Genomic DNA, 113,668 nt, shown 5'->3' on the forward strand with positions numbered 1-113,668 from the left:
AGTGACCCACATCCGGGCGGGTCGCGGCGGGCCACCGCCAGCAAGAACTCATGCTCTCGAAGATCGCAGTCACTGCTGCCACCCTGATGGCCCTCCCGCTCGCCGCTGCACCCTCCGCAGCACACGAAGCGCGAGCCGAGTCTCTGCCACTGACCCAAACCGTCCAACTCCTGCCGTCTGCAGCCGAGTCCCGTGACGGCTACCAGCGCACCAGCTTCAAGCACTGGGCCGACGCCGACCGCGACCCGTGCAACACCCGCTCCGAGGTACTCGTCGCAGAATCCCGTGTGGCCTCGCAATGAGGCTCCCGGCCTTCGGCCCCGGTATGGCTTGATCCCCCAGTCGATGATGATCGAAAAGGTGGTGTCGCCGGCCGCGTCCGCGGAAGCCTGGATGTGCTGGAGGGCGTGAGTGAAGACGCCGTCCAGGGCGTAGCGGCGGAAGCGGGTGTAGACCCGTCTGCCATGGTCCGTAGCGTTCCGGCAGGTCACGCCAGGAGATCCCGGTCCGGATCTTGTAGACCATTCCGTTGATGACCTGCCGGTCCGACACCCGAGGCCGGCCCGTCGCGGCCCGCGGTATCAGCGGAGCGAGTAACTCCCACTCCTGATCGGTGAGTTCATGGCGGCGTATCACCTAAACATGATCGACCACCCGATGATCTTTGAAGACGGACCCTAAGTTGGGCAGCGATCAAGTGGGTGCCGAAGCGACGCGCCACTCGGGATGACGGGCCGCCGTCTGAGCGATACTGGCCGGTCGTCGAGTCCCACCAGCCCGGTTGGCACGCAGTGCACGACATCAGTGACGTCGTGCACTGCTCGTTCCGCTCTCCGGCCGTCCGCGCGCTGCCCGTGCGGGCGGGGGGGTACCGGCGGGGTAAGGGGGTACCGACGTACCGGTCAGGCGGTGGGGCGAGGGGCGCGCAGATGGACGCGCTTCGCCAGTTCCTCCTCGTCGACCAGTTCGAGCATGGGCTTGCCCGGCGCACACAGCATGGTCACCACGAACCGGGTTCGCGCGTCCGCCAGCGCGTTGCCGTCCTGGTAGTGGATGACGTCGCCGCCGGGCTCCCAGAAGGTGCCGCCCGCCTCCACGACGCGCTCCGGCTCACCCTCCAGCTCGAAGCGGACCGCGCCCTCGATGACATACCCGAAAGCGGGACCCGAGTGCCGGTGCGGCGGGGTTCCCGGGTCGCCCGGGTTCCAGTCGACGTGGATCGTCATGGCCGAGGCGCCCTCCGGGACGGTGATCGGTGAAGCATCCTGGATCATCTTGGCGGCGGTCATCCAACCGGTCGCCCCTTCCTTGGCGTCTGTCCCGTGCACATGTCCCGCGTGGCTGTCTGACACTGTGTCGCACCTTCCTGGGGATTCGAACTGCTTGGGCCTACGCAGGAATGACCGGGCGCGCGGCTGATCTGTGACACGAAGAGTGCGGCCGGTTCCCACCTCGTCGCGTATTTGCCGGCCGGCGCCGGACAGTGTCACACCAGCTGTCCGATGACGGTCAGAGGAGCGGTGGGGTGGGTGTGTGCTTCCCCCTCCCCCGCCGTCACCGATTTCGCCATCACCATCGCGATGCCCTCACCATCGTGATCGCCGTCGACCGGAAGAGGCCGAAGAAGATGAGAGTCGCTGTTGCAGGTGCCACCGGGCTGATCGGGTCCAGGACGGTCGCCGGACTGCGGGACCACGGTGTGGAGGTCCGCCCCTTCTCGCGCGCCGACGGTGTGGACGTCGTCACGGGCGATGGACTCACCGTCGCCCTGCGCGGCGCCGACGTGGTCGACGTCACCGACGCGCCCTCCCGCGCGCAGGCCACGAGTGCGCGGTTCTTCGAGGAGGCGACCGCCAACCTCCTGAAGGCCGCCGCCACGGCAGGTGCCGAGCACTACGTGGCCTTGTCCCTGGTGGGCACCGACCGTGCGCAGGCCGGATACTTCCACGCGAAGGCGCTGCAGGAGGAGCGGATACGGCGCTCGCCGATCCCGTACTCCATCGTGCGTGCCACGCCGTTCTTCGAGTCCGTGGAGGCCCTTTCCCGCTCGACCGCCCACGCGGACGGTGTGCATGTGGCGCCCGTCCCGGTACGGCCCGTGTCGACGGACGACGTCGCCGCCTCGGTCGCCCATGTGGCCGTGGGGGTACCGCTGTTCGGTGTGCTTGAGGTCGCGGGCCCCGAGGAGCACCGTCTCGACGACCTCACCGCCAAGCTGCTGGCCGCCCGCGGTGCCCTGCGTGAGGTCGTGTCCGACCCGCGGGCCCCCTTCTTCGGCGCGCTGCTCGACGAGAGGACACTGCTTCCCCGGGCCGACGCGCGTCTTGGCCATGAGTCGGTCGACCGGTGGCTCGCCGGTCGGTGACGCCAACGGCGGTGTCTGTCAACGGTGTCCGTTCCCGGCATCCGCCTCCGGTGTCCGTCGCGATGGACACCGGAGACGGACGCAGGAGACGGACACCGGGAACGGCCACCGGAGGCGCACACCCGGAGGCCGGGAACGCGTCAGCCGAGCGCCGCCGTGACGGCGGCAGGACCGGCGCCTTCGCGGCTACGGGTGGTCTGTCGCCGTCGCGTCTTTCGCCGCGTCCGCGCCCGCGCCGACGTGGGCACGAACGAGTGCGATCACCGTGTCGGCGGTGCGGTCCAGGTGGCTGCGCCCGTCCGGCAGCCGGGTCGTCGGGCTGATGTAGCTGCGGGGACCGACATGCGTGGCGGGGTCGAGCCGGTGCACGGTGACCTTCCCGGCGCGGACGGCCCGGTTCCAGCCGCTGCGCCGGAACAGCGTCCGGCGCTGCGGGAAGATCCAGGACCTGACCCGTTCCACCCGGTCGCTCGCACTGGTGAGCCGGTGCACGTGCTCGGCACGGGTGAGGTCGTTGGCGCCGTTGTGGAACCCGCCGAACATGATGAGCAGGAGCGGGGCGCGCAGCAGGTCGTACAGCATGTCGACCGCGCCGGTGGCGAGTTGGGCGCCGCCGCTGTAGCTCAGCAGCACCACGGGGATGCCGCTGCCGGGCCGGTATCCGGCGAGTTGGAGCTGCGTCGCGATCTGGGTCCCGACGGCCCGGTTGTACAGGGGCCGGTAGCGGTGGTCGGCGGCGACGAAGATCTGCATGACGTTGTGCAGGAACAGCAGCAGTCCCACGCGGCGGCGCAGCCACGCCCACACCGGGCGGTCGGCGAGCGGATCGGCCAGGGGCGAGTAGGGCTGCACCTGGCCCAGCACCCGTAGTTCCGGCGCTCCCGCGAGCACGGCCTTCACCAGCTGGCCGCCGTCCCGGCTGTCACGGACGCGGCGCTTGCCGATGCCGTCCAGATACACCAGGTAGGCCGTCGGGGGCAGGTCGGGGGCCGCACCCCGGGCATAGGGCACACCGTCCGGGAGCGCGGTGGTCGGGGTCCGCCAGCCGGCCCCGTAGGCGAGGATCTCGTAGCGGGCCAGCAGCCCTTCGGCGAGGAGGGCGGGGCCCAACGCGACGGCCCAGAGCAGGAAGTCGTTCACGCGGTCACCTCCAAAGTCGCGGCCGGGCTCCTGCGGACGACCAGTCGGCGGACGCCCTCGGCGGCGAGCCCGAGCGTCACCCCGGCGACGGCGACACAGCCGGCGGCGGACCACCAGCCGAGCCCGGTCGCGGTGGCCAGCGGGCCGGTGAGAGCGGCACCGACGCCCACACAGAGCAGGGCGTGGAACAGCGGTCCGAGGAGGGGGAAGGCCAGCACGGCGGCGAACATCAGCGGGGCGAGCCGGTCGGGTGTCCACACCGGTTCGCCGTCCGGTGGCGTGGACAGCGGCAGCACCGCCAGGGTCCACGCGGTCAGCGGCCACAGCGCGAACATGGCGCCCTCGACGACGGCTCCGGCCAGCAACAGCCCGACCGCCCGCTTCCTCGGGACACCGGGCCGCCGGACCATGAGCGGCGTCAGGCGCCCGGCAGCCTCCGAGAACCCGGCCAGCAGCAGCATGACGACAACGACGGGTGACATCCTCAGCCTCGCTGTGCCGGGTCGACGGGAGTCAGGGCGCGCGCCGGGACGGCCGCGTGCAGGTAGCGCTCCACCTCGTCGGCGGCCCGCCGGTATCCGCCCGCCTCGCGCTGAGCGGTGCGCAGGGTGGTCGCCGCCGTCAGGAACCGGGCGTCGTCGAGCAGACGCCACGCAAGGGCGCGTACCGACTCCTCCGTGACGTCCTCGGTACGGATCGACAGGCCGGCACCCAGTTCGACGACGCGTCCGGCAACCATCGGCTGGTCGGCGCCCTGTGGCACCACGAGCATCGGGACTCCGGCGTACATGGCCTCGTTGACACTGTTCATCCCTCCATGGGTGACGAACAACGACGCGCGGGCCAGCACCTCCGGCTGCGGCACGGAGCGGCGGGCCAGCACGTTCACCGGCAGGGGCCCCAACGCGGCAGGATCCGTCCGGCCGGTGGAGACGACCACCGTGCCGCCCAGCGGGGCGAGGGCGGTGGAGAAGGTACGCAGCAACTGCGGGTCGGCGTTGAACACCGTGCCCAGGGACGCGTACAACAGCGGGTCCTGGAGTCGGTCGGCCGGGAACGAAGGGTCGGCCGGGCGGGCCCCGACGCTCGGGCCGACGAACCGGTAGGACCCGTCGAAGGCGTCGGCGGCCGGCTGGAACGCCCTCGACGTGTACACCAGGTTGAGCGGCTGACGGAGGTTGCCCAGGTCGAGCAGGGGCAGCCCGCGGGTGTCGAAGCGGCGGCGCAGGCGCCGGCGCGAGCTCAGGTAGCCTCCGGCGCTGCCGGGCCGGGCCGCCGCCGCGCTCAGGAGTTCCCAGGATCCGCTGGTCGGGCTGCGGACCTGGCGGTTGAAGGCGAACGTGGTGAAGGACGACACGGCCGGCACCCCGAGTTCACGGGCGGCGACCGCACCCCACGGACAGGCACTGTCGTGGACGATCGCATCGGGCCTGATCCGGCGCAGGTCGGTGAGAACGGCGGGCAGCAGGCGGACGGCGGTGCGGGCAAGCCCCTCCATCAGCGTGACCGGCGTCGGAGGATCGGGCAGGGCCGGGTCGCCGCCGGGGTAGAGGCGCACGTCCGCACCGGCGGCCTCGATCTCCTCCTGGAACACGGGCGAGGTGTGGTAAGTGACGGTGTGTCCGCGCCGGACGAGTTCGGCCACGACCGGCAGCGTGGGATTGACGTGCCCGTGCATACCGATGTTCAGGAACGCGATGGTGCTCACAGGAGGACCCCCGATCGGATGGTGTGCGCTGACCTTTGCGATGACCGTTCCGACGTCACCTCCGACGTCACGTGCGACATCTCTTGCGACGTCGCTTCCGATGCCATGTCCACCGGCTCTTTCGGCGCCATGTCCGCCGTCCCTTTCGGTGTCTCGTTCGGGCCTGGCTCCGCCCGGTACAGGCCCGGTCCGTCGATGCGCAGTGCGTCGACGAAGCGGCCCGCGGTCAGGGATGCCGCGTCGATCAGCCGCTGCGAGTGCCCGAAGTCCCACGGGGCGGGCCAGTCCTCGGTCCCCGTCGGCAGGACGACGGTCGGCAGGTGCCGGGACACCTCCCACAGGTCACGCTCGATCTGGTGACGCAGCATCAGAACCGCGGCCCGGGCCGCTATCGCACCCGCACGCAGGCGGGGGACGGTCGGCGGCGGTGGCGCGCTCTCCGGGCCGGTCGGCACCACGACGACGCTGGCCGCGCCGGCCTCCAGTGCCGCCAGCACCGGGACGTACGCGATCACTCCGCCGTCGACGAACGTGCGGCCCCCACGGTCGACCGGAGGCAGAACTCCGGGAATGGCCGCGCTGGCCAGCAGTGCGGATTCGAGGTCGCCGTGATCCAGGAGCGCCGGAGCACCGGTGAGCAGGTCCGTGGCCACCGCGGTGAACGGGACCGCAAGGTCCTCGATCCGCATCGGCAGCCCGGCCCGTGCGATCAACCGGCGCAGACCGCGGTCGGTGAAGAGGCTGACCCGTGAGGACAGATAGCCGAGCCGGTACACGTCCCGGCGGCGCAGTTCCGTCCAGATGAGGTCCAGCCACTGCGCGGCCCGGTCGGGGTGGGCTGCCGCGATGGCCCCGTTCAGCGCGCCAACCGAAGTTCCGATGATCATGTCCGGGACGAATCCGCGCTCCTCCAGTGCGTGCCCGACCCCTACGTGTGCCGCGCCGAGGACGCCACCGGCGCCCACCACCGCGGCCACCGGGCGGGGCAGGGCGTGCAGCCCCGTGGGGCCGGTGGATGCGGGTCCCCGGGGCCGTCGGCGGGGCGGGGCGGATTCCTGTGGGCGAGCAAGCCTCATCATGCACCTTCCGTCCACGGCGACGCGTCGTGCTCCTTCACCGACCAGACCGGATGACACCACTGTCTGTGACACCGAAAACCACTGTTCGCGGCCGGGCCCGTGGCGAGCGGAGCTGTCCGCGCACCGTTCCGGAGGCCGCTGTAGCATGAGCGATCTCCCGTTCAGAAGGGGCACGGATGCACACCGGGGATGACGTCAACTCGCTTGAGCGGGCGACGGAGCAGTTCGTCGCGGTGCGTCCGCAGCTCTTCGGCATCGCCTACCGCGTACTGGGCAGCGCCGCGGAGGCCGAGGACGTGTGCCAGGAGACCTGGGTCCGGTGGCAGAACACCGACCGCTCGGAGATCGTCGAACCGGCGGCCTTCCTCACCACCATCGCCACCCGTCTCGCCATCAACACGGCCCAGTCCGCCCGGGTACGGCGCGAGGCGTACGTCGGTCCGTGGCTTCCGGAGCCCATCGACACCAGCCCGGACCCGCAGGTCGGGGCGGAGCGTGCCGAGGCGGTCGAGATGGCGGTTCTCCTCCTGCTCGAAAAACTGAACCCGGTGGAACGCACCGCCTACGTGCTCCGGGAGGCGTTCGACTACCCCTACCGGCAGGTCGCCGACATCCTGGAGACCAGTGAGGCCAACACCCGCCAGCTGGTGAGCCGCGCCCGTAAGCACCTGGCCGCCGAACGACGGGAGCAGGTCGACCGGACGGAGCACCGGCGGCTGCTGACGGTGTTTCTCACCGCGGCCCGGACGGGCGATCTCAGAGCGCTTGAGGACGTGCTCGCGGCGGACGTCGTCAGCTACACCGACGGGGCCGGCATGCGGGGCGCGTCGCGGATCCCGGTCATCGGGATCGTGCACGTCTCCCGCTACCTCGCTGCTTTCGCACCGCGGTTCTGGCCGGAGTCGGACGTCCGCTGGGTCGAGGCCAACGGCCGCCCGGCCGTTCTCGTCCTGTCCGGCAGGAATGCCGTCGCACTGCTCTCCGTCGACGTCTCGGCGGAGGGCATCGACCGGCTCATGTGGGTGATGAGCCCCGCCAAGCTCGCGGCCTTCGTGGCGTCGCAGGAGGTCTGAGCCCGTCACGTACGGGCACACCGTGTCACAAACCTCCGGACCTGACGGTCGTACTGGGCGACGACCCCAGTGATCGGAGCAATCGTGGCTACCACCGAAAAACGTCTTTCCACCATGGTGCTGGTGATCGGTACGGGCGGTGCCGGACTGCGGGCGGCGATCGAGCTGGCCGAGTCGGGCACGGACGTCCTGGCCGTCGGCAAGCGTCCCAAGGAGGACGCGCACACGGCCCTGGCCGCCGGGGGCATCAACGCCGCCCTGGCGACCATGGACCCCGAGGACAGCTGGCAGCAGCACGCGGCGGACACGCTCAAGGAGAGCTACCTGCTGGCCGATCCCCGTACCGCCGAGATCGTCACCCGGGGCGCGGCCCTGGGCATCGACGACCTGGAGCGCTACGGCATGGCCTTCGCGAGGGAGGAGGACGGCCGGATCTCCCAGCGGTTCTTCGGCGCGCACAAGTTCCGGCGCACCGCCTTCGCCGGTGACTACACGGGCCTGGAGATCCAGCGCACGCTGATCAGGCGGGCCGACCAACTGAAGATCCCCATGCTCGACAGCGTGTACATCACCAGGCTGCTGGTGCACGACGGCGCCGTGTTCGGGGCTTACGGCTTCGACCTCACCGACGGGCAGCGCTACGTCATCCACGCGGACGCCGTCATACTCGCGGCGGGTGGCCACACCCGTATCTGGCGGCGGACGTCCTCGCGGCGCGACGAGAACACCGGCGACTCGTTCCGGCTGGCCGTGGAGGCCGGTGCCCGGCTGCGCGACCCAGAGCTGGTGCAGTTCCACCCGTCGGGGATCATCGAGCCGGAGAACGCGGCCGGCACGCTCGTCAGCGAGGCCGCGCGGGGCGAGGGCGGCATCCTGCGCAACGCACTCGGCGAGCGGTTCATGAGCCGCTACGACCCCGTGCGCATGGAGCTCTCCACCCGCGACCGCGTCGCCCTCGCCTCGTACACCGAGATCAGCGAAGGGCGTGGCACGCCCAAGGGCGGCGTGTGGCTGGACGTGTCGCATCTGTCCCGGCGGACCATCATGGAGCGGCTGCCCCGGGTCTACCAGACGCTGCTTGACCTGCAGATGCTGGACATCACCCGCGATCCGATCGAGATCGCGCCCACCGCGCACTACTCGATGGGCGGGGTCTGGGTCAGGCACGACGACCACAGCACCGACGTGCGCGGCCTGTACGCCATCGGGGAGGCGTCGAGCGGCCTGCACGGCGCCAACCGGCTCGGTGGCAACAGCCTCATCGAACTGCTCGTCTTCGGACGCATCACGGGACAGGCGGCGGCCGCCTACTCCCAGGGACTGACCGCGCAGCCGCGCTCGGCGGCAGCGCTGGCGCGGGCGCGCGCCGAGATCGACGACCTGCTCGCCGCGGACGGGCCGGAGAACGTCCGCGCCCTGCAGCGCGCCGTCCGCAACACCATGACCGAGCACGCGGGCGTCGTACGCGACGAGGCGGGGCTGACCGCGGGGCTGGCCGAACTCGACGCGATCGACAAGCGGATGGAGGACGTCGGCGTCCATCCCGACATCGCCGGCTTCCAGGACCTCGCGCACGCCTTCGACCTCAAGTCCGCGGCCCTCGCGGCCCGGGCCACCCTTGAGGCGGCGCTCGAACGCCGGGAGACCCGCGGCTGCCACAACCGCAGCGACTACCCGGACATGGATCCCGCGCTGCGGGTGAATCTCGTGTGGTCGCCGGAAACGGGCATCACCCGCGAGAGCATCGCGCCCGTGCCGGACGAGATCGCCGCTCTCATGGAGGACGTGTCCACCGACGGAAAACTCGTGGAATAGCGCGCCGGTTTCGCCGTTCCCCTTCTTTCCTGTCAAAAGTCACGTGACTCTGTCACAAGTCCCGTGGCTGTCCTGTCTTTACTGGTGCAGACGCCAACAGGCTGCTGCGAGAACTTCGAAGGGATTCACCATGAAGGTCGTAGTAATCGGCGGAACGGGCCTTATCGGTTCCAAGCTGGTCGCCAGGCTCTCCGAACACGGTCACGAGGCGGTGGCGGCCGCTCCCAACACCGGCGTCAACACCCTGACCGGCGAGGGCCTGGCCGAGGCGCTGCAGGGCGCCTCCGTCGTGGTCGACGTCTCGAACTCCCCCTCGTTCGCGGACGACGACGTCATGGAGTTCTTCCGCACCTCCACCACCAATCTCCTCAAGGCGGAGACCGACGCCGGGGTGACCCACCATGTCGCGCTTTCCGTGGTCGGCACGGAGCGGCTCCAAGAGAGCGGCTATTTCCGTGCCAAGCAGGCCCAGGAGAAGCTGATCGAGGACTCTGGAATTCCGTACTCCATCGTCCACGCGACACAGTTCTTCGAATTCATGAAGGGGATCACCGCCTCGGCGACCGAGGGCGACACCGTGCGTCTCGCGCCCGTGAAGATCCAGCCGATCGCCTCCGACGACGTGGCCGCCGCCGTGGGCCGCACCGCTGCCGGCGAGCCCCTCAACGGTGTGCTGGAGGTCGCCGGGCCCGACGCGTTCCAGCTGGACGAGCTCGTCCGCAAGGCGCTCGCCGCCAAGAACGACCCGCGCACGGTCGTCGCGGACCCGAAGGCGCCGTACTTCGGTGCCGTGCTCCAGGAGACGACCCTCCTTCCGGGCGCCGACGCGCGGATCGCCGAGACCCGCTTCACGGACTGGGTCGCACAGCAGCGATAGCAAGGACCGGACGAAGGGCGGTCCCCCTGTTCGTAGGGGGGCCGCCCTTCGTTGTCCGCCGGACGCCCGTCGTTGTTTCGCAGGGCGGCCTTCGTTGTCGGCGGCACGGCGAAGGGGCAGGACGGTTACGTCCTGCCCCTCTCGTACTACGTGTCCGCGCGACGGGCTGCCGGTTCAAGAAGAGGGCTGGTCACCGTCGTGCGCGTGTCCGCCGGTGATCTCCGTGTACTCACGGGCGGTGGGTTTGCGGATCTGCGCGCCCTCGCCGTGGAGGGCCCGGCTGATCCCGGTCCGCAGGCGCCGGGCCCGCTCGGGCGCGGGCACGGGTGTGCCGTTGACGGCCTTTGCCGACGGCGCCGCAGCGAGCGGCGCGTACTGCTCGTGCGCCGTGAGCCTGTGCAGTTCCTCCTGGCTGAGCGGCTCGTGGACTTCCACGAACTCGCCGTTCGGCAGGCGCTTGACGACGCCCGTCTCACGGCCGTGCAGTACCTTGTCGCGGTCGCGCCGCTGGAGACCGAGGGCCCACCGTTTCGTCACGAAGTAGACGATGAGGGGGACGACGAAGAGGCCGACGCGGACCGCCCACGTCACGTCGTTGACCGAGACGTGCAGCCGGATGGCGATGATGTCGTTCGCGGCGCCGATCAGCGCGACCAGGTACACGCTCAGCCAGGCCGCCCCCAGCGCGGTGCGTACGGGCCTGTTGCGCGGTCTGTCGAGCAGGTGCTGTTCACGGTCGTCGCCGGTCGCCCAGGCCTCGATGAACGGATAGGCGCCCATGGCGAGGAAGAGGCCGACGCCCACGAGCAGCGGAACGAGGTTGTCGAGGGCGAGGGTGTGACCCCAGAAGTCGAGCTCCCACCCGGGCATGACACGCAGGAGGCCGTCGGCCACGCCCATGTACCAGTCTGGTTGCGAGCCCGCCGAGACCTGGTCGGGCCGGTAGGGCCCGTAGTCCCAGACGGGGTTGATCTGCACGAGCGCCGCGATGAAGAAGATGAAGCCCGAGACCATGAAGAAGTACCCGGCGGACTTCACGGCGTACACCTTGAGCGCAATGCCCACGACGTTCTCGTTCGTGCGTCCGGGACCGGCGTGCTGCGCCGGCCGGTGACGGGCGGACAGTGCCGCGCGGGCGGCGAACAGCACGGCCATGAGGGCCGGGACGATCAGAACGTGGATGGTGTTGAACCGGGCCACCAGGTCGTTCCCCGGGAACTCTCCGCCGAACAGGAACATGGAGAGGTACGTGCCGACGATCGGCATGGAGAGGATCGTCCCGTTGACCACCGCGAGTCCGGTGCCGGACAGGAGGTCGTCCGGCAGGTCGTATCCGGTCAGTCCGCCGAACATGGCCAGGATCAGCAGCAGGAAGCCGAGCACCCAGTTGAGCTCGCGGGGCTTGCGGAAGGCTCCGGTGAAGAAGGTCCGCATCATGTGCGCGAACAGGGCGGCCACGAAGACGAGAGCCGCCCAGTGGTGCGCCTGGCGGATGAGCAGGCCGCCGCGGACGTCGAAGGAGATGTTCATCGTCGAGTCGAACGCCTCGGACACCAGCAACCCGCGCAGCGGCGCGTAACTGCCGTCGTAGACCACCTGCTCCGACGACGGATGGAAGAAGAAGGTCAGGTAGACACCTGTGACGAGGAGGACGAGGAAGCTGTAGAGACAGATCTGCCCGAGCATGAACGACCAGTGGTCCGGGACAGCCCTGCGCAGCCTGCCTTTCGCCAGGGTGCGGTGTCCCAGCCGGGCGTCCGCCCAGTCGGCGAGCTTCTCGCCCCCGCGACCCCGCAGGGGTTCCACCGCCCCGGCTGCTTCTGCCGGGGCGGTGGGTCCACCTGCTTCGACCGGTCCGTCTGTGCGGCTCATCTTCGTACCTCGTTCCGTTGCGCGTACCGCCGTGACCTGTTATGAGTACGACCGTGCGGTTCACGAAGGTGTGACGGGCAGTGCCGGAAAGTGGCCGCGGAAGCACACCGTGTTGTCGGGCCGGGCCGGAGGCGTGTCACACGTTCCGCGTCTGACCGGTCAGGGTGGGTCAGGCGTCAAACGCAGACAAAGGAAAAGTGGGTGCCGTATGGATCACGAGGGTGCGGTGCCGCTCGCGGAGCTGCTCGACGAGCGACGGCAGCTGCTGGACATCGCGTTCTGGGTGACGGGTGACAGCGGTGCGGCCGAGGAGGTCGTCGCGGAGACCTACCGGCGCTGGTACGCCCTGTCCGCGCCGGAGCGCGGATGCGTCACGGCGCCCCGGGCCTGGCTCGTGCGGGTCGGGGGTGACATCTGCCTGTCCCGTACGACGCTGCCGGGGCCGCGGGCCGAACACGCCGAAGTCACCGGTACGGCAGGTACGGCCACTGAGCGCGCCGAACCGACCGAGCCGGCCGGACTCGCCGGCCTGGCCGATCTGGCTCGTGGGAGTCTCCGGGGGCGCCGTTCACGACCCACCACCGCAGAGCGGCACGACACCGTGGTCCGGGCCGTGCGGGAGGCCTGCGCCACGGAGGATCCGGCGTCCCTGGCATCCCTGCTGGCGCCCGACGCCATCGCGTTCTTCGACGGCGGCGGAAAGGTCCGCGCCCTGATCGACCCCGTCCACGGGAACGAGCGGATCGCCCGCAGCCTGCTGACGCTGCTCGCCCGGCGTACCCGCATCACCCTGCACACCCATTCCGTCAACGGTCGCACCGGACTCGTCGCCCGCTGCGACGACCGGGTGGCCGCGGTGATCGGCCTCGACGTCGCGGGGCACCAGGCCGTTCAGGTCTGGGTCGTCCTCAACCCCGACAAACTCCGCTCGTGGAATCAGCAGAACACCACCGGACATCACTGAGGCCAGCACCCGCGGCTCCTCCCGCCCGCTTCTCCCGTCTGCCTCATTGACAACGCCCGTCCCGCCTCTGTGACAGATTCCCGGGACGGGATCGCGCCGTCCGTCACACAAGGACCTCGATACACGTAGAGCAAGCGATGCGTTCCCGGCCCACGCGGCAGCGGCAGCCTCGGGGACCTTCCGCAATCGATTCTCTGACACTGTTGTGACATGGGTGCACACGGTGGTGGTGATGCCACGGCGTTTGACTATACGCACTGTGTATAGTCGGCGCATGCCGGCGGGCGGATTCCGCGCCACGCTGCCGCTCCGTCTGCACGGCCGAGGCGCTCGGCACCCCCATGCCATCGCGTCACCCGGACCCGCAGACGGCACTCACCCGTAGGAGAGGAACATTGTGAACCCCCGTCTCCAACGACGTTTCGGCGGACTTCGCGCGCTCGGCCTCGGCGCCCGGTTCGCCCTGTCCGGCGGAAGGGAGAGCACGGTCCGCGCCGCCCTGATGGCCATCGGGGTGGGGCTGGGCGTAGCCATGCTGCTGCTCGCCGCGTCCGTACCGACCGCACGACACCACCGGGACGAGCGCACCCACGCCCGCATCGACGTCAATCTCGACGATCGCGCCATCGACGCCTCGGATCACACTGTCTTGATCGACGACATGGACACTGTGTTCCGAGGCAAGGAGATCCGGGGGCGCATGGTGCAGCCCGAGGGGTCCGCCGCGCCCCTTCCGCCCGGCCTCCAGCGGTTTCCCCGCCCTGGAGAGATGATCGTGTCACCGGCACTGAACCGGCTGCTGACCTCGTCCGGCAGCGACCTGCTGCGCGAGCGGCTCGCCCACCCCGTCGCGGGCGAGGTCGGCGACGCGGGGCTGCTCGACCCCGGCGAGTACGTCTTCTACCTGGGCGGGGATCACCTGGTGGCGGGCGTCGGGGACACACGACGGCTGGACCACTTCGGCAAGACCTACCCACGAAAGCCCCTCTCCCCCGAACTGGTTCTGCTCGGTATCGCCGGGATCGTCGTACTGCTCGTCCCCATCGGCGTCTTCATCGCCGCGGCCGTCCGGTTCGGCGGTGAGCACCGGGACCGACGGCTGGCCGCCCTGCGCCTGATCGGAGCGGACCGCCGGATGACGGCCACCGTCGCCGCGGGCGAGGCCGCGCTCAGCACACTGGCCGGCACCGTCCTCGGGGCCGCCCTGTTCCTGACAGGCCGCCAGTTCTCGGAGCTGGTGGAGATACAGGGGCTGAGCGTCTTCACCGAGGACCTCACCCCGGAGCCCGTGCTGGTACTGCTCACGGTCGTAGCCGTCTTCGCGCTCTCGCTCCTCGTGACACGGCTGTCGATGCACAAGGTGTCGGTGGAGCCGCTCGGAGTCGTCCGCAGGTCGGCCGGGACCACCCGGCGCCTGTGGTGGCGCATCGCGCTCCCCGTGCTGGGACTTGTCGTGCTGCGGGTGATCGTCCAGAACCCCTCCGGCCTGCACGGTGGCTCCGGTGTCGCCCTGGTGGCCGTCGGCATGCTCGCGCTGCTCGTCGGCGTCACCGCCGTAATGCCCTGGACCGTGGAACGTCTCACCCGGCTGTGCGGCGGCTACGGTCCGCTGTCCTGGCAACTCGCGCTGCGCAGAATGCAGTTGAGCAGTGAAGCAGCCACCCGCTCGGTCAACGGGATCGCGGTCGCCGTGGCGGGTGCCGTGGCACTGCAGACCCTCTTCACCGGACTCGCCCACACCCCGGCGGACAGCGCGGCCCGCCCGGCCGACCGCTCCCCCGCGTCCCACACACGCATCGGCGTCGCCCGCCTCGACTCCGGCGCAGGGAACACAGCGGCGTACGCCCCGGCGTTCGCCGCGACTCCCGGTGTGCAGGAGGCCGTCGGCTTCGCGGAGTTGTCCGTGAGTCCACCGGACGGCGGGTTTTCGCAGACGGTCCGCATCGCCGACTGCGCCCAGCTGCGCCGACTGGCGTCCCTGCCCTCCTGCTCCGACGGGGACGCCTTCCTCACCGCGCCTCCCGGCACGGACCGCGCCCACGACCTGACCACATGGAAAGCCGGCACGACACTGCGCGTCGACGCGGACGGATCCCGCTGGAAGACCCCGCGCATCACCGCGACCGCCCCCGCCACGAGCGCCGATCCGGCGGACGACGCCGCCGAACGGATACTGCTGGCCACCCCCGGGGCGGCGGGACCGACCGTGACGACCCACGCAGTCAGCACGGTCAGGCTCACCTGCACGACCACGACCGAGGACGTGCAGGACCGCGTCCGTACCACGGCCGCCAAGCTGGACCCGTCCTTCGCCGTCGACTTCCCCGGACAGCCCAAGGGAGACGCGGCCCTCGACGGGATCTGGCGGGCGCTGCTGGCCGGAGTGGCGGCCGTCCTGCTCCTGATCGCCGCGAGCATGCTGCTCGGCGCGCTGGAACAGATCCGGGACCGTGCGCGGGTCCTGGCCGTGCTCTCCGCGTTCGGCACCCGGCGTCGTACGCTCGCCGGATCCGTGCTCTGGCAGACCGCGCTCCCGGTCGGACTGGGCCTGCTCGTCGCGGGGTTGATCGGGACGACGCTCGGCGGCACGCTGCTCGGTATCGTCGGCAGGCCCGTGGTCCACAACTGGAGCACCCTGCTGGCGATAGCCGGCATCGGCGCGGTCGCCTCCGTCGGGGTGACCCTGCTGACCCTGCCCACGCTGTGGCGGTCCACGCGGCCCCAGGGGCTGCGGCACGAGTGAGAGATCGGTCCTCAGCGGCCCTGCGTCCTGTCATGACACCGTGAACGGGACGGAACACCTGATCGCGGCGGCGCCGCCGCGATCAGGTGTTCCGCGGTTCGACTGCTCACCGCGGCCGGGGAGTCCGCGGTGATCGCAGGGACCGTTCGTGCCGGTTCTTGCGTGGGCCGTCGCTTCCGCGGGCCTTGGTGTCCAGGGCCGGGGCCGTCACGAGGGCGTCCGGCAGTGCGCGGCGTGAGGTGATGCCGAGCTTCGTGTAGACCTTGCGCAGATGCCACTCCACCGTGTGAGGGCTGATGAACAGCTCCGCGCCGATCTTCGCGTTGGTCAGGCCGTCCGCGGCGAGGGTCGCGATCTGGGACTCCTGCGGGGTCAGATCGGCGGCCGGCACGGCCACGCGCGTCCGGACGTGCTCGCCGGTGGCGATCAACTCGCGACGGGTTCGCTCGGCGAAGGCGTTCGCCCGCATGCCGTCGAACATCTCGTACGCCTCGCGCAGATGCTCACGGGCCAGTGCCGGACGGCGGCTCCGACGCAGCCACTCGCCGTACAGAAGGTGCGTACGCGCGACCTCCACGGCCACCCCGCCCCGGCCGAACTCCTCGATCGCGGTCCGATAGAGGCCGTCGGCCTCGTCGCCGTCGGCGAGGAGAGCCCGGCTGCGGGCGCAGGCGCCGCGGGCCCACCCGGAATCGGCGGCGCGGGTCAGCTCGACCAGCCGGTCGAGCGAGGCCCGGGCCTGGTCGAGCTTGCCGCACCGGGTGGCGGCCTCGACATGTTCGACCAGCGACAGACCGGTGAAGTTGAAACCGTCGTGCTCGATGGCGGAGCGGGCGGCGACCAGGGCCTCCTCGTAGCGTGCCAGCCCGTTGAACAGCACACCCTGGATGTAGCCCATGGTCCCCAGGAGGGATACCTCGCCCCGTTCCACGGCGCTGGCCCGGGCCTCTTCGACCATGCCTGCGGCGACATCGGCGTCGCCCCGCCAGGCGGCCAGGACGAGTGCGGCGTACTTGTGCGGGGCGTGACCGGTCGCCGCGGCGATCGCGTCGGCCTCGTCGATCATCCGGGCCGCCTCGGCGAAGCCGCCGTAGTGGATGTGGACTCCGCCGGCGTAGATGAGCGCCGGCGGCAGCGCGCCGAGCGCTCCGACGTCGCGGGCCAGGCGCACCGCACGGGTCGCCAGGATGTCCCACGCGTGCAGGTCCCACGCGTAGTGGATGAAGGCCTCCAGCGCGACGGGGACCAGCAGGAGCCAGCGCATCGTGGCCTCGCGGGTGGGAAGTTCCTCGTTCGCGAGGAGTTCCAGGGCGCTGCGCAGGGTCGTGAGGCCGGTGTCGTAGTCGTCGGCGAGGAGTGCGGCCACCCCGTCAAGGAGGAGGTCGGCGGCCTCCGATCCCGACGGCGGCGCTCCGGAGCCACGGGCCGCGACGGCCGCGGCGCGGGCGCCGGTCGGACCGTGGAGCCTGCCCGCGAAGATCGTGGCGCTGATCGCTTCGAGGTAGGTCTCGCGCGCCAGCGGCGACCGGGCGGCGGCGAACTGTGCGGCGGCCTCAAGGAGCAGGGGTGCGGCCTCGTCGCTGCGGCTGCGGGCGAAGAGGATCCGTGCACGCAGACGTGCCAGGCGCGCACGGTTCAGTGCGCTGAGGGGGCACAGCTCGGCAAGAGTCGCCTCCTCTGTCGCGCGGTCGGGTGCGGCCGCCGAGAAGTGTGCCTCGGCGGCGGCGACGGCGCGGCGCCCGCGAGAGCCCGCGTCGGGCGTCAACTGGGCCGCCCGCTCCAGCAGTACGGCCTCGGCGGCGATGCCGCCGCGCTGCCGCGCGCGGTCCGCCGCCTGTTCCAGACCGGCGGCCACGGCCTCGTCGGGTCCGGGGGCGGCCTGGGCGGCGTGCCAGGCACGCCGGTCGGGGTCGGTGGCCGGATCCGTGGCCGCGGCCAGTGCCCGGTGCACCGCCCGGCGCTCCTCGGGGTCGGCCTGGTGGTAGACCGCCGATCGGACCAGCGGGTGCCGGAAGCGGATAGACCCGTGGAAGTCGATCAGGCCGGCCGTCCTGGCCGGTTCGGCGTCGGGTGTGATCTCAAGTGCGGCGGCCGCGCGCACCAGCAGGGCCGCGTCGCCGATCGGTTCCGCGGCGGCGATCAGCAGCAGCGTCCGGGTCGCGCGCGGCAGCGGACCGAGCCGTTCGGCGAAGTCCCGTTCGACACGGCTCGACACCGTTCCCCGGGCACTGCGGTACTGGGCACCGCGGTACGTGAAAGAGTCGAGGCCGTAGGCCAACTCCGCGGCGCTCCGGCCGCGGGAGAACTCAAGGAGCGCGAGCGGGTTGCCGTGCATCTCGGCGACGAAGCGGTCCCTGACACGCTTGTCCAGTCTTCCGCCGACGGTGCTGCCCAGCAGTTCCGCGGCCGCGGCGGCGTCGAGACCGCTGATCCGCGTCTCCGGCAGCCCGGCGAGTGCGGCCTGCCCCTCGGGATCGCGTGCCGCGAACACCATCGCGACAGCCTCGGCGAGGAGCCGTCGGGCCACGAACTCAAGGGTCTGCAGAGACACTTGGTCCAGCCACTGGGCGTCGTCGACCACGACGAGCACCGGTCGGGTCTCGGAGGCCCGGGTGAGCAGGGTCAGCACGGCCAGACCGACGAGGAAGCGGTCGGGCGGGTCTCCGGCCGCCATCCCGAAGGCCACGCGCAGCGCGTCTCGTTGAGGGCCGGGGAGCGCGTCCACCTGGGTGAGGAAGGGAGCGCACAACTGGTGCAGGCTCGCGTAGGGCAACTCCATGTCGGCCTCGACGCCTTGTGCCCGGGTGACCGTCACCTCGGACGCCCTGGCCACCGCGTACTCCAGGAGCACCGACTTCCCGATGCCGGCTTCGCCGCGGAACACCTGTACGCGGGACTCGCCTGCGCGCAGCGCGACCAGAAGTTCGTCGAGCACCGCGCATTCACGATGTCGGCCGACCGGGTCGGAATGCGGGCTAGCGATCATGGGAGGCGACTCCTGGTGACTCGGCGGACGGTGCCCCGGCGGTTGTCGGGACGATCGCTGGGCGGCGTGGGGCGGGCCCCCTGCCGTGGGGCGGGAGAACCCTGGTGAGCTGCGCGTTTGCTCCGTCCTCGCGGTTTTGTGAGTGTGCGTTCGTCAGACCCGTGCACACCCGTTTCACCAGGTTGACCGGGATACCGCCGAATCTGTGACGAGCACGGTGCCTGCCTTTCGGGGCCGGAAGTAGATCTTCGCCCGGCGCGCCCGGAACACGCAATGACCAGTTGGTGCTTCCGGGGGCACCGGGCGGCCGTCGCCTTGCCCTTCGGTATGCCCGTTGCGGCCCATGGTCCGGGGGCGGGGGGGGCAAGGGGCAGGGGGCCGGAGGGTCGGTGGGAGGGGGCCGTCAAGTCGGCTTCGTGTCAGATGAGTTCGAGACCGCCGTCGACCGTGACGACCTGTCCGGTCGCGTGGCGTCCGGCAGGTTCGGCCAGTCGCAGAACCCAGTGGGCCATCTCGTCCGCACCGGCGATGTGGTGCGTCGGGATGCGCTCACGCTCGTAGGCGTACATGTCGTTGGCGGCTTCGGGGCTGAGGCCGGCGTGCAGCATGACGTCGGTCCGGGTCGGTCCGGGAGCGACCGAGTTGACCCGGACGCCCTCGCCTGCGAGTTCCAGCGCCCAGCTGCGCGTCAGCTGCTCGACGGCGGCCTTGCTGGCCGCGTAGTGCGCGCCGCCGGCCATCGGTCGGTGCCCATAGGTGCTGGAGAGGTTGATGATCGTCCCGGAGGTCTTCCGCAGATGCGGCAAGGCCGCGTGCGCGAGCAGGCTGGGAGCCACGACATTGAGCGCGAGGAGACTCAGGACGGTCTGCTTGTCGGTCTCGGCGAGCGGCATGACGGCGGTCGCGCCGGCGTTGTTGATCAGGTAGTCGAGGCGTCCCCACCGCTGGACTGCGGTCCTGACGACGTCGGCCGGCGCCCCGTCCTCGCAGACGTCGACGGCCAGGACCTCGATGTTGGCGTGCGTCGCCGCCGTCTCCTTCAGCGGCTCCTCGCGGCGGCCCACACCGAGCACGTACGCGCCGGCCTCCGCAAACGCGACGGCGGTGGCACGTCCGATGCCCGATCCCGCCCCGGTGACGATCGCGACGTGCCCGGACATGGTGCGGCTGGTCGAGTTCATGGTCATGAAACCCTCATCGTTCGAAGTTCGTTGAACATCGAACATCATGTGCAAGCGTGTGCCACTGAGTCAAACGACCGGCCACTTGTCGGGCGGTGAAGAGAGTCACAACGTTGTCATACCGTCGTGCTGCCCCGGTCGCGATGTGCTCTACCCTGGCTGCATGTCCGACCACCATCAGGCACAGCCCGGTGCAGAGGTGACTCTGCCCCGACTGCTCGGAGTTCTCAGCGACCCGACAAGGCTGGGCATCGTACGTGTGCTCTCGGACGACGCCGAACGCGGCTGGGGCCGGCTGTGCGCACCCGTCGCCAAGTCCACGCTCAGCCATCATCTGAAGATGCTGCGTGAGGCGGGCGTGACACAGACCCGCCAGGAGGGCACGCGTTGCTACGTCACGCTGCGACGTGACGCCCTCGACGACCGGTTCCCGGGACTGCTCTCGGCCCTCCTCGACGCTGCAGCCACCGACGATGTCGGCGCTCATGTCACGGAGCTTCCCGAGGACGCCTGATTCCCGCCGCCCCGGCACGGCAGCGGGTACGCACTGGTCGCGGGCAGCCACCCGCTCGGCGGCCCATCACGGCGGTCAGTGCGGCATCAGCAGCATGACGGCCGCGCCCAGGGCCATCGCGCCGTCCCGGACATGCTGGTAGGGCACCCCGGCAGGCACGCTGCGGACCGCACCGGCCACCGCCCGCAGCGGGGGCATGGATTGTGTCAACGACCGCAACGAGCACCCCAGCAGCACGAGTGCCAGAGCCGCGGTGACCGTCGGAGCGGCGGCCGAGAACCCCGCCGCGTCACCGGACACCGTCAAGTGGTGGGCGTGCAGCATCCAGGCCATCGCCGCCATGCCGACCATGTGCGGCAGCAGGGAAACGGCCTCGGTCGCACGGTCCTGACTCCGCCCGGTCGAGCTCACGGTCACGCTCAGCGCAAACCAGAGCGCGGCCGCGACGAAGAAGACCGTCATCGCCGCCACAGGCAGTCTCCGACCCCAGCTCCAGGGCATGACTGCCATGGTCAGGGCCATGGCAGCGTGCAAGAAGTGATCGACCCGGGCGCGCCACGCACCGTCAGCCGACCGCAGCCCGTGCCACAGCGTATGGGCGACCACGACGGTGAACAGCGCTGTCAGCAGGTAACGCGGCATGAGGACGGCCGGTGTCCCGTCCGACATCGACACGAGTGTGCTTGTTGCGGGGAGCGTCATGCCTGGGTGACCGGGCCTCCGGAGCATCTGTGACAGGGGCGATGACAGTGTCACAGCGTTGCCGGGTGCGCGGTCTTACCGACCGGAGCGGTCTGCCGGTCAGAACGGTCCTACCGACCAGTCAGGTGGACGATGCGGGCTCATCCCCGGGACGTCCCTCCGCTACAGCATGGAGGAGAGAATGACGTATGTCATCGCGCAGCCCTGCGTCGACATCAAGGACCGGGCCTGTGTGATCGAGTGCCCGGTGGACTGCATCTACGAGGGTGCGCGGACCCTTTACATCAATCCCTCGGAGTGCGTCGACTGCCATGCCTGCGAGCCGGTCTGTCCGGTGGAGGCCGTCTTCCACGAGGACGACCTTCCTCCGCACTGGGAGCACTACCTCACGGTCGCCACCGAGTACTTCGACGAGGTCAACCGCCCCGCGCAGGACCGTCAGGTCCCTCTCGCCGATCATCCTCTGATCGACCGATTGCCTCCGCAGAGTCGCCTCAAGGCGGACATCTCCGTCTTCGCCGTCCGCAAGGAAGAGGCTGCCGATGCCGACCGCTGGTTCCCCTCGTGAACCCTCCTCCGCGGCGACAGCTGTGCCTCACCGGGCAGCGTACGGAGCCGTCACGAAATGCGGCTGCCCAGCGTCACAGAAAACATGCGGAACCGGTCTCCTTCTCTGATCCGCAACGGCCTCGCCGCCGAGAACGACCCCCGTGAGGTCGTGACGGACGGGCACGCCCCCTGCTTCGGTGCGGAGTTGCACGAGGCCACCCTCCCACCGGGCCCGGACGCCCACATCGCGGAGACCCGCTCCACCGAGTGGCCCGCGCAGCAGCAGTGACCGTCGGAGGACGGCCCGTCCGCGGCCCTCATCCGTGCCGGGCCCGCCGTCCGCACCGCGGACGCGGGCCCTTCCCCGTTGTCCCCGTTGAGCGACAAACACAGCGACCGACACACAGAAAGGCATGCGGCATGTATGCACGAAGCGATCAGGACACCGCCCGGACAGCGAGCGCGTACGCGGAACTGACCGGCGCCTACACCATCGATCCGGTCCACAGCACGATCGGTTTCGCCGTCCGGCACGCCATGATCTCCAACGTCAGGGGGCGGTTCACCCGCTTCGAGGGCCTCCTCAAGGTCGACGGAGCCCACCCCGCCGGTTCCGAGGCGTATGTGAGTGTGCAGATGGACAGCCTGGACACGGGAATCCAGGAGCGCGACGCACACCTCAAGGGACCGGACTTCTTCGACTCCGGGACGTTTCCGCTGATGGCTTTCCAGAGCACCGGCATCGTCCCTGTCGGCGACGGCGCCTTTCGCCTCGACGGCCGGCTGCGCATCAAGGACATCGAACTCCCCCTCGCTCTGGACGTCGTGTTCGGCGGGGCCGGCGAGGACGCCTACGGACAGCACCGGATCGGCTTCGAAGGCACGGCCACGCTCAGGCGTTCGGACTGGGGACTGACCTGGAACACGGCGCTGGAGACCGGCGGTGTCCTCATCAGCGACAAGGTCACGCTGACCCTCGACATCTCGGCGGTCAGGGTCGAGGTGGCCCCGGCAACCTGACGGACGGCAGTGAGACGGATGACGGTGAGGGCGGACGACCGAAAAGGTCGTCCGCCCTCACCGTCATCCGTCAAGCCGCGGACCCGTGCGTCGTGGCCACTGCCTCCCCGGACATCGTGTCAACGGCCAAGGCCCGTGCCGCGCGTCGGCGCAGGGCACGGCGTTCCGCTTCCGTGGTGGCGCCCCAGATGCCTTCCACCGGCCCTGCCGCGAGAGCCCGGTCCAGGCAATTCCGCATCACGGGGCAGCGACGGCAGACAGCCTTCGCCTCGTCCGTCTGCAAGAGCCCCGGCCCGCTGTCGTGGGCGCCGATCGGGAAGAAGAGGTCGGGGTCCTCATATCGGCAGAGGGCGCGCTCACGCCAGTTCATGGGGCACCGCCTGCGGTACGTATGAATTCGGTGTCGGTTGCATACCCGTGAGACCGGACGGTCGACAAGGGTGTGACATCGTCCCCGCGGTCGCCCGACCCAGTCCTTTTCCGGCTTCGTCGGCAAGGCCTCCGCAAGGCCTCTTACCGGTCTCTGCAAAGCCTCTGACAGGGCAACTACTCCGAATATTGTTATGATCCCCGAGTGCGGGGGCCATGGACGAACGAGGACGGCCGCAGGCCACTGCGCGGCAGAAGACACGAACGTGACACGCTCGCCGCGCTGGCCGACGCTGTGGAGACGGGCCGGAGCGCCGTCCTGGTACTGCGCGGAGAGGCCGGGATAGGAAAGACCGCCCTCCTGGACCATCTGGCGGCACGTGCGGCGAGCCACCGCGTCGCCCGGGGGGCAGGCGCCGAATCGGAGATGGAACTGCCCTACGCGGGGCTGCACCAGCTCTGCGCCCCGTTCCTCGAACTGGCCGCGCACTTGCCGAGCCCGCAGAGAGAAGCACTCGCCACGGCTTTCGGGCTGAGCACGGGACCGCCTCCGGACCGGTTCATGGTCGGCCTGGCCGTACTCGGCCTCCTGACCGACGCGGCTGCCGACAAGCCCCTGTTCTGCCTCGTGGACGACGCGCAATGGCTCGACAAGGTCTCCGCGCAGACCCTGTCGTTCGTGGCGCGGCGCATGCTTGCCGAGCCCCTGGCCCTGGTGTTCGCCACCAGAGAGCCCTCGGGACGGGACGATTTCGCCGACCTGCCCGAACTGACGCTCCAGGGTCTGACGAACGCCGACGCGCGCGCCCTGCTGGACTCGGTACCGGGCAACCCGGCGGACGACCAGATCCGCGAACGGATCCTCGCCGAGGCACGCGGCAATCCGCTCGCTCTGCTGGAGCTCCCCCAAGGCCGTACAGGAGCCGCGGACGCCCTCGACCTGCCCGACCCGGGTCAGGTGACCGGCCGGATCGAGCGGAGCTACCTCGACCGGGTCCGCACACTCCCCGCCGACACCCAGCGCCTCCTGCTGATCGCCGCCGCCGAACCGATCGGCGATGTCACACTGCTCCGTCGTGCGACCGAGCACGTGGACATCGCCCCCGGCGCGCTCGGCCCGGCCGTGGCCGCCGGACTGCTCGACATCGGTGCGCTGGTGCGCTTCCGGCATCCGCTGCTGCGATCGGCGGTCTACCGCTCGGCCTCGCTGACCGACCTGCGGAAGACCCATCGCGTACTCGCGGAGGTGACCGACCACGCCCTGGACCCCGACCGCCGCGCATGGCACCTGGCGCGGGCGACCGTACGCCCCGACGAGGCCATCGCGGCCGACCTGGAGGCGGCCGGCGGACGGGCGATGTCACGGGGCGGGGCCGCCGCGGCGGCCGCCTTCCTCGCGCACGCGGCGGTGCTGACACCCCAGCCGCGCCGCAAGGCGGCCCGGGCCCTCGCCGCCGCCGAAGCCAAGCTCCGTGCCGGTGCGCCGACCGCGGCGCGCGAACTGCTGGCGCTGGCCGAGAGCACCGCCGCGGACGAACACGGCCGCGCCCGGGCGGCGCTGCTGCGCGCGCACATCGCCTTCGCCTCAAGCCACGCGGGCCCGGCGCCGACCGCACTGCTCGCCGCCGCACGGCGTCTGGTCCCGCTGGACGTGGACCTGGCCCGGGAAACGTTTCTCGACGCCATCTCGGCCGCCATGTTCGCGGGACGGTCCGCTGCGGGGACCGATGTCGGCGACGTCGCGGCGGCGGCCCGGCAGACGACACCCTCCGCGAAGCACACACCTCGTCATGTCGATCTGCTGCTGGATGCCTTTTCCACCCGTTTCACCGACGGGTACGAGGCTGCCGTCGACGCCTCCCGCGCGGCTGTGCGAGCACTCCGCCAGGAGACCAGGACGGAGGAGGTGCTGCGCTGGTCGTGGCAGGCCTCGGTGCTCGCGGCAGAGATGTGGGACGACCGGGCGTGGAGCGAACTGTCGGCACGGCACGTGCGGACCACCCGAGGCGTCGGCGCGCTGGCCGAGCTGCCGCTCGCACTGAACTCGCGGGTCGTCGTCCACGCGTGCGCCGGCGAGCTGGAGGCCGCCGCCCTGCTCAGCGCGGAGATCGCCACGATCCAGGAGGCGGCGGACAGCACCTTCACGGCGTACGGCACACTGACCCTCGCCGCCTGGCAGGGCCGTGACCGTGAAGCCGCCGAGCTGATCCGCACCACCATGGACCGCGCCGCGGACCGCGGTGAAACGGGAGTCGGTGCAGCCATCGCGCAGCGGGCGCTGGCCCTCCTCCACAACAGCCTGGGGATGTACGCGGAGGCCCTGGACGCCGCCGTGGAGGCGAGCCGCGATCCACGGAACCTGGTCGCGGCGAACTGGGCCCTGGTCGAACTCGTGGAAGCCGCTGCACGACTGGGCCGCCACGAGGTGGCCGAGCGGGCACTGACCCGACTGACACGGATCACGGATGCCGCCGGCACGGACTGGGCGCTCGGCGTACAGGCACGCTCACGCGCCCTGCTCGCCCGGGGCGCCGCAGCAGAAGTGCTGCACCGCGAGGCGGTCGAGCGGCTCGAACGCACACTGGTCCACTCGGAACTCGCGCGGGCTCACCTCGTGTACGGGGAATGGCTGCGCCGTGAGAACCGGCGCGGTGACGCCCGCCATCACCTGCGCACCGCGCACGCGATGTTCGGCGTGTTCGGTGCCGAGGCGTTCACCGAACGTGCCGTCCGTGAGCTGCGGGCGACCGGTGAGACCGTGGCCTCCCGCTCGGGTGCCGCCCCGACATCGCTCACCGCTCAGGAGAAGCAGATCGCGCAGCTCGCCCGGGACGGGCTGACGAACCCCGAGATCGGCGCGCAGCTGTTCCTCAGCCCGCACACCGTGGAGTGGCACCTGCGGAAGGTGTACGCGAAGCTCGGCATCACCTCACGCCGGCAGTTGCACACGGCGCTCTGACCCCTGCGTGGCGCCGACGCCGCCGGCCGTCCGGTCCCCCAGGGGGTTTCACCACGAGGTCCGGCCAGGGGCCCGCCCCGGGCGACCACGCAGTGCGCCAGGGTCTTCCAGGGCGCGCCGGGAGGCCGCTGCGGGGCAATCTGGAGTCAGCTCTTGCGCTGAAGAGCTCGAACCAGGAGGAGGAGCGGACGCAGACATCCACGCACGTCAGTCGGCGGCCACTGCAAACGCCCGTGTCTCTTCGAAAAGGGACGGTACCCAATCCAGGGGTAGACCAGAAACGGCGCCGCCCGAGCAGCCGGCACCGCGCACGACCCGTCCGGAGCCCTGAGCACCGGTGCCGTGGATGTCCGAGTGAGCCGTTGTCCTGGGTGCCCGGTCTCTGATGCCCGGTCTCTGGTGTCCAGCCGCTGGTGTCCGGTCGCCGGGCCCGTTGCGAAGCCTCCGCCGAGCGCACGGCAGGCACTCCCGCCGCCGGTCGGCCTCCCACGTGCCCCATGCCGGTCTGACGCGCGCTGCCAAGTCCGCGTCCCTGTGACGGGCCGCGTCCGGCACCGGCCCCGGCACGTGGTCCGCCCCGGTACGTGGTCGACCCCCGGGCCCCGCCAACTGGGCACCGCACCCGCCACCCCAGGGCCTTGCGGGGCCGACCCCCGGGGTCTTCCCGTCCACCACGCGGTACGTGGCCACGGGTTCACCACGCACTTCCCACGGGCTGTCAAAGGCGCGGTCACCCCTGCCCCGGCGGGAGGTTGGTTCCACAAGCACTTCGGCCGACCGGCCCACCTTTTCGGAGGAGCAGATCGTGGACACCAGCCTGATCGACGCAAGACGCCCGCCCACCGCGCATGACACGACGACGATCCCGGACATCGAGAGTCTGGACGCCGCCGCGTCCGTGTTCACGCAGGTTCGCCCCTCCCTGCTGCACATCGCCCATCGCATCGTCGGCAGCCCGGCCGAGGCCGAGGACGTGGTCCAGGAGGTCTGGCTGCGGCTGCAGCGCACCGACCGGGCGGCCGTGCACAACCCGTCCGCCCTGTTGCGCACGATCACCGCTAGGTTGGCGATGAACGTGGTGCAGTCGGCCCGCCGGCGCCGGGAGTTCAGCGCCAGTACGTGGCTTCCCGACTCGATGGACCTCGACGCGACACCGGAGGCGGTGGCCGAGCGGCAGGACGCCGTCGAGCGAGCGGTCGCCCTGTTGCTGGGGACTCTGACTCCCAAGCAGCGCGCGGCCTACATACTGCGCGAGGGTTTCGGCTGTTCCTACGACCGGATCGCCTCGCTGCTCCAGCTCAGCGTCGTCAACTCGCGGCAGCAGGTGGCACGGGCCCAGCAGCGACTCGGCACCCGGCACCACCGCCAGGAGATCGACGCCGTGACGCACCGTCGTCTCGTGCAGGCGTTCCTCGGGGCCGCACGCACCGGCGACCTGACCCACCTGGAGCGCATCCTCCTCGCGGACGCCAACTGACGCCAGGAGTCAGGTACCCGGTACGGAGTCGCTCTCGTTCTGTAGCGGCGCCGAGGGCGGATGGGGCAGCACGGCGGCGCCGGTGCTGCACAGCCCGTCGAAGGCGAGCGCCAGATAGCGACGCCAGGCCTGCGGATCCTGCTCAAGCAGCGGAAACGCCGTCTGATGGATGCCGCCGAGCAGCAGCACGATGTCGGTACCGGTGACGTCGGCGCGGACGGCTCCCTGCTCCTTGGCCCGGCCCGTGAGAACCTCCACCACACCGCAGAGGCGATCGATGCCGCCCCTGACCTCGGCGTGCTGCATCGAGGGCCGACCGATCACCTCGCAGAAGGCGCGATCCGCGGCAAGTACCTCGACACCACTGGTCATGAAGGCGCGCAGAGCCGTCACGGGATCGTCAGCCGTGCGGAGGCGATCCGCGGCGACGGTGAGCCGATCGACCAACTGCAACGTGATCGCCGCGAGCAGGTCGTCCTTCGAGGGGAAGTGCCGGAACACGGTTCCCTTGGCGACCCCGGCCCGCTGGGCGATCTCCCCCATGGACACATCGACGCCGCCTTCGGCAAAGGACTCGGCCGCGGCGGTCAGCAACAGACGGCGGTTGCGGACCATGTCGGCCCTGGCGCCGGGCGCAGTCGCTCTCTCGGTCATGTCACCTCCCGTGACCAGGAGCCTAACACCGAACATGACCGAGGGGTCATCTTCAGTGCTACGCTCCAAACATGACCGGCCGGTCACTTTTCTGGATCGGCCCTCCTTCCCCACCCCGTGGCTCGCGTCAGCCGAAGCCCGGCGGAAACCGCCTCTTGGAGGACTCATGAACACCCTCGACCACCAGGTAGCCCTGATCACCGGCGCTTCCTCGGGGATAGGCCGGGCGACGGCGCTCGCTCTGTCCAAGGCGGGAGCCAAGGTCGCCGTCGCTGCCCGCAGGACGGACCGGCTGCGGGAACTGGCGGCGGAGGCCCCCGGCGACATGCTGGTCCTGGAGATGGACGTCACCGACCCCGAGTCGGTGCGGAACGCCGTCGCCGGCACGGTCGAACGGTTCGGATCCCTCGACATCGTGGTGAACAACGCGGGCCTCATGCTCAGCGGCTTCATCCTGGACGCGGACACCACCGACTGGACCCGCATGATCGACACCAACCTGCTGGGCTCGATGTACACGGTCCACGCGGCCCTGCCCCATCTGCTGCGGTCCAAGGGGGCCGTGGTCCAGATCTCCTCCACCTCAGGACGCACCTCGTCCGCCGCGAGCGGCGTGTACGCGGCCACCAAGTTCGGCATCAACGCGTTCTCCGAGGCGCTGCGCCAGGAGGTCACCGAGCAGGGTGTACGCGTCGTGGTCGTCGAGCCCGGATTCGTCTCCACCGAGCTCACCAGCCACATCACCGACCCGGCCATACAGGCGATGGCGAAGGACATGGCCGCGTCCATGCGCACCCTGAACCCCGAGGACATCGCGGACGCGGTGCTCTACGCGGTCACCCAGCCCGCCCATGTCGCCGTCAACGAGATCCTGGTACGCCCCACCGACCAGTCCCGCTGACGCCGACCGCCGGCCCAGCCACCCCGTCGCGGGCCGGCATCGGCGTCCTCCGCTCCCTCACACGGTGCGGACCGAAAACAGTGTGACTTCACACCCGCCCGTCACAACCGCACCGGCCGATCGGTCTTGCAGGGTGAAGGGAACCCCGTCGAGCCCTGTTCCCTCTGGTCTCTCCGTGAGGAGGAAACTCATGGCAACGCGCATTGTGTCCGTCACCGAAGGCAAGAAGTTCATCCGCTCCGTCGCGATCGGCACCCACCACCTGACGGCGGACGAACCCGAACCCACCGGCACCGACGCGGGCCCTACACCCGGCGAACTGCTGCTGGCCGCGCTCGGCTCCTGTACGTCCATGGCCGTACGGGCGTTCGCGGACCGGCACGGCTGGCCACTGCACCGTATCGACGTGGCCGTCCGCTTCGACGCCGACGGACGCATCGTCAAGAACGTCGGCCTGACCGGCGAACTCGACGCAGCACAGCGGGAACAGCTGATGGCGGCGGCCGGGCGCTGCCCCGTGCACCGCCTGCTGACCAAGGACATCGCGATCCTCACCGTGCCCGCACTGCTGGCCGAACCCGAAGTGCCGGGGGACGCCTCAGAACCTGCTTCGTAAGGGACACGACATAGCAGCGGGTATGGGCTGTCTTGGGTGATGGGGTGCCCGATGCTCTGGGCTGACTGGCCGTCAGCGCTTAGGTTGGAGCGCAGGATCGTGAAGCCGGTGTTGCACTGCGCGTAGGGGGTGCCGAGGGTCTGGCGTACGGCCGGCCGAAAACCTTGCGGCCATCAGGCTGATGCTCCGACGCCTCGCCCACCGGGCCCCATCCCACCGCCGCTCGTCTGCGGCTGGGCGAGCCACTGAGAGCTGCCTCAAAATGGCAGGCGAGGTAGAAGCTGAAGAATGCACTGCGTCCCTGCCAGCTCTGGAGCACACCACCGGTCTGGGCGCTCAAGCGGTGGGTGGGTGCTCCGGGAATGAGATGGTGTAGTGCGGGTCGCGGTGGGTGGTGATGCGGGCGTGGCGCAGGAGTTCGCGGATGATGCCTGCGTTGCCCATGGCCCAGCCGGTGGCGGGGGCGAGGGTGCTGGGTGTGTTGCGGTGTTCAATGTTGGACCAGCGCACGCCCTGGGCGTCGGCCGTCGCGCGGGCCGCGAGGTCGGCGACCAGGACCTCGGCGAAGTCTTGGCCGTCGCCGTATTCGACCTGGCGGTCGCAGGCGAGGGCGAGGACGCCGGCGGTGCCGCAGCAGCGGCCGTTGTTGTCCCAGAAGCCGGGCCGGATCCGGTGTGGGAGGCCGGAGTTGACGACGGTGTGCCAGCAGCGGTCGGCGAGGGCGGGCCAGGCGGGATCGTCGGGCAGGACCCGGGCCAGCAGGCGGAACGCCTGGGCGTCGCCGGCCGGGCCGTGGCACCAGCCGTAGTTGTGGCGTTCGATCCGCTCGTGCTGCTGTTGCGGATCGGAGTACGGGACGAGGAAGCCGTCCGGGCCCGCTTCATTGCGGGCGACGACGTCGGCAGTACCGGCCAGGGCCAGTTCGATCAGGTCGGGGCGGTCGGCCGCCCGGCCGACGGCGGCGAGCGCGTAGACGATGCCGAGGGTGCCGTGCGACAGGTGCAGCATGCGGTGGACCCGTCCGGTCTGGACCTCCCACTGCGCACCGGCCGCGGTGGGCTCGGCGGTGCGCGCATAGCGGTCGACTGCCAGCAGGACGAGGCCGAGGTCGCCGCACTGAAGCGCGGCGAGCGCGATGCCGGCGTTGCCGACGACCAGCTCGAACCAGTCGTTCCACCCCCCGCCGTCGTAGCGGGACCGCACCACGTCCAGCGCGCGGTCCGCAGCCGTCCCCGCCGCGCTGTCACCGAGCACGCGTTGCACGCCCCGCAAAACGACAGCCATGCCGGCCACTCCCGCGTAGAGACCACTGTCCTGCCACTCGTCGACCGCGGCGGCGACGCCGCGGGCACCGCGCAGCGCCATGTCCGCGTACCGGTCGTCGCCGAAGTACCGCCAGGCGTCGAGGAGCGTGGGCAGCACCCCTGAACTCCCGTTGTACAGAATCGGCGTGGTCCGCTCGTCGGCGGGCGTGTCCGGCCAGGCCACACCGTCGCCGGTGTCCCGCGCGGCCTTCACCAGCCATTCGAGGGCCCCGACCGCAAGCGACTCCGCGTCATCCGACGCACCGGTGATCATCTGCCCAGCGTTCCACACCACTGAACCACCCCACGACCCACATCAAGCCGTCTCCAGCCCGAAAACTCCCCCATGCCGTGGCCGGCTGAAGAACACAGGTCAGCAGCCTCTACGGGCCAGCGCTTACGTGTACGCACCTTTCACTTCAGGTTCTCACCGCGGCCGTGACACGCCGACGGACCTGTTCGCCGCTGTCCGCGAGTGGTGCGGTGTGGCGGCTACGACGCGACTCCGCCGTCCAGCCGTTCGAGGCTGATCTCCTTGCGGGAGGAGATGCCCATCTTCACGAACACCTTGCGCAGATGCCACTCGACGGTGTGCGGGCTGAGCAACAGCCGAGCGCCGATCGCGGGGTTGGTGAGCCCGCTGTGGGCAAGCCGCGCGATCTCGGACTCCTGATCGGTCAGGACCGCGGGCGCCGCCGCGCTCCGTCTGTCGACCTTCGCGCCCGCGGCCGCGAGTTCACGACGGGCGCGTTCCGCGAAGGCCTCGGCGCCGACAGCGGTGAACACCTCGTGGGCTTGGCCGAGTTGGGTACGGGCGTCCGCCGACCGGTCCTGACCGCGCAACCACTCGCCGTAGCGGAGTCGGGCGCGGGCGCTGTCCATACGAGCCTGTGTGGTGCCGAGCAGGTCGATGGCACTCCGGTGCAGGTCGTCGGCGAGCTGGTCCTCGCTCATCAGCGCACGGACACCGGCGGCGACACCGAGCGCCCACGGCGTTCCGCTCGCCCGTGCCATCTCTTCGACCGTACGTGCCTCGTCGACCGCGTCCGCCCGCCGCCCGAGCCCGACGGCCGCCTCGACGAGTTCCACCCTCGACTGCAGGGAGAGCCCGAGCTCCTGGGGGTTCTCGCAGCCTCGCAGGGCCGCGGCGTACGCCTCCTCGTACCGGCCCTGGCCGTTGTGGAGAACGGCCGCGGCCCACTGTGTGGCCGTCAGTACCTTCCCCTCCCCCAGCAGGAGCCGGTCCTGGGTGACGACTTCGATGGACGCGCGGGTCGCCGACTCCCGTCCCTTGAAGGGCTCCACGACCAGCGCGCCGTAATGGGCGAAGAAGCTGCTGCCCGTCGCCTCGCCGATCGCCTGCGCTTCCGCGACCAGGGAATCGGCGCCCTGGAGGTCACCGGCGAACACCCGGTTGGACAGCCGCAGCAGCAGAGCCGAGGACAGCACGGCGAGCGCGCCCGCCTCACGGGCCAGCTCGACCAGACGCTCGGACAGCACGGTCCAGGTCTCGAAGTCCCAGATGTTGTGCGCCATGCGGCACACCAGTGGCAGCCAGCCCAGACCGTCCTCGCGGGAGAGCTCCTCGGTACGGAAGGCGGTCACCGCCCGGCGCAGCGCCGGCGCCCCGTGCACGTAGCCTTCGGTGATCACCCGTGACAGACCCTGCAGAAGCATGTCCTCCCGCGTCGGGGCGTCCGAGTGGCTCGGGGCGCTCAGGACGGCTTCCGCGACGTCGCGGACCCCTCCCCTGGCCAGTCGGCCCGCGGTGAGCGCCGCGTAGATCGCGTCCCGGTAGGTCTGGCGGGCCAGCACGGCGTCGAAGGGCTGCAGGCACTTGGCCGCCTCCAGCAGCAGCGGCAGACCGGCTCCGGCGCTCTTCGCCGCGGACATGATCTGTCCGCGCAGCAGTGTGGCCTGCGCGGCGCTGACTTCGTCGAGACAGCTCAGCTCGGCCGCCTCGACGAGTTCGCGTGCCGGCTCGAAGGCTCCTGCCTGGAACTTGGCCCGCGCGGCGGCCAGAGCTCTGATGCCGCGGCGTGCGGGGTCAGGCGTCAGCTCCGTGGAGCGCTCCAGGAAGGCCGCCGCGGCCGCGATGCCGCCCCGCGCGCGGGCCCGCTCCGCCGAGCGTTCCAGTTCGGCCGCCACGTCCTCGTCGGGGCCCACCACGGCACCGGCCAGGTGCCACGCGCGGCGGTCGGGATGCACCTGCGCGTCGATCGCGTCCGCGAGGGCCTCGTGCACGCGCCGCCGGTCGGTGGCGCCGACCGCGCGATACGCGGCGGAACGCACCAGTGGGTGCCGAAAGCGGGCCCAGGTGCCGAACACGATCAGTCCGGAGGCTTCGGCGTCCATGACGGCGTCGTCCACCGCGATCCTCAGCCGTTCGCCCGCCCGTCGGATCAGGGTCACATCGCCCGCGGGCTCGGCGGCGGCGAGGACGAGCAGCTGCCGCGTCTCCTCGGGAAGTGCGCCGATACGACGTACGAAGCCGCTCTCGATCTGACTGGACAGCGGGCGGGCGTCGGGCTCCGTGAACCCTCCGGCCAGTTCGACGTCGGCCAGTCCGCGCGGCAGCTCCAGCAGAGCCAGCGGGTTGCCCCGCGTCTCGGCGACGATACGGTCCCGCACTCCGTGGTCGATCGGACCGGTGACCACCGAGTCGAGCAGTTGGCGTGACTCGCTCTCTGTCAGACCTCTCAACACCAGCTCGGGCAGCCCCGGGAGGACCTCACGGGTGGTGGGCTCCCGCACGGCCAGGATGAGCAGGATGGAGTCGGCGACCAGCCGGCGGGCCACGAACTGCAGTGTCTGCGCCGAGACGCTGTCGAGCCACTGTGCGTCGTCGACGACGCACACCAAGGGCTGATCGCCCACATGGCCGGCGAGCAGACTCAGCGCGGACAGGCCGACCAGGAACCGGTCGGGGGCCTCTCCCAGCTGGAGCCCGAACGCCGTGCGCAGTGCGTTGCGCTGCGGCTCCGGCAGGTCGTCCATGTGTTCGAGCAACGGTGCGCACAGCTGATGCAGGCCGGCATAGGAGAGCTCCATCTCGGACTGCACACCCGCGGCCTGTACCACTCGGCATCCGTCGGCCCGCTCCAGCAGATGCCTCAGCAGTTCGCTCTTGCCGATCCCCGCCTCGCCTCGCAGGACGAGGACCTCGCTGCGCCCGGTTCTGACGCCGGCCAGGAGGCCGTCCAGCACCTGGCGCTCGTGCCGCCGCCCGATGAGTTCGGTCCTAGCTCCGTCCCGCGCCATGACAGCCTCCCGGCTGCCACGATACCCGGCATCCCGGCCCCGGTGTCCGAAAACAACCGTTGGGCGCCGGGGAGGGACACCCGCTCCGGGCCGGGCTGTCCGGCCGCCTGCTCGGGGGCCGAGGACGCCGGTCAGGTCGCCATGCCCACCACCAGCGCGGCGCACAGGAACAGCACCACGGTGATCAGTGTCATGGCCACCAGTGTTCCGCGCAGCCACCGTCCGAAGCGGAGGCGATGTGCCTGCTCCACGGCGCTGATGCTGTCGGCGATGTGATCGGTGACCATGCGCGCCACGTACCGCTGCTCGTCGAGGTACCACTGCTCCAGGTCGCGCTTCTGGCCGGGGCTGAAGTCGTCGGCCCGCGCGATGAATTCGGCCAGCCGCCGACGGGCCGCACTGAGGTGGGCCTCCCGGTAGAGATGGGCCTCGATGTCGATCAGGCCGCGGGCCGCTGTCTGCTTGTCCGTGTCCATCATGTGCTCCGATGTGCTCCGAAGTACTTCGCTGCACCGGTCCAGGGGTGGTGCCGGGCACGGCGCCCTGGCGCCGTGCCCGGCCGGCCGATTCCTCATGTGATCGGCCGGCCCTCACACGGTCCTTTCCGGACGCGGCGTCTCAGAGGGTGGCCTGCGCCGCCGCGTTGATCAGCCGGGCGACGTCGCCGGGGCGCGAGACGCCGGCGGCGTGCGAGGCGATCACACTCACCGCCGTGGCGTTCGCCCGCTCGGCCATGAAGGTCTGTGCCTGCGGCGGGATGTTCTTGTCCTCCGTGGCCACCAGCACCCACGAGGGAATCTCCCGCCACGCCGGCGCGGAGGCGCCCTCGCCCAGCGCGGCATCGGTCACGGGGCGCTGGGTGGCCGCCATGACCGCTGCCGTCTCCGCGGCGACGTCGGCGGCGAACTGCTGGTGGAACCTCGCCTTCTCGATGTACAGGTCGGTGACCTGGCCGCCGTCGGGGAGCGTGAGCGGAACCGGCCGAAGGGCCTCACCGAGGGTGCTGCCGGGGAACTTGCCCGACAACGCGATGGCGCTCTCCCCCTCGTCCGGCAGGAAGGCCGCGACGAACACGAGCGCCTTGACGTTGCCGAGCCCCTTGGCGGCGTTGCTGATGACGGATCCGCCGTAGGAGTGTCCGACCAGCACCACCGGGCCCTCGATGGACTCCACGAGCTGCCTGACGTATGCGGCGTCGCCACTGAGTGTCCGCAGCGGATTGCTCGCGGCCACCACCGGGTATGCGTGCGCCTGGAGTTTTTCGACCACCCCGTTCCAGCTGGAGGAGTCCGCGAACGCGCCGTGGACGAGGACAATGGTGGGATTCTGTGCACTCATGGGATCGGCCTTTCGATGTGCCGGGAAATGCGCTCGTCATTTCGAGCGTGTGGAGGTGGTTTCTGCGCGTCGGGATCCCCTCGACGGGCACTCCGGAAAGCTGCCCGGTCTCCGCGCGTGTTCGCCCGTACGCGGAGCCGGTCGGGCGGTCGCCGGTCAGGCGGTTCGTCGGTCAGGCGGTATTTCGGTAAGGCTGTCAGTCGGTGCCCAAAGCCTTGCGCAGGACGTGGACGGCCTGCTCGACGGCCGCGCTCGAAGCCTGCGTTCCGCGGACGGGGTTCAGCATCATGAAGTCGTGCAGGCTCGCGTTGTAGCGGATGCTGGTGGTAGCGACGCCCGCCTGGATCAACTTGCGGGCGTAGGCCTCGCCCTCGTCGCGCAGCACGTCGTTCTCGTCGACGATGACGAGCGCCGGCGGCAGACCCCGGAGGTCGTCGAGCGTGGCCCGCAGCGGGGACGCGGTGATCTGCGCGCGCTCGGCGGGATCAGTGGTGTACGCGTCCCAGAACCACTCCATGGCCTTCGCCGTCAGGTGGGGACCGTGCGCGAAGGTCCGGTAGCTCTCGGTGTCCTGGGCGGCGTCGGTCACCGGGTAGTACAGCGACTGGTGCAGGAAGACCACGTCGCCGCGCTGCTTGGCCATGTGGGTCAGGGCGGCGGTCATGTTGCCGCCGACGGAGTCACCGGCGACCACGAGCCGCGAGCCGTCCAGTCCTTCCTCGGCTCCCTCGGTGGTGATCCACCGAGCGGTGGCGTAGGCCTGCTCGATGGCGACGGGGTACTTGGCCTCGGGAGACCGGTCGTACTCCACGAAGACCACGGCGGCCCCGGCCCCGACGGACAGTTCGCGCACCAGCCGGTCGTGCGTACCGGCGTTGCCGAGGATCCAGCCACCGCCGTGGATGTAGAGGATCACCGGCAGGACACCGGTGGCACCGGCCGGCTTCACGATGCGCACCCGCACGTCACCGACACCGGTGGGAAGGGTGATCCACTTCTCGTCCGCCTCCGGCTTCTCCACGGGCTGTGCCTGGACGTCGTCGAGGAGCTTGCGCGCCCCCTCGACTCCGAGTTCGTGCAGCAGTGGCGGCTTTGCGGTGGCGTCGGCGAAATCCTGGGCGGCGGGTTCGAGAATGACATCGCTCACGGCGGGCTCCTTCGGCATCGGGCGAGGCTGGGTTTTCACCTCATGAGACCGGGCCGAGAGCTTTTGTGTGACACGACATGATGAAAGGCGATGCACGCCGTGCGGTTGTGGCCGCGTGACCGCTATTCGATGTTCTGGCCGTCGGTGCCGGAGAAACCGGGCAGCGGAGTGCCGTCGACATAAAGATCCACATGTTCGTTGTAGAACGCGGTCATTCCCGCGATGCGGCTGGCCTGAATCGTGGGGAAGTCGTACGTCCAGGCGATGTCGGCATGAGGTCCGGAGGCACCGTCGAACGACCAGTAGGCGCTCGTGGTCCCCTTGTAGGGACATCGGGTCACGGTGTCCGACTGCCGCAGCCGGGTCCAGTCGATGTGGGTACGGTCGAGGTAGTAGCGGGTGGGCAGCCCGGTCTCGAACAGCTTCACGCAGTCGGGCGCCTCCGCCAGCACCACTCCCTCCACCTCCACGCGGACAGTGCTGGAGGAACGCAGGGCGTCCACGCGGGAGTACGGGCTTCTGGGGTGGACGAAGACCGGCTCGTCCTCCTCGAACCAGGCGTCCAGCGCGTCCCATTCGAACCGCACGGTGTCGTGCAGCGGTCCCGGGGCACCCTCTCCCCACACCCATGCCGCGCCCGCGCGGGCCTCGGCTCCGACCCGCAACGTGTGACGGTGCGCGGGTCCGGCGCCGAGCTGCTCCGTGTGTTTGTCGTCGTGCAGCACACCGTCGACCAGATCCTCGACGGGAATGCTGTACTCCGGGTACGCCTGCCATTCCCAGACGTACAGGGCGCGGCGCGAGTCGAAGACGACACGGCCGCCGATCAGGCCCCGGATGCGGCGTGGCACGGGTTCGACGTGCCCGACCGGCACGATGAGGCTGGGGTGCAGAACGCTCTCGACTGCCATGGTGGTCACCTTGGTTCGTTCGCTGACTGTGCGTTCGCCTGCCCTGTCGCGGGCGGGGTTCCGCTACGGGCGGAGGTCCGTCACGGGCGGGAAAACGGCTCCGGGTGGAGTGGGCCCCGCCCACACGTTCGATGGTATCCGGTGTGAACAGTGGTGGCCCCGGTGTCACAGAACGCGAGGGTGCCCGGTCAGTGGGCCGTAACCATTTCACCGTGTGAGGAGACTCCATCATGGACGCACGCATCAACTACTTCGGCAACGCCCTCGCCGGCAAGGTCATGAGGCATCTGAACTCGGCCGGCGCGATCGTGGCTCCGGCCCTGCCCGTCGCCACCCAGGAACTGGTGAAGATCCGCGCCAGCCAGATCAACGGCTGCGGCTTCTGCACCGACATGCACGCCAAGGAGGCCACCGCGGCCGGGGAGACGCAGGTGCGCCTCAACCTGGTGGCCGCATGGCGTGAGGCCACCGTCTTCAGCGATGCCGAGCGTGCGGCGCTGGAACTGACCGAGCAGGGCACGCGCCTCGCGGACAACCCGGCCGGTGTGACGGACGAGGCATGGGCCGGCGCCGCCAAGTTCTACGACGAGGACCAACTGGCCGCGCTGATCTCGCTGATCGCACTCATCAACGCCTACAACCGCATCAATGTCATCAACCGTCAGCCGGCGGGCGACTACCAGGTCGGCATGTTCGGCTGACCCTCCGCGTGCGGGCGCACGGAGGGCCGGCAGGCTCCTCCGTGCGCCCGCACGGTGCCCGAGGGATGATCCTCACCACCACCGGTCCGTGCCGCAGCTGTCACACATCGCGGCACGGACCGGTCATGTCCGGCGTAAGCGACCTGCCGCCCACAGCCCGCGGCGGGGCCGGCCCGGAACCCCGAGGACTGCCATGACGAACCCCTTCGACCCCGCCCGGACACGGCACGTGAGAACCGACGTCCTGGAGATCGCCTACCACGAGGCCGGCCCCGCACACGGTGACACCGTGGTACTTCTGCACGGCTTCCCCTACGACATCCACTCGTACGACACCGTCGCTCCGCTCCTGGGCCGACAGGGGTTCCGTGTCGTCGTCCCCTATCTGCGCGGGCACGGACCCACCGCCTTCCGGTCCGCGTCACAGCCCCGCTCGGGGCAGCAGGCCGCCCTGGGAGCGGACGTCGTCGCGCTCCTGGACGCACTCGGTGTCGAGCGGGCCTACCTCGCCGGATACGACTGGGGCGGCCGCGCCGCCAACGTCGCCGCGGCACTGTGGCCCGAGCGGGTCCTCGGGCTGGTCTCGGTCAACAGCTATCTCATCCAGGACATCAGCGCGGCGGCGCGGCCTCTGGCGCCCGAACTGGAAGCCGGTTTCTGGTATTTCCACTACTTCCTCACCGAGCGCGGCCGGGCCGGCCTCGCCGCCGACCCCCAGGGCGTCGCACGGGTCATCTGGAAACGGAACTCCCCCGAGTGGCCCTTCACCCCGGAGGACCTGGCCCGCACCGCGCAGTCCTTCGCCAACCCCGACTACACCGATGTCGTCATCCACTCCTACCGCCACCGGCTCGGTTTCGCACCGGGCGCAGAACCCTACGAGGAGTTGGAAGCCCGCCTGGCCGAACTGCCCGGCATCCCCGTCCCGACGATCACCCTGGACGGCACGTCCGACGGCAACTTCCCGGCGACGGACGGTTCGTCGAGCGCTCACCACTTCACCGGGCCCCGACTGCACCGTCAGGTGCCCGGCGCCGGCCACAACCTCCCGCAGGAACGCCCCCATGCCTTCGCCGAGGCCGTACGCGACGTGCGCGCGCTCCGACGGGACCACGCGCCGCTCGGCACCGGCTGACACCAGGATCCGACATGCCCCTCACCCCGTCGTACGACAGCCCACCTCCCCTGCGTCTGGCCGACGCCCACGGCCGGGCAACCCTGCTGGTCACCGTCCTGGGCTCCAGCGTGGTGATGCTCGGCTCGACCGTCACCAATGTGGCACTGCCCCGTATCGGCGACGACTTCGACGCCGACCTCGCGGTTCTGCAGTGGACCGTGAACGCCTACATGCTCACCTTGGCGGGGCTGATCCTCCTGGGCGGAGCGCTGGGCGACCGCTTCGGCAGGCGACGCGTCTTCGTCGTGGGCGTCCTGTGGTTCGCGGCGGCCTCGTTCCTGTGCGGGATCGCGCCCGACACCCACACACTGATCGCTGCCCGAGCGCTCCAAGGCGTCGGGGGCGCTCTGCTCACCCCGGGATCACTGGCGATCATCGAGGCCTCCTTCCATCCGGACGACCGGCCCCGCGCGATCGGACTGTGGTCGGGTTTCGGGGGCGTGGGCGCGGCTCTCGGGCCCTTCGTGGGCGGCTGGCTGGTCGACGGCCCCGGCTGGCGCTGGACCTTCTTCCTGACCATTCCACCCGCTCTGCTGTGTGTGCCCCTGGCGCTGCGCCATGTGCCGGAGTCGGTGGGCGCGTCCCGGCGGAAGACCGCTCCGCCCGGCGAGACGCGACACCGGATGCCGGGATTCGACGTCACCGGGGCCGCCCTGGCCACGTACACGCTGACCGAGGCCCGGACCGGCGGGCCGGCCGTCCTCGGCGCGGCCACGGGCAGTGTCCTGGCCGGCTGGGCGTTCCTTGTGGTCGAGCGGCGCGGCAGCGATCCGATGGTGCCGTTGTCGATCTTATCGTCACGGCAGTTCACCGCAGTCAACGTGATCACCCTGTGCGTCTACGCCGGCACCGCGGGATTCTTCTTCCTCACCGCCCTGGAACTGCAGATCGTCGTCGGGTACTCGGCACTCGCGGCGGGGGCGGCCATGCTGCCGAACACCGCGCTGATGCTGCTGTTCTCCTCCCGCTCGGCCCTCCTCGCCAAGCGGCTCGGACCGCGCGTGCCGCTCACGCTGGGCCCGTTGGTGTGCGGTGCGGGCATGCTGCTGATGCTGCGCGTGGGCCCCGACGCCTCCTACTCGCAGGACATACTGCCCGCCCTGCTGGTGATGGGCTGCGGCATGGTCGTCATGGTCGCTCCGCTGACCATGACCCTGCTGTCATCGGTGGACGCCGAGCACGCCGGACTGGCCAGCGGCATCAACAACGCGGCAGCGCGGGCGGCCGGGCTGATGGCCGTTGCCGGCCTGCCCCTGCTGGTCGGTATGGGACCGGACGCCTACCGTTCGACCGCGGCTTTCGACATGTCGTTCAGCCGGGCCATGCCGCTATGTGCCGGACTGCTGTTCGCCGGTGCTCTGGTGGCGTTCGCGCTGCTGCCGCAGAACGCCGCGACCGCCCACCACGCGCACGGCAGAGCGCACGGTTGGCTGATGGAGCCGCCGTTGGTGTCCCCCAGGGCCCGTCGTCGCACCGCCGACTGACCCTCCGATGTCTGCGGCCGGTGTCACACCGGTATACGCCCACCGGTCTCCTGGGTGGGACGGACCGCCCCGTCGGTCCGTCCCACCGCTTCGGAGCAGCCGCTATGAAAGGAACACCGTTATGTCGTATCCCTATCCCGAGCTGAAGTACTGGGGCGAGGACGGCGAGGTCAGCGCCGTCTTCCGGCCCGCGGCCACCCCTCCGGCCCTCGGCGTCAGCGGCGCGGGGCAGAGTGCCACCCACTATCTGGCGACCACCGAGACGACCCGAGGGGAGTTCGGGCTGTACCGGGTGGAGATGAAGCCGAGGGCGGGCGGTCCCAAGACCCACTTCCACAAGCGGATCTCGGAGTCGTTCTACATCCTGGACGGCACGGTCCGGGTGTACAACGGCGTGCAGTGGATCGACGCGCGCAAGGGTGACTTCCTTCATGTGCCGCAGGGCGGCCTGCACGCCTTCCGCAACGACTCCGACGCCCCGGCCGACATGCTCCTGCTGTTCACCCCCGGGGCGCCCCGTGAGGAGTACTTCGAGCAGGTGTCCCAACTGGCGCACGCCTCGGACGAGGAGCGGGACGCGTTCTTCGACAAGCACGACTCCTATTTCGTGGAGTAGGAGTAGGCCCGGGGCCGCGCCCGTTCTCGTGGCCACCGTGTCCATGAGCGTGTGCACGCTGTCACAGCCATGGGGTGCGTCCTGTCTAGGTGGCATGAGCACGGTGCGTACGGCCGTGCGGTGTGCCCAGGCCGGCCGACAGGCCGGCGAGCCCCTCATGGAGGAACACATGCGAGTACTCGTAGCAGGTGCCACCGGCCTCATGGGGTCGAGAACCGTAGCCCGGCTCCGGGACCACGGCGTCGAGGTCGGGCAGCTCTCCCGTGCGCAGGGAGTCGACCTCCGCACCGGGGACGGTGTCGAACAGGCGCTGCGTGCCGTGGACGTGGTCGTGGACGTCACCGACGCCCCCTCGCACGAGCGGCGGGTGAGCGAGCAGTTCTTCACCGCCGCGACCGGCAACCTCCTGCGGGCGGCCGGCGCGGCCGGCGTCGCGCACTACGTACTGCTGTCGCTGGTGGGAGCCGACCGGGTCGACTCGGGCTACTTCCCGGCGAAGGCGGTCCAGGAGCGGTTGGCCCGCCGGTCCACCGTCCCGTACTCCGTGGTGAGGGCCTCGCCCTTCTTCGAGACCGTTCAGTCCGTCGCTGCCGCCGCCACCCGGCCGGACGGTGTGCGCGTGGCGCCCCTGCTGCTGCGGCCGGTCTCGGTCGACGACGTCGCCGCGACGGTCGCGCATGTCGCGGTCGGGGTGCCCCTGTTCGACGTCCTGGAGACGGCCGGCCCCGAAGAGGGCCGGCTTACGGATCTCGTCTCCGATCTCCTGACCGCCCTCGGTCTGCCGGGGCAGGTCGTCACCGATCCCCGGGCGCCGTTCTTCGGCGCGGAGCTCTCCGAGAGGGCTCTGCTTCCCGGACCTGACGCCCACCTGGGCCACCACTCCTTCGCCCGGTGGCTCAAAGAGCGCTGACCGGCCGAGGCAGAGGCCCGCCTTACCCGGCCGGCCTCTGCCCGCCGGCGACCTCACATCGCGTCCGACCGTTTCCTCCCCTGCCCTGTCAGGAAGGCTGCCATGAGTGTTCCGTCCCGGCCCGCCACGTCCCCCGTGACCAGTGAGCTCGACCAGCTACCCGACCGCGACCGCGAGGAGACCGCCGAATGGCAGGCCTCTCTCGACGCCGTCGTGCGCAACGCCGGGCCGGACCGGGCGGTGTATCTGCTGCGCCGCGTGCACGAGTTCGCGGCCCGGTCCGGGCTGTCCCTGCCCGGGCTGCTGGCCTCGGACTACATCAACACCGTGCCCGTCTCGGCCCAGCCGGCGTTCGACGGCGACCTGGCGATGGAGACCAGGATCACCGCGCTCAACCGGTGGAACGCGGCGGCCATGGTGACCCGTGGGGCACCCCTGGGACTGGGCGGCCACATCGCCACGTACGCCTCGGCGGCCTGGCTGTACGAGATCGGGTTCAACCACTTCTTCCACGGCAAGGACGGTGACGGCTCGGGCGACCAGTTGTTCCTGCAGGGCCATGCCTCACCGGGCATCTATGCCCGGGTCTTCCTCGAAGGACGGCTGAGCGCACAGGACCTGGACGGCTTCCGGCGCGAGGCCACGGGGCACGGTCTGCCGTCCTACCCGCACCCGCGCCGCCTGCCGTGGCTGTGGGAGTTCCCCACCGTGTCCATGGGCCTCGGCCCTCTCGGCGCCATCTACCAGGCCCGGTTCAACCGCTATCTGCGAGCCCGCGGCATCAAGGACACCTCCGCCTCACGGGTGTGGGCGTTCCTCGGCGACGGCGAGATCGACGAGCCGGAGTCGACGGCCGCGCTGACTCTGGCGTCCCGCGAGAACCTCGACAACCTCACCTTCGTCGTCAACTGCAACCTGCAGCGGCTCGACGGCCCGGTGCGCTCCAACTCCAAGATCGTCCAGGAGCTCGATGCCCGCTTCCGGGGCGCCGGCTGGAACGTGGTCAAGACGCTGTGGGGCGAGGCCTGGGACCCGCTGCTGCTGCGGGACACCACCGGGGACCTGGTCCGGCGGCTGGGTGAGATACCGGACGCACAGCTGCAGACCCTGGCCGCACGGGACGCGGCCTACATCCGTAAGAGCTTCTTCACCGGCGACGCGCTCTCCGGCGTGGCCGCCTCCCTGAACGACACCCAGGTGGTCGACCTCTTCGGGAACTCCCGTGGGGGCCATGAGCCGTTGAAGGTCCACGCCGCCTACCGGGCCGCCGTGGAACACAAGGGCGCACCCACGGTGATCCTGGCCCAGACGGTCAAGGGGCACACCCTCGGCTCGGCGTTCGAGTCCCGCAACGCCAACCACCAGATGAAGAAGCTCACCCCGCAACAGTTCCGCGACATGCGCGACCTGCTGGAACTTCCCATCCCCGACAGCGCGCTCGCGGGCGACCAGGTGCCCTACTGGCATCCGGGGCCGGACGCGCCCGAGGTGCGGTACCTGCGCGAACGCCGAGCGGCACTGGGCGGTCCGGCTCCCGCCCGACGGGTCGTCAACAGACCGTTGCCGCAGCCGGCCGCCACGTCCTTCGAGGCCCTGAAGAAGGGCTTCGGCCATCAGGAAGTGGCCACCACCATGGCGCTGGTCCGCCTGGTCAAGGACTTGATGCGGGACAAGGACACCGGCGCGCGCTGGGTTCCGATCATCCCCGACGAGGCGCGCACCTTCGGTATGGAGTCGATGTTCCCCACGGCCGGCATCTACTCGCCCCACGGACAGACCTACGATCCGGTCGACGCCGACCAGCTGCTCTTCTACAAGGAGAGCAGCACGGGCCAGCTGATCATCGAGGGGATCACGGAAGCCGGTTCGGTCGCGGAGTTCGCCGCCGCAGCGACCTCGTACGCCACCCACGGCGAACCCATGATCCCGTTCTACATCTTCTACTCCATGTTCGGCTTCCAGCGGACCGGCGACCAGTTCTGGGCGCTCGCCGACCAGATGGGCCGCGGTTTCGTCGTGGGCGGCACCGCCGGGCGCACCACCATGACCGGGGAGGGGCTGCAGCACGGAGACGGACACTCGCACCTGCTGGCGGCCACCAATCCGGCGGTGGTCAGCTACGACCCGGCCTTCGCCTTCGAGATCGCGGTCATCGCGCGGGAGGGCCTGCGCCGCATGTACGGCGAACGGCCCGAGAACGTCTTCTACTACCTGACCGTCTACAACGAGCCGAAGACGCAGCCGGCGATACCGCCGGTACCCGGCGTCGAGGAGGGCATCGTCCGGGGGATCTACCGCTTCCGGCCCGCCGACCCGGCCGCCACCGGACCCCGTATCCAGCTGCTGGCCTCCGGCACCGCCATCCACTGGGCGCTGCGCGCACAGGAACTCCTCGCCGCCGAGTGGAACGTGCACGCGGACGTGTGGTCGGTGACGTCCTGGACGGAGCTGCGCCGGGACGCGTTGGACACCGACGCCGCCGTCCTGCGCGGCGAGCACCGCCTGCCGTACGTCACCGAGGCGCTGGCCGGAGCGCCGGGTCCGGTGCTGGCGGTCAGCGACTGGATGCGCCAGGTGCCGGACCAGATCAGCCAGTGGGTCGAGCAGGACTACTTCTCCCTGGGCACCGACGGTTTCGGGCTGTCCGACACCCGGGACGACGTGCGCCGCTACTTCCGGGTGGACGCCGAATCGATCGTCGTGACGGCCCTGGACCGCCTGGCCCGAGCCGGGCAGGTCACCCCGGAGACGACCCAACGGGCGCGCAAGCGCCACGGCCTCGATCTGTGACCTGCACGGTCAGGACCGGGGCCGGGCCCGGGCCAGGACTTGTGCAGGGACCTGGTCCGGGGCCGTGTCATGTCCGGCCGGCCCCCGGGCCTGTCGTGGTCGCCTCCTCCTCGGCGTCATTCGAGTCCCGGCCGGGTCCATCCCAGGTGAAGAACCGCCACGTCGTCAGCCGTCCCGCCCTCGGGCGCGGCCGGCGCCGAAGCGCCGCGCACCAGGGCGTCGACAAAGCGCTGGGCCGGCAGATGGGCGTGTCGGTCCGCGAGACGCAGCAGGCCGTCCTCACCCAGCCGCCCGCAGGAGGTCCGGGCCTCGTACAGCCCGTCGGTGAAGAGCACCACGCTGTCCGCGGCGGACAGCGTATGCTCGCTCTCCGTCCAGTCCCCACGTCCGGGGAAGAGCCCCAACGCGAGTCCCGGCCGGTGCTCGACCCAGCGGATGCCTCCGGCGTGCCGGTGCAGCATGCCGGGGTGACCGGCGCTGATCACCCGCACGGACCGTCCGTCGGACGGGAAGACCAGGGAGACGACCGTGGCGTAGGTGTCCTCGTGCGGCCGCTCGTCGACCAGGACTCGCTCCAGCAGGCGGAGCCTGCGCATCGGGGACTGGCCGCAGAGTACGGCGGTGCGCCAGGCCAGCCGCAGATGCACCGCGAGGGCTGCCTCGGCTGCGCCGTGCCCGGAGACGTCCCCCATCACGACGTGGACGGTACGGTCCTCGCTCTGGACGATGTCGCAGAAGTCACCGCCCAGCAGCGCGTGGGAGCGGCTGGGAGCGTAGTGGGAGGCGCTGGTGAAGCCGTCGTCGTCGAGTACGAGGGCGGGCAGCAGCCCTCTTTCGAGGAAGGCGTTGTCCGACGGCTCAAGAAGTTTGGTCATCTCAGGCTTTCGTGCGGCGGGTGAACGGGTGGCCGGCACCTGGGCGTGACCCATATGTCATGTGATCTGTCACATGTCGAGGGTCCGTCCAGTCATACAGAGCAAGGAGGAGCACAAGCTCCACCGACCGGATCCGGCAGGACGAAGCCATCGACACCCCGTCCGAGCCGGTGAGGAGAGGAGTCACCATGCCGAGCAACACAGCGCACACGCCGGGAGCTTCCGCCCCCTCGGTCACTGACTCGCCTGCCCCGTGGCTGATCGGCCTGCCGTTCGGTTCCGCCGCCCACGTGGTGTGGCTGTACTACGTCGTGAAAGAGGCCGAGGACGGCATCCGCGCGGTGCGGGTCGCCCTGGAGCGGGCGAACGGCGAACGGGACCGGCCGGCACGTGAAGGGCCGCTGGCCCAGGCCGAACCCATCGAGGTACAGCGGATCCTGCACGACGCCGTCGGTCACGCGAACCTGGTCCCCTGGCCGTGATCGGCCGGCCGGAAGCGGTGACGGAAGCGGATTCGCAGCCCACGGGGGCGGAGCTCCCGGTCCGCCCAGACTGCTGTGCCCGACTGCTGTGGCTGGCTGCTGTGCTCACGCGGAGGGTCCCGGAGCGGTTCATGTCTGCTCCGGGACCCTCTCGACGTCATCGCACCGAGTGAGCGGCGTTCTCGATGACGTCGGTCACCTTCCCCGGCTGCGAGACGCTCACGGCGTGGGACGCACGGACCTTCGTGGTGTGCGCGTGCGCACGCTCGGCCATGAACTGCTGCGTCCTCGGCGGGATGTTGAGGTCCTGATCGGCGATCAGCACCCAGGACGGAATGCTCTTCCATGCGGGCTCGGCCGCGCCCTCGGCCAGGGCGGCGTCGGTCACCGGCCGCTGGGTGACGGCCATCAGATCGGTCTGGCCACGGGACACGTCGGCAGCGAACTGGTGCCTGAACTTGTCGTTCCGGATGTACAGGTCGGTGCCCCGGGAGCCGTCGGGGTTGGTGAACGGCACGGGGCGCAGGGCGTCACCGAGGGTACTGCCGGGGAATTTACCCGACAGGTCGACCGCGCTCTCGCCCTTCTCCGGAAGGAAGGCGGCGAGGTACACGAGCGCCTTCACGTTCTTGTTGCCCGTGGCGGCGTTGCTGATGACCGATCCGCCGTAGGAGTGTCCGGCGAGCACCACGGGACCGTCGATGCCGGCCAGGACGTCCTTGAGATAGGCGGAGTCCCCGCTCAGGGACCGCAGGGGGTTGGCGACGGCCACCACGGGATATCCGTCGTGCCGGAGTTCCTTGACGACCCCGTTCCAGCTGGTGGAGTCGGCGAACGCGCCATGGACCAGCACCACCGTCGGCTTGGGCCGCTGGGGTCCGGTGTTCTTGTCGGCGGAGGCCGGCGCGACGGTCGCGGCTGTCAGGGCCGCGGCGATGCCGAACCCGGCCAGCACGGTGAGCGAGGTCCGGGCGCGGCGGGTGAGGGAACGAGCGTTCATGATGGGTTCCTTTCGATGTGTGGCGGTCGAGCCACGTCGGGGTGGTGCTTGGGGCGATGCCCCAGGAAGGGGGTCGTGGACGAGTGACATCGGGTGCGGTCGGATGCGGCGGCGGATGGGCTGCGGCTGCGGTCAAGTACCCGACGCCCGCCGAGGTGTTGCGGGGTTCGCCTCGGTGCGGATCCGCTCGACGAACCGTGCGTCCTCGGCGTCGACGGCCCGCGCGGTCTCCAGTACCTCCGGCAGACTCCCGGCCGGTATGACGACGGCGCCCGCGGCATCACAGAAGACGTAGTCCCCCGGCACGACGGCGACGCCCGCGAACTCGACGGTGATGTTCGCCGCGTACGGCATCACCGTGTCTCCGCCCCACCGGGTGGTCTCTCCCTGACACCAGGTGGCGAAGTCGTAGCCGCGCAGTTGACCGAAATCCCGCAGTCGGCCGTCGGCCAGCACCCCGGCCAGGTGGTGATGGGCGGCTCGGGACAATTTCGTACCGCCCGCGTGAGACACCTGGGCGTACCCGCCGCTGGAGAGCACGAGTACCTTGCCCGCCGGGTCTGGGCCGACCGCCTCGTAGAAGAAGTCGGCGAAGGTCCTGGACGCCTGCGGCACATCGTCGCGCCACGGCATGTACGCCATCGTCACGGCGGGCCCGAAGAGAGTGCGGGTGGGGTCGGGACTGACCAACGGCAGCAGGTGTGCCCGGTGGCGGTGGGTGCGGCCCATGGCGTCCACCAGCGCGGCGCTCCCCAGCCCGGCCAGTACCTCGCCGGTGTCGGCGGGCTGTGCCGGCGGCACGCTGCCGGGCGGTCTGCCGGCGGTGTTCGTTTCGCGGGTCATTGATCCTCCTGGACTGCGGGGAGCAAGGCCGTATCGCTGGTTCGCGGCGCCCTGGTGACTTGGCATCAGCGGTCCGGATCGCCCAGCGAGGGCGTCGAGATACGGCCCGGGCGTGTCCCGCCCGTCATCCGCAGGTGGTGAGCCTTGCTGTTCCGTAGAGACCGGGCAGGCGAAGGAGATGTGACATGCGCCGTGCGCCCGGGATTGTCCTCGGCTCCCTGCGACCCGGACGCCGGCAGCACGGCCCCTTGGCCCCTGACACCCGGCCTGAGTGCTGCCGCAGTCGCCGGTCCTGATACGTCCGCCGCCGCGAGCGGGTGGGCAGGCGCGTCCGGAGGTGTCACAGGTGCGGGACACCTTCTGTCTTCCTGGACATGCACTCTGTCTTTGCCGAGGCCCCGGACACCCGCGCGCAGCCGGAGCCCTATGCGGTCAGCGCCGAGTTCTACGACATCCTGCAGGCCCACGACGACGACAGACACGTACGACGGCTCTACGGGGCCGCGGTGGCGCAGGCGCGCATGGGCATCGTGGACGTCGGTGCCGGAACGGGGCGGGTGACCTTGATGAGCCTGGCTCGGTCCAAGGTCGGCGTGCATGCCGTCGAGCCCGCTCGCGCCATGCGGGCGGCGCTGATGACCCGCCTCGCCGCACTGCCCGCGCCACAGCGGGCGCGCGTGTCGGTGCACCCGTCCACACTGGACGAGGCGGCCCTGCGCGACGTCGCGGACCTGGTGATCTGCCACAACACGGTGGCCTGTCTGACGCCGGATGCCCGCGAAACGCTCTGGACCTCCGTCGCCGAAGTCCTCGTCCCCGGCGGCAGGTTGCTGCTCCAGCTGCCTCCGGACCGACTGCCCGCCGAAGAGCAGCGTCGCGTCTTCCCGGTGCAGCGGATGGGCCGACACGAATACGGCGGACACATGGTGATGTCGGCGGCCGGGCCCCGTATCCGTACGCGCGTCGACTACTGGGCGCGCGGAACGCATGGGCTAGATGGGATGCGTGGTACGCACGGCACGAACGGGCTGCTGGGAGAGCACACCGAGACGTTCTGGATGTGGCCCGCCACGCGCTCGGATCTCGTCGCCGACCTGCGGCGGCACGGATTCGCCCTGTCGTCCGCACGCCACGATCCAGCGGTTCTGGCGGTCACGCTGGGCCAGAGACCGGGCCAGGAGCCCTGGCGTTGTCACACCGATGGTCGCCACACGGTCTGTTGAATGACCGTGCACACACTTCGCTGTGTGCGGCTGACGAGCTGAAACGGGAACACCATGTCACGTGAGAACACGTTCGTGATCGTCGGAGGTGGCCTGGCTGCCGGCAAGACCGCGGAGGAGCTGCGGCGGGCTGGTCACCAGGGGCCCGTCCTCGTCATCGGCGACGAATCGGAGCGGCCCTACATCCGCCCCCCGCTGTCCAAGGGGTATCTGCTGGGCAAGGAGGAGCGCGACTCCATCCACGTACACCCCGAGGGCTGGTACCGCGACAACGGAGTGGACCTGCTGCTGGGCACGACTGTCACGTCGGTCGACGTGCGGTCCAAGGAGGTGGCGCTCAGCGATGGACAGCGTGTTCGGTACGCGAAGCTCCTGCTGGCCACCGGTTCGTCCCCGCGCCGACTGTCGGTGCCGGGCGCCGACTTCGGCAACGTGCTGTACCTGCGCCGCGTCGGCGACAGCGAGCGGCTCAAGGCCGCCTTCACACCGGGTGCGCGGATCGTCGTCATCGGTGGCGGCTGGATCGGCCTGGAGACAGCCGCGGCCGCCCGCATGGCCGGGGCGCACGTGACTGTCCTGGAGCACTCGGAACTCCCCTTGCTGAAGGTGCTGGGTCGGGAGGCCGCCGAGGTGTTCGCCGCCCTGCACCGTGATCACGGGGTCGAGCTGTACCCCCGGGCGGTGACCGAGCGCATCACCGGCAGTGGCTCGTTGGCGGACGGCGTGCTCCTGGCCGACGGCCGTCAGCTGCCCGCGGACGCCGTCGTGGTGGGTGTCGGCATCACGCCCAACGTCGGCCTCGCCGAGGCAGCGGGCCTTGAGGTGAACAACGGCATCGTCACCGACGCGCGGCTGCGGACCTCGGACCCCGACGTCTTCGCCGCCGGGGACGTCGCCAACGCCTTCCACCCGAGACTCGGCCGGCACCTGCGTGTGGAGCACTGGGCCAACGCCCTGCACCAACCGCGTACCGCGGCCCTGAGCATGCTCGGGAAGAACGCGGTCCACGACCGGCTGCCCTACTTCTACACCGACCAGTACGACCTCGGAATGGAGTACACCGGCTATACGGAGCCGGGTGGTTACGACCGTGTCGTCTTCCGCGGGGAGCCCGACGAGCGGCGCTTCATCGCCTTCTGGATGTCCGGCAGCCGTGTCCTGGCCGGAATGAGCGTCAATGTGTGGGACGTCATCGACGACATCCGCTCGCTCATCGAATCCGAGGTCGTGACGGAGGACGGCGTCCTGTCCGACCCCGACGTCCCCTTGCAGAACCTGCTGCCCTGAGTGGGCGCTCGATCGAAGTGAGCTGCCCCCGTCAGGCGCTGTCGGCTGCCGCAGCCAGGATCCGGGCCAGTTCGGCAGGTTGCGTGATCATGGGCCAGTGGCCTGAGTCGATGTCGGCGAAGTCGACGTGCTTGGCCCGAGCGAGTTCCGGGACGTCGCCGGCGTCCATACATTCCCGCGCCTGTGCGGGCGTGAACTCCGGACATACGACCACGACCGGAACGTCGAACCGCCGTTCGTCCGCCAGCCACACCACTCCCTCGGTCACGCCTGCGGGCACGGAGATCGCGGCAGCCGCGAACTCTCGCCTGGCCCCGTCGTCGAGGTCCGCGGCGTCCGGGCCCTCGAACGGGCCCCAGCCAGGGAAGGGCATGACGCCGTCACTCACCTCGAAGAAGTCGGCGTACGGCTGACCGTCGGCGGTCGGGAAACCCCCGATGAGGGCGACCTTCGCCAACCGCTCCGGCCCGGCCGCCGGTCGGCGGCCAGCCAGGCCAGCGTGCACGGTCCACATACGGCAACCAGACCCGGTTGCCCTCGTCTGACGGGCCCGGGGCGACGGACTCCTGTGACCGCAGAGCTCGGCGGACCGGATTAGCCTGCTCCTGTCCCGAACGATCTCAGTCCCACAGCGCGTGCGCTGCGCGCCCTGGAGACCGGCTGGGGCGCGGACGCGGCTGCCGCCCGTGCACTTCACGCAGTCCGAGGCCATCGGCCTGGTGATGGCGGTACTCAGCAGCCAGCCGACCGCGGCATCCACCGACGCCGACACCGACGACCTGATCGGCACCGCCCTGGGCAAGGTCGTCAAGGCACTTCCGGAGAGCGTCGGTCACCAGGCGGCGATGCTGCGGGAGTACGCGTCGGCCGCCGCGGACCCGTACGCGGCTCACCCCGATCCGGCCATCACCAGCGAACTCGTCGACGCCGTCGCGGCCCGGCGCCGCGTGTCGGTCACGTACGGCAGCGAGGCGGGCAACGAGTGGGAGGCGGAGGTGGATCCCTGGTCCATCGTGATCCGCTACGGGCGCTGGTACCTGCTGTGCCACTCCCATCGAGCGGACGCCATCCGCACCTACCGGGTCGACCGGGTCCGCACGGTCCGGCCGACCGAGCACGGCTTCGAACCTCCCGACAACCTCGACCCGGTGGCAGTGCTGGAGGAGAACCTGGGCCTCGGATGGGAGTTCTCCACCCGTGTGGTGTTCGACGCACCCCCGACCGAGGTAGCCCCGTGGATCCACCCGGACATGTACGCGCAGGAATGGCTCGCGGGGATACCGGTCGCCGTCCGCGTCGACGGCGGGGAGGAACTGCGCGCGGCGGTCGCGGCGCTTGCGGCGCGTTTCACCGCCGCCGTGGCAGATCAGCGTTGAACGGCCTGTAGTCCCACTTGTGGTTGCACCATGCGGCAGCGGTGCCGACGAACGGCGCTCAGCGGGCGAGAACTGTGGCGTACTTGGAGCCGACGTTCTGTACGCCGCGGACCCCTTGCTGACGCAAGGTGCTCCTCAGTCGCTCGGCCGTCACACCGGGCCCTGGGGTGTAGGTCGCGGTGTGTAGGAGCCGTGAACAAGGTGTCACACGGTCGGTGTCTGTCACAGAGGCTCCCGCTGTTCGGTCAGAGCAGGTGGGAGCCTCCGGGCGCCCTTGTGACCTGCCGCACCGCGCGGTCCGGCCGCACGACCAGCGCTCCCGGGCGCTTATGTGATGCCCAGCCGACCCGGCTGGCAAGGAAGGACACCCGATGAGCCACGACTTCGCTCACGACGACGATCCCGCAGCCACCACCGTGTTCCTGGCCGCGGAAGCAGCCGTGCTCACGGAACGGGTCCGCATGCTGCGGCAGCAGCTCGCCGACGTCGACGCGCGCATCCGGGAGACCGCCGAGAAACTGGGCCGGCTGGACCCGCCTCCCCCGGCCTCCGCCGAGGAGCACGAGACGTCCGGCACCTCGGCCACGGCGCGTACAAGGCAGTGCCACCATTGACTACATCTTCCGATTCGTAGCGTACTGGTGCGTCTGTGGTGAAGAGTATGCTCCTCCATACGATGTCATGAGGTACCCATCCCGGCGTCCGAGCCGCGCGGCCCCGAAGCCTCGCTGGGCACGGCCCGGCGTGTGGGAGTGAGGATGAGAGGAAGCCATGGCCCCGGCGACTCACGCGGCGCACAACATCGAAACCACCGCTGAGAGCCTCCAGGGGGATCTGGCCCGCCTGGAGCTGCAGAAGCGGGCTCTGGAGAGGGAACTGGCCGCGGTCGTCGCACACCTCGACTCCGTCCAGCGGGCTCTGAGCGCCCTGTCGGTCCTGATGTCCGACTCCCCCGACGCGACACGGTCCAAGACGACGGGGAACGCCGACAGGCACCACGGTACGAAGGCGGTGCAGGAAGTCGGCGCCTCCAGCGCGGAGGAGCCGACAGTGGAAGCTGCCGCCCCGTCGGAATCCGCCGGCGCGCGGGAGAAACACACTTCCCGTGCCGCTCGCGCCTCTCGCTCCAAGGCGCCCGAGCAACAACAACAGCAGCAGTACGGACAGCTCACCGAACAGATCATCGAGTACTTCACGCACGTCGCCGACCGGGAGGTCAGGGCCCGCGACGTGGCCGCGGCGCTCGGCCGTGACACCGACAGCGGAACCATCAACGCCGTACGCAGTACGCTCGACCGGCTTGTCGGCACTTCGCGGATCCAGCGGGCCGGCCGAGGACTCTACCGCGCCGGGTGACGCAAAGGCGGCGAGGACGCACTCGTCACATCCTTCCCGTCCCTGCCCGGGAACACGCCCCCCTTTCACACTGTTGAACCTCGCAGTGGAAAGGATGGCGAGACCGTGCACGGTGAGTACAAGGTTCCTGGCGGCAAGCTGATCGTCGTGGATGTCGACGTGGAGGACGGCGTGCTGCGGCACCCCCGGGTCACTGGCGACTTCTTCCTCGAACCGGACGAGGCACTCGAAGCGATGAACCGGGCGCTGGACGGCGCTCCGGCGGACACCGACGCGGCCGGTCTGGCAGCCCGCGTCGACAGGGCGGTGCCCGACGGCACGGTCATGTACGGGCTGACGTCCGAGGGTGTCGGCACTGCCGTGCGCAGGGCGCTCGCGCACGCCAGCGACTGGACCGACTACGACTGGCAGCTGATCCACGACGGCCCTCAAAGTCCCGCCCTGCACATGGCGTTGGACGAAGCGCTCACCGCGGAGGTCGCGGCCGGTCGCCGGCCCCCGACGCTCAGGGTGTGGGAGTGGGCGACCTCGGCAGTGATCATCGGCAGCTTCCAGTCCCTGCGCAACGAAGTCGATCTTGCCAGCGCCCACGAGCACGGCATCGAGGTCGTACGCCGTATCTCCGGTGGCGGGGCGATGTTCGTGGAGCCCGGCAATACGATCACCTACTCGCTCTCCGTGCCGGACGCGCTGGTACAGGGCCTGTCCTTCCAGGACAGCTACGCCTACCTCGACGACTGGGTGCTCGACGCTCTCGGCGAGATGGGGATCAAGGCCTGGTACCAGCCGTTGAACGACATCACCACCGACCAGGGGAAGATCGCCGGCGCGGCGCAGAAGCGCATCGTGGGACCGGACGGAGGGCCCGGCGCCGTGCTGCACCACGTGACCATGGCCTACGACATCGACGCCGACAAGATGCTCAGTGTGCTGCGCACAGGGCGGGAGAAGCTGTCGGACAAGGGCACGAGGAGCGCGAAGAAGCGGGTGGATCCGCTGCGACGGCAGACCGGCCTCGCACGAGAAGCCGTCATCGCAGGGCTGATCGGATCCTTCAGGACCCGTTACGGCCTCGCCGCCGGCCAGGTGACGGACTCGGAGATGGCGCGTGCGCGTGAACTGATGCGCACGAAGTTCTCCACACCGGAGTGGACGGCCCGCCTCCCCTGAAACCGGCGGGCGAGCCGCTGCGCGCCCCGGCCGGACAGGAGCGTGCCGTCGCCCGTGCCTGGACGACCTGGCACGGGCGACGGCACGAAGCGAGGGGAAGGGCAGCGGGGACTTGGCCCCTCCCCCCGAGTTCAGCGGACAGCGGGAAGCGACGAGCGCTAGCCCATCTCCTCCAGCGTCTTGCCCTTCGTCTCCTTGACGAATTTGAGGACGAAGGGGATGGAGAGCGCGGCGAAGACCGTGTAGATCACGTAGGTCGCGGAGAGGTTCCAGTCGGCCAGTGACGGGAAGCTCGCGGTGATGGCCCAGTTGGCGATCCACTGCGCGGCGGCGGCGACGCCGAGGGCCGCGGCGCGGAGCTTGTTGGGGAACATCTCGCCGAGGAAGACCCACACCACGACACCCCAGGAGAGGGCGAAGAAGAGGACGAAGACGTGGGCGGCGATCAGCGCGACCCAGCCCTGGGTGGCGGGGAGCTTGCCGTCGACGAGGTCGTAGGAGAACGCCCAGGCCTCCAGGCCGAGGCCGATGACCATGCCCACCGAGCCGATGAGGGCGAGGGGGCGGCGGCCGATCCGGTCGACGAAGATCATGGCGATCACGGTGCCGATGATGTTGATGATCGACGTGGTGAACGAGTAGAGGAACGAGTCCGTCGGGTCGACGCCCACCGACTGCCACAGCGTGGAGGAGTAGTAGAACGCCACGTTGATGCCGACGAACTGCTGGAACACCGACAGCCCGATACCGATCCACACGATCGGCTTGAAGAAGAAGGTGCCGCCCAGGAGGTCCTTGAAGGTCGACTTGTGCTCGCTCTTCATCGCCTGCTCGATCTCGGTGACCCGGGCGTCCAGGTCGATGCGGTCGCCCTCGACCTCCCGCAGCACCTCACGGGCGCGCTCGTGCCGCCCCGCGGAGATCAGGAAGCGCGGCGACTCGGGGATCGCGAAGGACAGCAGCCCGTACAGGACGGCCGGGATCACCATCACGCCGAGCATGACCTGCCAGGCCTCCAGGCCCATGACGGTGCCGCGCTGGTCGCCGTCGGCGGCGTTGAGGATGCCCCAGTTGACGAGCTGCGAGACGGCGATGCCGATGACGATCGCGGCCTGCTGGAACGAGCCGAGCCGTCCGCGGTAGGCGGCCGGGGAGACCTCGGCGATGTAGGCCGGGCCGATGACCGAGGCCATACCGATGGCGAAACCGCCGATGACCCGCCAGAACGCCAGGTCCCACAGGGCGAAGGGCAGGGCGGAGCCCACCGCGCTGACGGTGAACAGCACCGCCGAGATCTGCATGCAGCGGATCCGGCCGATGCGGTCGGCGATCCGGCCCGCGGTCGCGGCACCGATCGCACAGCCGATCAGGGCGATGGCGATGACCTGGGCCAGGGCCGCGGAGCCGACCTCGTACCGGTCACGGATGGCCTCGACCGCGCCGTTGATCACGGCACTGTCGTAGCCGAAGAGGAAGCCGCCCATCGCGGCCGCCGCCGCGATGAAGATGACGTGCCCGAGATGCTCGGGATGAGCCGGTCGGGCTCCGGACTGGGGTGGCTGCGCTGTGCTGGTCACGTGTAACTCCTCGGGCCACCGGGTTCACGGTTGCGTCGGGGGACGACGACTCGACGGACAGTGGGGATGCTCACCCGTAGGAGACAGCGTCCGTGCTGTGCTTGTGACACCGTCACACCGTTCTCCGCCGCGGTCGGTTGTCGATGTCACAACTACGGTGCCCGTCCGGTCAGAAGGACGAAGCCGAGAGAACAGAGGACATCGTGCGGGAGATCCTGATCGTGGGTGGCGGTTACGCGGGTTTCTACGCCGCGTGGGGCCTGGAGAAGAAGCTGCGCCGAGGAGAGGCGCGGGTCACCGTCGTCGACCCGCGGCCGTACATGACGTACCAGCCCTTCCTGCCGGAGGTCGTGGCGGGCTCCATCGAGGCACGCCACGCGGCGGTGTCGCTACGGCGGCACCTGCACCGCACACGACTGGTCGCCGGCACGGTGACCGGCATCCGTCACCACGACCGCACCGTCACCGTCCGCCCGGACAGCGGTCCGGACTACGAACTGTCCTACGACGTCCTGGTGGTCACCGCCGGAGCCGTCACCCGGACCTTCGCGATACCCGGACTCGGCGAGGAGGCGTTCGGGCTCAAGCATGTGGAGGAGGCCGTCGCCATCCGCGACCGGCTGCTCACCTCGTTCGACCGCGCGGCGACGCTCCCGCGAGGCCCCGAGCGGCGCAGGCTCCTCACCGTCACGTTCGTCGGCGGTGGCTTCTCCGGGGTGGAGGGGTTCGGGGAATTGCTCTCCCTGGCGACCGCCTTGCTCCGCCACTATCCCGAACTGTCCGCGGACGAGCTGCGGTTCCACTTGGTCGAGGCGCGCGGCCGCATCCTGCCGGAGGTCGGCGACGGGCCGGGCGCCTGGGTGGTGCGCGCACTGCGGGGGCGTGGAGCCCAGGTGCACCTCAACACCCAGCTCGTCTCCGCGGAACACGGCCGCATCGTGCTGTCGAACGGCGAGGAGTTCGACTCCGGGCTCCTCGTGTGGACCGCCGGCAACGCGGCCAACCCGATCATGCACAACCACACGGACCTGCCCGTCGACGAGCGCGGTCTGCTGACCGTGCGCGCCGATCTGCGAGTGGGAACACAGGAGGCTCCGCTGGAGGACGTGTGGGCCGCCGGTGACGACGCCGCGGTCCCCGACCTCGCGGCGGGCCGACCGGGGGCGTACACGGTCCCCAACGCCCAGCACGCGGTGCGCCAGGGCAGGCTGCTCGCGAGGAACATCCTGGCGACGCTGCGAGGACGAACCGCCAAGGACTACGTGCACCACGGCCTGGGGGTGGTCGCCACCCTGGGCCTGGGGCGCGGAATCTTCCAGTACCGGCGTCTGGTCGTCAAGGGCTTCCTGGCCTGGCTCATGCACCGCGGCTACCACGTGCTCGCCGTGCCCACCTGGGAGCGCAAGGTCAGGGTACTCGCCGTGTGGGCGACCGCCGTGCTGTACGGCAGGGACGTCGTGTCCCTGGCCTCGGTGCAGCGGCCACGCGAGGCCTTCGTGACGGGTGGCAACCCCCGTCGCGGGGAGCAGTCGGCCGATGTGCCGGCCCGGTGAAGCCGCCAGAAGCGACGACCAGCCGGGGCTCGTCACTGATCACGCGCTGGAATGCACTGGACCGTCTTCACGGCAGGATCGAGAACTCGGTGGAGCGGCGGCTCCATGAGGACTTCGGGCTGAGCCTGCGCGAGTTCCAAGCGCTGACGGTGCTGCAGGAGGGCACCGCCACCGCGCACGGCTGGTTGTATCTGCAGGACCTGGCCGCCGAGATCGGGCTGAGCCAGTCGGCCACGAGCCGATTGGTGACCCGGCTGGAGAGCCGCGCGCTGATCACCACTTCGACGGCGGCCCATGACCGGCGCAGCGTGGACGTATCCCTCACCCCGGTGGCACGGGAGACGTTGCGGCGAGGGCGCCGACTGGTCGACGAGACCGTTCGGCACGCGGTGCAGGCGCTCGTCGACGGGGGCATCAACGAGGGGGCCGACCACGATCTGCTCCGTTACCTGCGGGAGGGATCGTCCGGCGGGATGGCGCGAGGCGCCCTCCCCCGCCACTCGGATGTCCCGCCGGGTCCGCCGGGTCCTGCGGCTTCCACGGATCCTGCGGGTCACATGGGGCATGCGCGCGAAAGGACGCAGGTTACGCTGAGCGACGACTGAGGCGATCTGCCCGCCGGACTCCGACCCACGCCGAACGGTCGGCGGGCAGCGGGCGGCTGCCGACCGCACCCCGCAGCGACAAGCAGCAACGCCGCGCGATCGCCGCGCTGTGGATGTTTGTTCACCCCACGCATATTGATGCATGATGGGCACGACCTGAGTTGATCAGGCTCGGCACCCTGAACTGCATGGTGGTGGTGGATGACGAGCAGCGCTCCTCGTCGCGGGCTGCGTGGTCGACGTGCCGAGTGCGGAGCGCTTGCCGAGGTGATCGCCGGCGCCAGGTCCGGCCAGGGACAGGTGCTCGTGCTGCGCGGCGAGGCCGGAGTCGGCAAGTCGGTCCTGACGGAGTACCTGGTGGCGAGCGCCACGGGCTGTCAGATCCTGCGGGCTGTCGGCGTCGAATCGGAGATGGAGCTGGCGTACGCCGGGCTGCATCAGCTGTGCGTGCCGCTGATGGGCAGCCTCGACCGCATTCCCGTTCCTCAGCGTGCCGCGCTGGCCGTCGCGTTCGGTCTGAGCGCGGGAAGCGCGCCGGATCGTTTTCTGGTGGGGCTGGCGGTGCTCAGCCTCCTGGCGGAGGCTTCCGAGGAGCAGCCGATCGTGTGCGTCGTGGACGACGCACAGTGGCTCGACCAGGTCTCCGCCCAGACGCTGTCCTTCGTCGCGCGTCGGCTGCTGGCGGAACGGGTGGCGCTGGTATTCGCGGTGCGTGTGCCGACGCCCGACGCATCCGGTGACCACTTCGGTGGGCTGCGCGAGATCGTGGTCCGCGGGCTGCACGACGACGACGCGCGGGCCCTGCTGGAATCGGTGGTCCCCGGGCGGCTGGACGAACACGTCCGGGACCGCATCGTCGCCGAAACCAGGGGCAACCCGCTGGCGCTGCTGGAGCTGACGCGGGGGCTGAGCGCGGCGGAGTTGGCAGGCGGGTTCGGGCGGCCGGACACGCGACCGCTCGCGAGCCAGATCGAGGAGAGTTATCTGCGACGCATCGGCTCGCTGCCGGCAGCGGCGCAACGGCTGCTGCTGGCGGCGGCAGCGGAGCCGCTGGGAGACGCTCCATTGCTGCGGCGGGTGGCCGAGCGGCTCGACATCGCCCCCGACGCCGCGGTGGCGGCGGAAGCGGCGGGGCTGATCGAGTTCGGTACGCGGGTGCGGTTCCGGCATCCACTGGTGCGCTCGGCCGCCTATCGCGGGGCCGATCCGACGGTCCGCCGGGATGTGCACCGTGCGCTGGCCGAGGCGACGGACGCCGTCCTCGACTCCGATCGTCAGGCCTGGCACCGCGCCCATGCGGCCCTCGATCCGGACGAGGAGCTGGCGGCGGAACTGGAGCGCTCCGCCGGCCGGGCCGAGGCCCGCGGCGGTATCGCCGCGGCGGCGGCGTTCCTGAGACGTGCGACGGAGCTGACACCTGATTCCGAGCGGCGCGCGACGCGGGCCGCGGCAGCCGCGCAGGCCGCGTTCGCCGCCGGTTCCCCGGACGCGGCGCTGGAACTTCTCGCCGCCGCGCGGCTGAGCCGGCCGGACGAAGCGCAGCAGGCCCGGCAGACCTGGCTCCGTGCCCAGATCGTGTTCGCGCGCAGACGCGGCGGTCAGGCTCTTCCCCTGTTGCTCGACGCGGCGGGCCGACTGGCGAGGGTCGACGGGGCGCAGGCGCGTGAGGCCTATCTCGATGCCATCGGGGCGGCGGTCTTCGCCGGGCGCCTGCCTGATCATGTCGATGTCCGGGAGGTCGCCGAGGCCGCCCGTACGGCACCGCCCGGGGCGCGACCTCCACGCCCCTCGGATCTGCTGCTCGACGCTCTGGTGACCTGGTTCGCCGACGGCTGCGTCCGAGGGGCACCGCCGTTGAGGGCAGCGCTGAGTGCTTTCCGGCAGGCCTCAGGGGCCGACGGCGACGATGTCATGCGGTGGCTGTGGCTGACGTGGCTGGCCGCCGGCGATCTGTGGGACGACGAGACGTGGTACGAGCTGACCACGCACGCGGTGCGCTCGGCCCGTGACGCCGGAGCGCTCAACTTCCTCCCTCTGGCACTCGGTTACCGCGCCGCCATGCATGTGCACGCCGGTGACTTCGGCCTCGCGGCGATGCTCGTCGGTGAGGCCGACTCCATCATGGAGGTGACCGGCCACTCGCCGATGTCGTACCCCGCGTTGCTGCTCATGGCCTGGAGCGGCGACCCGCGGGCGGAAACGGTGATCCGGAGCGGCATCGAGGAGGCGGTTTCCTGGGGCGAGGGGCGCGCCATCGGTCTCGGACACTACTTGCTCTCGGTCCTGTACAACGGTTTCGGCCGTTACCAGGACGCTCTGGCCCACGGCGAACAGGTCCTGGAGTACGAGGACATGTCGGTCGTCGGGTTCGCTCTGGCCGAGGTCGTCGAGTCGGCCGTTCGCAGCGGCGTCCACGAAACGGCTGCGGTGGCACTGCGCAGGCTGGAGGAGCGCGCCGGCGCGAGCGATACGGATTGGGCGCTCGGCGTGCTGGCCCGCTCGCGAGCCCTGCTGAGTGACGGCCCGGAGGCCGAGCGGTGGTACCGGGAGGCCGTCGATCGGCTCGGCCGCAGCCGGATAGCTGTCCAACTCGCCCGTACGCACCTGCTGTACGGCGAGTGGCTTCGCCGCGAGAACCGTCGTGTCGACGCGCGGCAACACCTGCGCACCGCCCACGAGGCGCTCCGGGGATTCGGGGCGGTCGCCTTCGCCGAGCGCGCCCGGCGCGAGCTTGTGGCAACCGGCGAGACGCTTCGGCCCCGTCAGGTCGACACCGGTGGCGTGCGCGAGGTCCTCACGGCTCAGGAAGGGCAGATCGCCCGGCTGGCAGCCGACGGAATGACGAACTCCGAGATCGGTGCCGCGCTGTTCATCAGTCCTCGCACCGTCGAGTGGCACCTGGGCAAGGTCTTCACCAAGCTCGACGTCAAGTCGCGCAACAAGCTCCGCGCCGCGCTGCCCGACGTCTGACGGCCGCGCTACCGGACGCATTTCGCACGACCGGTCACTCCCAGGGGACACCCGGGGGTGGACCCGGGTTTTCCCGGGCGCCGGGCCGAGGGCCGGGGCGGCACTGTGTGCAGGGCGGCACCGACCGGTGGCGTGCGTGAACGAAAGCTCCCCGTGCGCCGGAACGGATGTGCGCGGACGGCGACCTCCCGGCGGGTACGGCGCCGGGCCGCGGGGACCTGAGGGGGAGGCCTGCCGACGCATGACTCGGGAACTGGTTCTGGGGCGAGGACACGAGTGTGAGGCGCTGGACGGGGTGCTGGACGGCGTGCGCGGCGGTGAGAGCCGGGTGCTGGTCCTGCGCGGTGAACCAGGAGTGGGCAAGACCAGGCTGCTGGAGTACCTGACGGGCCGGGCGCAGGGATTCCGGGTGGCCCACGCCACCAGTGTCCAGTCGGAGATGGAGCTCCCGTACGCGGGGCTGCATCAGCTGTGCGCGCCCATGACGGACCTGCTCGACCGACTCCCGCCCGGGCAGCACGATGCCGTCGGTGGAGCTCTGGGGCTGGGGTCGACACACGCGCCCAACAGCTTCCTGGTCGCCCTCGGCGTCCTCGGGCTGCTGTCCGAGGCCGCCCGCGCCCAGCCCTTGCTGTGTGTCGTGGACGACGCACAGTGGATGGACCGAGCGTCGATGCAGGCCCTGGCGTTCGCGGCGCGACGTTTGCACGCCGAGGCGGTGGCCCTCGTCTTCGCGGTGCGGGTTCCGGAGGAGGACCCTCCGGGCGGCATCGAACCCGTCGGTCTTCCCGAGATGCTCGTCAAGGGGCTGTCCGAGAAGGACGCGCGGACCTTGCTGCGCTCCGTGCTGCCGGGGCTGTGGGACGAGCGGATGATCGGACGGCTCGTCGCCGAGTCACGGGGCAACCCGCTCGCGCTGCGGGAGCTGCCGCGGATGACCGCGTCCGTCGATCTCGCGGGCGGTTTCGGTCTGCCGAGCGCCCAGCCCATCGAGGAGCGCATCGAGCGTGCGTATGCGCGCAGAGTCGGTGGACTGCCGCTCCGGGCACGGGAGTTCCTGCTCGCGGCCGCGGTGGAGCCCACCGGTGACCCGGCGCTCCTCTGGCGTGCCACGGACCGCCTCGGCCTCGGCCACGACGCCGCGACAGAGGCCGAGGCGGCCGGTCTGATCAAGATCGGTGACCGTGTGCGGTTCTTCCATCCGATGGTGCGCTCGGCCGTCTACTGGGCGGCCTCGGCCGAGGAACGGCGCAGGATCCACCGTGTGCTGGCGGAGGTCACCGACCCTGTCGCCGACCCCGACCGCCGGGCTTGGCACGCCGCGCACGGGGCGGCCGGTCCCGACGAATCCGTCGCGGCCGAACTCGAACGCTCGGCGGGGCGGGCGGACGCACGCGGCGGTGTCGCGGCGACAGCGGCGCTGCTGGCCCGGGCCGTGGAGTTGACCGCTGATCCCGTCCGCCGTCAGGACCGGGCGCTGGCCGCCGCCCGTGCCGCCCACGAGTCGGGCAACCCCGACCTGGCGCTGAGACTGCTGTCGGTCGCCGGGGCCGGGGACCTGGACGACCGCCGTCGGGGCGAGGTGGAGCTGGCCCGCGCCCGGATCGCCTTCGTCTCGGACCGGGGCAGTGAGGCTCCCGGGCTTCTCCTCCAAGCCGGCGCCAGGCTCGCGGCGCACGATGCCGCGCTTGCCCGGGACGCCTATCTGGAGGTCGTCAACGCGGCGATCTTCGCCGGTCCCCAGGCCCGTACCGACGGTCAGTACCAGGCGGCGAAGGCGGCGAGCGTCCTCCCGGCCCCGCAGCCGTCCCGCCCCACCGACCTGCTGCTCGACGGCCTGGCGGTCCGCATCCTCGACGGGCACACCACGGCTGTGCCCGGTCTGCGGCGGGCTCTGCGAGCGTTCGCGGAACCCGGCCTCTCCCCGGAGGAGGGACTGCGCTGGCTGTGGCTGATCTGCGTGACCGCGGTGGGGTTGTGGGACCACGAGACGATGTCGTTGCTCGCCGCCCGGCACCTCAGGCTCGCCCGCGACGCCGGGCAGGCGACAGCACTGCCCTTCGCGCTGACGATGCGGTGCGTGGTGCACGTCCTCGACGGTGAACTCGCCGAGGCCGACGCGCTGGCGGAGGAGGTGCAGACCGTCGCCGAAGCGATCGGCACGGCCGCCCCGATCTACGGCGCTCTCTTCGTCGCCGCGTGGCGGGGCCGGGAGCGGGAGTGCGTCGAACTGGGCGCACGGGCCGACGAGGGTGCGGAACTCCGCGGTGAAGGCGTGGGCCCGGTGGTCAGCCGGTGGGCCCGGGCCCTGCTCCACAACGGCCTCGGGAGGCACAGGGAGGCGGCGGAGGCGGCCGACCTGGCCACCCGTGACTACAGCAGTCAGCTGGAGATGGGCATTCCGGTATGGGCCCTTGTGGAGTATGTGGAGGCCACCGCCCGGACCGGATGTCCCGAACGGGCCGCTGGCGCGTTCGCCCGCCTCGCCGAGTTGACCCGGGCGAGCGGTAGCGACTGGGCGTCGGGTGTCGAAGCCCGTTCACGTGCGCTGCTCAGCGACGACGATCAGGCCGAACCCTGCTATCGGCAGGCGATCGAGGCGCTCGGCCGTACCCGTTTGCGCGGGGAATCAGCTCGCGCCCGTCTCGTCTACGGTGAGTGGCTGAGCCGCAGCGGACGCCGTGAGGACGCCCGGGACCAACTGCGCGCCGCCCACGATCTGTTCGCGTCGATGGATATGCGGGGCTTCGCGCAGCGGGCCGCCCGCGAGCTGACCGCTCTGGGAGAAACGGTCACGGAGGACTCCGGCGGTGACAGGAGCGATCTGACCCCGAAAGAACAGCAGATCGTCAGACTCGTACGGGAAGGACTCACCAACCCCGACATAGGCGCGCGTCTCTTCCTCAGCCCGCGCACCGTCGAATGGCACCTACGGAACGTCTTCGGCAAGCTCGGTGTCACCTCCCGCAGACAGCTGTGAGTAGCCTGACCACGTGACATCGCACGGCGCATGACCATCAGATTCCCCGTGCGGGACGCCCCCCCGTTATCTTCTTCGCGGCCCTGCAAGAGGGCCGATGACCTCCGGGCCCGGCCTGATTGTGTCCCCTGTCGAACGGATGACCTGGGGGGTCACCGGGCCCGAGAGGTGTCGTCGGAGACGCTGATGAGAGGTCCGGCCACCGTCCGGTCCGGCGCAATGCCGGACAGCTCGCGGCGGGAGATCTGCATAACGTGGATGCCCGCGTACGACACCGATGCCCGAGGCAAGACAGAGTCAACTCCGCTGAGGGGTGCAATGTTCGACACCGGCAACGTGGGCGTCTTCCTTGGCATGGACGTCGGCAAGAGCGCCCACCACGGGCACGGACTCACCCCGGCCGACAAGAGGGTCTTCGACAAGGCCATGCCCCACAGTGAGCCGAAACTGCGGGCCGTCTTCGACAAACTGATCGCGACGTTCGGCACCGTGCTGGTGATCGTGGACCAGCCTGTTTCGATCGGCGCCCTCCCGCTCACGGTCGCCCGGAACGCCGGTTGCACGGTCGCCTAACTGATCGTTTCAGAATGAAGTTCGGAGTCGCCTCAAGCAGAGGATGCTGCAGTCGAGTTGGAGCAATCCGAGGTGGAGGTCGGCGCGTATCTCGTAGCGGATCCGCAGTCGTTTGAACTGATGCAGCCAGGCGAAGGTCCGCTCCACGACCCAGCGGGTTTTTCCCAGTCCGGATCCGTGGTCGCTGCCTTTGCGGGCGATCTTCGGTGTGATGCCACGGGCCCGGAGAAGGCGGCGGTACTTGTCGTAGTCGTAGCCGCGGTCGGCAAACAGCCGGCCTGGTCGGTGACGTGGTCGGCCGCGCACTCCGCGGATACGGGGTATCGCGTCCAGCAAGGGCATCAACTGAGTGACATCGTGACGATTCCCACTGGTCAACGAGACGATCAGCGGAGTGCCATGCCGGTCGACGATCAAGTGGTGCTTGCTGCCCGGCCGAGCCCGGTCGACCGGCGAAGGTCCGGTGTGAGCCCCCTCTGAGCGCCCGGACGTGCGAACCGTCGATCGCGGCGTCGTCCATGTCCAGTAGACCCGCAGCCCGCAGTTCCGCCAGCAGCACCTCATGCAACTGCGGCCAGACGCCGGCCTCGGTCCAGTCCCGCAGACGCCGCCAGGCCGTCACCGCACTGCAGCCCACTTGTACCTCCGGAACGTCCCGCCAGCTCACGCTCTTGGACAAGACGTAGACGATGCCCCGCAATGCAGCCCGGTCATCTGCGGGCAACCGACCGGGATACCGATGCCGCCTGGGGGGGGACGAGGAGGCAACAGTGGAGCCACTCGCTCCCACAGGTCATCAGGCACAAGATCAGCGGACACACACCGCATCCTGCCGACACAACCTCCGCCCGCCAAGCCCACAACGAACTTCATTCTGAAACGATCAGTTAGCGCTGCGGCAGCAGCGACGCTCGATATGGCGGTCTCATACCGCACGTACCGTCATGTGCGGCCAAAGGTGAAGGCACGGCTGTCGCGCACAGGGGTGGGGACGCGTAGCCGGAAGTCCGGCAACACCGCGGTCGTGACGGTGTCTGCGTTGGTCGAGCGGCGCACCGACCACCGGTCACAGCCCCGAGGTGTCGTGCGGTTCGATGAGGCCGTGGTGGTGGGCGAACCGGACGGTGTGGACGCGGTCCCGGAGTCCGAGCTTGGCGAGGACGCGTGAGACATGGGTCTTGACGGTCTGTTCGCCGACGTACAGCTGGTCGCCGATCTCGGCGTTCGAGAATCCCCTGGCCACGAGCAGGAACACCTCATGTTCGCGCGCAGTGAGACGTTCGAGGCCCGGCGCCCGGTCACGCGCGGGGAGAGCCGGTGCGAGGGCGTCGGCCAGCCGGGGCGCGAGGCGGCTGGTGATGGAGGGATCCAGGTAGGTGTCGCCGCGAGCCGCGACGCGGATCGCGGTCACGAGTTCGTCGGGCGGCAGGCTTTTGAGAACGAAGCCGGCGACCCCCGCCGACAGCGCCGAACGCAGGTAGTCGTCGGTGCCGAACGAGGTGAGCAGGATGATCTTCACGTCCCGGTGTCCCGCGGCCCGGATGCGGCGTGCGGTGGCGAGCCCGTCGAGTCCGGGCATGCGGACGTCCAGGACGGCGAGGTCGGGCGTTAGGGACGTAACGGCCTCGACGGCGCTGTGTCCGTCGCCGACGTCAGCGACGCATTCCATGTCCGGCTGTGCGTCGAGCACGGCCCGGAAGCCGGAGCGGAACATGGCGTGGTCGTCGGCGATCACGATGCGCAGCGTCACCGGGCACCTGCCAGCGGGATCGTCACGCTCGATTGCCAGTAGTCCCCGTCCGGGGTGACGCCGAAGGTCCCTGACCCGCCCAGCGCCTCCGCCCGCTTGCGCATGCCGCGCAGGCCGAGCCCGGACCCCGACGGTGAGGATGCGCGCGGTGCGTCCGCTGCCGGGGAGGCGACACGGTTGCGGGCGGTAAGGGCCACGCAGCCGTCCAGGCAGTCGAGTTCGACCCGCGCTGCCCGCCCGTCCCCGTGCCGGAGAACGTTCGTCATCATCTCCTGTGCCACCCGGTACACCGTGATGTCGACTTCCTTCGTGAGGGGCGGCGGTGAGCAGTACACGACGAACGTGACGTGCAGACCCGAGGCGCGCAGGTTGGTGAACAGCTCCGGCAGCATCGTGACTCCGGGCTGGTCGGTGGAGTCGCCGCCGTCGTGCAGCAGGGACAGCAGCCGCCGAAGGTCCGTCATGGCCGCCTGGCCTGACTGCTGTACCGCGGCGAGCGAGGTGTGCACCGGGCTCTCCTTGGGGACGGCCGTCCCGGTGAGATTCAGCCGGGCCGCCGTCGTGTGGACACCGATCGCGCCGACGTGGTGGGAGATGACGTCGTGCAGCTCGACCGCGATCGTCTCGCGTTCCTTCGTCACCGCGGCGGCGATCTCGGCCTCCGCATCGCGCAGCGTCGCCTCCCGCTGGCGGCGCAGCTCCTCCACATGTTCCTTACGGGCGGTGGTGTAACGGCCCACCAGCCACGGCAGCAGGGTGTTGGCGGCGACGATACCGAGCAACGTCACCGGAGCGGTGAGCCCGGTGATGACCACCGAAGCCAGGATTCCAACGCACACCGTGATCAGCGCGGCGGCGGAGGACCGGCCGCGCAGCCAGGCGCCGGCCCGGTAGGAGCTGACCAGTTGGCCGGCTGTGCTCGGGTTGCGTCCCGGCGGCATCACGAACGCCAGGGCGACACCCACCGCCGCGTGCGTGACGGCGACCCAGCCGGAGAATCTCGGTGCGGTCGCGAGCGCGACGTCGGCGGCGATGATCACGGCCAGCAGGACGGGCGTCCACGGGCCCGGATCAGGGCCCCGCGTAAGGCAGTTCAGGCCGTCGACGGCGGCGCACATCAGCGCGACCGACACGGCCTGGCGGGCCAGCGACCTCTGCGCGTCGCGCGCTGTCGGTCGGGCCGTCCACCGGCGGATCCGTCCAGCCGAGGCCAGGTACACAGTGCGGGACATCCGGCCATTGTGCCGGGGCGGAAGCGGTCCGGCGTCACTCTCCGGAGGGACGGACGATCACCGCCCGGTGTGACGCTTCGACACCCGCGCACCCCTAGCTTGTCCGGCATGCGTTCTTCCCCTCACCGCCGTCGCTCCCTCGTCGCGGCGGGCATCGCCGCCGCGCTGCTCGTGCTGGCCGCCGTCATCGTGTGGCCGGACTCCACCCTCCGCGTCCCGCAGGGCGCCGCGCCGGACTCGCTGACCATGACACCGTGCTCCTACGACACCGAGGACGGCTCCGTGGCCGCCGACTGCGGGACTCTCGTGGTGGCGGAGAACCGGCGCGACTCCGGCTCCCGGCTGATCGCCCTGCCGGTTGTACGGATCCGGGCGGCCTCGAAGCCGGCCGGTGAGCCCGTCTTCCGGTTCGGTGGCGGGCCGGGACAGTCCAACATGGACTTCCCGCAGGCAGGCCGCCTGACAAAGAATCACGACGTCGTGCTGGTGGGCTACCGCGGCGTCGACGGCTCGTCCCGCCTGGACTGCGACGAAGTGACGAACGCGCTCCAGTCGTCGGCGGACATGACCGGCGGGCAGAACCTGCCACACACCCGCCAGGCCTTCGAGCGGTGCGCCGACCGGCTGCAGCGCACCGGCGTCGACCTGACCGGCTACTCGGCGGTCCAGCGCGTCGAGGACATGGAGTCGGCGCGCAAAGCGCTCGGCTACCGGCGGATCAACCTGCTCAGCTCCAGTGCCGGCACCCGGACCGCGATGATCTACGCATGGCGCCACCCCGACGCACTCCGGCGCTCGGCGATGATCTCGGTCAACCCGCCCGGACACCTGTACTGGGACCCCCGCATCACCGACACACAGTTCGAGCAGTACGCCGACCTCTGCCGGGCCGACCGCGCCTGCGACGCGAAGACCTCCGACCTCGCCGCCACCATCCGGTCCCGGGTCGCCGACATGCCCAGCAGGTGGGGGCCCTTCAGGATCAAGAAGACGAACGTCAGCATCCTGAGCCAGTACTCCATGCACATGAACGGTGAGGGCTCGGCACCCGGCAACGCGCCCACGGTGATCGACGCCTACCTCGACGGCGGACCCGGCGCGATGTGGGCCATGTCGGTGCTGGCGGATGTCACACTGCCGAGCTCCACGGTGTGGGGAGAGCTCGCCTCCTTCGCCATGATCGACGCGCCCGCCATGCGGACCTACTACGGCCGGGGCGGTGATCACGGATCGATCCTGGGCAATTCCTCCACCGATTTCCTCTGGGGCGGCCCGGACGGATTCTCCACCGTGTGGCCGGACAGCCCGGACAACGCCGAATACCGCACCGTGCGCCCCAGTTCCGTGGAGACCTTGCTGATCGGCGGCGAACTCGACTTCTCCACACCGCCGGTCAACGCCACTAAGGAGCTACTGCCCTCACTGAGCCGGGGGAGCGAGGTGGTCGTACCCGGCATCGGACACACCGCCGACTTCTGGCAGCAGCAGCCGGAGGCGGGCACGCACCTGCTCACCAGTTTCTACGACTCCGGTCGCGTCGACAGCTCGCGATTCGAGCGCCGTCCGGTCGACTTCACCGCCGTCCCGATGAGCATGTCGCTGATCGCCGGTCTTCTGCTCGCCGGTGTGACCGGTGTGCCGCTGCTCGGTCTGCTTGCGCTGGTGCTGCTGGCCCGCCGACGCCGCGGCCGGGGCGCGCCTGGCCGCCCGGCTGGCCGCTGGATCCGGCTGCTCGGCACGGCACCCCTGGGTCTCGCCGGCTGGCTCCTGGGCGCCCTGTTCGCCTGGATCTGCGCTCCGCAGTGGTTCCTCACCAGCCTCGCGGTGGTGGTGCCCGGCACCGGGCTGCTGGTCGGCCTGGGGGTGTACCTGGCCCGGCCGGACGAAGACCCGGACGGCTCGAAGCGGACCACCACACCGGTGCTCGTCCTTCTCGGCGCCTGGCTGGGCGCACTGCTGGGCGCGCTGGCGGGCAGCGGGCTGCTGATACCCGCGACCGCGGTCCTCGGTGCCGTCGTCGGAGCCAACGCGATCCTCGCGATCCGCACCCTGCGGCGCCGCTCCCCGCTCGCCGCCACAGCTGTCAGCGGATGATACGGCCAGCATCTCCACAGCCTGCCGGACCGGTGTACCGGGACGCGGGTCAGCGACGCCGGCCCCTCCCGTAGGCGCGGCATCCGGACCCGCCGTGGGCCGGGCAGGACACCCTGCCCGGCCCACGCTGCCTTCCCGGCTGTCGGACGGTTCCCGCGACGCGGGTGCCTCGCGCCCCAGGACAGGCTCCCCGAAGTGGAGCGTGCGACATCAGTCGCGTGGTGGTCACGCGACAGGAACAGCGAGAGGTCCGAGCAGTGTGCGATCGCCGCCGGAGCCGTGCTCCAGAGCGGCCACGACGTCCTCATGCGCGATCCCCGTGCAGACTGCACCGACCTGGTCCAGATGTCGACAGTCCTGGTCGCCGAGGTCGAGTCGGAGCGGTTGCAGGTACTCCTCCCCCACTGATTCAGTCGGCGAGGGCCGACCCGCCGCCGTCACGGCGCCCCCCATTACCGTCTTCGTAGCCCCGCAACGGGGTTACCGGCCTTGGGAGTTGACATGACTACCTCCCCTTGTCGAGTGCATGGCCCGGGGGGGTGGTGTCACCAGCTCCGAAGGCACTCACAGAGCGCTGATTAGGGGCATGGCCATCGACGTTTTCCCACGTCGGGAGGCTCTTCGTAATGTGGATGTGGCGATCAGTACCGTGGCAGGCCGGGTGAACAGCACCGAAGGAACCACGACGTGATCGACACCAGCGACATCGACGTCTACCTCGGACTGGACGTCGGCAAGGGCGAACACCACGCCACCGCACTCACCCCGGCCGGGAAGAAGACCTTCGACAAGCAGCTGCCCAACAGCGAACCCAAGCCCCGCGAGGTCTTCACCAGGCTGCAGGCCAAACACGGCACCGTCCTCGTGGTCGTCGACCAGGTGGCCTCGATCGGAGCCCTGCCCCTGGCAGTCGCCCGGGACCTGGGCTGCCACGTCGCCTACCTGCCCGGCCTGACGATGCTGCGGATCGCCGGCCTCTGTCCCGGCGAGGCCAAGACCGACGCGAAAGACGCGTTCGTCATCGCCGACGCTGCCCGGGCGATGCCGCACACGCTTCGCTCGGTCGACCTCGACGACGAGACCATCGCCGAGCTCCAGATGATCGTCGGCTTCGACGACGACCTCGCCGCCGAGGCGAATCGCCTCTCCAACGGGCTGCGGGCCCTGTTCACCCAGATCCACCCGCACCTGGAACGAGTCATCGGCCCGCCATGCAGCACCCGGCCGTCCTCAGAATCCTGGACCAGTTCGGCTCGCCGGCACAGATCCGCAAGGCCGGACGCCGACGACTCATCGCTCTGATCCGCCCGAAGGCACCCCGCATGGCCGAACGTCTGATCAACGACGTCTTCACCGCGCTCGACGAGCAGACCGTCGTCGTCCCGGGCACGAACGCCGCCGCGCTGATCGTCCCCAGTCTCGCCAACTCACACCAGGCGCTGCTCGACCAGCGCAAACTCCTGGCACACCGCATCGAGGAACTGCTGGAGGCCCACCTTCTTTCCAAGGTCCTGACGTCCATGCTGTCGGCGTACACAGTTACGTGGCCCTGGCAAGATTTCCGTGAAACGGGGCCGTGCCTCTATGCGCCGGTGACGCTTCGTCACGGGCGCGGGTGGCGCCGAAGGCCCGGACGGCGCGCCCGAGGTCCAACTGAGCCTCTCGTAGCCCCGGTCCGCAGGCGTCCGGGCGGCCGGCCGGGGTAGACGGCTGACCGGCCCGCCCATCGGCGCGGCCAAACTCAGGAGAGGACACGATCAGCGTGAGCGACGCCGAGCACCGGAAGCAGACCCCCGACGGAGCGGCCGAACTCCTGGTTCGCTGCCTGGAGAACGAGGGCGTCGAGGTGGTGTTCGGCGTACCCGGCGAGGAGAACATCCGTTTCACCAACGCCCTCGCCCGCTCGGAGAAGATCCGCTACGTTCTCACCCGGCACGAGCAGGCCGCGTCTTTCATGGCGGAGATGCACGGCCGGCTCACCGGCTCGGCGGGTGTGATGTCCGCGACGCTGGGGCCCGGCGCGATCAACCTGATGCTGGGCGTCGCCGACGCCATGACGAACAGCACGCCCGTTGTCGCGATCACCGCGCAGGTCGGCAAGGAGCGCAATTACAAGGAGTCCCACCAGTTCGTGGACCTGGTGAGCATGTTCGCCCCGGTCACGAAGTGGTCGGCTGAGGTTCCGGCTACCCAGGCCATCCCCGAGATGGTGCGGCGCGCGTTCAAGACCGCGGAGTCCGAGCGACCCGGCGCCGTCTACCTCGCCGTGCCCGAGGACATCGACGAGGCGACGGACGGCTCGGACCTGCGCCCGCTGCGCAGGAACGTCGTGCAGCCCGAGGCACCGTCCCCGAAGCAGATCAAGCGGGCGGTGGAGCTGCTGCGGCAGGCCCGCCGGCCGGTGATCCTCGCCGGACACGGCGCGGCGCGCGGCGGCGCCGAGGAGTCGCTGGCGGCGTTCGCCACCGCACTCGACGTGTCGACGGCGACCACCTTCCACGGCAAGGGCGTCCTGCCCGACGACCACCCGTGCGCGACCGGCACGTTCGGCTTCATGCGGCGCGACTACACCAACTTCGGGTTCGAGGAGGCCGACGTCGTCATCGCCGTCGGCTACGAGTTGCAGGAGTTCGACCCGTCCCGGATAAACCCGGACGGTGACAAGAAGATCGTCCACATCCACCGCGTCCCGGCAGAGGTGGACGACAGCTACTCGGTCGACGTCGGCATCATCGGCGACATCTCCGCCTCCCTTGATGCCCTCGCCACCGAACTCGACGGCCTGCGCTGGACCATCGACGACGAGGACACCACGGCCACCCGCACGCTGCTGGCCAAGGAACTCGAGCAGGGCGCCGCGGACGAGCGCTACCCGCTCGCCCCGCAGCGCGTCATCGCCGACACCCGCGCCGCGCTCGGTCGCGACGACATCGTGCTGGTCGACACCGGCGCGCTGAAGATGTGGATGGCCCGGCTCTACCCGACGTACGCGCCGAACACCTGTCTCATCTCCAACGGCTTGTCCACCATGGGCTTCTCGCTGCCCGGCGCACTTGCGGTTCAGCTCGCCAGGCCGCAGACGAAGGTGCTGGCGGCGGTCGGCGACGGCTCGTTCCTCATGCACTCCCAGGAGATCGAGACGGCGGTTCGCGAGAATATCCCGCTGACCGTGTTGATCTGGGAGGACAACGGCTACGGGCTCATCAAGTGGAAGATGGACCTGGAGGTCGGGGAACACTCCAACACCGACTTCGGCAACCCGGACATCGTCCAGTACGCCCGCAGCTTCGGCGCGAAGGGCTACGCCATCGAGTCCGCTGGGGACCTGCTGCCGACGCTCCGTGAGGCACTGGCGGACCCGGGCGTGTCGATCATCAACTGCCCGGTGGACTACGCCGAGAACATGAACCTCATCGAGCGCCTCGGGCACCTCGACTCGGCGCTCTGAGCCGCCCGTGGCGCGGCCCGCCCCCGTACGGGCCGCGCGGCGGCCCTCCCGCAGGGGCGGTGCCCTCAGGTCTGCGGCATCGCGTGGCAATTCCGCGGCGCGGGGTAGATGGCCACCGTGAGGTCCGGCCAGTCGAGGAGAGGAACTTTTGTCATGCGTGCTCGGAGCATAGGTGCGGCAGCCGCCACGGGGTTGGGGCTGCTGGCCGCCCGCGACCTCGTGCAGAAGAAGCACGCACTGCTGAGGAACTACCCCCTGGTGGGACACGCCAGGTATGTGCTGGAGACGATCGGCCCCGAGCTTCGGCAGTACATCGTGACGTCCAACGACGAGGAGCGTCCCTTCAGCCGTGACCAGCGCAGCTGGATCTACGCGTCGGCGAAGGGGGAGAACAACTACTTCGGGTTCGGCACCGACAATGACATCGAGCACGTGCAGGGTCATGCATACGTGAAGCAGCGTACGTTCGCCGGTGCGCTGCCCGATCTGAGCGACCCGAAGGCGGCGTTGCCCTCGGCCAAGGTCCTCGGCGGACCGCGCGGCCGCGCGAAGGCATTCCGCCCGGCGAGCGTCATCAACATCTCGGCGATGAGCTTCGGCTCGCTGTCCGGCGCGGCCGTCACTGCACTCAACAAGGGCGCGGCGCTGGCCGGGACGATGCAGAACACCGGCGAGGGCGGCCTGTCGCCCTACCACCTCAACGGCGGGGACCTCGTCCTCCAGATCGGCACGTCGTACTTCGGCTGCCGCAACGAGGACGGGACGTTCAACCTCGACAAGCTCAAGTCCATGGTCGCGGGCGCGCCCGTCAAGGCGATCGAGATCAAACTCTCGCAGGGCGCGAAGCCGGGGCTCGGCGGCATGCTCCCGGGCGCAAAGGTGACCGACGAGATTGCCGGGATCCGCGACATTCCCGCAGGCAAGGACTGCGCTTCGCCGTCGCGACACACCGCGTTCCACGACGTGGACTCGATGCTCGACTTCGTGGAACTCTTGGCCACAGAGACCGGATTGCCGGTCGGGATCAAGAGCGCCATCGGGGAGATGGACTTCTGGGAGGAACTCGCCACCCTGATGGAGCAGGGCGAGCGAGGGGTCGACTTCGTGACCGTCGACGGTGGCGAGGGCGGCACCGGGGCGGCTCCCCTGATCTTCGCCGACTCTGTGTCCCTGCCGTTCCGCATAGGCTTCTCCCGCGTCTACGGCGTGTTCGCCGAGCGGGGCCTGACCGACGACATCACCTTCATCGGCTCCGGCAAGCTCGGCCTGCCCGAGAACGCCATCGTCGCGTTCGCCCTCGGCGTCGACATGATCAACGTGGGCCGTGAGGCGATGCTCTCCATCGGCTGCATCCAGGCCCAGAAGTGCCACACCGACAAGTGCCCCACCGGCATCGCCACCCAGAACCCGCGGCTGGCGCGCGGCATCCACGCGCCCTCGAAGGGCAACCGGGCCGCGATGTACCTGCGCACCCTGCGCAGGGAGTTGCTCAAGGTCTCGGGCGCCGTCGGTGTCCCCCACCCGTCGCTCATCACCCCCACCGACATAGACATCCTGAACGGCCACTACGACGCCCGCAGCCTGGGGAGTGTGTACGGCTACAAGGACGGCTGGGGCTCGCTCGGCCCGAAACTCGCCCATGAGATCGCCGAACTGCTCACCACCTGAGCCAGCTACTCGGCCACCTGACTTCAACCGTCATGCCCTGCGCAGCGGCAGGAGCGCCCCCGGGCGCCCGGGGCCGGGATCAGCACATGGACTACGAGGTCTTCCTCGTCTCCCGTATCCACGAGGAGTGGACACGCACCAAGGACCCTGCGCGATCCGTGCGGGAAGGGCTCGCCTCCACCGGCAAGGTCATCACCGCGGCAGCGGCCATCATGATGTTTCGTCTTCGGCGCGTTCGTCCTCAGCGACGACCGCATGCTTCAGCAGTTCGGCCTCGGCCTGGCCGTCGCCATCCTCCTGGACGCCGTGGTCATCCGATGCCTCATCGTCCCCGCCGTCATGCAGATGCTCGGCACATGGGCCTGGTGGCTCCCTGCCCCGCTGGCCCGAAAACTGCCCAAGGTCTCCATCGAACACCCCGAACACGGCTGACCTCGCCCAGAAGCGGCGCGGGGTCACGCAGCACACCGTGGCCCCGCGCGGGCTGGAGGAACACGTCGGGATGGACCCTGTCCAACTAGGACGGCCACACCGTCACCTTGCGCCACTACCGCCTCGGCTGCCATGAGTCCGTCAAGATCCACAGCGGTGCGTGCGGCATCAAGTCGCCCTTGTGGTGGCGCCATGGCCACTTGTACCCAGCTTCAACGACAGCGGCTGGCAGTAAGACCAGGGACACGGCGCCATCCGGCGATCGGACCGCTCGTGACCACGAACGCCATCACGTCCACCGCCCGGCCGGGCCGAACGCGACCTGGGCCGTGTTCCTGATGTGTGAACTGCGCTGGCCAGCAACGTAATTCGCGCTCGTGAGGAGCGTCGGCGCGACAGGGCCTAGGTCCAGGCGACGGCCACCACGACCGCGGCGGCCGTGAAGGTGCCCACACCGTAGAACGCCCACGCCTTCCGGTTGCGCATGCCCACCAGCGCGACCGCGGCCACCAGAGCGTCCAGGGCCAGCTTCACCCACATCTTCGCGTCGATCACCGGCAGGTCCAGTGACATGCGCGTCCATATCAGCCCGGCACCCGTGACCAGCTGGACACCCGCGCTGGAGACCATGTAGCCGCCTGTCACCGGGTCCTTGCCCCGCAGTTGGTAGAACAGCCCGCCCAGGATCGCGGCGAAGCCGAAGAGGTGAAAGACGAGAAACACATACCGAAGGGTCTCCATGCCAGTGACCTTCCTACAGCGAGCGGACGAGAGGAAGAACCTTGATCAAGGCTTCCGAGCAGGGGACGGGACAGCCGCCCGACCTGTGACATACCTGAGGCAAAAGGCGGGGTGATGTGCGTCACTTCGCACCGTGTCACAGGCGTGGGGCTGCCTCGTCCCAGGGGTTGGCCGCAGACCGACCCCGAGGAGCACACGATGGACGCACGGCTGAACCCCTTCGCCGAGACGAACGCCGGCACGTCCTCAAGCACGTCATGGCGGCAGGACGGGCACTGAAGAAGGAGACGGAACTGCCCGCAGCGGTGCCGGAACTGGTGGCACTGCGGGTGAGCCAGATCAACGGCTGCGCGGCCTGCACCGACATGCACACCAAAAAAAACGCCGCCACAGCCGGAGAGAACACGGTGCGGCTGAACCTGGTCGCGACCTGGCCCGAGGCGACCGTTTTCATCGCGGGCGAACGCGCGGCGCTGGCCCTGGCGGAGCAGGGCACCCGGATCGCCGACGCGGCCACCGGCGTCGACGACGAGCAGCAGCTCACCGCCCTCGTGATGCTGATGCGCAGGTGGCCTGATAGACCTCGGCGAAGTGCAGTTGGTTGGCGTCTGGGAGCCGGTCGGGGGCGGCTGGTCCGGCGGCTTGGGTGATGAGGTGCTGGGTGAGGTGGCCGGCCCAGATGAGGGTGGTGGTGAGGCGGCCGTGGCTCATCGGGCCGGGAGTGGTGCGGTGGCCGGTGAGGACACCAGCGGTGATGAGGCCGATGCCCAGCGGGAACGCGAACATCGCGTGCACGCCCAGGTCCAGGGCGGGGGCGGGCAGGCCGGGCCAGCGGGCCGGATCGAGGGCGGCCAGGTCAGGGACGAGGACTGCGGCCCCGTGCCGGGCCGCGTCCGGGCCGGGGCCCTGCTCCCGGGTCAGCCGCAGGTCCTCCAAGGCGGCGGTGCGTCCACCGAAGGACTGCACCAGATGACCGGTCCCGCCGATGGGGACCGGGAGGAAGGCCAGCCCGTCCAGGCCCAGCAACCGGCAAAGATCCGCCAGGGGCAACGGGGGCAGACCGGGGCCGCGGTGCGCGTCCAGAACACGCAGCAGTGAGACGACGGTCGGATCCGGTACTGGCATCGCAACACCCCATCCCCCTACGGCGAGGGCGGCCGGGCGGTAGCTCAGTGTTCGGGGTCCTCCAGCGTGAGCACGGCGGTGCCGTCCAGGACCTGGCGGGCCACGTCGGCGAGTTCGAGCCCGTACCGGAGGGCGTGAACGCTCATTTTGTCGAACGCCCTGTTCAGGCTGGTGCGGTGACGCTGGGCGAGGTAGCCCTTGGCCTGCTCGATGACGACCCTGGAGTCCACAGCGTCCCGGATATGCGTGAATACTTTGGAAGGCTCGTATACGGCTCGCTGCTGGACGATACCGAGGGTGGCGATGTTCGCCAGCGCCTGCGCCAGACGCAACTGGCTTCCGTCCAGCGCGCCGGAGCGGTCCCGGAAGAGGTTGAGAGCCCCGATCACGCGGCCCCGCCATGGCAGCGGGGCGGCGAACACCGAAATGAAGCCCAGCTGCCGGGCCCGCGGCGCAAAGCGCGGCCAGCGCCGGTCGGTGGCTTCGGTGTCCAGGCGGACATCGCAGATCGGCGCCCGCGTGTAATAGCAGTCGTGGCAGGGACCCTCGTCCCATTCGACGCCGGACAGCTCCAAGTCCCGAGTGCGGCCGTCCGAGGCAGCGACGTCCACGACCTGGCCATGCGGAGTTCCCAGCAGCACCCCGGCCGCCGCCACGTCCAGCAGGTCCACGCAGTGCTCGGTGAGCGTGTACAGGAAACTGATCACATCGAAATCCCGCACCAGGGCGCCGGAAAGTTGAGCGAACACGACAGCGAACCGCTCCTCACGCGGCAGTTCAGACATGTCGGCCACAACGCCCCCTTTCCCCTGAGTGCGCACCGCGTCCGATGTGGGCACCCCACCCCCGTATCGAACCTGTGGAACGGAAGGCGGCACGAAGGGGAAGCGGCCGCTCAGGGCCGGAGCACATCTTTGCTGACGACAAAGCCGCTGCCCCCTTCACAAGTGATCGCCGAACACCGGCATCAAGAGCATGCTCACAGTGCTGAAGACACCCACGGAACTGCCCTCCACGCTAGCGCGAACAGCCGTCACCGAGGGGCAGGGTCGGACACCCCGATGAACTGTCCGGCCATGACCGGCATCAAGGGCGCTTTCCATACTCCGGCTACGCGCGGCCGGGACTGGAACACGAAAGGGGCCCTTTGGCGCCTTAGCGCGCAAAGAGCCCCTCCACCCGGGCTGTCTGCCCAACCCGGACCAGGAGCCCGACACAGGAAAACGCGGCCACCATTGAACGCCACACCACGTGCCTAATACAACAACCTCCCGAGACAGCGTCCACCCCGATCGGCACCCGGCGGACCGGACAGCCGGGACCCCCGCCACTGACGAGCACCGGCCGGCGCGCCCCGGACCGGACAACAGCGATCCGACATCCACACAGGACGTGCACTGGGGTGAACTTGCCCGCGGCGCGGGCCTGTTCCAGCGCCGTTGCCCCGGGCAGGGCGCCGGGCTTGCGCACCAGGGCCTTCAGGTAGTGGTCGCGCTCCAGCCGGACGGCGCCCTTGGCGACCAGGCGCTCGTGGCGGGCGACCTCCATGCGGCCGTCGTAGATGTTCACTTCGCAGGCGTGCAGCAAGACCCGCACCCGCTGTCCGATCAGCCGTACCGGTACCGAGTCTGACGGCCGGCACAGGCTTCCTCGGCCAACTCCACGCTGAGGGGTTCAAAAGCTTGGACACCTGCCGCCCTTTGACCACCGGGGTGGCCGCGAAAGTGGTGCTTGGTGGTGTGCCGCCGCGTTCCGAGGCGGTCTCACGCGTCCGGCCAGCGAGACGCGCGCGTGGGGTGAGGGCCCGGCAATGGGAGGCCGGGCCCTCAGAGACTGCGCAGCCGGTACGGGGGATGCCGGCTGCGCGCTACCTCGTCAACGGCCCGCGCCTCCGACAGACACGTCGTCGCTGAGTGGAATGGTGGAGTCGTGCTGATGCAGGAGATCGCACAACTGCGTACGGCGCTGGAGAGACGGCCCGTCATCGACATGGCCCGGGGCGTGCTGATGGCCCTGTGGTCCTGCTCCGCAGACGACGCCTGGGAGGTCCTGGTGAACGTGTCGCAGCACTCCAACACCAAGCTGTACGACATCGCCGAGGCGTCCTCGCCACCGTTCGCGGCGAGCCGCTGCCCGTACCTCTGCAACCACATCTGGCCACCGCAAGCGACCGGTTGCACGCACACTGACGGGCACGGACCGGGTCGGCCGCCGTGCAGTCACGCTGCCCAGAAACCTTCTGTCAGCGATCGACGTCCGGTGACGCCGACGCTCGACGACCATAGTCGTACCGGCTTGTTGACCCCGTCACTGGGGAGGTTCCCCATGGCCAGGCGGACTGGATCTTCGCCTCGACCAGAACCAGCGTGCGGCCCCGGTGACCAGCTCCTCCTACCGCGGCGCGTTACGGGTGCCGACCTGCGTTTCCTCAAGCGCTTACCCCATCCCACGGACTACCGCAGAGTCTGCTCACTCTCGCCAGCGACATGATCGGGCCGCACCCCGGAAGCGTCGAAACACGGTCAGGTCACCAACAACCACTGGCCAGCACTTACGTGTAAGCACCTTTCAATACAGGTCCTCACTGCGGGTCAAGCAGTTGGACATGCGCCTGACGTACGGCGGGCGGAAGCGCCACGTCCGCCTCGACCCGCGTGCACCACGCTCACGGGCGGCCGCCTCTCGCCCACTCCTGCCAGAAGCGGCGCCCTGGAGGTGTCCACATCGACCAGCACCCTGCTGAACATCGTTGCAGCGTGCTCCCATGAGGGAGACGCCACGGGCCGTCGCTCGTCGAAGCGATATGGTGACGCGCCCTCAGCTCAGAAGAAGTGCTTGCGTCCACCGACGGCGCGGCCGGTCGCACCCAGGATCCACAGGACGGCGCCCACCAGAATGAGGATGCCGCCGATCGTTGTCAGCAGTCCCATGCCAACAAGCAAGCCGATGAGCAGCAGAATAAGCCCAAGAATGATCATTGTAATTTCCTGTCGTCAGGTCCGACTCGGACGCGTTGGTGTATGAGCTGCACAGCGGCTCACGTTCGCGTTGACTGGTCGGTTCCGGCTTCGAATCACACCAGGACCTCGGTGCGATAGCCCTTGTGCCCGGCGACACGGCATCCACGCGCGTCCTCGAAAAATTCGTCAGAGGGATTTTGGTGCGTTCAGTTGTCCGGCGGAGGACGCGCCGCTTTGCCTCTCCCACCGCCTGCGCCTGTGCCCTGGGTGCAACGGAAAAGCTCCCCGTACCCCTGCAGGAGCATCAGGCCGCCGCCGTCGCACAGCTGCGGCACGCGTAGGGCTGGTTCACCAGGACGGCCGACCTACGCTGCGCTCGGCAACCCCTGCCAGGCCGATGACTGTCAGGTCTGTGCCCCATGCCCCGGGCGCGCGGCACGGCTGTGACCGTACTATCGGGTGATCTCGTGGGGGAGGTCGACATGGGCAGGCAGCGTCCCGGCACACCGACGCTGGAGGAAGTCGCAGCGCTCGCCGGAGTCGGACGGGGGACCGTCTCCCGGGTCATCAACAACGCGGCAGGAGTGCGCCGTTCGACCCGCGTGGCCGTGGAGCGCGCCATCACCGAGCTGGGGTACGTACCCAATCTGGCCGCCCGTTCCCTGGCCGGACGGCGTGCAGACGCCGTTGCTCTGGTCATGACGGAGCCGGACTGGCGGCAGTTCGGTGAGCCCTTCTTCTCGGCCGTCGTCGGCGCCGTCGGCGACGCGTTGACCGACACCGGCGTGCAACTCCTGCTCACCCTGGTCCGTACGGACGTCGAGCGGCGGCACTTCGTCGAATACGCGCGCGGCGGCCGTGTCGACGGTGTCCTGCTGATGTCCGTGCACGCCGAGGACCCGTTGCCCGACATGCTGTCCGAAGCGGGCCTGCCCACCGTCCTGTTGGGGCGTCGCTCCGGCGACGAAGCCGTCACCTACGTCGACGCGGACAACGTGGGCGGGGCCCGCAGCGCGGTCGCGCACCTGGTGCGCACAGGCCGCACGGCCATCGGGACCATCACTGGGCCACCCGACATGTACGTCGCCCGGAGCCGCTTGCGCGGTTACCGCGAGGGGCTTGAACGCGCGGGCCTGGAGATCAGGCCGTCCCGGATCATCGAGGGTGACTTTACGCAGGAGAGCGGACGCCGCGCGACCGCCGAACTCATCGCCAGGGCGCCGGAGGTGGACGCCGTGCTCGCCGCGTCGGACACGATGGCCGCGGGCGCGCTGGAGGCGCTGCGTGCGGCGGGGCGCCGGGTGCCGCAGGACGTCGCCGTGATCGGCTTCGACGACTTCCCGCTGGCCCAGCACACCGAGCCCCGGCTGACGACCGTCCGCCAGCCCATGGAGGAGATGGGCCGCACGATGGTCCAGCTGCTGTTCGACGTCATGCGGGACACCTCCGGCGCATGGCGCCACGTGATCCTCCGTACGGAGCTGGTGGAGCGCGCCTCGACCTGACGGAAGGTTCCGGGAGCGCTCCCAGCCGCTGTCCGGTCGTGTGGATCACCGTCGTTGAACTGTTGGTTTCGAGACTTCTCCGAGCAGTCGACGCACACAGGGTTGTCAGGGACATGCACGACTTCTACAGTTCTGTGCCACCAGCGATCTGGGAGCGCTCCCATCCTTGGGCAGAGGTGATCACGCTCCCCCGGCCCGGTCATTCGCACTCTCCCCGAGAGGCCCCCCATGCGACCGACACCGCGTCAGACCCACGCTCGACACAGCCTGTTGCCCACGCTCATCACGGTTCTCGCCTCCCTCACCATGCTGCTTTCCGGGACGGCACAGGCGCACGCGGACACCACGATCTGCGAGCAGTACGGAACGGCCACGATCCAGAACCGATACGTCGTCCAGAACAACCGCTGGGGCACCAGTGCCACCCAGTGCATCAGCGTGAGCGATTCCGGCTTCCGATTCACCCAGGCGGACGGTGCGGTACCGACCAACGGAGCCCCGAAGTCGTACCCCTCGCTCTTCAACGGCTGCCACTACACCAGGTGCTCGCCGGGAACCAGCCTCCCGGCGAGGATCGACACCGTCTCGGCGGCCCCCAGCAGCATCTCGTACGGCTACGTCGACAACGCCACCTACAACGCCTCGTACGACATCTGGCTGGACCCGACGCCCCGCACCGACGGCGTGAACCAGACCGAGATCATGATCTGGTTCAACCGGGTGGGTCCGATCCAGCCGATCGGTTCGCCGGTCGGTACGGCCTCCGTGGGCGGCCGTACCTGGGAGGTGTGGAGCGGCAGCAACGGCGCCAACGACGTGCTGTCCTTCGTCGCCCCGTCGGCGATCAGCAGCTGGAGCTTCGACGTCATGGACTTCGTCGACCAGGCGGTCGTCCGCGGACTCGCCCGGTCCGACTGGTACCTGACGAGCGTCCAGGCGGGCTTCGAGCCCTGGCAGGGCGGTGCAGGGCTGGCCGTGAACTCCTTCTCCTCCACCGTCTCCACGGGCGGCAGCACGCCGGGGGACCCCGCTGATCCGGCGGCGTGCACGGTGTCCTACACCGCCACTGTCTGGTCCGGCGGCTTCACGGCGAACGTCACCGTCGGCAACAACGGCCCGGTTCCGGTCGAGGACTGGCGGCTGGACTTCACCCAGCCCTCCGGCCAGCGGATCACCAGTGCCTGGAACGCCACCGTCGCCCCGGACTCGGGAGCGGTAACCGCGCGTCCGCTCGCCCACACCAAGCGGATCGCCGCAGGGGGCAGCCAGTCGTTCGGCTTCCAGGGCACGTATACCGGCGCCTTCGCGAAACCGGCCGGGTTCACGCTGAACGGCACGGCCTGCGCCACCGCGTGACGCCCGGCGGCGGCCGTCGTCGGCCGACCGGTCCGGACAGGTTCGGGCACTCGCACTCTTAGGTCAAGAAGGCCCAGGACAGCCGAGTACAGCCAAAGACTCGCAAGGGCACGCAAGGACACTCAACGACAGGTGAATCCATGTCATTACCTGTGTCGCTACGTACGAAGCTCGTCTCCCTCGGGGCGGTGATGGCCGCCCTCCTGGGCGCCCTCGGCCTCACGATCCTCGGCCAGGACAAGGCCGAGGCCCACGGCGTGGCCATGATGCCGGGGTCGCGCACCTACCTCTGCCAGCTGGACGCCATCACCGGTACCGGCGCCCTCGATCCGACCAATCCGGCGTGCCGCGCCGCCCTCAACCAGAGCGGCGCCACGGCGCTGTACAACTGGTTCGCGGTGCTGGACTCCAACGCCGGTGGACGCGGCGCGGGTTACGTTCCGGACGGCAAGCTGTGCAGCGCCGGCGACCGGTCGCCGTACGACTTCGCCGCCTACAACGCAGCCCGTGCGGACTGGCCGCGGACGCACCTGACGTCCGGGGCCACCATGCGGGTCAAGTACAGCAACTGGGCAGCGCACCCGGGCGACTTCCGGGTCTACGTCTCCAAGCCCGGCTGGTCGCCTACCTCTTCACTGGGCTGGGGCGACCTGGATCTGGTCCAAACGGTCACCAACCCGTCGCAGCAGGGCTCGGCCGGAACCAACGGAGGCCATTACTACTGGGACCTCAGGCTGCCCTCGGGGCGTTCCGGCAATGCGGTGATCTTCATACAGTGGGTCCGTTCGGACAGCCAGGAGAACTTCTTCTCCTGCTCCGATGTCGTCTTCGACGGCGGCAACGGCGAGGTCACCGGCATCCGTGACGGCAGCAGTACGCCGACTCCGGAACCGACGACCCCGGCCCCCGACCCGACGCACACCGGTTCCTGCATGGCCGTCTACGAGGTGGTCAACTCCTGGAGCGGTGGCTTCCAGGGCTCGGTCCAGGTCATGAACCACGGGACGCAGCCGCTCGACGGCTGGGCGGTCCGCTGGAAACCCGGCACCGGCACGAAGATCAACAGTGTGTGGAACGGCTCGATGAGCACGGCCTCGGACGGCACGGTCACGGTCCGCAACGCCGACCACAACCGCACCGTGGCTGCCGACGGCAGCACCACGCTGGGCTTCACGGCATCCTCGACGGGCAACGACCTCCCCGCCGGCTCCATCGTCTGCGTGGACCCGTGAGCCACGGGTCCGGCGGTCGCTGACCAGCCGGAGGAGGAGCGCGAAGGCCGCGAAGGTTCACCCTCCCCCGCGTCCGGCGCGCACGAGTCGGCATCCGCATCCACATCCACATCCACCGGCGGCCGTGATCCGGCGGCGGATTCGGATCCGCCGCCAGATGACGACGCCGGGGAGGTGTCGACTTTCGTCGCTCGCAGCAACGACAAGAGGCGGATGCCGACACGGGAGGCCGAATGTCTATCGTCACCGGGTGGACACAGCACAGACCCTTGCCTCCGACCGGTCTCTCCGTTCTCTCCGCTCTCTCGTCGACCGGCTCCTCGCGGCCTCTCCGTGGTCTCGCGGACGGGTCGCCGGGGAGACCGTGCTCGCCGTCACGCTCGCCACGGCCGCGTGGACCTTCGACGGGAACCCCGGTTTCGGGGCGCGCTCCCTCGCGTGGGCGCTGGCGGAGGCCGTCCTGTCACTGGCACGGCGCTCCCTGCCGGCGACGGTGCTCGTTCTCTCCTCAACCCTGGCCGGGGTCCTGGCCGGGGCGACGCCCCTGCTGATGTGCGCGAGCTGGTCGGCGGGCAGCCGCATCGTACGTCCATGGCGAACCCTGGCCGCGTATGCCGCCGGACTCCTCCTGCACATGGCGCTTTCCGCCAGGACGGCGGCCAGCGAGGAGGTCACGCTGTCGCCGCTGACGACGGCACTTCTGTCGGCGAGCAGCTTCGTGGCCCTCGCGGTGGTCCCGGGCCTCGCCTCCCGCTACCGCGCGCAGCGTCACGCGCTCCTGGCCGCCCTGCGCCGGCACAACGCCCAACTCCTGCGCGAGCAGGCGATGGTGGCACGTGAGGCCCGGCTGCTCGAACGGCAGCGCATCGCCCAGGACATGCACGACAGCCTCGGCCACCAGCTCGCCCTGATCGCGGTCCACACCGGCGCCCTGGAAGTCGATCCGGAGCTGGGCGACCGGCAGCGGGAGGGGGTCGGCATCCTGCGGGAGGCCTCCCGGTCGGCCATGCGCGAACTGCGGGAGGCAGTGGGCATCCTGCGCGATGACGCCGAGGTACCGGGCGACCGGGGCACGGACCCCTCGGACACGCACCCGACGGCCCGCGTGGCAGCCGCCGTCGACGCTCTCGTGGAGTCGTCGCGGGCCGCCGGCGCAGATGTCGCGCTGCACCGCTCGGGCGGCGTACGCCCCCTCGCGCCCGCCGCCGACCACGCGGCTTACCGCCTGGTCCAGGAGGGACTCACCAACGCGCACAAGCACGCGCCAGGCGCGTCCATCACCGTGTCGCTGCGCTATGAACCGGACAGCCTGGTGGTAGAGGTGGCCAACGGGCCGGTGTCGGCGCCGACGCCCACGCCGGCTGCCGTCAGCGGCGGCCACGGCCTCCCGGGCCTGCGGGAGCGGGCCCGGCTGGTGGGCGGCATGGTGCACACGGGCACCACCTCCGACGGGGGCTTCCGGCTGGCCGGCGTACTGCCCTACAGCGGGGGCGAAACGACGTCCGACGCACGCACCGCGACCTCCGTCGACGGCGCCTACGACTTTCGGGGGCAGTGGCGCGGGAGTGCCGGGAACGACGATGGAGCGATCATCGACCGTGCAGTTCAGCAAGGGGAGCTCACCGCCATCATGAGCAGCAAGAGGAACGTCGCCCTCGGATGCGCCGTCACCGCCGTCGCCCTGATCGTGGGGGTCATCGCCCTCGGGACGTGGGGACTGACGGCCCTGTGGGACGAGTTCGAGAGCGGCACGATATCGGCCGACACCTACGAGTCAGTGAAAGTCGGAGACACCGAGAGCGACGTGAGGTCCCGGCTGCCCGAGGGCAGTTCCCTGCTCAGCGACGGCCAGGACAAGCACGGTCCGCCGCTGCCCGAGGGCGCGACGTGCAGCCACTACCTCGACGCGGAGGACGACATCGTCTACCGGTTCTGTTTCCGTGCGGGGAAACTGGTACAGAAGGAAACCTTCGAGGACGAGCTCTGACCAGCGGCACTCGACCCTCCTCCGGCCGGATCGGGCATGATGACGGGGCTCCACCAACCGTTCGTCACACCGACACCGCCGCAGGAGGCCGCGTGATCCGGGTCCTCGTCGCCGACGACGAGCCGCTCATCAGGGCCGGCATCAGAATGATCCTCACCTCGGCCGACGACATCGACGTGGTCGCCGAAGCCTGCGACGGCCGGGAGGCGGTGGACATCGCGCGGAGCACCGCGGTCGACGTGGCCCTGCTGGACATCCAGATGCCGGTGCTGGACGGGCTGACCGCGCTGGCCGAACTCGGCCGGGCGGCACCGCACGTGCGCGCACTGATCCTCACGACCTTCGGTGAGCGCGACAACGTCCTGCGGGCACTGGGTCACGGCGGCGCCGGTTTTCTGCTCAAGGACTCCGCTCCTCAGGAGTTGATCCACGCCGTCCGCGCGGCCGCGACCGGCAACGCCTACCTCTCCCCCGCGGCCGCCCGCCACGTCGTGGACTCCCTCGCCTCACCCGCGGCCGCTGCCCGCGGCGAGCAGGCCCGCCGCCGTCTGGCCGGGCTGACCGCGCGGGAGCGCGAGGTACTGGCCCTGCTGGGTGAGGGCCTTTCCAACGCGGACATGGGGGTGCGTCTGCACATGAGCGAGGCGACGGTGAAGACGTACGTCAGCCGTATCCTCACGAAGCTGGACTGCAGGAACCGGGTCCAGGCCGCGCTGCTGTCCCGCGACGCGGGTCTGGAAGCGGACCGGGGTCACTGATCCGCGCACGACGGTGCGGTTGTCCCGGCTCCGCAGCCAAGTGCTCGTGGTGCAGCGCTCGTGCCGCTCCCTTCGGTCGGCCCGCGGGGTGTCATGCAGCGGGTGGTTCGGCGCCGCACGGGCAGGACATCACGTCAACGACAACGAGGACCCGGCCGGGATCGTCCGCTACTGGCAGGAGCGCGTAGTTTCTGGAAGCCACTTCTTCATCAGCCATTTCCGCTCCGGCGACAACCGCAGACCACCGACGCCGAACGTGTTCTGCAGAAGACCTTCGGTCGTGGTCGATGGCGCACGGACGAAGAGATCGAGCGTCTTTTGGATGGACTCGAACTGCTCCCCCAGAAATCGTTCCGGCTTCCCATTGGCGTCCGGAAGTCACCAAGAACCAGTTCGATGAGAACGGCGAACGAGAGCTCACCGTCTGGGAACGCCTCATTGCCGCAGGAATCGCCCGTAAGACCTGATGGGCTGGATGGGTGGGCTTGCCGGACTCTGAAGTCACTGGATGCGCTCGCGGCGGGATCGCGTCAGGAGGTGGGATCGTGGCGTCGGAGCCGGCCTCAAACCAGGGCTTGCAGGACGAGCGCGGTGGCTGTGGTCAGCACGGCGGTCGGCAGAATGACTGCTCGCGCGCGGTCGAGGAAGCGCTCGACGACGGGCGTCGGACGTGGTTGCCGCAAGGCCGTCCGGCGTGTGTCCGCAGTCGTCTCGGTCTCGCGGGCCGTCATCTGTATGTCGGACATGGCGGGGCCCGGCGAATCCGCTCTTTTCTCACTCATCTGCCCCGGGTGTCCCCCCGAGGGTCTCCGTAACGTCCAGTCGCCGGTATGAGTTCGTTCTGCTACCTGAGCGTTATCAGAGTCAGGAATGCGGGCCGCGGCCCGCGCGGCTCGTCGCCTTCGCGGCGGGCAGGAGCCGCCCGGGGGACACCTCCGTCACGAGCCGGTCCCGTATACCGACGACGATCCGACGCCGGGGGGGGCGGTGGCCGAACGTGTCGGCGCATGCCTCACCCTGCGCCTGGCCGGCGCCCTACGCCGTGCTCACTTGCGCGTCCAGGCACGGATCTCCGCGGCAGCGCTGCGTACGTCGAGGGCATCACGGTCGATGCGTTCGGCAAGGTCGGCGGCTGTCTTCGCGGTGACGGTAACGAACAGACCCGAAGCACTGAGATAGGAGGCGGCGACCACTGCGGCGAACAGCTTGTTACGCGCCTCCAGGGCAGGCACACGCACCAGTTGGTGCATGAGGGCCGCGGCCCGGTGATGCGGTTCGGCATAGACGTAGACGTCCATGACCTTGTCAGCATGCCGGGCGACGGCGGCCTGCAGGCTGCCGAAGTCGGTGACCTCCGGATCGTCGGGCAGACTGCGGTGGGCCAGATCGAGGAGCCAGGCCCGGTCGATGTGGACGATCACGCGGCCTGGCCGTTCCTGTGTGCGGGCGCGGCTCCCTGGGCGTCGGTGCCGAACCGGTCGTCGAAGTGATCGGCCCACTCGCCGGCGAAATGGTCGGCGGCGGTCAGAAAACGGTGACGCAGGTCGTTGGCCTCGTCGGCAAGGAGCTGACGGGCGTACTCGTTGATTTCCATACCGACCGCGGCCGCGCGTTCCTCGATGCCGGCGTATACGGATTCTTCGACGCGCACGTTGATCTGTTTCTTCGCCATACGACCACTGTAGCAAGCTGTACAGGCCGCTACAGACGACGAGGCCGGTACCCGGGGAGGGCGTCACCCGGGGAGGGCGATGCCCGCTCCTCATCCTCTGCGTCGGCGGGATCATCGGCAGCGCCGTCGACTGGTCCCTGTGGGGCAGCAACATTGACGACGTCGTGCTCGTCTACGGCTTCGGAGCAACCACCCCGGCCGTGGCGCGGGCCAGCCAGCTCGTTCTCACCCCGGGCAGGCACGTGGCCGTCGTCGTCATCACGGTCGTCGTCATCGCCGTGTGCAGCCGCCGAGGCTTCCGCTGGGATTTCGTCCGGCAGATCTTCGCCGGAATCAGCCTCGGCCTCGCGAAGAGCATCGTGGGCCTCACCGAAATGGCCGTCGCGCCCGCGGTGTCGCTGGCCGGCGACTACGTGGTGGGGGCTGTGAAGCGCCGCAAGGTTGATGCCGAGCCGACTGAATCCGAGGCAACGGAAGCCGTCGAGAAAGAGAGGGAGAGGGAGGAGAGCAGCGGTCGCGGCCCTCTGATCTTCCTGTCCGCGGTCATCATAGTGGGCGCCTGGCGCCTGGTCGCCGTCTTCCCCGAAGTCGCCTACATCGTCGTCGGATCCATCGGCACGATCGACGTTCAGAAGGTCAGAGCGTGGCAAGTCGCCCGCGAGAGGGGCGAGGAGGCCAACGTGTCGGAGGAGTCGACGCCGGACGTCGGCGACGGCAACGGCGTCCTCCTCACGCAGCTGCAGCTCGACCTGAAGCTACCGAACACGAAGGTTGGGAGAGCGCTCCTCGAAGCCGAAGGCATCGAGTGGAAGAGCGTCCGTACGCCCAAGGGGAACGGTCCGGGCGTACACAAGACCGCCATCCCGTCGGTCCCCTCCCCTGCCGATGACTCTCATGGGGACAGTTGTTGTTGCAGGTCAGAAGCCAACACCAACACCCCCGACCCGACCCCGAGGGGAGAGAGGTCACGTGTACAACACATCCGATCCGCCCGGGCGACCTACAACCCCAACGACAACATCAGCCGCCACGCCAAGAGGACGACATGAGCCCCATCCGTACGACCCTCGCCCGCGCCCTCGCCTACCTCGTCCTCTTCGTCGGCGTCCCCCTCGGCACCGCTGTAGCCACGACCCATCACATGCTCAACGGCACGGAGTGGACCGACCCCGAGCGGACCAAGAAGCCTCGCCCCGCGACGAAGCCCGCCCCCGAGAAGGCCGCGCCGTCGCCGAAGCCGCGCAGCTCGACCGCGCCCTGGAGGCTCGGAGAGTGCGTCACCTCCCAGCTCCAGATCATCGACTGCGCCCCCGGGGCGTTACAGGTCGTCGGCAGCATCCGTGACCCCGGTCGCCGTCCGTGCGCCGACCTGCCGGAGACCACCCAAGTCCGGCCAGCTGGCAAGTACGCGCTGTGCCTCACCGACTACTGACCGCGCGCCACCCGTCGTACATCAGGCCCCGTCGCAGACCCCTCCCGCGACGGGGCCCAGGTACGCCATCCTGTCCCCATGCCTACCGCGCTCGGGCCGGCGCATGATCCAGTCGGTGACTCGGCGGACGGTCAGATGGGGCAGCGGGGCCTCGGTCAGGATCGTCCCGGTGCGGTAGGGCCGCAGGTGGCGGCGGACGGTGTTGACGTCTCCGCAGTAACCGAGTTGCTGGATCTCCCGAGTGAGTGCGGCAGCGTTGGTGCAGCCCTCCATCCAGCGGTGATGCAAGTAAAGCCGGTAGTCGTCGACCATGCTCGGGCGGTCGGTTGCCGCGCCGAGAAGTTGGCGGACATCGGCGGCCCGGGCGAAGCGCAGGACGGTGCCGCGGCTGAGATGGAGTTCACGGGCAAAGGCTCGCAGGCTGTCGCCGCGTTCGATCCGTTCGTGGATCTGTGCATGGCGCGGCAGGCGACCCACACCTCAGGGTGCTCGCGAAGCCAGGCCGCGAAAGTGTGCGCGGTGCGGTCCGCGAGAACGTCGACGGGGCGCCTGGTGCTCATGTCGACGAGAATCGTCGCGTAGGTCCGACCGCGGCACACGGCGAACTCATCGACGCCCAGACACGGGACGGTCCGCCAGACACCGCTGGTAGTAGCAGTGCACACGCGAGGATCTCCATCCACACCCTGGACAAGCGGCCGGCCCCGCCATTGACCGCACAGTAAGCCGGACCTCGGCGTCCCCAAGAACCAATGCTTCTACCGCCGCCCCAACCCCCGGAAGAAGAAAATCGGCGAAGCGAACCACATCCCCCACACTCAGGTGATGCCCACCCACTCTTGATCGTCACCACCCCCAAATCAGCGGCAGAGCCCGAAACCCGAACCGGAACCAAACACAAATCACAGGACCAAACGCTCCCTGCATTGTTCTGCGGGTCGTGGTGAGCCCTTCGTATGGTTGACGCGCCCAGGGGCGCCGAGTGTGGTTCAAAACGCTCTGCCGTTGGTGGCTTTGACTGATTGGCCGCTCGGCGCCCCCGACCGCCTCGCCGGCTTCGGCGGAGTCGCGCCAGTGCCCCGCGACTCCGGCAAGATCAGAGGGAACCTGCACCGCCCGCGACGCTACAACCGCCGCCTCCAGCGAGTCTTCTACACCTCGGCGTTGTTCAGCATCCGGCACTGCGAGGCGTCCCGCCGTTTCTACGAACGCAAACGCGCCGAGGGGAAGAGCCATATCCAAGCTGTCCTTGCCCTCGCACGCCGCCGCGTCAACGTTCTCTCGGCTCTCCTGCGCGACGGACGACGTTACGAGGTCACCCCTCCGGTCACCCTTGCTGCTTGACAAACAGCATTAGGAATCAGTCAGATTTGGTTCTGCCCGCCGTCGACGTAGATGTTCGCGCCGACGATGTAGCTGCTCTGTCCGGAAGCCAGGAACGACACGGCGGCGGCGACCTCATCAGGACGCCCTAGGCGGCCCTTGGCCACGGTAACGGCGACATTCTCCTTGACCGCGGACAGTGCCTCCTCACCGCCGAAGATATTGACGAGTCCCGGAGTCTCGACCCCGCCCGGCGACACCGCGTTGACCCTGATGTTCCGGCCCCTGAGTTCGTTGGCCCAGGTCCGTGCGAATGACCGGACGGCGGCCTTGGACGCCGCGTATGCACCGAACGCCTCCGCGCCGTTGTCGGCGGCTGTAGACGAGATCAGGATGACCGAGGCACCGTCATTGAGCAGTGGGAGCGCCTTCTGCACGGTGAACAGAGTGCCCCGGACGTTGACTCCGAAGGTCTGGTCGAAGTGGTCCTCAGTGGTCTGCTCCAGCGTGGCCAGCACGCCGCCCGCCGCGTTCGCGACGAGCACGTCCAGTCCCTGCCCCCGGGCGCGGACCGCGTCGTAGATTCGGTCCAGATCGGCTGCCTCGGAGATGTCGCCGACCACCGCGGTGGCCCTGGACGTTCCGATGGTCTCGACAGCGGCGTCCAACTCGGTCTTGCGCCGGCCTGTGATGAACACGTGCGCGCCCTCGTCTGCCAGACGTGCGGCGATGGCCAGACCGATTCCGGTGCTGCCACCGGTGACAACGGCCGTCCTGTCCTCAAGCTGTCCCATGCGAATGCCTCCATAGCGCTCTGTCTTGATCTGCTTCGACAGCCATCCTTCAGGAGCACTCCGGTACGGTGCATCATGTGCAGTCCACACTTCTTTACGTATCGTCCAGAAAGGAGGAACGCGTGCTCGGCTTCAGCGATCCGATCGCCGACACCATCGGTCTTCTGCGCCCTCGGACCGTGATCGACCCCGCTCTCCACGCGGCAGGGCCGTGGGCGCTGCGCTTCGATCAGTCCTCGCATGTCAAGATTGGTGTCATCGCGCGCGGCACGTGCTGGCTGACCCTTGACGGGCACAAGCCCGTACGGCTGGAAGAGGGCGACTTCTACCTGCTGGGCAACCCCCCGCCCTACGTGCTGGCCAGCACACTCACCGCGCCATCGCGACCCGCGAAGCCGCTGTGGGAGAGCGCCGAGGACGGTGTCGTACGCATCGGGTCAGAAGCCGAGGAAGACACGTACCTCTGCAGCGGGTTCTTCTCGTTCGAGGACACGAACGCTCCGGTCCTGACCCAGGTCCTCCCGCTGTTCGTGCTCGTCCGTGCCGCAGACCCCCGCGGCAAGCTCCTGGCACACCTCAGCGAGCTCCTGGTCTCCGAGACCAGAACCGCCGCCGCCGGCAGCTCTCTCGTCCTGAACCACCTCGCACAGGTCCTGTTCGTTCACATGCTGCGCGCCCACGCCGAGCAGGCCGATCAGCCCACCGGTTGGCTGGGGGCGCTCAACGACGACGGTATCGGCGCCGCACTTCGTGCCATGCACACCGACGCGGCACACCCCTGGACGCTCAAAGAGCTGGCCGACATCAGCCACATGTCACGTTCCGCGTTCGCCTCATCCTTCAAGGGCCGGGTCGGAACCACCCCGCTGGACTATCTGATCCAGTGGAGAATGAGCCTCGCCCGCGACGCCCTGGGCCGCGGCACGCGAACGATCTCCGAACTGGCGTTCATGATCGGTTACCAATCCGAAAGCGCGTTCAGCACCGCATTCCGCCGCGTGGTCGGTTCCTCACCCAGACAATTCCGCGATGCATCGACCTGCGCGGTCAACGGCCGACCGGAGCAGGGCCACTGACCTTGACCACGAACTCTGACAGGATTCATCCGTCAGCGCCGTGCACGGAGACGCCGATGGGACCTGGGCTTGCCGGGGCCCATGCAGCGGCGCCGGGCGCACAGGTGCGGCCGTAGGTCACAGAGGGTATCGAGTGCTCTCACACACAAGCAGACCTGTTCGTCACGAAACGGTGACTCCTCCCCCATAGCACTCATAAGTGCCCCACCTGAACCGCTACGGTCAACGCTTCAACAGTCAGTCAGGGGGACGACATGGCCAACCCGTACACACCACCGCAGCCGCCAGCCCGCACCGCACCGAAATGGGCGCGCAAACGGTACGTCCTGCCCGCGATCGGCTTCGCGTTCCTCATCGGTATCGGCGCAGGAGCCGGGAGCCCCGAGCCCAAGGCCGCCACGAAAGCGGCAGCCAGCGAAGCCCGCCCCACTTCAACCGTCACGGCGACCGCCACCGTGACGGAACCCGCAGAAGCGAAACCCGCGCCCACCGTTACCGCGACGAAGACCAAGACCGTCAAGGTGAAGGTCACCGTCACCGCCCAGCCTGCAGTCGATAACGGCAGCGGTGGCGGTGGCGACGACAGCAGCAACGGCGGCAGCGTCTACTACCAGAACTGCGATGCGGCCCGCGCCGCCGGCGCCGCACCCGTCCACCGCGGCGAGCCCGGCTACGCGGCCCACCTCGACCGCGACGGCGACGGCATCGGCTGCGACACCTGACAGTCCTGCCCTCTGTCTACACGGCCAGGAGCCTCGTGCAGTCTGCCGAGCCTGGACCTGAGCGGCGACAGCGCCGGCCTGAGGAACCAGTGCAGGAGCGCCACAGAAAGCACCCGGCACGCCTGAGCGTTACTTGTTCACAGTGTCGGTGCTCGCCTGGTCCATGAAGATAGCAACGTGAGCGGGAGGCATCCCTGCCAGCGTGCCACCGACGGGTGACGGCCGCTTCGCGCCGTCGATCATCGCGCGCGCGGCCTCGGGCGATACGGGGGCAACCGGGTGTTCGAGGTAGAAGCGCTTCTCCTCATCGCCGGTGATCCCGTCGGGGATGGCAGGGGCGTACGGCCAGAAGTAGAGGGGCGTCTCGGGCTCGATCCGCCAGCTCTCGGCGAGCGGGCCGGCATCGACCACGTCGTAGCCGACCGCTTCCAAGAACCGCGTCACCGCCGTCTTGGCAGCAGGGTCGTTGCCCGCGATCGGAAGGGTCGTCCGCTCAGTGTCGCCCTTCGGGCGGGCGTTGGAGTACATGTGGTTCCAGTCCAGGTTGTGCAGGCCCTTCACGACCAGGGAGTCCGTGAAGTGCCGCTGCACGAGTTCACTTGAGGTGAGCTTCCCGGCATCGAGTTCGACGTTCCGCCAGAACTCCGGGTAGTAGTTCGTCTGGTCCAGGACGACCTTCCCGGCCAGCTTGTCGGCGGGCAGGGCCTCGACGCTCGCGAGCGGGACAGGAAGGGCAATGATGTCGCCGGCCTCGATCGCCTCCTCGACCGTTGCGGCGCGCGCCAGCGGACCGAGCTCCGATACGAGTTCCGCGATCGACTCCGGGCCTCGTGAATTGCTGAGCACAACGCTGTAGCCGGCGTCGACAGCCAGCCCGGCGACGGAGCCGCCGACCAGGCCAGAGCCGATGATTCCGATGGTGGGTGCCATCTTGGGTATCTCCTTGGATGAAAAGCGCTGCCAGCCGGCGGCAGGTTCCGCGGTGCCGGTGATGCGCTGGGACTGACACGTCGATACTCGGCCTGGTCACAGGGGTGCACCAGGCGCTGTCGTCCCTGGTAGCGCCGGTACCACCCAGCCCCTCACCAGCAGGCTCATACTGGATTCATGACCACCCACACCGAACTCGGCCCCGCGCTGCGGGCGTGGAGAGAGCGCATCGGCCCGGCCGCGGTCGGTCTGCCGGTTGCGGGAAACCGACGGGTTCCGGGCCTGCGCCGTGAGGAACTGGCCGTCTTGGCCGGCATCTCCGTCGACTACCTCGTACAGCTCGAACAAGGCCGCGCGAAGAACCCCTCCCCCCAGGTCCTCACAGCCTTCGCACAGACCCTGCGGCTCAACGCCGTGGAACGCGAACTGCTGTACCGGCTGGCAGGCGTACTCGTCCCACCGTCCGGGACGGTGCCACACGAGGTGCCGCCCGGCGTGCAGCGCATGATCGACCGGATGAGCGACACCCCGCTGGCGGTCTTCACCGCCTCCTGGGACATCGTGCAGAGCAACCCGCTCTGGGGTGAGCTGTTCGGCAGCCCGGCCGAGGCCGATGCCCGGTCGAGCAATCTGATCTGGGGGCACTTCGCCGCCCCGCCCGCACCCGGCGCTTCCCGCATCGAGCGCGACGCCGCACACGCCGACGCCTTCGAGCGCATGATGGTGTCCGACCTGCGCCGGGCCGCCGACCGATACCCCGACGACCGCGCCGTCACCGAGCTGATCAACGGGCTGCGGGAATCCAACCGACGCTTCGCCGATCTTTGGACCCGCTACGAAACCCGGCCGATCGGGCGCTCGCACAAGACAGTTGTCCACCCCGAGCTCGGCGAGATCGTCCTCGACTGCGACATCATGACCATCGAACGCGCCGACCTGCACATCGTGCTGAACTGGGCTGCTCCGGACACCGGCGCGGCCGAGAAGCTCGCCCTGCTCCGCGACCGCGTCACCACAGCAGCACACTGAAAGTCGACACCACGGCGGGTGCAGCCATTGGACTCAACCTGCAGGTCTTGACAGGGAACGCACCTGGTCCGATCACACGACCCACCTCATCCACGAGTCACAGACCCTGCGGGCCGAACTCGTCCACGAACCCGATCCTCGCGAGGCCGCCTGGACGTTCGCCGCCTACGAGACCCCCGTCTCCGACCGCATGTGGCACCTCACCCTCACCGCCACGACTACCGACCCCCTGTTCCAGTCCCTCCTGACCAGCCTCACCCACGGAGAAGCCTGGGACACCGCGCTGGGCAGCTCCGTCACCGAGCGGACTGTTCCACCCCTACGCGGCCCCTCACCGAAGCCGGCTGGAAGCACACCATCGACGGACGCCACATCCGCTGGCCCCCGGCGACGCCGGCGTGCAGTTCGATGCCCTCGCCGCCTGGACCCTGTGGGCCGGCACCGACATCGACCGCCCCACCTGAGCCATTCACGCCTCCCGCTACATCCCCGCCCCGCTCCTGATCGCCCTCACCGAGGACCTCGCCCACAACAGCACCCGCCAGACACGAACCACCCACACCGAAAGAACACCGGCACCACCGCACCGACCCACCCGCCAAGGGCAGTTGGCCCTGCAGCTGCCCCCGCGCGCTGACCCAACCGTCCCGCACGCACAAGCGGCCCACCGGCGCCCCCGGCCGGCACAGAGCAGCCTTCCAAATGACAGACAGCAGGCTCCGGGCCAGCCAGCAGCCAAGGGCGGGGCCACATAGCGTGGGATCGCCGGTTGGCCAAACCGGCGATCCCACGCATCATTAATGCTCCACCGCCATGAACTGCCCCCTCGCCGAAGGGAGGAGCCCTCGACGCCCGACGCTCACGGCCAGGACGCCGTGGCACTGTCACGCTGCCGCGTAGCTCGCCCGAAACAGCTCCTGCGCCCGTCCCTCGGCGTACGCAACTGCACCTCCAGATCACCCGTTCCGTGATGCCCCAGCCCGGACACGTCCCGAGTGAATCAGTGGTTGGATAACACCTGTGCCCGGCACGGCGGTACGGCCGTCCCGGGCGCAGGCGCGTCCCCAGGTCACTCGGTGATCAGGTAGGCCCTTTCGATCGTCTGGGTCACGGTGTTGCCCGCCCGGTCGGTCAGCTTCGCGCGCAGCGACACGGAACCCGCTCTCGCCGGGTGCTTCAGCGAGAGGTGCGTCCCGCCGACGGACTCGGCGGGCTGCCAGGTCCCGCCCTCGTCGTACGACACCTGGAAGGCGAGCGCGGCCGGGCGCTGTCCGGCCGCCGCCCCCTCGACAGTGAAGGGCACCTCGAAGTGCCGGCCCGCCTTCGCGGTGCTCGCCAGGGTCAGCTTCGGGCTGAAGCGGACCGTGGACAGCGGCACCGGGGCGAAGTCGCCTTCAGGGGTCCTGGCCGAGCGGAAGGTCCACTCAGTGTGGACGCGGGTGCTGACCGGATACACGGCCGTATCACGGGAGTTGTCCACGGTCAGCCGGTACGCGGTGTCCCCGGCGGGCAGGGTGTACTCCGTCGGGCCGGTGGTCGGCTCGACGCCGTACTCGTCGGCGATCTCCTTGCCGTCCGCCTCCAGCCGGGACGTCACCGAGACCGGCTCGCTCAGACCCCAGTGCCCGGAGCCGTCGCCGAACAGCGGCAGGAAGACCCTGAGCGTGTTCCCGTCACGGCCGACACCCGGGTAGCCACGGCCCGGCCCGAGGTCGTCGGGGCCGTTCAGGACCGGCCCGAAGACGCCGATGCCGAATCGCTCGACATAGGTGCGGCCGGCCCTCCAGTGCCTCGGCATGCGCATCAGAAAGCCCTCGAAGACCGCGTCCTGGCCGTCGCCGAAGCGCTGCCAGGTGCGCACCGACCACTTCACGCCGTTGTCGAGGACGTACTCGGTGCTCCGGTACGGCAGGTCGCCGCGCATGTCGCTCCCGCCGGGCACCAGACGGCCGTCGGGCAGGTGCGGGGTCACCTCGGCCTGGACGCGCCGACCGTCGACCGGCTCGCCCACCTCCAGGTTCACCTTGGCCAGCTGCTCCCGCCCGATCTTCGCGGTGAAGCCGTCCAGGCTGCCCTCCCGGTACCAGCTCAGGTGGTAGTTGACCGGTCTGCCGTCCTTGCCCTTGCCGGTCCAGCGGCCGGAGAACAGGGAGGTCAGCCCCGTCACCGAGCCGTCCGGGCCGAGCCGCCCGAACCGGGAGCCCACGAAGGTGGGCATCAGGAACTCAAGATGGGCGTCGTCGAGCCCCTCGCCCCGCCCGTACTCGACGGTGACCGCGGCGTCCTCGTTCACGGCCCCCGCGTCGGGCACGGTGATGTCCACCGGTTTCGCCTGCCGGGCGTCGACCTCCACGGTCGTGTCCCGGTCCAGGCGGAGCCTCGGCTGGACCAGGACGGCGCGCTCGGCGGAGCCGGTCGACGGGTGGATCACCCCGTTGAGGAGGTAATCGGCCTTGGGCAGCCGAACCGTCAGCTCGCCGTCCCGCTCGTCGGCGTACTCGGCGTAGAAGCTGCCGTTCAGGTCCGCGACGGAGGTCACGGCGTCGCCGGTCACCCTGCCGTCCTCGTCGGTGTGCCTGAGCGTCAGGTCGTACGACTCGACCTCGCGTTCCACCCCGACTGCGGACCGCACCTGGATCCTCCCGTCGGCGGAGGAGGCCGTGACCGAGCCGCCGAAGCTGCCGTCCACGGTTCCGGCACGGGTGTCCGCGGTGACCTCCGCGCTCGCCTCACCGCCCGCAGGGACCGTGATCTGCTGCGGAGAGACGGTGAACATGCCCTCGGCGGCGAGCTCGCGGTCCACTCCGTACGCGTCCACGGACAGGTCGAGCGTGACCGGATCGGTGCCGAGGTTGCGGTAGGTGAGGTTCTTGGTCCGGGCCGTGTCGTCGTCGTGCGGCCACTGCTGGACGCCGAAGTCGAGGCTGCCCTGCTCGGTGACCACGCTCTCGTCCAGCGCCCGAACCAGATCGACCCGTCCGGTGCCCTGCTGGAAGGAGCTGTACGTGCCCGGCTTCGCGGAACCGGTCAGCACCGCCTTGATCCGCTCACCGCGCCAGCCGGGGTGCTGCTGGGCGAGGATCGCCGCGGCGCCCGCCACATGCGGGGTGGCCATCGAGGTGCCCTCGATCGTCAGGTAGCCGGGAACGTCCGAGGGATACAGGTCCGCCAGGACACTGTCGGCTGCGGCCGCGGCGGTGATGTCGACCCCCGGCGCGGTCAGGTCGGGTTTGACCCCGCCGTCGCCGACGCGCGGACCGCGGCTGGAGAAGGCGGCCAGCGCGTCGGACTTGTCGACCGCGCCGACGGTCAGGGCGGACGCCGCGCTGCCCGGTGAGCCGACGGTCCGTTCGCCGTCGCCGTCGTTGCCGGCCGCGATGACGAAGAGGGTGCTGGACTCGGCGGAGAGCCGGTCGACCGTCTCCTCCATCGGGTCGATGCCGGGGAGATCCGGGCCGCCGAGGCTCAGGTTGACGACGTCCGCGCCCTGGGCCACCGCCCACTCCATGCCCGCGATGATCTCGGAGTCGTGGCCCTCTCCCCAGTCGTTCAGGACCTTGCCGTTGAGGAGTTCGGCGCCGGGCGCGACGCCCTTGTACTTCCCGCCGCTGCCCGCCACGGTGGACGCCACGTGTGTGCCGTGTCCGTACCTGTCGGTCGTGCTGCCGGTGCCGCTGAAGTCCTGCTCCGCGACCACCTTGCCCGCGAGGTCGGGGTGGGCGGTGTCGATGCCGGTGTCCAGGACGGCGACCTTGGTGCCGGTGCCGTCGAAGCCCGCGGCCCAGGCGGTCGGCGCGCCGATCTGCGGGACGCTCCGGTCGAGCGAGGCCCGGCGCTTCCCGTCGAGCCACAGCTTCTCCACGCCGGCCGTGGAGGCGAACCGCGCCGTCCCCGCGGCCGAGTTGTCGGTCACGGCCTTCCAGAACCCGGCACCGCGCTTCTTCGCGGAGCGCATCGCCCTGCCGTTGACGACCGGCAGCTGTCGGCCCAGCCGTGCCCCGGCCGCGGTGAACGGGCTCGTGGAAGGAGCGCTGTTGCCGTGGAAGGTGACGATCAGCGGGAGGTCGGAACGGCCCGCGTCGTCGTAGCCGTCCTTGACCAGCTGGGTGACGTCGAACAGCCGGGGATCCAACCTGCCCTGCGCGAGCAGAAGTTGGGCATCACCGGGAACGACTCGGATATGCCCGGCGACGACCCGGACCGAGAACGGCATACCCTCGCGGCCCTGGGCCCGCTGCACCCCGGAGACCTGTCCGGTGCCGTCCACCAGAACCCGGTCGCCGGTGACGAGCGTGACCGTCCTGACGGCGGAGGCCGTACGGGTGCTCTTGCCCGAGGCGACACCGACGGCTCCCGCGCCCACCGTTCCCGTACCGACCGTTGCTGCGCCGACCGTTCCCGTGCCGACGGCTCCCGCCCCGGTCGGCAGCCCGGCGAGGACCAGGGCCGCGGAGGCCACCCCCGCGGCCAGGGCCGCGCGTCTGTGGCGTACGCGTAACTGCATCTGAACTCCAATTGGTCGGTGGATCAGGACTCACGGGGCGGTGGGACCCGTGATCAGGCGGCCGTCACGGTCGTACGGCCAGACATTGGGGACACAGCCGTGCAAGCCCTTGATCTGCTGCATCATCGCCGGGGCCAGCCGACCCTCGCCGGGGCAGGTGACATGGCCGTGGCCTAGGAAGTGGCCCACCTCGTGGTTGATGATCAGGGAGCGGTACCCGACGACGTCCTCGGTGTAGAACTCGGTCGCCAGGACCCAACGTCTGAGGTTGACCATCACGTCGTCGTGCACACTGCAATTGACCTTGCCGCCGGTGTCGAGGCCTCCCCCGGCGCAGATCGCGTCGACAGTTCCCGGGGTGGCGAGGCGCACCCTGAAGTCGGTGGGCCCACTCGACACCCGCTGGAACGCCGAGTGGCCGTCGGCCGTCCAGCCGCGCGGGTCGGCCAGGGTCCACTCCACCTGTTCGGCCACGTCCGCGGGGGAGATCGTCAAGCCCTTCTCCACCTCGACCCGGTACCGCAGGGGCGTGCCCCTGCCGACCTTCTCGCCCTCGCCGGAAGCGGTGACGAAGGCCCCCGGGCCGCTCTCGGGCAGGGGGGTGGTGGAAGCGCCGGCCGCCGCGCTGCTCCGGTCCGGTCCCGGCTGCTCACCGGCCCGCGGCACAGCCGGAGTTCCGGAGGGCATGGGAGAGGCGGTCACAGGAATCCCGGACGGCACGGTCGCCGTGGGCGATCGTCTCGCGTCGGACGGCAGCCACGCCATCACCGCGCCACCGACCGCCGCGAAGACCGCCAACGCGACCAGACCACCGGTCAGTCGGCCCCGCACCCGCCGCGCGGAGCGTTTCCGGCGACGACCGCCGCCGGGCTTTCGTTTGTGCGCTGTCACGGTCGTTCACGATGTGATCGCCATGTGATCGGACCTGGCCCGGAAGGTAACGAAACGATAACCCTCCTCGTGGTCATGCCGATGTGGATACTGTGCGCATGTCACGCGTACTACTGATCGAAGACGATCCCGCCGTCAGGGAGGGCGTCGCTCTGGCCCTGCGTCGGCAAGGACATGACGTCGCCGCCGCCGCGACCGGCGAGGAGGGCCTTGACCGGCTGCGGTCCTTCCGGCCGGACATCGTCATCCTCGATCTGATGCTCCCCGGCATGACCGGCCTGGAGGTGTGCCGCACCGTACGGACCCTCGACCAGACCCTGCCGATCATCATGGCGACCGCCCGGGGGGACGAAGTCGACATCGTTGTCGGCCTGGAGGCCGGCGCCGACGACTACGTCGTCAAGCCCGTCCTGGCCCGCGTGCTCGACGCGCGCATACGTGCCGTCCTGCGCCGGACGGCCGGGGCCGCGCCCGGTGCCGAGGGCCTTCCGAAGATCCACACCTACGGCGAACTGGCCGTCGACCGGGCCGGTCTGACGGTCGCGCTGCACGGCGAGCCGATCGCCCTCGCCCCCTCCGAGCTGCGGCTCCTGCTCACCCTGACCGCCTCACCGGGCCAGGTGTTCAGCCGTCAGCAGCTTCTGGAGGCGGTCTGGGAGCACGACTACCACGGCGACGCCCGTCTGGTGGACGCCTGCGTCAAGCGCCTGCGCACCAAGATGTCCGAACCGCCGCGCGCACCCCGGTACATCCACACCGTGCGCGGCTTCGGCTACCGATTCGCGGCGCCGTGAGGAGGCGCCGGCTGCGCGGACTCCGGTTCCGCCTGGTGGTGGCCTTCGGACTCGTCGCCGCGATCTCCGCGGTCACGACCGGTGCCCTGACCTTCCGGGAGGCCCGCACCGGAGTGCTCCAGCAGAGTCAGGACGCCACCATCAGACAACTGCGCACCCAGCTCAACCAGCAAGCGGCCGAACTCGCCCTTCCTCCCGAGCGGTCAGCGCTGCGGAAGTTCGCGCAGGACTTGGCGGCCACCGAGTCCCGGGGCAACTGGCGGGTCTTGGTAACCTATGGAGACCTCAGCGGCTCCTCCGCCTCCGGCGACCCCTTCACCGAGGTGACGCCCGCTCTGCGCGAGGCCGTCGCATCCAGCCGGGCCACCGTCTTCCAACGAGTCCGCCACGACGGCCGCACCTCCCTCGCCGTCGGCATGTCGATCCTCTTCAGCACCCAGCGCATCCCGGACAGCGTCGAGACGCCCAGCGGCGCCCGGGTGTTCCTGGTGGTCCCGCAGACCACGGAGCAGGCCTACGTCGACGCCCTGGTGACCGCGGCCGAACGGGCCATGGTGGCCGCCCTGGCCCTCGCCGTGGTGCTCGCCCTCCTCGCCGCGCGCGGAGTGCTGGTCCCGGTGCGGAAGCTGCGGCTCGCCACCCGCCGGGTCGCCGAGGGCCGTCTGGACACGCGGCTCGCGGTCAACGGCTCCGACGAACTCGCCGAGCTGTCCCACACGTTCAACGAGACGGCTGCCGCGCTGGAGACCTCGGTCGCCGAGCTGCGTGAGATGGAGGCGCGGGCCCGCCGCTTCGCCGCCGACGTCTCGCACGAACTGCGCACCCCGCTCGCCGCGATGTCGGCGGTCACCGACGTCCTCGACGAGGACGCCGCCCGACTGGACCCGGACACCGCCACCGCGGTCCGGCTGATCAGCACGGAGACCGTCAAACTCGCCCGGCTCGTCGACGACTTGATGGAGATATCCCGCTTCGACGCGGGCGCCGCGGTGCTCCACCTGGACGAGATCGACCTCGCCGAGTCGATCCGGCGCACCCTCGCCTCCCGCGGCTGGACGGACACGGTGGAGACCGAACTGCCGCCGCCGCACGCGGTACGCGCACGGGTCGACCCGCGCCGCGTCGACGTGATCGTCGCCAACCTGGTCGGCAACGCCCTCAAGCACGGCGCCCGTCCGGTCATGGTGCGCCTGAGCGGTGACGACACGGTGGCCGTGATCGAGGTCCGGGACAGCGGCCCCGGCATCCCGTCCCACGTCCTGCCGCACGTCTTCGAGCGGTTCTACAAGTCCGACAGCGCCCGGATCCGCTCCGAGGGCAGTGGCCTCGGCCTGTCCATCACCGCCGAGAACGTCCACCTCCACGGCGGTACCGTGCGCGCCGCCAGCCACCCGGCGGGCGGTGCCGTCTTCACCATGGAACTCCCGCTGCGGCGGGCGGAGCCGACCGAGGAGTACCGGCCATGAAGGCCCTGCACCGCGCCCCGATGCTGGCGCTGCTCGCCGTCACCTCCTGCGGGATCCCCGCGACCGGCGTGGTCGAGGCGGGCGGTCCCGCGAGCGGGGCCCTGCCACTCACGCCGGTCTACTTCGTCGAGAACGGCCGACTCGCCGCCCTGCCGCGCCACACCGGCCGGCCCGGCGACCCCACGGACGCGCTGCGGCTGCTGATCGCAGGTCCACTGGCCGGCGAAAGGGGCACCGACAGCACCGACGGTTACACCACCGAGTTGCCCCTCCTGCCGACCGCCATGGCACCGCCGTCGGCCGCCGTCGACGTTTCGGGGGGCTCGCCGTCGGACCCGTCCGGCGCAGCCGGGAGCGCGACGGACACCCCGACCGTGACGGTCGCGGGGAACGTGATGACGATCCGACTGCCCGCGGGCATGGCCGGGTTGAGCGATCTCGGGGTGCGGCAGCTGGTGTGCACGGCGACCGCCGCGTACCGCCTCACCCGCCCTAGCACCGGGGCGCTGACCGTGGCAGTGACCGGCGGCGGACACCTGGTCAGGATGTCGGACGCGCGCTGCCCCAGTCGATGAGCAACCTCCCCCGCCGGAGCGGCCGCGGTGTCCGCCTGCTGGAGCCGGCTCAGGAGCTGGTTCCGGCAGGCGAGGAGCTCGGTGAGGATACGGCGGGCGGCGCACAGGAGTTCGGCGACGTCACCACCGGCCAGCACGTAACTCACCGTGGAACCCTCCCGGATCGAGACCACGATGCCGGACCGCCTGAGGACGGCCAGCTGCTGGGAGAGGCCGGACGGCTCGATGTCGATGTCGATGTCAGCGAGCAGGTCACGGACGGGCACCGGCCCGTGCTGGAGCAGCTCCAGGCCCTCCACCACCAGCCCGGCCCCATCATCCTCGCTCCTCCGACCATGGGCGTGAGCGCGCTGTCGAGGAACGTGAATGGCGCCGCTACCCGGACTCCGCACCGATTCCAGCCCGGTCGTACCTGCGTCGAGAGCTGAGCGCGTACAAAGCTGCCCGAGCCACCGGCCCAGAGGCCGACAGGTCCCACTCCCCCGCAGGTGCAAGGGCGCCGGCCGAGGGACCGAAGCCTCTCTACTTCACCGCTGCCGACAGCGCTCGCGGTGCTTCCCGAATTTGTGCGCGCCCGCCGTGGCGCCCGATCGTAGGAAGAATCGTGTCTGCTGATCTGCAGCTCCGCATCCATGTGAACCGGCAGCTCACTGTGCAGGAGTCCCGCCACAAGCTCGCCCGGGACATGTGCCACGGCAAGCGCGGCACCATCCACCATGCATACCGCGACGGGATGGAGGACCAGCTCGGCGCGCTCGGCCTGGTCCTCAACGCCATCATGCTCCGGACGACGAAGTACATCGACGCCGCCGTCACCCAGCTCCGCGCCGAGGGCCACGAGCCTCGCGAGGAGGACATCGCCCGGCGGTCCCCGCTCAAACACCGCAGCCTCAACCTGCTCGGCCGCTACAGCTTCACCGCCAGCGTCCCGGCGCCCTGCGCCCGCTGCGCGACCCGGAGGGGCCGGAAGTGGACGAGGACGACGACGCGGCATAATTCCGGAGGAGGTGGAGCCTAGTTGGTACCGGCGGTCAGCTCGCTGAACAGCTTGTTCGCCGACTCGGAGGCGAACTGCCGCTGAAGCTCGGCGCGCGCGATCTGCTTCTTGAACTCGCCCTCGCAGCCGGTGAATCCGGCGTTGTGCATGGTGTCGGTGATCCACGTGGCGAATGCCTGGTAGTTCCAGATGTGCGGCAGGCAGGTCTGCGAGTAGCTGTCGAGGAGGCTGGAGTCGCCCTCCTTGGCCTGGTGGATCACCGCGCGGGCGAAGACCTCGGTGTCGTGCAGAGCGAGGTGGATGCCCTTGGCGCTCATCGGCGGCACGATGTGCGCGGCGTCGCCCAGGAGGTAGAGGCTGCCGTAGCTCATCGGGTCGAAAACGACGCCGCGCAGCGGAACGATCTGCTTGGACAGGATCTTGCCCCGCGAGGGCGGCGTGCCGAAGCGGGCCTCCAGCTCGCTCCAGATGCGCTCGTCCGGCCACTGCTCGGGGGTGTCGTCGACCGCGCACTGCAGGTAGATGCGGCTGGCTTCGGGGCCGCGGGGGATCATCCCGGCCAGGCCCAGTTCGTGGATCGCCATGCCCGAGGGCTTGGTCTCGGTGGCGGCCAGGACGCTGAGCCAGGAGTAGCCGTACGCGTGGGAGTACTCGGTCAGCGCGGAGGCGGGGACGGAGCGGCGGGAGACGCCGTGGAAGCCGTCGCAGCCGGCGACGAAGTCGCACTCGATGGCTCGCGCCGCACCACCGGCGTCGCGGTAGCGCACCGTGGGGCGGCCCTGGGTGAGGTTCTCCAGGGCGACGTCCGCGGCTTCGTAGCGCAGGTCACCGCCCTCCCGCAGGAAGACCTCCGTGAGGTTGCGCACCAGGACCTGCTGCGGGCAGTACAGGCTCTCGTTGTTGTCCTCGTCCACGTCGATCGGCATCGCGTGGCCGTCGATGTAGAAGCCGCCCTCGCTGTGCGGGATGGGGTCGCCCGCCAGGACCTCCTCCAGGCCCCATTCGCGGAACAGGCGCACCCCGAAGGTGTCGATCGTTCCGGCGCGCTGGCGCTTCTCGACGTAGGCGCGCGGGTGCTTCTCCAGCACGATGCAGTCGACGCCGTTGTGCAGCAGGAAGTTGCCGAGGGTCAGACCGGCGACGCCGGCCCCGATGATGACGACGGCCGTGTCGTCGCGTGTCTCAGTCATACGTGGGAGCCCTTCATGATCCGTGCAGTGGTCGGTACGCGCCGAGCGCGTACACCGCGGCGCCGGCCGTGAGGGCCGGCGCCTGCTCGCTCTCCACTGTGAAGACCTGACGGCCCGTGAACCACTGGTAAGTCGACACCCGATACCGGAAACCCGCCAAGACGGCACAGGCCTCGCGCACCATGCACCCCATCACCGTAAATAGGGCGAATGAATGGGGGTGGCTAGCGCGCGTGGATGCGGAGACCGGCCTGGTAGCGGCCGGGGGTCTGGCCGAGGACTTCGGTGAAGGCGTCGATGAAGGTGGAAGGGTTGGACCAGCCGCACGCGACCGAGGTCTCCGTCACCGTCATCCCGTCGGTCAGGTGCGCGAGAGCGTGGTGGATGCGCAGGGTGGTGCGCCAGCGGTGGAAGCTCATGCTCAGCTCGGTGTGGAAAAGACGGCTGAGCGTGCGCTCGCTTGCTCCCACCGCCCGGCCCAGCTCGGCCAGGGTGGAAGTCCGGGCGGGCTCCGCGCGCAGCAGGTCGGTGGCGGCGCGCAGCCGGTCGTCGCTTGCTTCAGGAAGGTGCAGGGAGGTCTCTGCGGCGTCGGCCAACTCGTCCACGATCACGGCGAGCAGGCGCCGGTGGGCGCCGGCCCGCCGTTCCGGCTCGTCGGTGAGTGCCAGGAGGGCCTCGCGCAGCAGCGGGCTCACCGCGAAGACGCTGGGGTGGTCGATGAGCTCGGCGCACAGGTCGAGCGGGACGGACACCAGCCGCACGTCGGTCTGGCCGTAGAAGCGGTGCGAGTGGGCGAAGCGCGGGGGCGTCCAGGTGATCCGGTCCGCCGGGGCGACCCAGGTGCCGCGCTCCGTCGCCGTGGCCAGGGCGCCGGCGGCGGCGTAGACCAGCTGGCCCTGGACGTGGCTGTGGGGGTCGAGCTGGAAGCCGTGCGGCAGCCAGGCGCCGCCCTGCAGGATCTGATCCTCAGCATCGGCGGGCGCCGGTGAGGGATGGCGGGTTGTCGGCATCAGGCACCAGTTTACCGGTGGTCTCACACAGTGCGCCACGCCGACAGTGGTCGCATGACCACGATGACGCTCAAGTCCCGTCCCCGGGGCAGGTAGCGATGGCCTCCCGGATCCAGCGCCCACACAAGCGGCGGATGCTGTCGTTGACCGTGCAGGGAAGCGAGCAGCCCAGTCCACACTTCATGACCGTCAGACTGGGCGGCGAGGACGTCCAGCACCTTCAGCGATCAGGCTTCGACCAGGCCGGACGCCTGTTCTTCGCCGACCTCGACGACGACGCCACCGAGGTGCTCCCGCCCAGCAGCGAGCGGTGGATTCTCCAACTCACGCTCCAGGGCGGCAAGCAGTGTCCGCAGATGAGGACCTACTCGATCCGGCGGTTCCGGCCCGAGGCGTCGGCGTTCGACATCGAGATCTCACTCCACGCGGACGACAGCCCCGGCGCAGCCGGCCCGGGCACCCGATGGGCGCGCGCCGCCCAGCCTGGCACCAGGGTCGCGTTCCTCGACGAGGGACACAGCTACCTGGTCCCTGGTGTCCAAGTGCCGTGTGGCCGTCGGCGAGGACACGTCCGCGAACCGACCCGATGCCCCCGATGCCCTCGGCTCGGCCCGTGAGCCGGCCGCCCGGCCCGCCGGGCGCCCCGTCCAGGGATCGCCCACCAGCACCGCCGGAACGCCTCACGACCCGGCGCCACCGCGTTGGCCCGTACACGGATGGCGCGGGGGCTTTCCAGTCAGGCCCCGGCGCCGCCGTCGACCGGCAGGATCGCGCCGGTCACCATGGAGGCGCGGTCACTGAGCAGCCAGGCCGCCGCTTCGGCGACCTCACGGGGCTCGGCCATGCGGCCGAGCGGGGTGGATGCCTCGATGCGCTCGACGATGCCGGGCGTGGCGGCTTCCCAGGCGTCGATCATCTCGGTGGCGGTGCCGCCGGGGGTGATGCCGTTCACCCGGATCCCGGCAGGAGCCCAGTTGACCGCGGCCGTCTCGGTGAGGCTGTTGAGGGCACGCTTCATCGCCCCGTACGCGGGCAGGGCCGGGTTCGCACGGCGGCTGCCGATGCTGGAGGTGTTGACGATGGCCCCGCCGCCGCCCTGGCGCATGAGCGCGGCCTCGGCGTTCATGGCGGTCCAGTGTGCGCGGAAGTTCACGGTGAACTGCTCGTCGATGTCCGCGTCCGTGGTGCTGTCGACCGGGCCGGGCTGCTGCTGGCCGGCGGCGCCGTTGTTGAACGCGCCGTCGAGCCGTCCGTGGCGTTCCCCGACGCGGTCGATGGCGGCACGGATGCTCGCACGGTCGGCGAGGTCGAGGGTGACGGCGTCGGCGACGCCGCCGTCCGCGCGGATCTCGGCGACGAGGCGATCGAGGGCGTCGGCGCTCCGGGCGGCGAGCACGACCTTCGCGCCCTCCCGTGCGAAGAGCCGCGCCGCGGCAGCGCCGATGCCGCGGCTGGCGCCGGTGATGAACACGACCTTGTCGTTCAGCAGGCCGATGGGGGTGTGGGTGGTGTCGTTGGTCATGCCGGAAGTGTTCGCCGGTTCCGGCACCGGATGCAGGCACAAGTCGTACCAGGATGGCGCCCGGCCGGGCGCGCACACTCGGTGTATGGACAAACAAGAGCTGGGGGCCTTTCTGCGGAGCCGTCGCGAACGGCTCCGGCCCGAGGACGTGGGTATGCCATCGGGTCCGCGGCGCCGGACACCGGGTCTGCGCCGCGAGGAGGTGGCGGTCCTCGCGCACATCTCCACGGAGTACTACGTCCGTCTCGAACAGGGCCGGGCCGCCTCACGTCCCTCGGCAGAGGTCCTCGTCGGCATCGCGGGCGCCCTGCTGCTCACCGACGCCGAATCCGATCATCTTCATGTCCTCGCCGGTACCGCGCCCAGCAACACGAGACGGCACCGGCGCGACGTCCGCCCGAGCATCCTCGCCCTGCTCGAACGGCTTCCCCAGACGGCAGGCTTCGTCCTGTCCGCCACGTTCGAGGTGCTCGCGTGGAACGACCTCGCTGCCGCTCTCATGGAGGACTTCGGCGAGCTCACGCCCAGGAACCGCAACCTCGCCCGCCGGGCATTCCTCGGTCACCACTCCCCCGGCGCCCCGCCCTACGGCGTGCGGGACCTCACCGAGTTCCGGCACCAGGCCGTCATGAGCCTGCGCAGCACCCTTGCGCGCTATCCCGCCGACCCCGCGGTCACCGAGCTGATCGGCGAACTCCGCGAGGGCAGTGCCGAGTTCGTCGCGCTCTGGGACCGTCACGACGTGCTGGCCACGCCCACCCTCACGAAGACGTTCCACCATCCCGCCGTCGGCAGGATCACTGTCGACTGCGACTCCCTGGCCCTCACCGAACGCGACCAGCACCTGGTGCTCTACAGCGCCCCGCACGGGTCTCCGAGCGCTGAGGCGCTGGCCCTCCTCAACGTCCTGGGAGCGTCGGCCATCGACTACCGAAGCCCCTGACATGACGCCGTGAACCCCAGAGGGCATATCGCGCCCCAGCGCGGTGGGATGCGCGCCTGTACCGCCCCGGGCGGGGTGTGCCCGGGGCATGACGGGCCGTCGTGCGTATCCGGGGGATCAGGCGGCCGTGATGCTGTGACGAGGTGCGGGTGCGGGTGCGGGTGCGGGAGACCGTCCGCGCCGGACCCGCAAAGGGCCAGGCGCCCATGCCGGTAGGGCGCCAACAGCCCATGCATCCGTGAGACTTCAAGGACTTCGTCAGTCGACGGGTGAAAGCGCAAGGCTACGATCTCGCCACCCAAGACGGCCGGACCAGGCTCGCCAAGGACACCGGCCTGTCACAGAACGTCATAACCGCCATTGCGACGGGGAAGGACAGCCCCCCGAGGCTGCTATATCGCGTCAAGCAGTTAAGGGAAGATCTTCAAGGTTTCCGGGCGTACTCCGGTTCGGGTGTTCGAGCAGCTTGAAGATCTGGCGGCAGATGGTCCGCTTGAGACACCGTTGCGCGTCCCGGGAGGTCTTGCCCTCGGCCGCGCGGCGAGCGACATAGGTCTTGGTCGCCGGGTCCAGCTGCATCCTGATCAGCGTGATCGTATGCAGTGCTCGATTCAGCTGCCGGTCACCGCTGCGGTTGACCCGATGTCGGTTGGTCAGTCCGAAGGACGCCGGAATCGGAGCGACGCCAGCGAAGGCCGCGAACGCGGCTTCAGAGCGGAAGCGCCCGGGATGTGACCAGCTGACCAGGACCAGCAGCTCAAGCGGCCGTTCTTCCTCTCCGCATTCGCGGCCCTGGGCGACCCGGAGTCGCGGACCTACTACGACAAGAAGACGCCCAAGGGAAGCACCACACCCAGGCCCTGCTTTGCCTCGCCAGACGCCGAGCCGACGTGCTCCACGCGATGCTCCGCGACGGATCCCGGCCGACGGCCGCGGTCACCTGACCAACGGCTCCGCAAGGAGGACAACTCGATCAGTCTCGACATCGAACCCGAGCACCGGATGCACAGGGTCGCTCTCCGGATCCATCAGCACCGGCTTGCCCAAGCGCCGCCCGATCTCGCGGAGGAAGCCGCAGAAAACATCCAGACACTCCTGGCTCTGCAACTCCCGCAGATTGACGTCGAAGTCGATCTCATCGTCGGCATAGAACCGGAAAATCGACAGCACACCGGCAACCGGCCAGACCCGCAGGTTCGGGCACTCGGCATCCACAGGACGGGCCAGCACGGCCTCCGCACGCGGCACCGGAAGCACCTCCTCGCCCTCGGAATACTGGGACTTCCAGCCCCGCTCAACGACAAGATCCAGGACCGACTGCCAGTCCTCCACCGAGGCCCCTGGAACACGCACATCCGGCAGCGACCCCATCAAGTCCGGGTCGAAGAAACAGCTCACGTCGTCCCACAGCAGATCAGCCATGCCGCCATGCTGCCCGCCTACCCGAACCAACGCAGCCCCATTTCCCTTGACCAAAGAGAGAGGGGCACCCCCTTGACTGCCCTGTCGAAGCCGCTCCCGGATCAGGCGGCAGCCGCATGACCCCAAGCCCCGGCAGAGCACGTCCCCGCGCGGCCCCTCGCCGCGCGGGGACGAGGCTTGTCAGAGGACGACGTCCCGGTGGGACTCGATCAATTCCCCTATGCGGCGGTCGACCTCGGCGGGAACGTCGTTCTCGTTCCTGATGAGAGCGGCGATCAGCCGGCCGAGCTCCGCGCATTCCTCGACGGTGAATCCCAGGCGCGTGATCTCGGAGACCCCGAGGCGAAGAAAACCGTCCACATTGATGCGGTGACGTCCGAAATGGTCACGGAGTCTGCGGGCTTCGTCCAAAGGAACGTCTATGAGGATCTGGTGACAGTAGGTCAGTTCGGTGAAGTTCCTCGCAGCCGTCCCGCGGAGCGGGATTCCCTCGTCCAGCAGCGCGACGGCGACACTTTGCGCGTTGTCCACGACCCGCTTCGCGTAGTCCGTCCAGGAGGTCTCCTCAAGGACGATACCGAGGGACGCGACGCGTGCGAGATGCGGGTTGCAGATGAGGGTCGGACCGCTCAGCGGGCGGAAGTTCGACAGGGTCTCGACCCGCTCGTGGATCTCCTTGTCGTTGGTGAGGATCAGGCCGCCCTGCGGGCCGGGGAACGTCTTGTGCGTCGACCCGAGCAGCAGATCGGCACCTTCGCGCAACGGGTCCTGATACTGGCCGCCGGCGATCAGGCCCAGCGTGTGCGATCCGTCGTACGCGACCAGGCCTCCGTAGGCGTGGACGATCTCACTGATCTCTCGTACCGGCATCGGGTACGTGACGATCGACGAGCCCAGGACCACCAGGGGCGGCTTGACCTCGTCGAGGAGGGAGACCGTCGCATCGAGGTCGACCTGCCAGTTCTCGTCCGAGAAGGGCAGCGGCAGCGGCCGGCGGTCGAACACGGCGTAGTCGAGCGGGTAGCCGCCACCCGGAAAGAAGGGAGGTATGCGGCCGACATGGTCACCGGTGCCGGACAGGGCGAACACGACGGCAAGCAGGCTCATGTTGCCCGAGATCGGCGACAGATTCACATACTGTGCATCGAACGCCTCGGAGGCGAGTTTCGTCACGTACGTGGTCAGTTGCCGAGCGGGGGCCGTTCCGTGGTAGAAGTCCGCGGCGTAGCGTTGAGATATGTCGGAGGCTAAGGGAGCTCTCGCCCTTTCGCTCATCCGATTCTCACTCACTATGAGATTCAGTGAGTCGAGGCGTGTCTTTTCATGCAGCTTCAGTATGGTGTCGACGGATTCCATCGAAGTAACTGACTCCCTGACGCTGGTTCATAGTGTCTTGCATGGCGCGAGGTACGCCGACGCGCCGCGCGGGAATGCAGTCCCGCACGGCGCGCCGGTTTGCGTTCGACTGACCGAGCAGTGCCCGGATCAGGCCTTGGGAATTTCCGGACGGTCGATGATCCGCAGCCATGTGCCATCCGCCTGACGCTGCGCGACCTGCACCCGGCCGCCCGTGTCGTCGGCGTCCCGTGTCGAGGTGAGGGCCAGGTCGCCGTATTGGACCGTGGGCAGGGGCTCCTCGACGGGGAACGGCAGCGGCACGTTTTCCAGCATCCGCTCGTACACGGCCTGGATGGCCGCCCTGCCGACGGTCGACTTCCCCGGCGGATAAGCCAGCACCGCTTCGGGCGCGTACAGCTTGGAAAGCCCTTCGGCGTCGCGGGCGTTGGCCCGCTCCACGAACAGTCGGGCCAGGTCTTCAGGGGTCTTGGCGACCCCGTTTTCCGTGGACATAATTTTTCCTTTCAGAAAGTGGAGTTCGCCCTCAGGCCCGTGGGCGTGCGGTGCATTCCCGCGCGACGCCTCGCCAGGGCTTGCCAGGAGTGGGGACGAGCCGCCCGTCGCCTGCCGCCGCGTTCCACGCGTCGGCCTCCGTCGTACGCCGCTGTCCGGCATCG

The 113,668-nt window shown here is 69.8% G+C and carries 96 protein-coding genes and 16 pseudogenes; 61 read left to right on the top strand and 51 right to left on the bottom strand.

Annotated features, from left to right (window positions below):
• The first annotated feature begins 50 nt into the window (after positions 1–50).
• Positions 51–302, top strand: a complete 252-nt coding sequence (locus tag J8N05_RS19530) for a hypothetical protein (RefSeq protein ID WP_210890607.1) — start codon at positions 51–53, stop codon at positions 300–302.
• Here the strand turns inward: J8N05_RS19530 and J8N05_RS48150 are convergent.
• Together J8N05_RS48150 and J8N05_RS19540 are read right to left on the bottom strand one after the other, a co-directional pair.
• Positions 217–636, bottom strand: coding sequence for a transposase (locus J8N05_RS48150; protein ID WP_210884511.1), 420 nt, complete (start codon positions 634–636; stop codon positions 217–219). The genes J8N05_RS19530 and J8N05_RS48150 overlap by 86 nt on opposite strands.
• A 266-nt stretch (positions 637–902) precedes the next feature.
• Positions 903–1,289 carry a cupin domain-containing protein gene (locus J8N05_RS19540; protein WP_210884512.1) on the bottom strand — a complete coding sequence of 129 codons (387 nt, stop codon included), beginning with the start codon at positions 1,287–1,289 and terminating at the stop codon, positions 903–905.
• A 338-nt stretch (positions 1,290–1,627) separates the two neighbouring features.
• On the opposite strand from J8N05_RS19540, the gene J8N05_RS19545 reads away from it, so the two are divergent.
• Positions 1,628–2,365, top strand: a complete 738-nt coding sequence (locus J8N05_RS19545; protein ID WP_210884514.1) for an SDR family oxidoreductase — start codon at positions 1,628–1,630, stop codon at positions 2,363–2,365.
• A gap of 186 nt (positions 2,366–2,551) precedes the next feature.
• On the opposite strand, the gene J8N05_RS19550 is transcribed toward J8N05_RS19545, so the two are convergent.
• The 4 genes from J8N05_RS19550 to J8N05_RS19565 are packed head-to-tail and all read right to left on the bottom strand — an operon-like array spanning position 2,552 to position 6,292.
• Positions 2,552–3,505, bottom strand: a complete 954-nt coding sequence (locus tag J8N05_RS19550) for a hypothetical protein (protein ID WP_210884516.1) — start codon at positions 3,503–3,505, stop codon at positions 2,552–2,554.
• Positions 3,502–3,987, bottom strand: a complete 486-nt coding sequence (locus J8N05_RS19555) for a hypothetical protein (protein ID WP_210884518.1) — start codon at positions 3,985–3,987, stop codon at positions 3,502–3,504. Before J8N05_RS19555 ends, J8N05_RS19550 begins: the two co-directional genes overlap by 4 nt.
• Before the next feature lie 2 nt (positions 3,988–3,989).
• Positions 3,990–5,213 carry a macrolide family glycosyltransferase gene (locus tag J8N05_RS19560; RefSeq protein WP_210884519.1) on the bottom strand — a complete coding sequence of 408 codons (1,224 nt, stop codon included), beginning with the start codon at positions 5,211–5,213 and terminating at the stop codon, positions 3,990–3,992.
• On the bottom strand, positions 5,210–6,292 hold the full coding sequence (locus J8N05_RS19565) for a patatin-like phospholipase family protein (protein WP_210884521.1): 1,083 nt from the start codon (positions 6,290–6,292) through the stop codon (positions 5,210–5,212). The genes J8N05_RS19560 and J8N05_RS19565 overlap by 4 nt, the downstream gene beginning before the upstream one ends.
• Before the next feature lie 176 nt (positions 6,293–6,468).
• Between J8N05_RS19565 and J8N05_RS19570 the strand changes: the two genes are divergently transcribed.
• The 3 genes from J8N05_RS19570 (at position 6,469) to J8N05_RS19580 (ending at position 10,057) form a co-directional block, all read left to right on the top strand.
• Positions 6,469–7,365 carry an RNA polymerase sigma-70 factor gene (locus J8N05_RS19570; protein ID WP_210884523.1) on the top strand — a complete coding sequence of 299 codons (897 nt, stop codon included), beginning with the start codon at positions 6,469–6,471 and terminating at the stop codon, positions 7,363–7,365.
• Between the two features lie 114 nt (positions 7,366–7,479).
• Positions 7,480–9,180: an L-aspartate oxidase gene (locus tag J8N05_RS19575; RefSeq protein WP_210890262.1), complete on the top strand. Its 1,701-nt coding sequence runs from the start codon at positions 7,480–7,482 to the stop codon at positions 9,178–9,180.
• Positions 9,181–9,310: 130 nt separating this feature from the next.
• A complete protein-coding gene (locus J8N05_RS19580) occupies positions 9,311–10,057 on the top strand; it encodes an SDR family oxidoreductase (RefSeq protein ID WP_210884525.1) in 747 nt (248 codons plus the stop codon).
• Between the two features lie 174 nt (positions 10,058–10,231).
• Here J8N05_RS19580 and qcrB read toward each other — a convergent pair whose 3' ends face one another.
• Positions 10,232–11,929 (bottom strand): cytochrome bc1 complex cytochrome b subunit, encoded by a 1,698-nt coding sequence (gene qcrB / locus J8N05_RS19585; RefSeq protein ID WP_210884527.1) that lies wholly within the window; start codon positions 11,927–11,929, stop codon positions 10,232–10,234.
• 208 nt (positions 11,930–12,137) lie between these two features.
• Here qcrB and J8N05_RS19590 point away from each other — a divergent pair, with 208 nt between their 5' ends.
• Complete coding sequence (locus J8N05_RS19590; protein WP_210884529.1) at positions 12,138–12,893, top strand: sigma-70 family RNA polymerase sigma factor family protein; 756 nt, start codon at positions 12,138–12,140, stop codon at positions 12,891–12,893.
• A gap of 397 nt (positions 12,894–13,290) precedes the next feature.
• A complete protein-coding gene (locus J8N05_RS19595) occupies positions 13,291–15,636 on the top strand; it encodes an FtsX-like permease family protein (protein ID WP_210884532.1) in 2,346 nt (781 codons plus the stop codon).
• A gap of 106 nt (positions 15,637–15,742) precedes the next feature.
• Here J8N05_RS19595 and J8N05_RS19600 read toward each other — a convergent pair whose 3' ends face one another.
• The gene (locus tag J8N05_RS19600) at positions 15,743–18,622 is read right to left on the bottom strand and encodes a helix-turn-helix transcriptional regulator (protein ID WP_210884534.1); all 2,880 of its coding nucleotides are present in this window, start codon (positions 18,620–18,622) and stop codon (positions 15,743–15,745) included.
• A gap of 419 nt (positions 18,623–19,041) precedes the next feature.
• On the bottom strand, positions 19,042–19,809 hold the full coding sequence (locus J8N05_RS19605) for an SDR family NAD(P)-dependent oxidoreductase (RefSeq protein WP_210884536.1): 768 nt from the start codon (positions 19,807–19,809) through the stop codon (positions 19,042–19,044).
• 157 nt (positions 19,810–19,966) lie between these two features.
• Between J8N05_RS19605 and J8N05_RS19610 the strand changes: the two genes are divergently transcribed.
• Positions 19,967–20,317 carry an ArsR/SmtB family transcription factor gene (locus tag J8N05_RS19610; RefSeq protein WP_210884537.1) on the top strand — a complete coding sequence of 117 codons (351 nt, stop codon included), beginning with the start codon at positions 19,967–19,969 and terminating at the stop codon, positions 20,315–20,317.
• Positions 20,318–20,392: 75 nt separating this feature from the next.
• Here J8N05_RS19610 and J8N05_RS19615 read toward each other — a convergent pair whose 3' ends face one another.
• Positions 20,393–20,986, bottom strand: a complete 594-nt coding sequence (locus J8N05_RS19615) for a DUF5134 domain-containing protein (protein ID WP_210884539.1) — start codon at positions 20,984–20,986, stop codon at positions 20,393–20,395.
• A 214-nt stretch (positions 20,987–21,200) separates the two neighbouring features.
• Between J8N05_RS19615 and fdxA the strand changes: the two are divergent.
• From fdxA to J8N05_RS19630, 3 genes and pseudogenes are all read left to right on the top strand, one after another.
• Positions 21,201–21,512 (top strand): annotated as a pseudogene (gene fdxA, locus J8N05_RS19620) (ferredoxin); the annotation flags it as partial.
• A 159-nt stretch (positions 21,513–21,671) separates the two neighbouring features.
• Positions 21,672–21,857: a hypothetical protein gene (locus J8N05_RS19625; protein WP_247706349.1), complete on the top strand. Its 186-nt coding sequence runs from the start codon at positions 21,672–21,674 to the stop codon at positions 21,855–21,857.
• A 131-nt stretch (positions 21,858–21,988) separates the two neighbouring features.
• A complete protein-coding gene (locus J8N05_RS19630; RefSeq protein WP_210884541.1) occupies positions 21,989–22,588 on the top strand; it encodes a YceI family protein in 600 nt (199 codons plus the stop codon).
• 70 nt (positions 22,589–22,658) lie between these two features.
• Here J8N05_RS19630 and J8N05_RS19635 read toward each other — a convergent pair whose 3' ends face one another.
• Complete coding sequence (locus tag J8N05_RS19635) at positions 22,659–22,958, bottom strand: WhiB family transcriptional regulator (protein WP_210884542.1); 300 nt, start codon at positions 22,956–22,958, stop codon at positions 22,659–22,661.
• A gap of 204 nt (positions 22,959–23,162) precedes the next feature.
• Here J8N05_RS19635 and J8N05_RS19640 point away from each other — a divergent pair, with 204 nt between their 5' ends.
• Together J8N05_RS19640 and J8N05_RS19645 are read left to right on the top strand one after the other, a co-directional pair.
• Positions 23,163–25,916 carry a helix-turn-helix transcriptional regulator gene (locus J8N05_RS19640; protein ID WP_282108158.1) on the top strand — a complete coding sequence of 918 codons (2,754 nt, stop codon included), beginning with the start codon at positions 23,163–23,165 and terminating at the stop codon, positions 25,914–25,916.
• 805 nt (positions 25,917–26,721) lie between these two features.
• The gene (locus J8N05_RS19645) at positions 26,722–27,393 is read left to right on the top strand and encodes a sigma-70 family RNA polymerase sigma factor (RefSeq protein ID WP_210884546.1); all 672 of its coding nucleotides are present in this window, start codon (positions 26,722–26,724) and stop codon (positions 27,391–27,393) included.
• Positions 27,394–27,402: 9 nt separating this feature from the next.
• Here J8N05_RS19645 and J8N05_RS19650 read toward each other — a convergent pair whose 3' ends face one another.
• Positions 27,403–28,047, bottom strand: coding sequence for a TetR/AcrR family transcriptional regulator (locus J8N05_RS19650; protein ID WP_210884547.1), 645 nt, complete (start codon positions 28,045–28,047; stop codon positions 27,403–27,405).
• A gap of 166 nt (positions 28,048–28,213) precedes the next feature.
• On the opposite strand from J8N05_RS19650, the gene J8N05_RS19655 reads away from it, so the two are divergent.
• Together J8N05_RS19655 and J8N05_RS19660 are read left to right on the top strand one after the other, a co-directional pair.
• Positions 28,214–28,948 carry an SDR family NAD(P)-dependent oxidoreductase gene (locus J8N05_RS19655; protein WP_210884550.1) on the top strand — a complete coding sequence of 245 codons (735 nt, stop codon included), beginning with the start codon at positions 28,214–28,216 and terminating at the stop codon, positions 28,946–28,948.
• A 190-nt stretch (positions 28,949–29,138) separates the two neighbouring features.
• A complete protein-coding gene (locus J8N05_RS19660) occupies positions 29,139–29,564 on the top strand; it encodes an OsmC family protein (protein ID WP_210884551.1) in 426 nt (141 codons plus the stop codon).
• A 336-nt stretch (positions 29,565–29,900) separates the two neighbouring features.
• Here the strand turns inward: J8N05_RS19660 and J8N05_RS19665 are convergent, their stop codons facing one another.
• The 6 genes from J8N05_RS19665 to J8N05_RS19690 form a co-directional block, all read right to left on the bottom strand.
• Positions 29,901–31,142: a lanthionine synthetase LanC family protein gene (locus tag J8N05_RS19665; RefSeq protein ID WP_210884553.1), complete on the bottom strand. Its 1,242-nt coding sequence runs from the start codon at positions 31,140–31,142 to the stop codon at positions 29,901–29,903.
• A gap of 218 nt (positions 31,143–31,360) precedes the next feature.
• A complete protein-coding gene (locus J8N05_RS19670) occupies positions 31,361–34,129 on the bottom strand; it encodes an ATP-binding protein (protein WP_210884555.1) in 2,769 nt (922 codons plus the stop codon).
• Between the two features lie 131 nt (positions 34,130–34,260).
• Positions 34,261–34,608: a hypothetical protein gene (locus J8N05_RS19675; protein WP_247706350.1), complete on the bottom strand. Its 348-nt coding sequence runs from the start codon at positions 34,606–34,608 to the stop codon at positions 34,261–34,263.
• A gap of 139 nt (positions 34,609–34,747) precedes the next feature.
• On the bottom strand, positions 34,748–35,467 hold the full coding sequence (locus J8N05_RS19680) for an alpha/beta fold hydrolase (RefSeq protein WP_210884556.1): 720 nt from the start codon (positions 35,465–35,467) through the stop codon (positions 34,748–34,750).
• 196 nt (positions 35,468–35,663) lie between these two features.
• Positions 35,664–36,614: an alpha/beta hydrolase gene (locus tag J8N05_RS19685; RefSeq protein WP_210884558.1), complete on the bottom strand. Its 951-nt coding sequence runs from the start codon at positions 36,612–36,614 to the stop codon at positions 35,664–35,666.
• Between the two features lie 122 nt (positions 36,615–36,736).
• Positions 36,737–37,525: a DUF427 domain-containing protein gene (locus J8N05_RS19690; protein WP_210884560.1), complete on the bottom strand. Its 789-nt coding sequence runs from the start codon at positions 37,523–37,525 to the stop codon at positions 36,737–36,739.
• Positions 37,526–37,755: 230 nt separating this feature from the next.
• Here J8N05_RS19690 and J8N05_RS19695 point away from each other — a divergent pair, with 230 nt between their 5' ends.
• The 6 genes from J8N05_RS19695 to aceE all read left to right on the top strand — a co-directional run bounded on the left by J8N05_RS19695 (position 37,756) and on the right by aceE (position 45,203).
• The gene (locus J8N05_RS19695; RefSeq protein ID WP_210884562.1) at positions 37,756–38,226 is read left to right on the top strand and encodes a carboxymuconolactone decarboxylase family protein; all 471 of its coding nucleotides are present in this window, start codon (positions 37,756–37,758) and stop codon (positions 38,224–38,226) included.
• A gap of 193 nt (positions 38,227–38,419) precedes the next feature.
• A complete protein-coding gene (locus J8N05_RS19700) occupies positions 38,420–39,361 on the top strand; it encodes an alpha/beta fold hydrolase (RefSeq protein ID WP_210884563.1) in 942 nt (313 codons plus the stop codon).
• Positions 39,362–39,375: 14 nt separating this feature from the next.
• On the top strand, positions 39,376–40,887 hold the full coding sequence (locus J8N05_RS19705; RefSeq protein WP_210884564.1) for an MFS transporter: 1,512 nt from the start codon (positions 39,376–39,378) through the stop codon (positions 40,885–40,887).
• A 121-nt stretch (positions 40,888–41,008) separates the two neighbouring features.
• Positions 41,009–41,503 (top strand): cupin domain-containing protein, encoded by a 495-nt coding sequence (locus J8N05_RS19710; RefSeq protein WP_210884566.1) that lies wholly within the window; start codon positions 41,009–41,011, stop codon positions 41,501–41,503.
• Positions 41,504–41,672: 169 nt separating this feature from the next.
• The gene (locus tag J8N05_RS19715; protein ID WP_210884568.1) at positions 41,673–42,413 is read left to right on the top strand and encodes an SDR family oxidoreductase; all 741 of its coding nucleotides are present in this window, start codon (positions 41,673–41,675) and stop codon (positions 42,411–42,413) included.
• A 102-nt stretch (positions 42,414–42,515) separates the two neighbouring features.
• Positions 42,516–45,203 carry a pyruvate dehydrogenase (acetyl-transferring), homodimeric type gene (gene aceE / locus J8N05_RS19720; protein ID WP_210884569.1) on the top strand — a complete coding sequence of 896 codons (2,688 nt, stop codon included), beginning with the start codon at positions 42,516–42,518 and terminating at the stop codon, positions 45,201–45,203.
• Positions 45,204–45,319: 116 nt separating this feature from the next.
• Here the strand turns inward: aceE and J8N05_RS19725 are convergent, their stop codons facing one another.
• The gene (locus J8N05_RS19725; RefSeq protein WP_210884570.1) at positions 45,320–46,078 is read right to left on the bottom strand and encodes a PP2C family protein-serine/threonine phosphatase; all 759 of its coding nucleotides are present in this window, start codon (positions 46,076–46,078) and stop codon (positions 45,320–45,322) included.
• A 188-nt stretch (positions 46,079–46,266) separates the two neighbouring features.
• On the opposite strand from J8N05_RS19725, the gene J8N05_RS19730 reads away from it, so the two are divergent.
• Positions 46,267–46,560 carry a hypothetical protein gene (locus J8N05_RS19730; protein WP_210884571.1) on the top strand — a complete coding sequence of 98 codons (294 nt, stop codon included), beginning with the start codon at positions 46,267–46,269 and terminating at the stop codon, positions 46,558–46,560.
• A 157-nt stretch (positions 46,561–46,717) separates the two neighbouring features.
• On the opposite strand, the gene J8N05_RS19735 is transcribed toward J8N05_RS19730, so the two are convergent.
• Entirely contained in the window at positions 46,718–47,560 is an 843-nt protein-coding gene (locus tag J8N05_RS19735; RefSeq protein WP_210884572.1) for an alpha/beta fold hydrolase, read from the bottom strand.
• A gap of 132 nt (positions 47,561–47,692) precedes the next feature.
• Positions 47,693–48,403, bottom strand: coding sequence for an RraA family protein (locus tag J8N05_RS19740; RefSeq protein ID WP_210884573.1), 711 nt, complete (start codon positions 48,401–48,403; stop codon positions 47,693–47,695).
• 374 nt (positions 48,404–48,777) lie between these two features.
• Between J8N05_RS19740 and J8N05_RS19745 the strand changes: the two genes are divergently transcribed.
• Together J8N05_RS19745 and J8N05_RS19750 are read left to right on the top strand one after the other, a co-directional pair.
• Positions 48,778–49,626 (top strand): class I SAM-dependent methyltransferase, encoded by an 849-nt coding sequence (locus tag J8N05_RS19745; protein ID WP_210884574.1) that lies wholly within the window; start codon positions 48,778–48,780, stop codon positions 49,624–49,626.
• Between the two features lie 54 nt (positions 49,627–49,680).
• Positions 49,681–50,913, top strand: coding sequence for an NAD(P)/FAD-dependent oxidoreductase (locus J8N05_RS19750; protein WP_210884575.1), 1,233 nt, complete (start codon positions 49,681–49,683; stop codon positions 50,911–50,913).
• A gap of 31 nt (positions 50,914–50,944) precedes the next feature.
• Here the strand turns inward: J8N05_RS19750 and J8N05_RS19755 are convergent.
• Positions 50,945–51,417: pseudogene (locus J8N05_RS19755) on the bottom strand (alpha/beta fold hydrolase); the annotation flags it as partial.
• Between the two features lie 147 nt (positions 51,418–51,564).
• Between J8N05_RS19755 and J8N05_RS19760 the strand changes: the two are divergent.
• The 4 genes and pseudogenes from J8N05_RS19760 to J8N05_RS19775 all read left to right on the top strand — a co-directional run.
• A pseudogene (locus tag J8N05_RS19760) lies at positions 51,565–52,289 on the top strand (helix-turn-helix transcriptional regulator); the annotation flags it as partial.
• Positions 52,290–52,660: 371 nt separating this feature from the next.
• Positions 52,661–52,903: a hypothetical protein gene (locus J8N05_RS19765; RefSeq protein ID WP_210884576.1), complete on the top strand. Its 243-nt coding sequence runs from the start codon at positions 52,661–52,663 to the stop codon at positions 52,901–52,903.
• Between the two features lie 157 nt (positions 52,904–53,060).
• Positions 53,061–53,645 carry a hypothetical protein gene (locus J8N05_RS19770; RefSeq protein WP_210884578.1) on the top strand — a complete coding sequence of 195 codons (585 nt, stop codon included), beginning with the start codon at positions 53,061–53,063 and terminating at the stop codon, positions 53,643–53,645.
• Between the two features lie 105 nt (positions 53,646–53,750).
• Positions 53,751–54,815: a lipoate--protein ligase family protein gene (locus J8N05_RS19775; RefSeq protein WP_210884593.1), complete on the top strand. Its 1,065-nt coding sequence runs from the start codon at positions 53,751–53,753 to the stop codon at positions 54,813–54,815.
• 158 nt (positions 54,816–54,973) lie between these two features.
• On the opposite strand, the gene J8N05_RS19780 is transcribed toward J8N05_RS19775, so the two are convergent.
• Entirely contained in the window at positions 54,974–56,392 is a 1,419-nt protein-coding gene (locus J8N05_RS19780; RefSeq protein ID WP_210884595.1) for a sugar porter family MFS transporter, read from the bottom strand.
• Between the two features lie 203 nt (positions 56,393–56,595).
• On the opposite strand from J8N05_RS19780, the gene J8N05_RS19785 reads away from it, so the two are divergent.
• The 5 genes and pseudogenes from J8N05_RS19785 to J8N05_RS19805 form a co-directional block, all read left to right on the top strand.
• A complete protein-coding gene (locus tag J8N05_RS19785; protein ID WP_210884597.1) occupies positions 56,596–57,945 on the top strand; it encodes an NAD(P)/FAD-dependent oxidoreductase in 1,350 nt (449 codons plus the stop codon).
• Complete coding sequence (locus tag J8N05_RS19790) at positions 57,942–58,550, top strand: MarR family winged helix-turn-helix transcriptional regulator (protein ID WP_210884599.1); 609 nt, start codon at positions 57,942–57,944, stop codon at positions 58,548–58,550. The genes J8N05_RS19785 and J8N05_RS19790 overlap by 4 nt, the downstream gene beginning before the upstream one ends.
• Positions 58,551–58,751: 201 nt before the next feature.
• Entirely contained in the window at positions 58,752–61,520 is a 2,769-nt protein-coding gene (locus J8N05_RS19795) for a helix-turn-helix transcriptional regulator (protein WP_210884601.1), read from the top strand.
• 241 nt (positions 61,521–61,761) lie between these two features.
• Positions 61,762–64,500, top strand: a complete 2,739-nt coding sequence (locus tag J8N05_RS19800) for a helix-turn-helix transcriptional regulator (RefSeq protein WP_210884603.1) — start codon at positions 61,762–61,764, stop codon at positions 64,498–64,500.
• 318 nt (positions 64,501–64,818) lie between these two features.
• Positions 64,819–65,070, top strand: a pseudogene (locus J8N05_RS19805) (IS110 family transposase); the annotation flags it as partial.
• A gap of 12 nt (positions 65,071–65,082) precedes the next feature.
• On the opposite strand, the gene J8N05_RS19810 reads toward J8N05_RS19805, so the two are convergent.
• The 4 genes and pseudogenes from J8N05_RS19810 to J8N05_RS19820 form a co-directional block, all read right to left on the bottom strand.
• Entirely contained in the window at positions 65,083–65,637 is a 555-nt protein-coding gene (locus J8N05_RS19810; protein ID WP_407699919.1) for an IS5 family transposase, read from the bottom strand.
• Positions 65,638–65,695: 58 nt separating this feature from the next.
• A pseudogene (locus tag J8N05_RS48155) lies at positions 65,696–65,863 on the bottom strand (hypothetical protein); the annotation flags it as partial.
• Positions 65,864–66,139: 276 nt separating this feature from the next.
• Positions 66,140–66,823, bottom strand: coding sequence for a response regulator (locus J8N05_RS19815; RefSeq protein WP_210884610.1), 684 nt, complete (start codon positions 66,821–66,823; stop codon positions 66,140–66,142).
• Positions 66,820–68,055, bottom strand: coding sequence for a sensor histidine kinase (locus J8N05_RS19820; RefSeq protein ID WP_210884612.1), 1,236 nt, complete (start codon positions 68,053–68,055; stop codon positions 66,820–66,822). Before J8N05_RS19820 ends, J8N05_RS19815 begins: the two co-directional genes overlap by 4 nt.
• A 108-nt stretch (positions 68,056–68,163) precedes the next feature.
• Between J8N05_RS19820 and J8N05_RS19825 the strand changes: the two genes are divergently transcribed.
• From J8N05_RS19825 to J8N05_RS19850, 6 genes and pseudogenes are all read left to right on the top strand, one after another.
• Positions 68,164–70,149, top strand: coding sequence for an alpha/beta hydrolase (locus tag J8N05_RS19825; protein WP_210884614.1), 1,986 nt, complete (start codon positions 68,164–68,166; stop codon positions 70,147–70,149).
• A gap of 195 nt (positions 70,150–70,344) precedes the next feature.
• Positions 70,345–70,557 (top strand): Rossmann-fold NAD(P)-binding domain-containing protein, encoded by a 213-nt coding sequence (locus J8N05_RS19830; protein WP_210884616.1) that lies wholly within the window; start codon positions 70,345–70,347, stop codon positions 70,555–70,557.
• 279 nt (positions 70,558–70,836) lie between these two features.
• Positions 70,837–71,672: pseudogene (locus J8N05_RS19835) on the top strand (IS110 family transposase); the annotation flags it as partial.
• 239 nt (positions 71,673–71,911) lie between these two features.
• Positions 71,912–73,597 carry an acetolactate synthase large subunit gene (locus tag J8N05_RS19840; RefSeq protein ID WP_210884618.1) on the top strand — a complete coding sequence of 562 codons (1,686 nt, stop codon included), beginning with the start codon at positions 71,912–71,914 and terminating at the stop codon, positions 73,595–73,597.
• Positions 73,598–73,750: 153 nt separating this feature from the next.
• Positions 73,751–75,265, top strand: coding sequence for an FMN-binding glutamate synthase family protein (locus J8N05_RS19845; RefSeq protein ID WP_210884620.1), 1,515 nt, complete (start codon positions 73,751–73,753; stop codon positions 75,263–75,265).
• A gap of 86 nt (positions 75,266–75,351) precedes the next feature.
• Positions 75,352–75,697 (top strand): annotated as a pseudogene (locus tag J8N05_RS19850) (MMPL family transporter); the annotation flags it as partial.
• A 402-nt stretch (positions 75,698–76,099) separates the two neighbouring features.
• On the opposite strand, the gene J8N05_RS19855 reads toward J8N05_RS19850, so the two are convergent.
• A complete protein-coding gene (locus J8N05_RS19855) occupies positions 76,100–76,438 on the bottom strand; it encodes a hypothetical protein (protein ID WP_210884623.1) in 339 nt (112 codons plus the stop codon).
• Between the two features lie 198 nt (positions 76,439–76,636).
• Between J8N05_RS19855 and J8N05_RS19860 the strand changes: the two are divergent.
• A pseudogene (locus tag J8N05_RS19860) lies at positions 76,637–77,001 on the top strand (carboxymuconolactone decarboxylase family protein); the annotation flags it as partial.
• Here the strand turns inward: J8N05_RS19860 and J8N05_RS19865 are convergent.
• From J8N05_RS19865 to J8N05_RS48160, 3 genes are all read right to left on the bottom strand, one after another.
• Positions 76,979–77,563, bottom strand: a complete 585-nt coding sequence (locus J8N05_RS19865) for a hypothetical protein (protein WP_210884624.1) — start codon at positions 77,561–77,563, stop codon at positions 76,979–76,981. The pseudogene J8N05_RS19860 and the gene J8N05_RS19865 overlap by 23 nt on opposite strands.
• A gap of 44 nt (positions 77,564–77,607) precedes the next feature.
• Positions 77,608–78,402 carry a GAF domain-containing protein gene (locus tag J8N05_RS19870; RefSeq protein ID WP_247706351.1) on the bottom strand — a complete coding sequence of 265 codons (795 nt, stop codon included), beginning with the start codon at positions 78,400–78,402 and terminating at the stop codon, positions 77,608–77,610.
• A gap of 316 nt (positions 78,403–78,718) precedes the next feature.
• Complete coding sequence (locus J8N05_RS48160; RefSeq protein ID WP_407699974.1) at positions 78,719–79,207, bottom strand: Mu transposase domain-containing protein; 489 nt, start codon at positions 79,205–79,207, stop codon at positions 78,719–78,721.
• Positions 79,208–79,498: 291 nt separating this feature from the next.
• Here J8N05_RS48160 and J8N05_RS48165 point away from each other — a divergent pair, with 291 nt between their 5' ends.
• Positions 79,499–80,053 carry an ANTAR domain-containing protein gene (locus J8N05_RS48165; protein WP_407699975.1) on the top strand — a complete coding sequence of 185 codons (555 nt, stop codon included), beginning with the start codon at positions 79,499–79,501 and terminating at the stop codon, positions 80,051–80,053.
• Positions 80,054–80,385: 332 nt separating this feature from the next.
• On the opposite strand, the gene J8N05_RS19885 is transcribed toward J8N05_RS48165, so the two are convergent.
• Complete coding sequence (locus tag J8N05_RS19885; protein ID WP_210884626.1) at positions 80,386–80,541, bottom strand: hypothetical protein; 156 nt, start codon at positions 80,539–80,541, stop codon at positions 80,386–80,388.
• 464 nt (positions 80,542–81,005) lie between these two features.
• Here J8N05_RS19885 and J8N05_RS19890 point away from each other — a divergent pair, with 464 nt between their 5' ends.
• From J8N05_RS19890 to J8N05_RS19915, 6 genes and pseudogenes are all read left to right on the top strand, one after another.
• The gene (locus tag J8N05_RS19890) at positions 81,006–82,028 is read left to right on the top strand and encodes a LacI family DNA-binding transcriptional regulator (protein ID WP_210884628.1); all 1,023 of its coding nucleotides are present in this window, start codon (positions 81,006–81,008) and stop codon (positions 82,026–82,028) included.
• A 228-nt stretch (positions 82,029–82,256) separates the two neighbouring features.
• On the top strand, positions 82,257–83,384 hold the full coding sequence (locus tag J8N05_RS19895) for a GH12 family glycosyl hydrolase domain-containing protein (protein ID WP_210884630.1): 1,128 nt from the start codon (positions 82,257–82,259) through the stop codon (positions 83,382–83,384).
• Positions 83,385–83,524: 140 nt separating this feature from the next.
• The gene (locus J8N05_RS19900) at positions 83,525–84,616 is read left to right on the top strand and encodes a lytic polysaccharide monooxygenase (RefSeq protein ID WP_383942693.1); all 1,092 of its coding nucleotides are present in this window, start codon (positions 83,525–83,527) and stop codon (positions 84,614–84,616) included.
• Positions 84,617–84,866: 250 nt separating this feature from the next.
• On the top strand, positions 84,867–86,603 hold the full coding sequence (locus tag J8N05_RS19905; protein ID WP_247706352.1) for a sensor histidine kinase: 1,737 nt from the start codon (positions 84,867–84,869) through the stop codon (positions 86,601–86,603).
• A gap of 92 nt (positions 86,604–86,695) precedes the next feature.
• Entirely contained in the window at positions 86,696–87,361 is a 666-nt protein-coding gene (locus J8N05_RS19910; RefSeq protein WP_210884633.1) for a response regulator, read from the top strand.
• 127 nt (positions 87,362–87,488) lie between these two features.
• Positions 87,489–87,828: pseudogene (locus J8N05_RS19915) on the top strand (SAM-dependent methyltransferase); the annotation flags it as partial.
• A gap of 96 nt (positions 87,829–87,924) precedes the next feature.
• Here J8N05_RS19915 and J8N05_RS19920 read toward each other — a convergent pair.
• From J8N05_RS19920 to J8N05_RS19930, 3 genes are all read right to left on the bottom strand, one after another.
• Positions 87,925–88,107, bottom strand: a complete 183-nt coding sequence (locus J8N05_RS19920; protein ID WP_210884635.1) for a hypothetical protein — start codon at positions 88,105–88,107, stop codon at positions 87,925–87,927.
• A 300-nt stretch (positions 88,108–88,407) separates the two neighbouring features.
• The gene (locus J8N05_RS19925; RefSeq protein WP_210884637.1) at positions 88,408–88,782 is read right to left on the bottom strand and encodes a fic family toxin-antitoxin system, toxin component; all 375 of its coding nucleotides are present in this window, start codon (positions 88,780–88,782) and stop codon (positions 88,408–88,410) included.
• Positions 88,779–89,033, bottom strand: a complete 255-nt coding sequence (locus J8N05_RS19930) for a plasmid mobilization protein (protein WP_210884639.1) — start codon at positions 89,031–89,033, stop codon at positions 88,779–88,781. Before J8N05_RS19930 ends, J8N05_RS19925 begins: the two co-directional genes overlap by 4 nt.
• A gap of 164 nt (positions 89,034–89,197) precedes the next feature.
• Between J8N05_RS19930 and J8N05_RS19935 the strand changes: the two genes are divergently transcribed.
• Both J8N05_RS19935 and J8N05_RS19940 read left to right on the top strand, forming a co-directional pair.
• Positions 89,198–90,082 carry a hypothetical protein gene (locus J8N05_RS19935; RefSeq protein WP_210884641.1) on the top strand — a complete coding sequence of 295 codons (885 nt, stop codon included), beginning with the start codon at positions 89,198–89,200 and terminating at the stop codon, positions 90,080–90,082.
• A complete protein-coding gene (locus tag J8N05_RS19940; protein ID WP_210884642.1) occupies positions 90,079–90,465 on the top strand; it encodes a hypothetical protein in 387 nt (128 codons plus the stop codon). The genes J8N05_RS19935 and J8N05_RS19940 overlap by 4 nt, the downstream gene beginning before the upstream one ends.
• Before the next feature lie 21 nt (positions 90,466–90,486).
• On the opposite strand, the gene J8N05_RS47410 is transcribed toward J8N05_RS19940, so the two are convergent.
• Both J8N05_RS47410 and J8N05_RS48170 read right to left on the bottom strand, forming a co-directional pair.
• Complete coding sequence (locus J8N05_RS47410; RefSeq protein ID WP_247706353.1) at positions 90,487–90,942, bottom strand: hypothetical protein; 456 nt, start codon at positions 90,940–90,942, stop codon at positions 90,487–90,489.
• A gap of 17 nt (positions 90,943–90,959) precedes the next feature.
• Positions 90,960–91,148, bottom strand: a pseudogene (locus J8N05_RS48170) (transposase); the annotation flags it as partial.
• Positions 91,149–91,503: 355 nt separating this feature from the next.
• Between J8N05_RS48170 and J8N05_RS19950 the strand changes: the two are divergent.
• A pseudogene (locus J8N05_RS19950) lies at positions 91,504–91,809 on the top strand (transposase); the annotation flags it as partial.
• A gap of 20 nt (positions 91,810–91,829) precedes the next feature.
• On the opposite strand, the gene J8N05_RS19955 reads toward J8N05_RS19950, so the two are convergent.
• A complete protein-coding gene (locus J8N05_RS19955; RefSeq protein ID WP_210884644.1) occupies positions 91,830–92,582 on the bottom strand; it encodes an SDR family NAD(P)-dependent oxidoreductase in 753 nt (250 codons plus the stop codon).
• Between the two features lie 122 nt (positions 92,583–92,704).
• On the opposite strand from J8N05_RS19955, the gene J8N05_RS19960 reads away from it, so the two are divergent.
• Positions 92,705–93,658, top strand: a complete 954-nt coding sequence (locus J8N05_RS19960; RefSeq protein WP_210884645.1) for an AraC family transcriptional regulator — start codon at positions 92,705–92,707, stop codon at positions 93,656–93,658.
• A gap of 254 nt (positions 93,659–93,912) precedes the next feature.
• Entirely contained in the window at positions 93,913–94,380 is a 468-nt protein-coding gene (locus J8N05_RS19965; protein WP_210884647.1) for an excalibur calcium-binding domain-containing protein, read from the top strand.
• 129 nt (positions 94,381–94,509) lie between these two features.
• Here J8N05_RS19965 and J8N05_RS19970 read toward each other — a convergent pair whose 3' ends face one another.
• On the bottom strand, positions 94,510–95,310 hold the full coding sequence (locus J8N05_RS19970) for an NADPH-dependent F420 reductase (RefSeq protein WP_210884648.1): 801 nt from the start codon (positions 95,308–95,310) through the stop codon (positions 94,510–94,512).
• Between the two features lie 177 nt (positions 95,311–95,487).
• Here J8N05_RS19970 and J8N05_RS19975 point away from each other — a divergent pair, with 177 nt between their 5' ends.
• Together J8N05_RS19975 and J8N05_RS47415 are read left to right on the top strand one after the other, a co-directional pair.
• The gene (locus J8N05_RS19975; protein ID WP_210884650.1) at positions 95,488–96,339 is read left to right on the top strand and encodes a helix-turn-helix transcriptional regulator; all 852 of its coding nucleotides are present in this window, start codon (positions 95,488–95,490) and stop codon (positions 96,337–96,339) included.
• Between the two features lie 106 nt (positions 96,340–96,445).
• Positions 96,446–96,976 carry a DUF317 domain-containing protein gene (locus J8N05_RS47415; RefSeq protein WP_247706736.1) on the top strand — a complete coding sequence of 177 codons (531 nt, stop codon included), beginning with the start codon at positions 96,446–96,448 and terminating at the stop codon, positions 96,974–96,976.
• Between the two features lie 247 nt (positions 96,977–97,223).
• On the opposite strand, the pseudogene J8N05_RS47420 reads toward J8N05_RS47415, so the two are convergent.
• The 3 genes and pseudogenes from J8N05_RS47420 to J8N05_RS19990 all read right to left on the bottom strand — a co-directional run.
• Positions 97,224–97,339, bottom strand: a pseudogene (locus J8N05_RS47420) (DUF5655 domain-containing protein); the annotation flags it as partial.
• 69 nt (positions 97,340–97,408) lie between these two features.
• On the bottom strand, positions 97,409–100,843 hold the full coding sequence (locus tag J8N05_RS19985; protein WP_210884652.1) for a S8 family serine peptidase: 3,435 nt from the start codon (positions 100,841–100,843) through the stop codon (positions 97,409–97,411).
• Positions 100,844–100,873: 30 nt separating this feature from the next.
• The gene (locus J8N05_RS19990) at positions 100,874–101,734 is read right to left on the bottom strand and encodes a DUF3152 domain-containing protein (protein ID WP_210884654.1); all 861 of its coding nucleotides are present in this window, start codon (positions 101,732–101,734) and stop codon (positions 100,874–100,876) included.
• A 98-nt stretch (positions 101,735–101,832) separates the two neighbouring features.
• Between J8N05_RS19990 and J8N05_RS19995 the strand changes: the two genes are divergently transcribed.
• From J8N05_RS19995 to J8N05_RS20005, 3 genes are read left to right on the top strand one after another with little or no spacing between them, the layout of a single operon-like run.
• A complete protein-coding gene (locus tag J8N05_RS19995; protein WP_210884656.1) occupies positions 101,833–102,528 on the top strand; it encodes a response regulator transcription factor in 696 nt (231 codons plus the stop codon).
• Positions 102,525–103,994, top strand: coding sequence for a sensor histidine kinase (locus tag J8N05_RS20000; protein ID WP_210884659.1), 1,470 nt, complete (start codon positions 102,525–102,527; stop codon positions 103,992–103,994). Before J8N05_RS19995 ends, J8N05_RS20000 begins: the two co-directional genes overlap by 4 nt.
• Complete coding sequence (locus J8N05_RS20005; RefSeq protein ID WP_210884661.1) at positions 103,991–104,569, top strand: hypothetical protein; 579 nt, start codon at positions 103,991–103,993, stop codon at positions 104,567–104,569. Before J8N05_RS20000 ends, J8N05_RS20005 begins: the two co-directional genes overlap by 4 nt.
• A gap of 26 nt (positions 104,570–104,595) precedes the next feature.
• On the opposite strand, the pseudogene J8N05_RS47425 reads toward J8N05_RS20005, so the two are convergent.
• Positions 104,596–104,937: pseudogene (locus J8N05_RS47425) on the bottom strand (ArsR/SmtB family transcription factor); the annotation flags it as partial.
• 227 nt (positions 104,938–105,164) lie between these two features.
• Between J8N05_RS47425 and J8N05_RS20015 the strand changes: the two are divergent.
• Positions 105,165–105,565 (top strand): annotated as a pseudogene (locus J8N05_RS20015) (Tn3 family transposase); the annotation flags it as partial.
• 18 nt (positions 105,566–105,583) lie between these two features.
• Here the strand turns inward: J8N05_RS20015 and J8N05_RS20020 are convergent.
• Together J8N05_RS20020 and J8N05_RS20025 are read right to left on the bottom strand one after the other, a co-directional pair.
• On the bottom strand, positions 105,584–106,756 hold the full coding sequence (locus J8N05_RS20020; RefSeq protein WP_210884665.1) for a 4-hydroxybenzoate 3-monooxygenase: 1,173 nt from the start codon (positions 106,754–106,756) through the stop codon (positions 105,584–105,586).
• A 224-nt stretch (positions 106,757–106,980) separates the two neighbouring features.
• Positions 106,981–107,766 (bottom strand): helix-turn-helix domain-containing protein, encoded by a 786-nt coding sequence (locus J8N05_RS20025; RefSeq protein ID WP_210884667.1) that lies wholly within the window; start codon positions 107,764–107,766, stop codon positions 106,981–106,983.
• 134 nt (positions 107,767–107,900) lie between these two features.
• On the opposite strand from J8N05_RS20025, the gene J8N05_RS20030 reads away from it, so the two are divergent.
• Positions 107,901–108,383, top strand: coding sequence for a siderophore-interacting protein (locus tag J8N05_RS20030; protein ID WP_407699920.1), 483 nt, complete (start codon positions 107,901–107,903; stop codon positions 108,381–108,383).
• A gap of 119 nt (positions 108,384–108,502) precedes the next feature.
• Here the strand turns inward: J8N05_RS20030 and J8N05_RS20035 are convergent, their stop codons facing one another.
• On the bottom strand, positions 108,503–109,288 hold the full coding sequence (locus J8N05_RS20035; protein ID WP_210884671.1) for an SDR family NAD(P)-dependent oxidoreductase: 786 nt from the start codon (positions 109,286–109,288) through the stop codon (positions 108,503–108,505).
• Positions 109,289–109,373: 85 nt separating this feature from the next.
• Here J8N05_RS20035 and J8N05_RS20040 point away from each other — a divergent pair, with 85 nt between their 5' ends.
• Positions 109,374–110,231 carry a helix-turn-helix domain-containing protein gene (locus tag J8N05_RS20040; protein WP_210884672.1) on the top strand — a complete coding sequence of 286 codons (858 nt, stop codon included), beginning with the start codon at positions 109,374–109,376 and terminating at the stop codon, positions 110,229–110,231.
• A gap of 402 nt (positions 110,232–110,633) precedes the next feature.
• On the opposite strand, the gene J8N05_RS47430 is transcribed toward J8N05_RS20040, so the two are convergent.
• Together J8N05_RS47430 and J8N05_RS47435 are read right to left on the bottom strand one after the other, a co-directional pair.
• Positions 110,634–110,810, bottom strand: a complete 177-nt coding sequence (locus J8N05_RS47430; RefSeq protein WP_247706822.1) for a hypothetical protein — start codon at positions 110,808–110,810, stop codon at positions 110,634–110,636.
• 27 nt (positions 110,811–110,837) lie between these two features.
• A pseudogene (locus tag J8N05_RS47435) lies at positions 110,838–110,987 on the bottom strand (transposase); the annotation flags it as partial.
• Between J8N05_RS47435 and J8N05_RS47440 the strand changes: the two are divergent.
• Positions 110,982–111,175 (top strand): annotated as a pseudogene (locus tag J8N05_RS47440) (hypothetical protein); the annotation flags it as partial. The pseudogenes J8N05_RS47435 and J8N05_RS47440 sit on opposite strands and share 6 nt — an antisense overlap.
• Here the strand turns inward: J8N05_RS47440 and J8N05_RS20050 are convergent.
• The 3 genes from J8N05_RS20050 to J8N05_RS20060 all read right to left on the bottom strand — a co-directional run bounded on the left by J8N05_RS20050 (position 111,168) and on the right by J8N05_RS20060 (position 113,504).
• Complete coding sequence (locus J8N05_RS20050; protein ID WP_210884673.1) at positions 111,168–111,653, bottom strand: hypothetical protein; 486 nt, start codon at positions 111,651–111,653, stop codon at positions 111,168–111,170. The pseudogene J8N05_RS47440 and the gene J8N05_RS20050 overlap by 8 nt on opposite strands.
• 180 nt (positions 111,654–111,833) lie before the next feature.
• The gene (locus J8N05_RS20055) at positions 111,834–113,009 is read right to left on the bottom strand and encodes a PLP-dependent aminotransferase family protein (protein ID WP_210884674.1); all 1,176 of its coding nucleotides are present in this window, start codon (positions 113,007–113,009) and stop codon (positions 111,834–111,836) included.
• 129 nt (positions 113,010–113,138) lie between these two features.
• A complete protein-coding gene (locus tag J8N05_RS20060) occupies positions 113,139–113,504 on the bottom strand; it encodes a YybH family protein (RefSeq protein WP_210884675.1) in 366 nt (121 codons plus the stop codon).
• Between the last annotated feature and the right edge of the window lie 164 nt (positions 113,505–113,668).

This window comes from Streptomyces liliiviolaceus, assembly GCF_018070025.1.
In the GTDB taxonomy this organism is placed as follows: domain Bacteria; phylum Actinomycetota; class Actinomycetes; order Streptomycetales; family Streptomycetaceae; genus Streptomyces; species Streptomyces liliiviolaceus.

What these genes read in the sequence shown, in the direction of transcription:
- J8N05_RS19530 (WP_210890607.1), top strand. Translation starts at nt 51, where the DNA reads ATGCTCTCGAAGATCGCAGTCACTGCTGCCACCCTGATGGCCCTCCCG.
- J8N05_RS19540 (WP_210884512.1), bottom strand. Translation starts at nt 1,289, where the DNA reads ATGACCGCCGCCAAGATGATCCAGGATGCTTCACCGATCACCGTCCCG.
- J8N05_RS19545 (WP_210884514.1), top strand. Translation starts at nt 1,628, where the DNA reads ATGAGAGTCGCTGTTGCAGGTGCCACCGGGCTGATCGGGTCCAGGACG.
- J8N05_RS19555 (WP_210884518.1), bottom strand. Translation starts at nt 3,987, where the DNA reads ATGTCACCCGTCGTTGTCGTCATGCTGCTGCTGGCCGGGTTCTCGGAG.
- J8N05_RS19565 (WP_210884521.1), bottom strand. Translation starts at nt 6,292, where the DNA reads ATGATGAGGCTTGCTCGCCCACAGGAATCCGCCCCGCCCCGCCGACGG.
- J8N05_RS19570 (WP_210884523.1), top strand. Translation starts at nt 6,469, where the DNA reads ATGCACACCGGGGATGACGTCAACTCGCTTGAGCGGGCGACGGAGCAG.
- J8N05_RS19575 (WP_210890262.1), top strand. Translation starts at nt 7,480, where the DNA reads ATGGTGCTGGTGATCGGTACGGGCGGTGCCGGACTGCGGGCGGCGATC.
- J8N05_RS19580 (WP_210884525.1), top strand. Translation starts at nt 9,311, where the DNA reads ATGAAGGTCGTAGTAATCGGCGGAACGGGCCTTATCGGTTCCAAGCTG.
- qcrB (WP_210884527.1), bottom strand. Translation starts at nt 11,929, where the DNA reads ATGAGCCGCACAGACGGACCGGTCGAAGCAGGTGGACCCACCGCCCCG.
- J8N05_RS19590 (WP_210884529.1), top strand. Translation starts at nt 12,138, where the DNA reads ATGGATCACGAGGGTGCGGTGCCGCTCGCGGAGCTGCTCGACGAGCGA.
- J8N05_RS19600 (WP_210884534.1), bottom strand. Translation starts at nt 18,622, where the DNA reads ATGATCGCTAGCCCGCATTCCGACCCGGTCGGCCGACATCGTGAATGC.
- J8N05_RS19605 (WP_210884536.1), bottom strand. Translation starts at nt 19,809, where the DNA reads ATGACCATGAACTCGACCAGCCGCACCATGTCCGGGCACGTCGCGATC.
- J8N05_RS19610 (WP_210884537.1), top strand. Translation starts at nt 19,967, where the DNA reads ATGTCCGACCACCATCAGGCACAGCCCGGTGCAGAGGTGACTCTGCCC.
- J8N05_RS19615 (WP_210884539.1), bottom strand. Translation starts at nt 20,986, where the DNA reads ATGTCGGACGGGACACCGGCCGTCCTCATGCCGCGTTACCTGCTGACA.
- J8N05_RS19625 (WP_247706349.1), top strand. Translation starts at nt 21,672, where the DNA reads ATGCGGAACCGGTCTCCTTCTCTGATCCGCAACGGCCTCGCCGCCGAG.
- J8N05_RS19630 (WP_210884541.1), top strand. Translation starts at nt 21,989, where the DNA reads ATGTATGCACGAAGCGATCAGGACACCGCCCGGACAGCGAGCGCGTAC.
- J8N05_RS19635 (WP_210884542.1), bottom strand. Translation starts at nt 22,958, where the DNA reads ATGAACTGGCGTGAGCGCGCCCTCTGCCGATATGAGGACCCCGACCTC.
- J8N05_RS19650 (WP_210884547.1), bottom strand. Translation starts at nt 28,047, where the DNA reads ATGACCGAGAGAGCGACTGCGCCCGGCGCCAGGGCCGACATGGTCCGC.
- J8N05_RS19655 (WP_210884550.1), top strand. Translation starts at nt 28,214, where the DNA reads ATGAACACCCTCGACCACCAGGTAGCCCTGATCACCGGCGCTTCCTCG.
- J8N05_RS19660 (WP_210884551.1), top strand. Translation starts at nt 29,139, where the DNA reads ATGGCAACGCGCATTGTGTCCGTCACCGAAGGCAAGAAGTTCATCCGC.
- J8N05_RS19665 (WP_210884553.1), bottom strand. Translation starts at nt 31,142, where the DNA reads ATGATCACCGGTGCGTCGGATGACGCGGAGTCGCTTGCGGTCGGGGCC.
- J8N05_RS19670 (WP_210884555.1), bottom strand. Translation starts at nt 34,129, where the DNA reads ATGGCGCGGGACGGAGCTAGGACCGAACTCATCGGGCGGCGGCACGAG.
- J8N05_RS19675 (WP_247706350.1), bottom strand. Translation starts at nt 34,608, where the DNA reads ATGATGGACACGGACAAGCAGACAGCGGCCCGCGGCCTGATCGACATC.
- J8N05_RS19680 (WP_210884556.1), bottom strand. Translation starts at nt 35,467, where the DNA reads ATGAGTGCACAGAATCCCACCATTGTCCTCGTCCACGGCGCGTTCGCG.
- J8N05_RS19690 (WP_210884560.1), bottom strand. Translation starts at nt 37,525, where the DNA reads ATGGCAGTCGAGAGCGTTCTGCACCCCAGCCTCATCGTGCCGGTCGGG.
- J8N05_RS19695 (WP_210884562.1), top strand. Translation starts at nt 37,756, where the DNA reads ATGGACGCACGCATCAACTACTTCGGCAACGCCCTCGCCGGCAAGGTC.
- J8N05_RS19700 (WP_210884563.1), top strand. Translation starts at nt 38,420, where the DNA reads ATGACGAACCCCTTCGACCCCGCCCGGACACGGCACGTGAGAACCGAC.
- J8N05_RS19705 (WP_210884564.1), top strand. Translation starts at nt 39,376, where the DNA reads ATGCCCCTCACCCCGTCGTACGACAGCCCACCTCCCCTGCGTCTGGCC.
- J8N05_RS19710 (WP_210884566.1), top strand. Translation starts at nt 41,009, where the DNA reads ATGTCGTATCCCTATCCCGAGCTGAAGTACTGGGGCGAGGACGGCGAG.
- J8N05_RS19715 (WP_210884568.1), top strand. Translation starts at nt 41,673, where the DNA reads ATGCGAGTACTCGTAGCAGGTGCCACCGGCCTCATGGGGTCGAGAACC.
- aceE (WP_210884569.1), top strand. Translation starts at nt 42,516, where the DNA reads ATGAGTGTTCCGTCCCGGCCCGCCACGTCCCCCGTGACCAGTGAGCTC.
- J8N05_RS19725 (WP_210884570.1), bottom strand. Translation starts at nt 46,078, where the DNA reads ATGACCAAACTTCTTGAGCCGTCGGACAACGCCTTCCTCGAAAGAGGG.
- J8N05_RS19730 (WP_210884571.1), top strand. Translation starts at nt 46,267, where the DNA reads ATGCCGAGCAACACAGCGCACACGCCGGGAGCTTCCGCCCCCTCGGTC.
- J8N05_RS19735 (WP_210884572.1), bottom strand. Translation starts at nt 47,560, where the DNA reads ATGAACGCTCGTTCCCTCACCCGCCGCGCCCGGACCTCGCTCACCGTG.
- J8N05_RS19740 (WP_210884573.1), bottom strand. Translation starts at nt 48,403, where the DNA reads ATGACCCGCGAAACGAACACCGCCGGCAGACCGCCCGGCAGCGTGCCG.
- J8N05_RS19745 (WP_210884574.1), top strand. Translation starts at nt 48,778, where the DNA reads ATGCACTCTGTCTTTGCCGAGGCCCCGGACACCCGCGCGCAGCCGGAG.
- J8N05_RS19750 (WP_210884575.1), top strand. Translation starts at nt 49,681, where the DNA reads ATGTCACGTGAGAACACGTTCGTGATCGTCGGAGGTGGCCTGGCTGCC.
- J8N05_RS19765 (WP_210884576.1), top strand. Translation starts at nt 52,661, where the DNA reads ATGAGCCACGACTTCGCTCACGACGACGATCCCGCAGCCACCACCGTG.
- J8N05_RS19770 (WP_210884578.1), top strand. Translation starts at nt 53,061, where the DNA reads ATGGCCCCGGCGACTCACGCGGCGCACAACATCGAAACCACCGCTGAG.
- J8N05_RS19795 (WP_210884601.1), top strand. Translation starts at nt 58,752, where the DNA reads ATGACGAGCAGCGCTCCTCGTCGCGGGCTGCGTGGTCGACGTGCCGAG.
- J8N05_RS19800 (WP_210884603.1), top strand. Translation starts at nt 61,762, where the DNA reads ATGACTCGGGAACTGGTTCTGGGGCGAGGACACGAGTGTGAGGCGCTG.
- J8N05_RS19810 (WP_407699919.1), bottom strand. Translation starts at nt 65,637, where the DNA reads ATGAGGTGCTGCTGGCGGAACTGCGGGCTGCGGGTCTACTGGACATGG.
- J8N05_RS19820 (WP_210884612.1), bottom strand. Translation starts at nt 68,055, where the DNA reads ATGTCCCGCACTGTGTACCTGGCCTCGGCTGGACGGATCCGCCGGTGG.
- J8N05_RS19825 (WP_210884614.1), top strand. Translation starts at nt 68,164, where the DNA reads ATGCGTTCTTCCCCTCACCGCCGTCGCTCCCTCGTCGCGGCGGGCATC.
- J8N05_RS19845 (WP_210884620.1), top strand. Translation starts at nt 73,751, where the DNA reads ATGCGTGCTCGGAGCATAGGTGCGGCAGCCGCCACGGGGTTGGGGCTG.
- J8N05_RS19855 (WP_210884623.1), bottom strand. Translation starts at nt 76,438, where the DNA reads ATGGAGACCCTTCGGTATGTGTTTCTCGTCTTTCACCTCTTCGGCTTC.
- J8N05_RS19865 (WP_210884624.1), bottom strand. Translation starts at nt 77,563, where the DNA reads ATGCCAGTACCGGATCCGACCGTCGTCTCACTGCTGCGTGTTCTGGAC.
- J8N05_RS48165 (WP_407699975.1), top strand. Translation starts at nt 79,499, where the DNA reads ATGCAGGAGATCGCACAACTGCGTACGGCGCTGGAGAGACGGCCCGTC.
- J8N05_RS19885 (WP_210884626.1), bottom strand. Translation starts at nt 80,541, where the DNA reads ATGATCATTCTTGGGCTTATTCTGCTGCTCATCGGCTTGCTTGTTGGC.
- J8N05_RS19890 (WP_210884628.1), top strand. Translation starts at nt 81,006, where the DNA reads ATGGGCAGGCAGCGTCCCGGCACACCGACGCTGGAGGAAGTCGCAGCG.
- J8N05_RS19895 (WP_210884630.1), top strand. Translation starts at nt 82,257, where the DNA reads ATGCGACCGACACCGCGTCAGACCCACGCTCGACACAGCCTGTTGCCC.
- J8N05_RS19900 (WP_383942693.1), top strand. Translation starts at nt 83,525, where the DNA reads ATGTCATTACCTGTGTCGCTACGTACGAAGCTCGTCTCCCTCGGGGCG.
- J8N05_RS19920 (WP_210884635.1), bottom strand. Translation starts at nt 88,107, where the DNA reads ATGTCCGACATACAGATGACGGCCCGCGAGACCGAGACGACTGCGGAC.
- J8N05_RS19930 (WP_210884639.1), bottom strand. Translation starts at nt 89,033, where the DNA reads ATGGCGAAGAAACAGATCAACGTGCGCGTCGAAGAATCCGTATACGCC.
- J8N05_RS19940 (WP_210884642.1), top strand. Translation starts at nt 90,079, where the DNA reads ATGAGCCCCATCCGTACGACCCTCGCCCGCGCCCTCGCCTACCTCGTC.
- J8N05_RS19955 (WP_210884644.1), bottom strand. Translation starts at nt 92,582, where the DNA reads ATGGGACAGCTTGAGGACAGGACGGCCGTTGTCACCGGTGGCAGCACC.
- J8N05_RS19965 (WP_210884647.1), top strand. Translation starts at nt 93,913, where the DNA reads ATGGCCAACCCGTACACACCACCGCAGCCGCCAGCCCGCACCGCACCG.
- J8N05_RS19970 (WP_210884648.1), bottom strand. Translation starts at nt 95,310, where the DNA reads ATGGCACCCACCATCGGAATCATCGGCTCTGGCCTGGTCGGCGGCTCC.
- J8N05_RS19975 (WP_210884650.1), top strand. Translation starts at nt 95,488, where the DNA reads ATGACCACCCACACCGAACTCGGCCCCGCGCTGCGGGCGTGGAGAGAG.
- J8N05_RS19985 (WP_210884652.1), bottom strand. Translation starts at nt 100,843, where the DNA reads ATGCAGTTACGCGTACGCCACAGACGCGCGGCCCTGGCCGCGGGGGTG.
- J8N05_RS19995 (WP_210884656.1), top strand. Translation starts at nt 101,833, where the DNA reads ATGTCACGCGTACTACTGATCGAAGACGATCCCGCCGTCAGGGAGGGC.
- J8N05_RS20005 (WP_210884661.1), top strand. Translation starts at nt 103,991, where the DNA reads ATGAAGGCCCTGCACCGCGCCCCGATGCTGGCGCTGCTCGCCGTCACC.
- J8N05_RS20020 (WP_210884665.1), bottom strand. Translation starts at nt 106,756, where the DNA reads ATGACTGAGACACGCGACGACACGGCCGTCGTCATCATCGGGGCCGGC.
- J8N05_RS20025 (WP_210884667.1), bottom strand. Translation starts at nt 107,766, where the DNA reads ATGCCGACAACCCGCCATCCCTCACCGGCGCCCGCCGATGCTGAGGAT.
- J8N05_RS20030 (WP_407699920.1), top strand. Translation starts at nt 107,901, where the DNA reads ATGCTGTCGTTGACCGTGCAGGGAAGCGAGCAGCCCAGTCCACACTTC.
- J8N05_RS20035 (WP_210884671.1), bottom strand. Translation starts at nt 109,288, where the DNA reads ATGACCAACGACACCACCCACACCCCCATCGGCCTGCTGAACGACAAG.
- J8N05_RS20040 (WP_210884672.1), top strand. Translation starts at nt 109,374, where the DNA reads ATGGACAAACAAGAGCTGGGGGCCTTTCTGCGGAGCCGTCGCGAACGG.
- J8N05_RS47430 (WP_247706822.1), bottom strand. Translation starts at nt 110,810, where the DNA reads ATGCAGCTGGACCCGGCGACCAAGACCTATGTCGCTCGCCGCGCGGCC.
- J8N05_RS20050 (WP_210884673.1), bottom strand. Translation starts at nt 111,653, where the DNA reads ATGGCTGATCTGCTGTGGGACGACGTGAGCTGTTTCTTCGACCCGGAC.
- J8N05_RS20055 (WP_210884674.1), bottom strand. Translation starts at nt 113,009, where the DNA reads ATGGAATCCGTCGACACCATACTGAAGCTGCATGAAAAGACACGCCTC.
- J8N05_RS20060 (WP_210884675.1), bottom strand. Translation starts at nt 113,504, where the DNA reads ATGTCCACGGAAAACGGGGTCGCCAAGACCCCTGAAGACCTGGCCCGA.